The organism is Methanobacterium subterraneum (genome assembly GCF_002813695.1).
GTDB classification, from domain to species: Archaea; Methanobacteriota; Methanobacteria; order Methanobacteriales; family Methanobacteriaceae; genus Methanobacterium; species Methanobacterium subterraneum.
On record NZ_CP017768.1, the window covers coordinates 1,502,843 to 1,612,500 of the forward strand.

Consider the following 109,658-nt stretch of genomic DNA (forward strand, 5'->3'; position numbering starts at 1 on the left):
ATCCAACTTTCCAGCCCCGTATGCCACGTTTTTGTTAGTTATCAATGGATAAAAATCAGTGAATTCATCAACCATATTCACCAGTAAAGCAGCTCCAGTGGGAGTGGTGAGTTCATGGTTCACCGGACCTCCCATTGCCGGCACATTTTTAAGGATTTCCAGGGTTGCCGGTGCAGGAACGCTGAGATTTCCGTGATCAGTCTTTATTCTACCTCCCCCCAGGGAAGGGGGAAGTCCATAAACTTTCTCTTCACCTAAGCCTAAATCGTGGAAGGCGAATGATGCACCCATTATATCTGCCACAGCATCAGCTGCCCCCACCTCATGGAAATGGATCTTATCAAGATCCACACCATGAACCTGAGATTCTGCAATTCCCAGTGTTTGGAAAACTTTTTTGGCAAAATCTAAAATTGTAGGTGTGATTTTTTCATGCTCAATTTCATTTAATGTTTCCATTAAATGGGTGTAAGCTATGGCCTGGTGATCTGAACATTTTACATCAGCAAAGGTAGCAGAAATTCCTGATTTATTAACCAATTCTATATTAACCATTACTTTACCAAAATAAGAACCATAATAATCCATGATTTCTGTCACTGCCTCTATATCTGCACCCAAACTTATCAGGGCCCCTATAATCATGTTACCAGATATTCCTGCCTGTTGTGGATCTATAATTACCACCATGAATTTACCTCCTTTACCTTTGAACAGTGAACTAACGTTGAATACTATGTTTTATCCTAGAAAGTACTGTTTTAAAGTGAATCTATGCCCTAATTTCATCCATCCTATAATCTTTTATATCCCTTGGTTATCATTATTTTTGTGTTTTCTGGGAAATTTTATATAATTGGTTAACATCTATAATAAATTGACTCAAAAACGAGTTTGACTCACAACTATGAGGTGAAATAAATGAAAAGGAAAAGGACTATTTTAGATAAAAAGGGATTTGTTGAGAAGATGATGGAAGATACCGCCAAGGCCATTGACGGTATCAGCAAAGACATCGGCAAATCTGTTATTGACTACACTTTCGTCCCAGGGAAAGATATCCTTGAAACAGACGATAGTGTAATTGTTCATGTGGATCTACCAGGTATAAAGAAGGAAGACATTGATCTGGATGTTACTGAAACCAGGGTCCGTATTAAGGCAGATTTTGACATAACCCAGGAAATTAACCGTGGACGCCACCTGACTCTTCATGATCGAAAATCGGGAGTTATTAGAAGAACTGTTAGACTTCCTAAAAAGGTTATCCCCCAGGATGCTGAGGCAGAATTCGAAAATGGCGTTCTAAAGGTTGAAATCCCGAAACAGGAAAAAACTGAGAGTTTCAAGGTTGAAATTAAATAATAGGCCATTGCCTATTTTCCTTTTTTTAAATCCTTATTTTCCTTTTTTTAAATAAATACTATCTTAAAATGCCCATTACTGCATGAAATGGTACTGAATTGAATTTGAAATCAAAAAAAGTAATTTTTATCCCATTATTCATTTGCGGGGTAGATCTACTATGTGGAATGTGTAGTAACGGCTGAATCCACATTCACGGCAACGTATTTTTATGTCAAATTCATCCACTTCAATATCAGGGATGGTAGCATCTCCACAGTTATAACAATTAGCCCCCTTTTCCAGCTTCCATTTTTTAACTGGCATCAGTTTCCCTCCTTTTCCACACCTTTTATGAGGTAATAACGGGCTGCACCACAATTGGTACACCATATCTTAGCCTTGTTCATGTCAATTCTTATTCTTTGAACTGAGTTTTCACCACAATAGAAACATGGGACTTCTTTCTCAAGTAACCATGTTTCAGCCCTTTCTTTTTCCAGATTTTTATTATTGACTATGATTCTGCGAATAGGAACTTCTAAAATAGTATATTTTTCACCTTCCAGTGTTTGCATTACTGATTCTACTATTTTATCTGTTTTATCCTCTTCCACCACACTACAGACCAGCACCGCGTCAGTGGCATAGTCCTGGATAAGACCAATGGCTGACTTAGGGTCTTCTTTAATGGAGAACCCTTTCCAATCCTGTGGAGACATCCCTTTATATTCCAGGATATAAAATCCCGTGATTCCAGCTTCAACCAGGGCATTCATAGCTTTACCCAGGTTTTCTATCTCTACAAAAACTCTTAGATGGACTTTCAACATAACACCCCCAAATATATTGATAACAATGTTTAAACGATCATTAATCGATTGTATCCTATTAAGGCCCTAATATATTCCACATTCCCATTTCATTAATTCTTTCTCCACTGTTATTTATGTCATCATATTCTAAATAATATTCGTTTTTTTTTTGATATTTCAAAAAGATATTTTATTTACCAGAATGATTAGACCTTATGACAATCCACAAGAATGTAAGTTGAAGTTACAAATATTAGAAGAATTGCTAGTGGACTACCCAGTATAATAATAAATTATTATATAGAGTAGAATATTAAGGACAATAATTATTTTATTATTGATTAAAGGTGTTTTAATGAGAGATAATAACGTATCTGGCTCGATTTATGACTTTATGAGGGCAGCAGGGGTGGAAGTACCACAACTGGTGGAAGCGGGATTGGAACTTCTGGCCGGCGTAGAAAAGACTAGAGAACTTGAAATAAAACTGGAAAGTCAGATCCGAAAATCATTGAAAGATATTAATGTTATAGTACTGATTGTGGCTGGTATTCGTGTTGAAGAAGATCTGCTTCATCACCGGATTGAGGGTGTGGACGTGGATGATGATCCGGCCTACCTCTACTCAGATGAAGTTCTAGGGATGGCTATTGCTAATCAGATTGCGGGTACCAAGGCTATCTTCAACTTTAAAAGGTATGATGAAGCAAAACCAGGAATCATTGGGACACTAGGGCCTATGCTGGATGATGTTTTCGCAGGTCTGGTTGCTGGTTGCATGTCCAAAATCTTCGAGGAATGAAAAATGTCCCGAAAAAGTTACCCGGAAAAGGTTCCACTTTCTGATGTGGGAAAAGAACCTGATAAACCCCCCAGTGGTGGGTATGGTTTTCTGGGACTGGTATCCTTCTCCACCATACTACCCCTAAATATTCACAGCACCATCCCAGAAATGGCAAAGTTCACTTTTATCTGGCCAATAATTGGAGCTTTCATTGGAATTATTACAGGAGGCTTTGGCTGGTTACTAACCCATCAACTACATCTATCTCCACTCTTATCTGCAGCACTGATTTACAGTTTGGCCATTAGTTTCACTGGCTTCCATCACCTGGATGGTCTGGTTGACTTTGGTGATGGCCTCATGGCCCACGGAGACCCAAAAAGAAAGATAGAAATCATGCGAGATAAAAGGATCGGTACCGGTGGTCTGGCCATGCTTTTAATGGTTTCCCTGGTAACAGTTACATCCATTGCCTCCTTAAATGCAGTTTATATACTGCCTGCTTTTTTCGTGTCGGAAGTAGCTGCTAAACTCAGCCTGATAAGTTGTGCAACCTTTTCCGAACCACTGGCGGACGGTACTGGCCAGTACTTCATCCACAATATGGACTGGAAGCTTCTCACTGGATCAGTAGCCTTAACCATTATTCTGGGATTTTTAGCCTTCAACTACACCGGCATCATTGGGATAGTAGGGGGTCTTACTTCAGGGTTATTAATGGTCCTCATCACGAGAAGGAATTTTAAACAGACAAATGGAGATATTTTAGGTGCATCAAATGAGATAGGTAGGATGTTATCCCTCCTATTCATGATTATATTCATTTCATGGAGTGTTTAAATGGAAGTTAAAGTTTTACGATTAGATCATCGCTGGCAACGTGATGCACGGATCACCACACATGTGTGCCTCACTGCCCGGGCACTGGGAGCTTCGGGAGTGTTTTTAAGTGGAGATCATGATAAAAAGTTAATTGAAAATGTTCGGGACGTAGTTAAGCGCTGGGGTGGAGATTTCAAGGTAGAATACCGTAAGGGTTGGGAAAATCTCTTGGATGAATGGAAAAATAATGGGGGAGAAATTATTCATCTAACCATGTATGGTGAACCGGTGCAGGATGTTACTCCTAAAATAAGAAGATCCCCCAAGGATAAACTGGTAGTGGTGGGCGGTTCAAGAGTTCCCAGTAAAGTATACCAGGAAGCAGACTGGAATGTTTCGGTGACCACCCAGCCCCATTCTGAGGTTTCATCACTGGCCATATTCCTTCATATGTTACATAAAGGAAAGGAACTGGATTTGGAATTTGAAGAGGGAGATATGAAGATTATACCCTCAGTTAAGGGCAAAAATGTTCTTATAAAAGATAGGGATGAATAATAAAGGATAAGAGGTTCATGTCCCCGCTTTTCGATTACTGAACAGGATTTTTCCTAAACAATTTTGATTCTGATTATTCTGTCATCCCCACTCTGAGGTACTCCCCGACCATCCCGATTGGAAGTGGCGATGTAAAGGTATCCATTGTGTTCAACCACCTCCCTTATTCTTCCCAGCTGGGTGAAAGTAGCCTTCTCCCCAGTTATACTTTTCCCATCACCAGATAGGGCGATTTTTCTTAATTGAGAGCCTCTGAGACCAGCCACGTAAAGGGCACCCTGATAATAGGCAATCCCTGAAGGAGCGAGAGTCAGTTCCGTGTAAGCCCTCAAGGGCATTATATAACCTGTTGCCGTGTTATTACCTTCATAGGTGGGCCATCCATAGTTCCCTCCCCTGGTTATGATGTTGATCTCATCATTTTTACTCTGCCCGTGTTCAGAGGCGTACATTATCCCCGTGGGACTCCAGGTTATTCCCTGAGGATTCCGGTGGCCGTAACTGTAAACATAGTTACCAAATGGATTATCAGCAGGTATTGAACCGTCGGTGTTGAGGCGTAATATCTTACCGGCCAGTGAACTGGTATCCTGAGCCAAGCCAGGATTGGCAGAGTCACCAGTAGTTGCATAAAGCTTCCCATCCGGTCCGAACTTCAATCTTCCCCCGTCATGAATAGCTGCCCCTGGGATATTATCCAGAATAACAGTTTCATTGATAATTTGCTCTCCTTCTAAGTTATAACGAGATATGCGGTTGTAGTCACCAAGTGAATAGTAGACATAGATGTGATGGTTTAAATTAAAGTTAGGGTCCACTGCGATTCCCAGAAAACCAGATTCACTATTATGAGTTACATTTACCTGCCCCAAAGTTTTAACTGTCTTTCCATCCAATATACTTAATTTTCCGCCCCTTTGGGTGAAAATCATACGATCATCAGGTAGAAAGTCTAGAGCCCAGGGTACTTCCAGGTTTTCAGCCATTAGCTGTGAACTGTAACCAGTTTCATTAATGTCTTTAGGAATAAATAAAACAAAAATAGCAACAATTCCCACAATAATCAATGGAATTATGGCTATGGCCAGTATTTTGATCCTCATATCTTACACCCCCGATTTATTTTTATGTCCATAAAGTAAGATGAATTTATTGAAAATCTTTCAGTTGTAGACATAGAATTTAGATCTGGAAACTAATCCCGATAATCGATCACTTATTGCAATCTTTAAAAAATGGAACTGGTTTGGTGTAAAATATGATAGAATTAGTCGATCACTTACTGTTACAGGAAAAACTCACCCTGATCAGAAGGGAAGGAATAGATGGCATCCATTTCCGAGGTGGAATAATCGAAATAGGACGCTGGTTAGCCTATGAACTAAGCAACACTCTGGAAAAAGAGGATGTAACTGTGCAAACTCCTTTAGGAATTGCAAAAGGAATGCGGATAAAGGATAAAAATGATATTGTAGTGGTGAGTGTCTTAAGGGCAGCAATCCCCCTGGTTGAGGGGATTATGAGGGTTTTCAGGAATGCCCAGTATGGTGTGGTGGGTGCCTCCCGGAATGATGAACCTCCATTCCCAGTGGAGGTGGGATACTTCAAGCTTCCTCCTGTGGATGATAAAATATTGGTGATAGCTGATCCAATGCTGGCCACTGGAAACACCATGAACGCCATTTTAGACCGGATCCATGAGAAGGGAACTCCCCGTAGAGTGGTGCTACTCAATATAATTGCATCCAGAACAGGTATAGAAAGAGTAGAGAGAGAACACCCGGATGTGGAGATATACACCTGTGCAGTGGACGAAGAACTCAACCAGGATGGTTACATCGTTCCAGGATTGGGTGATGCAGGGGACAAGGCTTTTGGAAAGCCAGGACCCTGAAAAAGCAAATTAATATTGCAAAAAAAGTATTTTTTTTGTTTCTTTTTTTAAAGACTAACCTTTTAAAACCTGAGCCTAAAAAAACCACATTATAAAGGAAAACAGTAATGGAAAGGAAATAACCTTTTCCATAAGGTTGTCTATTTAGTACCCATGTTTAATTTCTAATAAATGGATTTTCCATGGGCTACCGCCACTATTCCTGGAAAATCCCTCACTGTTAGACAGTGCAGGGCTTCCATACCCTCTTCAGGGAATGCAACCACCTTCGAGGAAGTCATTTTACTGGTGAGGAGGGCGGCTGCTGGGGGTGTTACCACAAAAACAGATTTATTTTTTTCCAATGCCTTTACTGTTTCTGGAGATAGTTCTCCCTTTCCAATGTGCATTTTCACTCCTGCGTCAGATAGTGGTGCAATACTAGTTTCTATTTCTGTTTTGTTGCTGCTGGTTGGTGCTATTCCTGCCGGGCTTACTGCAGTGTGGAAGATCACCGCACCTTTAACATCCACCGGGCTCGTGCCACATTTTAAGAGTTTCACCATGCGAGGTAAAGCTGCATCTCGACCTGTGAGAATGTTACCCTTGAGAGTGATACGATCCCCCACTTGTAACTCCATAATGTCCAAATCAGTAATAGGAGTGTTTATTTCTTTAATATTTCCCATTTTAGTTAATCCCCTTGATTGTTCGAAGATCTTCTAAAAAGGAATCAATATGTTCTTCTTTCAGGTGAGGCATTACAATGACCCTTATGGCCTGAGGGTAAGATGCCAGTGATACTGCCCAACCTTTAGCCTCCAGTCTTCGGGCAATTTCTTTTACTGGAATGTCAGGTGAATAAAAAGGAACAATGTTCAGTTCAGGTTCTGTTACCAGTTCAAATCCTGCTTCTTTAACACCTTCAGCCAATTTATAAGTGATCTCCATACATGAGGTGGCAACTTCCCGATACCCTTCCTTTCCCAGATGTTTTAAGAGGGCCCAGGTAGCTGCTGTGGCTGCCCCAGTGCGGGTGCCTACTATGGTTGACTGGAGATCCTCGGTAAGGTATGGCGTTTCAATGGCCATTGCCTCCAGGTATTTTCGCTCTCTGAAAAGAATACCACCGGTAGGGATAGGAGCTAGACCCATTTTATGAGGATCTATAGTTATAGAAGAGACCCCTGGGAGAGTGAAATCAAATTCAGGTAAGTCATATCCGGCTTCTTTGAGGAAAGGTATGCTGTAACCTCCAAAGGCAGCGTCCACATGCAGGTAGATATCTTTTTCCATGCAAATCTTGGAAATATCTTCGATTGGATCAATTTTTCCAAGTTCCGTGGTTCCAGCCACCCCCACAATGGCTACTGTATTATCAGATATCAGTTTTTCCACTGAGGATAAATCCATCCGATAATTCTCATCCAATTCTGCCATCTTCAAATCAAGACATAACATGTCTGCTGCTTTTTTGAAGGAGAAATGTGCAGATCTGGGAACTATTATCTCCGGATCTTTAATTCTTCTCATGTTTCGGGCGGCTCTCATAGCCATGAGGTTAGCTTCGGTTCCCCCGGTGATGATATGACCATGGACATTATTTTTTCCCAGTAATCCACCAAGCATGGTGATGACTTCATCTTCCATGGCTTTGGTTCCTGGGAAAAGTCCTGGATCTCCCAGGTTTGATTCTAAGAACATGGAATAGGCCCTGATTCCAACTGGGTGGGGGCAGGTGCACATTGATCCCAGTATTCTGCCTGAACGATGGGTGAGATCTTTTTCTTTGTATTTCCTGAGCATTTGGTATATTTGCTCTTTGGGTATTCCCTTGTCTTCCATTTCCATCCCTTAAAAAAATAATATAATTTTAAAATGAGTAATGGTTTTAAAATAAAAAAAATGAAGATTTTTTTATTCCTGCATCATCTTCCTGGCAGCTTTGAGGAGGAGTTTCTGCTCTACTCTAGCCACAGTTTCACGTACTGCTGCCACAGCATCGGTGTTGGCTGATACAGAGGTTATACCTAATTCCACCAGTTTTTCCACTATTTTCGGAATGCTTCCAGCCTGTCCGCAGATACTAGTTTTTACTCCTGCCTTGTTACACTCTATTATAACTCGTTCTATGAGTTTTAAGACTGCAGGATGGCTTTCTGAGTAGAGATCAGCCACGTTTTCATTGTTTCGGTCAATGGCCAGGGTGTACTGGGTTAGATCGTTGGTCCCGAAACTTACAAAATCAATACCCTCAGCTATGAAGTCTTCAATGGTTAGAGCTGCTGCTGGTGTTTCCACCATAACCCCAAATTCAATGTTTTTCTGGGGTTTTAGTCCAGCCTGCCTGGCGATCTTTTTAGCCTGTTTTAACTCATCAGGGTGCTGCACCAGGGGTAACATGATCCCAATGTTGGTGTATCCCTGTTCATGGAGTTTTTTAATTGCCTTAAATTCTGCTAAGAGGATCTCTGGTTCGTCCAGTTCCCGGCGTATTCCCCTCCATCCCAGCATGGGGTTGTGTTCGTAGGGTTCGTTTTCTCCACCATCCAATGATTGGAATTCATCGGTAGGAGCGTCCAGGGTTCGGTACCACACTGGTTTGGGGTAGAAACTGTCTGCTACTTTGAGGATGTTTTCCACCAGTACTCGGATCAGTTCTGCTTCGTTACCTTCCTGGATGTACTTTTTAGGATGCACTCCAGTGGTGAGCATCATGTGTTCAGTTCTAAGGAGTCCTACTCCATCTGCACCGGTTGCAGCGGCTTTTTTAGCTGCTTCAGCCATGCTTACGTTAACTTTGACCTCGGTGACAGTGAGTGGTGCTTGCAATACCACAGTGGGTTCTTCGCTGATTTCTGATTTCTTCTCAGTTTCCATCAGTTTTCCTTCCCAGACCATTCCCTTGTTTCCATCCAGGGTTACCTGGCTGTTTTCAGGGAGGATGGATGTGGCATCTCCGGTTCCCACTACACAGGGTATTCCCAGTTCACGGGATACTATGGCGGCGTGACAGGTTACACCACCTTCGTCAGTGATGATTCCGTTGGCCCGTTTCATGGCAGGTACCATGTCGGGTGTGGTCATAACTGTAACCAGGATGTCTCCTTCCCGGACTTTGTCCAGTTCATCAGTGTCTTTGATAATTTTAACTGTTCCAGCTGCCATTCCAGGGCTGGCACCTAATCCTTTGGTGATAACAGTCCGTTCACCCTGACTTATACCTTCTGCAGAGGTGGTGGACATGTCCAGGGTGGTTACTGGTCTGGATTGTAGCATGTAAATTTTTTCATTTTCAATGGCCCATTCTGTATCCTGGGGGAACTGGTAGTGTTCCTGGATTTTCTTTCCTAGTTCAACCAGTTGGGCTAACTCGGCATCATCCAGAACCTGTTTGTTTTTCAGATCATCTGGTACTGGTATTTGTACTGTCTGACCGTCTTCAGACTTCTTCTGGAACATGGTTTTCTTCTCACTGACCTGTTTCTGGAGAAGTTGTCCGGTGGCTTTGTCCAGCCAGTAGGTGTCAGGGGTTACAGTTCCGGATACCACTCCTTCTCCCAGACCCCATGCTCCTTCAATGAGAATTTTTTCCTCTCCAGTGGAGGGGTGTACAGTGAACATTACCCCTGCTTTTTCAGCATCAACCATTTCCTGAACCACTACTGCTATGTATACTTTGGAGTGGTCGAAGTTGTTTTCTTCCCGGTAGAATATTGCTCTAGCTCCGAATAGGGATGCCCAGCATTTTCGGACGTATTTTATCAGATCTTCAGGACCCTTAACATTGAGGTAGGTGTCCTGCTGACCTGCGAAGGATGCTTCGGGCAGGTCCTCAGCAGTTGCCGATGATCTTATAGCAACGAAAGCGTTTTCTTTTCCTATGCGGTGGCATAGTGCATTGTATGCCTCGATAATGAGACTGCTGATTTCATCAGGTATGGGAGTCTCGGTAATGATTTTGATTATTTCTCGGGCGGATTTCTGAAGTTCTTTGTTGTTGTTGACATCCAGGGCATCAAGAATGTCCATTATTTCCTGGGTGATTCCAGTTTCATCCATGAACCTCTGGTAGGTTGCTGAGGTTATCACAAACCCCGGGGGTACTGGTATCCCTGCTTGGGTTAGTTCTCCCAGGTTAGCTCCCTTTCCACCAGCTATGTCCACATCTTCCTTTTTTAGTTCCTCGAAAAATTCGACATACTCCATGCTCATACCCCACTTAGGACTTTATTGACATTTATTGGTTTAATAGTATTTATTTGACTAATTCTGCCCCTTCATCAATGATTATCCTACAGGACACTGGGAATTTCATAGCTGCTCTTCTGAGAGCATCTTTAGCATCAATGAAATTCTTTTTATTGGTTCGTATGGTTAAAACCTTTTGATTTGCTTTCACCAGAGCTACTGAGCTTACTGGTTTTCCGAAAGCTTTTCTCATACCGTCCTGTACACGGTCTGCACCGGCACCAGTAGCCATTGGGTTTTCCCTGACAATGTGGTGTGGGTAAACCCTTATCTTCAAGTGGTAACCCATCCTACCTGATTTTCGCTGCATGTATCGGTTGGTAGCTATCCTGGCAGCTTCCAGAGCATTGTGAGATAATTGGGCTTTTTCTTTAAGAGCCAAGCTCACTGTTATAGGGAATTCCCCAGAGAGGTTTCCCATGTCATATTGAACAATTCTGGAGCCGGGAATTTTACGTATATAATCTTTTCTAGTATATGCTCTTACCATCTATTATTCCTCCTTGTATAAATGTTATTTAAAGCTTGAATGTGAATATTAAAGCTATAAATGTTATTTTTCGGCCTGGAAAGGTGAATATGATATCAATCAACCAGGTAGAAATCAATAGTACAATTAGTTTGGAGAATTATAATATATAAAATGATCAATGGAATTGACCCATATTATAATAATAGGAGTATAATCTCGAAATTGTTGTTTTTCATAATTTGAAATTCAGAATATTAAAAATATTCATGGAAATAATTCATAAAGGTATTAATAAATTTTTATCCTAAGAACCCAATATGAATATTTATAACCGCCTTAAATGAAATTTTGGGAATTATCTTCTTATTTCCATTAAATATCAGTGAATTTATTTTCCCCAATGAATTTATAATATCAGACTAACATAAATAGCTTAACATAGATTTTTTATCTTCATAGTTGTAGTTCATTTTAAGAATGGAATTGGTGAAATTTATGAAAATCGCAGTTACTGGAAAGGGAGGGGTGGGAAAAACCACACTGGCGGGTGCTTTGGCGGTTATTTTGTCCAAAAAATACCGAGTATATGCCATTGATGCTGATCCAGATATGAACCTGGCAGGGAGTCTGGGAATACATAATTCAATAACCCCCATATCCAAGATGAAAGACCTTATAAAGGAAAGAACTGGTGCCGAACCCGGTTCATCATTTGGAGAAGTGTTCAAAATGAATCCAACCATATCCGACCTTCCAGAGTCTCTTTCAACCGATTACGATCCAGAAGGACGTCTTAAAATCCTGGTCATGGGTACTGTTGATAAAGGTGGAGATGGATGTGTGTGCCCGGCTTCCGTGATGTTGAAGGCGATTTTACGAAATTTGATAATTAAAAAAGATGAAATGGTAATTCTGGATATGGAAGCAGGGATAGAACACTTGGGAAGACGTACTGCAGAGGCAGTGGATATTATGATCATAGTTGCCGAACCAGGGCTTAAATCTCTGGAGACAGCCAGCCGGATTAAAAAATTAGCCACAGATATTGGTATCCAGAACGTAATTGCCGTGATTAATAAGGTTTCCAGTGAAGCTGAAGAAAAGTTTGTGGAAGATAAGCTGAAGGAGATGGATGTGAGTGTGTTAGGCAGCATCCCCCGGGATGATCTGGTTGTTCAGGCAGATATGGAGGGGCATCCACTGGTAGATTACTCGGATTCTGTTGCGCTTCAGTCCATTGAGAAAATTGCCGAAAAAATTTTTAATTATGTTCCCTCTAATTAACATGATTAGTTGTTTGGATAGTATAGAAATTCTATTAGTTGTTGGACTGGAGGAGGAATGTCAGTTATCCAAAGGTTAAATCATGAAGATCAAAGCCACCATAACTTTCAATTATCATAACCATGAACAGGCAGAGGTTGCTTACCAATCTTTACTGCCTGATAACATTGGTTTTTTAGAATCATATCAGGATCATGAGTCTCTGGTCTGTAATTTAAAAGGAAGCTCGCTTAAGACTATTCTCTCCACTGCAGATGACCTTATATTTTCGGAGATGTTGGTTGAAAAAATATTGGAAATTTAATTAAAAAAGAATTAAAAAAAAATAAAAAAGCCATTCTAACCATAAGGATGTTATAAAAATGAAATTCACATTAAAAGGAGAAGTTTTATTCAGTAAAGATGCCGATGAAGCTTTGGAAGATATTACCAGCTTCGTAGAGCATGCTAATAATGATCTGTTTCAGAAGGGAGTTGCATCTGGTCAAAAGAAGGATGCAGCCCAGATTGTGGAGTGGAAACTAGAGGGTAACACCCTTCATCTGAAAGTAATATCTGGTAGAAGAGGAAGAGCTCATGATGCACTGCTCCGGATGAAAAACCCACTCACCCAACTTTTAGGTCCAAAATATCATATAGGTGTTCGGAAAATCACGGTTGAAGAATATCAGATTGACATCCCCTCCCAGGAAATGGTTGATGTTGTCCAGATGCCCTATGTGGAGGGAGCCACATTCCATGATGGGAAAATGATCATCCAATTCCAGAAATTGGAAGAAGGAGACCTCCGGAAACACGTGGTGGACCGGGTGGTTAAGCATGTTCTCTCTGAAACTGAAAGAATGAATTCTGCAACTGAAATAGATGAAGATGCCGATGACATTTTAACCCGCCAGGTCACCAAAATTGAACCCGGAACTATTGTGGGGCGCAGCCCTAAATTCCCGGTATTTTTTGAAGGAGATCCCACTGAAGAGGCAGCCAAACAGGGGTGGGTTAAGAAGTTCCCGGGTAAGGGACAGTGGTTCTACGGACCCAAATTCATTGCCTTGCAACGTGCCATTGAAGACATGTTCATGGAGGTTCTGGTGGAGAAACTGGAGTTCTTTGAGTGCATGTGGCCGAAACTGATACCAATTCCAGTGATGAACAAGATGCGTTATCTGGAAGGGCTCCCTGAGGGAATGTATTACTGTAGTGCACCTCGACGTGACCCTGAAGTATTTAAAAAGTTCAAAAATGAGCTTTTAATAAAAAAAGAAGTTCCTATTGAGCGTTTGAAGGATGGTTTGAAGGATCCCTCCTATGTTCTAGCACCAGCCCAGTGCGAACCTTTTTATGAGTTTTTCAGTCATGAAGTTTTGGATGAGAAGGAACTTCCCATAAGACTATTTGATAAGAGTGGCTGGACCTACCGCTGGGAAGCGGGTGGAGCCAAAGGCCTAGACCGTGTGCATGAGTTCCAAAGGATTGAACTGGTCTGGTTAGGAACACCGGAACAGGTAGAAGAGATCCGTGATGCTACCCTGGAGATTTCTCAGGAACTGGCCAATAAAATGGAACTGGAATGGTATACTGAAATAGGTGATGATCCATTCTACCTGGAAGGTAGAAAGGTGGAAGAACGGGGAATAGAATTCCCTGACGTGCCAAAATACGAAATGCGCGTAGTAGTACCTGGTGCTGATAAGGGAGTGGCCGCAGTTTCCGCCAATGTCCACGGAACCCACTTCACTGAAGGATTCTCCATTAAAGAAACCCATAACCATACATTATGGACTGGTTGTACTGGTATTGGAATAACCAGATGGCTCTTCGGGTTCCTGGCCCAAAAAGGTTTTGATAAGGAGAACTGGCCAGAAATGGTTCGAAATAAGGTGGGAACTGTTCGAACACCTAAAGTTTTGACTTGGCCATAAAAACTCATGTGAGAGTTCTACTGGAGAATATATTGATATGAAATATCAAATAATTCAGTAGAATTAATTCATCAGTAGAATATTTTTCTTTTATCTTTCCCTATTTTTTTATTTAAAATTAGATTGGAATTATTCAAATCACTAATTTATAAAATCTAAGTTCATTATATATTAATAATTAAAATAAGATCATAAAATAGCTTAAAATGATAAAATATTGCTTAATATTATTTTTGGAGTGGGAAAAAAATAAATAAAGTAAAGAAGATTAGAAAGAAGTTCTATTCTTCTTTGGTTTCTTCTTCAGTTAGTTTTTCAGGAACTTCTTCAGTAGAAACTTCTTCTTCAGTAGACTCTTCTACTTCTTCTTTACGGGTGAATGAGTCCACAAATTCTACCGTAGCAATATCCATGTTTTCCTGGATGTCCCGTGCTATACGGAAACGGGCCATGGTTATATCCATGTAAGGGCGCTGGTCAAATTTGGCCATTTCATCCATGGCAATGACCACTTTATCATCTTCAATTGTTACTTGGTGTTTTTCAGCATCCAGGTTGGGTTGAGGATAATGGAGGTCGATCATGCTTTTGACCTTTTCGGTGTCATCTTCAATGATTTCCACTACTTTAACCTGGTATTCCAGATTTTTACCAGCTAGTTCATGGTTGAAGTCCAGCCTTACACGGCCTCCACTAACACTCCTTATAATACCGGTGTTTCCTTCTGAGGTTATGGCCATTCCCACCTGGGGTTTTATGCCCTGTTTTTTGAACTCAGACATGGGAACTAACTGGATTAGGTTAGGGTCACGTTCACCGAAGGCTTCTTCAGGAGGTAATTCGATGGTTTTTTCTCCACTTTCTTCCATTTCCACCAGGGCATCTTCCATGCCCTTGAGTACATGACCTCCACCCACAATTATAGATATGGGTCCGTAGGTTTTCTTATCTGAATGTATTTCATTTTCCTCTGCTACTTCTTCAATGGTGGTGTCAAAGATTTCACCGGTTTCAATAATCTTTCCGGTGTATTCAAGCTTTATAAAGTCTCCATTATTCACTGGCATATCTCTAGCCTCCTATGTGATATTCTCTTTTTAAATTCTCTTAGCACTTCTTTATTTTTATAGTTTAATATGCGTATGGTTGATGGGTAATTCTCAATATATCGGTGCATGGTGTCCCGGTCAATCCGCGCCTCCAATGATGATAAAACCCTTTGAGTGTGGTGTCTGCTGAATCCACGCGCAATACACCTTCTAATTTCTTCCACCGAATTGAATGGTCTTTTATTGATAATATTTTCAATAGTGCGATCATCAAGCAGACTAAGGGATTTGAGATCAGGGACTGTGGCTTGGTTGGCAGTGTAAAGTATGGTTTCTTCATCCCTGAACTGATGGAGTGGTGCTCTTCCATTCTCCATTTCTCTCTTTAAGATAGTAATGGTTTCAGGAGGCAACATTTGCTTTGCCGAATCTAAAACTCCAGATAAAACTGCCTCACGGATTATGGTACCACTTATACCTTCCAAACGGGGTACGAATATAAATTTATCCTTAAATTTGAAACCGATTTTGGTGAGGGATTTTGATAGGGATACAATGACATAGTTATCCTCATTTAGCCGTCCTTTCAATAGGACTTCTCCGCTTTCCATGTCCACCATACGGTAGGGTTTAGGAGCAATACCTCTTCCCTTACCTATTTTTTCCAGTAGTCTTTCAAATTCAGGATCTCTCTTATATCCTCGGGGTATGTTGTCAGCATCCAGGGCCTGGAATGTTTTCGCCAGACAGATCGAGTACTGTCCAGAGCCCATTATACCCATAGGCGGCCCTTCAATTACTATATCAGCACCAACAGCTATTGCTGCCTCCGCACGAGCTTGACGAGTCATGATGTAGGGTACTCCCCGACCACTGCGTTCGAATAGTCCTGGAACCACTGCAACGAATATTCCAGTGGGAACCATCTTTTTAGCCTCAAGAAGACAGTGCAAATGACCTTTATGCAGTGGATTGTATTCTGTGAAATCAGCCAATATCTTAGTATCAGATAGGCCTGATTTAGATTGCTTATACTGCGATTGAGGTCGTAGCCTCGCATCTTGCAGAAATCTTTTGCGATCCAGGGCAATAATTTCTTTAACTATATCTTCACTGGAGGACATGGTACCCATTAATTTATTGTTATCATTACGGTTATATGATTATCCTTACAGATCATAAGTGTGGAAATTTTATGAATTTAATTATCTGAAAGTTTAGGATAATTATAACACAATAGGTTATAGAAACGGGACATCTTCACCATTACTAAATAATAGGGGCTTATTATGATGGATTTATGTATCACAAACTGTAGACTGGATATAAATTCTAAAGAGGTTTGTTTGGGGATTGAAGATGGTAAAATAGTTTCCATTAAAAAATTACCATCTAATGCTAGTTCAATTATTGATGTTAAGGGTAAACTGGTTCTTCCTGGACTAATTGATGCCCATGTTCATTTCCGAGATCCAGGGCTAACTATTAAAGAAGATTTTTACACAGGGAGTGCTGCTGCCGCTGCGGGTGGTTTTACCACGATCATGGACATGCCCAATACAATCCCCCCTACCAACACCCCCCATGCTTTCCAGAAAAAAATGGAGATCGCCAGGAAGAAGAGTTTGGTGGACTTTGGACTACATGTGGGTGTTGGTGATCTATCCAATATTGGAGAACTTGCTAAATTACGGCCTGCATCTTTTAAGATCTTCATGGATCTAGTGGATGATGACTTTTTAATGGATGCTTTCAGCAAGATAAATGTGGTTTCCGGAGATCATCTGATCTCATTACATGCTGAAGATCCACAAGTGGTTAATCAGTGCACACACGAGATGAAAATGAAGGGATCCAGTCCGGAACTATATGCTGAAGCTCGTCCTCCCCAGGCAGAAATTGAAGCAGTTGTCTCAGCTATTTCATTGGGAAATAAGTTCGACCAAAAAATACATTTTTGCCATGTGAGCACCAGAAAATCTCTAAAACTCATCACTGAAGCCAAAAAGGCTGGATCAAAAATAACATCTGAAATTACTCCCCATCATTTATTTTTGGATTCGAGTTACCTGAAAACATATGGTAATCAGGCCAAAACCAATCCTCCCCTGCGTGATAATGAAAACCGGTTGCAGGTTAATGATTTAAATTATATTGACATTATTGGTACTGATCATGCTCCTCACACCCTCGATGAAAAGAAAAAGGATGTTTGGAATGCTCCTCCCGGTGTTCCAGGGTTAGAAACCATTCTTCCCCTGCTGTTAACCCAGTTAAACCAGGGAAAAATAGCCATTGGAGATATTAAACGATTGTTGTGTGAAACCCCTGCAAAAATATTCAATATCCCCCATAAAGGTTTCATAAGAGAGGGAATGGATGCTGATCTGGTTGTGGTGGATTTAAAGAAAGAAAGTGTTATTGATCCTGCTATTTTCCAGTCTAAAGCCAAATATTCACCATTTGAAGGTTTTCATGTTCAGGGAGTGCCGGTTATGACCATGGTACGTGGACAGAAAGTTATGGAAAAAGGTTATATTCTTGATAACCAGGGAAAATGTGTTTATGCTTAAGAAAATTTATTTATTTTTACATAGAAGCATTTTACTGAGTTGAATTGATATTTAAAAAGAAATAAATTAAAAAATGGGAAAAAAATCCCATTATTTTTTTCTCAAAGTAACTGCAGATAGACTTGTCACGAGAATTATTAGTGCCATTATCAGTGCAGATATAGGCATACCCGTATTTTGCATCCCTATGGTATTGTTTTCCGGTTGTGGTTGTTCTCTGACGTAAATAGCTGCAGTTGCATTCCTTTGATCCAGTACTGGATCATAGGATGCAGTGTATACATGGGCGTGGTTTTCGATTGGTCCTAACTTTTCAACTCCCACAGTTAGTATTAGCTGAGCTATTGTGTTTGCCGGTAGGTTTCCAATGGTCCATATACCTGTTTCAGAGTTGTATGACCCGTAATTAGCTATGGATCCAATGTATATGAGTCCCGCAGGGAGTTTATCAAGAACGTAAACATCTATAGCAGTATCTGGTCCCCAGTTTTGCACTATGAGGGTGAAGTAGATTGTTTCATGGAGATATGGTTGTGGATTACTGACTGTTTTTTCAATGGTTACATGGGATGTTTGGATGTCATTATAAACTGATGCTGTTTTCCTGCCCTCAGGATCAGTTTCTGATGAGGTTCCGCCAGTGTTGTTCAAACCTTGTGTAGCGTTTGAAATTACAGTGCCGTTAATCCATATGGTTACATTCTGTCCAGGTGCCAGCCTGTCGATTATTGGAGTTATATTCAGGGGATTGCTGTATGCAGTCCATGGTATTCCTGTTGATGTGGAGTAATATGTGTTCTCCAGCAAGTCTGGTGTGTAATAATCATCAAAGTTCACATTCAGGGCATCAGATGGCCCTTCATTGGTTATTAATATAGTGTAATGGATCGGATAACCTCTTACTATGTTATTTACATCTGATCCCCCTGTTACGGATGTTTTTGTAATGTTCAGGATGGCTAGGGTGTTTATCCCTGTAGTGGTGTTGTCGGTTAGGTTACCAGTTAGATTAGTGGCATTACTGGAGACGATCACGGTGTTGTTAATGAGTCCTGTGGCATTGGAGGGTACTAATCCTCTTAGATACAGATAAACAGTCTGGGTGGCATTCACCCGACTGAACACATACTCATAAGGAGCCAACCAAACACTCCAAGACACATTATCCAAACTATACTCCTGACCAGTTAAACGTGAATCCAAAGTGTCACTAACCTTCACATTCAAAGCATCACTAGGACCAAAATTAGTCACAGTAACTGTGAAGACCAATGGCTCACTCTGACCCGCAACCACACTCTCCGGAGCAGACTTAGTCACATTCAAAGCACTCGTAGTGTTAATCTGAGTCGTAGTATTATCAGTCAAATTACCCGTAAGATTAGTCTCGTTACTGGAAACAACCACAGTATTATTAATCAATCCCAAAGCACTAGAAGGCACCCAATCACGCAAGTATAAATACACTGTCTGCGTGGTATTCAAACGACTAAACACATATTCAAACGGACTATTCCAAGCCAACCAGTACACATTATCCAAACTATACTCCTGACCAGTTAAACGTGAATCCAAAGTGTCACTAACCTTCACATTCAAAGCATCACTAGGACCAAAATTAGTCACAGTAACTGTGAAGACCAATGGCTCACTCTGACCCGCAACCACACTCTCCGGAGCAGACTTAGTCACATTCAACACACTGGTAGTGTTAATTTTGGTCGTAGTGTTATCGGTGAGGTTACCAGTTAAATTAGTGGCATTACTGGAAACAACCACAGTATTATTAATCAATCCCAAAGCACTGGAAGGCACCCAACCACGTAAATACAGATACAAAGTCTGAGTAGCATTCAAACGACTGAACACATACTCATAAGGAGCCAACCAAACACTCCAGTTAACACCCTCCAAACTATACTCCTGATTAGTCAAGCGTGGATCCAGAGTATCACTAACCTTCACATTCAATGCATCACTAGGCCCATAATTCGTCACAACAATTGTAAACACAACTGGCCCACTCTGACCCGCAACCACACTCTCCGGAGCAGACTTAGTCACATTCAACACACTGGTGGTGTTGATTTTTGTCGTGGTGTTATCCGTCAGGTTACCAGTTAAATTAGTGGCATTACTGGAAACAACCACAGTATTATTAATAAGACCCAGGGCACTGGATGGTACCCATCCACGCAGGTAAAGGTGTACTGTTTGTGATGCGTTAATTCTGTTGAATATGTATTCAAATAGATTATTCCATGAGAACCAGTTCACATTGTCCAGGCTGTATTCCGGGCTGGTTAACCTTGGATCAAGTGTATCACTGACTTTTACATTAAGAGCATCACTAGGACCGTTATTGGTAAGAGTGATAGTGTAGATGATTGGGCTGCTTTCTCCAGCAATGACTGTTTCTGGTGCTGTTTTGGTTACATTTAATGTTGCCAGGGTTTCCACAGTGTTGTTTACTGTGTTGGAAGTTACATTGTGGGAACTGGTTGAACTATTGGCAGTTGCATTGTTGAGGAGGGTTGTTCCGTTGGGTGTGGATGCATTCACAGTACCGTTTATCATTACCCAGAAAACCTGACTCACATTCATTGGCCCGCCAATAATATTTGTGACATCTAAAACCAGTGGCCCAGTGAATAGAGCCAATCCACTCCAGCTAATTCCATTGAGACTGTACTGGTAGTAAGTGTTGGTTAACCATGAAGACAACGAATCATCCCTTAAAATCACATTCCTGGCCACACTTGGGCCAGTGTTGGTTAAAGTTAATGTATAAATCAGATTATTTCCAGCTATTACTGTGCCAGTTGGATTATTTGATTTGATTAATGTTAATTCTGAACTCTGGGTTACGTTGGTTGTGGCTGTGCTGTTGTTATTATTTGGGTTTGGATCTGTGGTGTTTGAAGTTACATTGGCAGTGTTGTTCAAGATCCCTACAGGTGCTGAAGCGTTTACTGTTGCCCTTATCAAGATAGTGGTGATGTTTCCAGGAGTTAAATTTCCTAAAAATATGGTGAATGGGTTAGATAAAATATTTACCCAAGATCCTGAATTCACAGAATATTGTGGGTGAATAAGCATGTTGAACCATTGTGCCAGTATAGTATCGGTTAAAACTGCGTTTACTGCTGTATCCGGACCTTTGTTAGTAACGGTTATGGTGTAAGTAACCTGTTCTCCTGCATTTACCTGGGCATCTCCATTTTTCCGCACTTCCAGATCAGCACCTATAACATGTATCTGGGTGCTGTTATTGGTGGTGTAATTTCTTCCATCAATAGGTAGTGAGGTGTAGTTCAAATTGGCGGTGTTGGTGATGTTTCCACCCGCCAACAGATAGTTGTTGTCCACTGTGCAGTTGAAGAGTAAAGTGGCACTGTGACTTATCAGGGTTAAACTAGATGAAGTAAAGATTAAAGTATTTCCTGAAACATTTAAAAGCCATCCAGAGGGTAAAACAGCTGAACCTGCAACATAATGAAGTCCGGATGGAATCACATCGGTTATTGTAATGTTATATGCATCTGATGTGCTGGAAGAGGTGTGTGTGACATTAATTGTATAGGTGAACTCTTCTCCAACGTTCAGGTTGGTTTTGCTTGGTGTCTTGATTATCTGCAGGTTGGGTTCAACAACGTGTACTGTGGCTATGTCTGATCCTCCGTTGACTCCCTGTCCGGTTTTATTATTGTAGTACAATGTGGCATTGTTAACCAGGTTCTGTCCATTGTAGTTTCCATTGACATTTTGAACCAGTACTGTGTAGTTTATGGTTATGTTCCCTTCCTGTGTTATGGTTACATTTCCAAAGCTTATCTGGTAAGTGTTTCCACCGAGATAAGTTACCAGGAACTGGTTAACATTTACACCAGCTGTTGTGGCATATGTAAATCCGTTTATTCCTCCATTTATTCCCAGACCATTAGGTATAACATCAACTATTTTAAGTTCAGTTGTACTTCCAACTGGTAAGTTTATGTTTATTGATTCTGTGGCTGTTTCTCCTATGGTCAAATTCACAGTTTCGGTTCCATTAACTGTTTTAGACACACGTGGTGCTCTGGTGGTCACAGGAGCTGTTGCTGTGGTATTTATATTGTTAACTGGGCCTGCGGGTTGTGTGGGGTCTCCAGTTCGCTCACCAGTACTGGTACCTGGATCACCCGGGGTGGCATTGTTAGTACCATGTGGACCGGGCAGGCTGGTTCCAGTGGCATTAACCGTGTTGTTCAGTGTGGTGTTGAATACAACGTCCGATTTGACTGTGGCATTGTAGGTTATGTTCAGGTACTGGCCAGGGTTCAGTTTGCTTACTGTTATATTGATTAAATTTGCAGTGGAGTAGTTGGTGAAAATTATGGATGGGTCGCTGGGGGTGATGATCATGTGGAGGTAATCCATGGTGAAACCATTCATTGGATCAATGATGATCAAATCATAAACCGGAGCACCGTTGGTGATGTTGTTATTTCGGATTTGTATATTGAATGTTGCTGTGTCTGAATTAGTTAATATGGTCTGGTTTGCTGTTTTGGTGGATGATATTTGGGGAACAATCACATTCAATGTGGTTGGGCATACCCCTGTCACATTGCGATTTCCTCCCGTGGCATTGGTAAAACTCAGTGTGGCATTGTTGGGTATTTTTGTCCCTGCCTGGTTCCCAGCTATGTTCAGGACTGTGGTATTAAATATTAAAGTTATAGTTCCATTCTTAAGGCCCTGACCTCCCAGGTAAGTTACATTACCAAGGTAGAAAGTCAGGGGTGAAAGTGAAGTGTAATTGATGGTTAAAAATTCATCAAATGAACTTCCAAAGTCAAATCCAGAAGCTATGATGTTGGTATCGCTTCTTTTAATAAATGCAGTTCCGGCATTATATCCTAAATTAGATAATAAATTATCAATTAAGGATACGTTGAATGTTTCACCTTCTGGGACTGTTAACACAAACTGATATGTTACCACTTCTCCCACCATCACATTTGGTGTGGCAGAATCCGGTTCAGAAGTGTTAATTACAGTTTTATTAATTCCAGGTGTAACGGTGTTGATATTCACCACGTTGGATTTGTTGGTGTAATTTCGGGCATTATCATATCCTACGGACATGGATGAGAATGAAATATTAGCCTGATTCTGGAAAATGGACCCTGTTGGAACGTTGTCATTTACCAGAACCGTGAAGATAAAGTTTAAAGCATTTCCAGCAGTGATGTTGGTGTCAAGAAGGGATTTGATTATTACAGTGTTTCCAGATACTGTGAAACTGAAGCCAGAAGGTATAGATACTTGCGTGATCGTGGATGAGTTGAAGAGTACTGGATCTAAAACATCACGTAATTCTATTTGATAAGCTGGTGAAGTACCGTTATTGGTGACTGTTAAGTTAACAGTTATCAGGTCCCCTCCGTCCACTGTAGTAGGTGTTACATTTTTAGTAACTGCCAAGTTAGGTTCTACAATGGTAGTATTCACCGATGCTGTGAATGGAGGTTTGGTGTTTTCTGTCCAGTTAAGGGATGCATTGTTAGTTTTTATGGTTCCATTGGTGTTGTTGGTACTGTTGAGTACTGTGGCATTCAGGAGTATGTAGAATGTGTTGTTGGTTTTTGTGCTGTTGGTGAGTTCGCTGAAAGTGAATGTTACATTCTGACCATTCACGGAAACTAATAATGTTCCTAAAGTACCACTAAAGCCTGTGGTATTCAGGATGTACTCTCCGAGGTTGTAGCTAAAACCTGCTGGTAATGTATCGATAATGGTGAGGTTGGTTTTAAGACCTTGCGGTAATGTGACCGTTATTTTATAGGTTACTGTTTCTCCTATAGTGAGGTTTCCACTGTTTCCGTGTATGGTAGAATTTTCCACAATTTTGGTGATTTTTGGATCACCAGTTCTAACTACGGCCCAAGCAGAAGATGTGTAATTTCTACTATCAGGATCAGGTACTCCACTAACCCATGGAAGGGACCAATAAAATGCATTGACTGTGTTGTTGTAGGTGGGTCCAATGTAAGGTGTTTGGAGGGCAGTTATGTTGAATGTAAAATACAATGTTTGACCCCGGGGTATATTTCCCCCGGTGAAACTGACAACTTGTGAAGTTGAGTTGTAATTGAACACAAAACCATTTTGGGGGCTGCTTGCAACCACACTACTACTGCTTAAGTCAAATATGTTACTTGAATATGATAGTGGATCAGTTATAATTACATTATAAGCCGTTGATCTTCCATTGTTGGTTACGGCTATAGTAACCGTTGTTGTCTCTCCACCCTGGATGGTGCTGGGGTTGAATGATTTGGTAACATTTAATACTGGCTGTACTATGTAAACTGTTGCCTGTTTAGTGATTGGTGTATGTCCTGGGTTGTTCCAGTCCATGGTGGCACTGTTTCGTGCAGTTACATTGGTTGATCCAGGATAAGCTGTGTTGTTATTAGCCCTTACAATGATGTTAATGTAAAATGTGCTGTTGCTGGTGGTGTTGGTAAGCCCTGTGAACAGGAACTTTAGATTGTTGTTTATCTGAGTAAAGGTTAATGGTGCCAGTATTCCGTTGAAGTTACTTTGATCCAAAACATAAGAAACAAAGGTGAGACCTGAGGGTAAAACATCATTTATTACCAGATCATTTATTTGTCCTGCAGGAAGGGTGACAGCCAGTTGGAATAATCCTGTTTCTCCTATTGTCAAATTAGGTCCGGAACTATCAAGTGATTTTACATAGGTTTTCTTGAAATCAACATCACGAACCTGAACTGATGCATTGTCTGAAAAGTGGGATTGATCAACTCCTGGATTTCCAACATAGTTGGGACTTTCAGGCGGGGTTAACGATGTAAATTTGGTGATGTTGACTGTGTTGTTGATTATCTGTCTGGGGTATACTGTGCTGTTTAAGGTGGCATTGTAGGTTATTATTATGGTGCTGTTGGTTCCATTAACTCCATAGATAGGATATAATGAACCGAAATTCAAACCAGTACTTGTGAAAAGGTCCATAAGGTTTAAACCAGTGATTGTTGCCCCATTAAGGTAATTAGCAGTAATACCACTGATTGATGATATGTATCCTGGATTGGATGAGAGAAGATCGTCAGTGACCATTACGTTGTAAGCAGGAGCATTACCAGTGTTATTAATGGTTAGGGTGTAGGTGACCATGTCACCTGCCTGTAGTTCAGTGGTGGGTGTGGCGGTCTTGTTTATGGTGAGTTGTGGCTCTCCAGTTTTCAATGAGACTATACGATTATCGCAGAATATTTCCCCTGGACTGTTTTCATAGTTGATGTTCAGTAGGTTGGTTAGCCAGAGACCATCGGCCATTGGATCTCCAGTGGCGGTGAGGGTGAATAATATGTGAACAGTTGCATTGGGCTGGGTGGCATTGTAGACATTACCATATTGGAAGGTGATGGTGTTCTGGGTGACATCCACAATCAGTGTAGGTATCACACCAGTTAAACTACTTAAGGTATCATCTTCACCTAGCCTCCATTGCCCAGCAGCAGGTATTACCTGGCTAGTGTTCTGTGCCTGGCCTGTGGTAAATTGGGAGGCCCTCAGCAAAGGTATGGGCAGGTAATCAATTAGATTAAAGTCGTGCAGATTGCTGGTGGGAACATCTATCAGTAAGGAGAAAGTCACAGAGTCTCCAGGTTTTACCAAATAAGGAGCAACCGGATCATTTCCATTAATTTTAATTATGTCTTTTGATGGTATGGGCGCCACAATTACAACCTGACTTCCACTGCTATCCTCTATTTGACTGCCATTCTGAGTTAACACCCCATCAGCAACCACTGCATTATTTATGGGGTCATTGGAAACTATTGGATGTGGAGTTGGTGGTGTCACTCCTTCATAGTATTCATTGATGCGGGCCCAGAAAGTTAAGTTTCCAGTGGTTGCCCCGTAATTTGTTCCAGTATAATTTCCACCTTCAACAATACCACTGTACCCATTATCAATAAGTATTCTGGTGACGTTGAATACTAAATAGGTGATTCCTGTGGTGGAGTTATGGTAATAATAGAACTGGTTAGGGTTGGTTAAATTGACAAAAAGATTACTGATATCAATACCGGGAAGGTGTAAATTGAGTCGGGGGTTGTATATTAAAGAATTCAGGAAACTCTGACCATCACCCAGTACATCATAGAGTACCAGGTTGTTTATTGAAAAATAATCTGAAACCTGGAAGCTGAGTGTGTATCGCAGTATATCTGTGGGTCGGGGTTGTATTGGGTCCGTGCTCTCATCATTGGCACTTTTCTGTATGGCCAGTGGTTTCAGGATAAGGGTGTAATTATCAGTAGATGAAACATTAATATTGGTGTAATTTCCAGTAACACTGGCAGTGTTAGTGGCATTAACCCAGGCTCCTGTATTTGGATCCAACACATACTGGGAGTTGTTATCGAATTTTGGAGCATAAACTCGATAGATGATAGTTTTATCAGAACCGAGTACTCCTGTGATATTGCTAAAGTGTATCCACAGTAAACCACCAGGGGTGCTGGTGGATGGTTGCTGCACTATACTGCCACCATCAGCATCAACCACTTGCACGAACTGCAGGTTTCCAGGAAGTAAGTCTTTCACGTTAACATCAGTGACTGTCTGGCCATTGGCCACATCAACAGTGAGGGTATAATCCCAGGGATAATTTGAACCTGTGGCAGTTTCATCTTCATGGGGTGCAACTGTATTTTTAATAATTTTGATCACAGTAGGAGTTACCTGTGCAGTGGTTTGATTCCCTCGAATAGGTGTTCCTCCTGTTTCATTAGCACCAAACCTGAATACTGGATATGCCGTGATATTTAGAGGTAATCCCAGAGTGGAGTTTCCTCTTAAAAATGCATTGATTTGCAGGACTGCACTGGGCTGGCCACTAGTGAAACTGCCCAGTGGATACTCAATTATGTAAAGACTGTATCCAGGAGTTCCAGTCACGGTTAGTCCAGATAGTGGATCGATTAATGTTCCACTCAGGGTGAATGTTCCTACAGATGTAACACTCACCGGTGCCCCCAGGAAGTTGGCGCTGTTGAACTCTATCTCCGGAGGTAAGATCAACTGTACTATGGGACCAAAACCAGTTTCATTCCCATTGTTATTGAAAGTGAGTGTGAAGTTAAAACTTTCGTTTAAGAATTGTTCTCCAGGGGCATCAATGGATAAAGTGGGTTCAGGACCCAGTTGGAAGTTCATCCATCCATATAAATTCAGATCAGATGGGTTGGAGCTGAGTTCAGTTGTCACCAGTTTTTGGATGCTCATGTGTCCGGGGTAACTGGCGGTGACATAAAATTTTCCTTCAATACTCGTGAAGTTGAGTTCATAATGTCCAGTGGTGTCGGTGGTGGTCTGGGTAATAGTGGAACCATCAGTAGAAGTTATAGTAATAGTAACTCCAGGGAAGGGACTCCCATTGGTACAAGTAATCACATTACCACTGATTATATTAGAATTAAGAGAAATGGAAGAATTTGAAACTTGATCAGGGACACTTGAGTTACTGGTGTAATTTGATATTGTCTCTAAAGTTAAATTAGTTGAATTTGTTAAATTATTAAGGGTTGTTGAATTGTTATTTGAAACCTCGTCAACGTTTTCTGCGGCTGAAACTATACCACATGTTAAAAAAATTGCCAAAATAATTATAAAAGATAGTCCAACTTTATTTTTTTTATTCCCCATAATAATTATTCCACCACCAATAATTGAAAAATATTCATTTATACTATTGCCACAAATATTGTTTGTAATTACAATATTGATTTGTTACTACTATAATTGGATTTACTAATATAAATCTATATCTACGAACTGTTCGTATTTTTTAGTAGTACTATGAGAAAAAAAAGTTATGTGTTGAAAAAAACTCAAAATAAAGACAAATGAGGAAAAAAACTTTTTAACACGACCTTTCAATAAATAATACAAAGAATATAATAAAAATTTTGAAAATGAATGTAAAAAATATAAAATTTAGCATTACAAAATGTTCAATTAATACACCATTTAATAAAATTATGTTAGTGATTACTTAAATAAATGAATATATTATATTTGAGATTACAATTAAATTTTCATAATAACTTCGATAATCAACAAAATTCCATCAGGAAAAATATATACACAAATTGGATGTATAACAAAGATCGAAAGAAACATAGCTGAAATTATATGTGTATCAAATTAAAAAGGAGGGAAAACATGTGCGAATCAACTGTTTACGATACCAAAGGGATCAAACTCATGGATGATGTGATTCACATGAAAATTTATGGTGATAGAATAGAAATGGTGGATATTCTGAATCAGGGGATGACTGTAGAGGGTCAGATCGTAGAACTGGATCTGGAAAAACATAGTATTTTCGTGGAAGTTGATGAAAAGGGGTTAGTTAAATAGATTAGTTAACAAGAATCAACATAAATTAATGTGAAATTATTTTTTAAATAATTATTTTATATTTTCTAAAATTCAAGTACTGGTTTTCTTATTTTCAGGAGATATCCAGATATAAATTAATAACTAAAAAAATAATAAAAAGGGGGTGGATATTTGTTTCCACCAAAAAATTTTCCGTTTTTTTAGTTTTGAACCTATTTAAGGGACAATGCTTCGTGTGGACAGGCAGGTATGCACTGGTCACAGAGTATGCAGAATCCTTTGAGTGGTACTTTGTCTTCGGTGAGTTTCAGCATGTCGTATGGACATACTTCCACACAGTCACCACACTCAGCACACTTATCAGGACTGTATTGTACACGGTTCCGTTTAACAACTTCACCATCCACAACTTTGTCCATTTCTACCAGTGTTAATGCATCGTTAGGGCAGGCAATGGTGCATGCTCCACAACGGGTACACATGGCAAATGCGGCTTCGCCACCAACTTCAGTGTCACCTGGAACTTCGAATCCGGTTTTGGTAACCACCCGAATAGCATCGTTAGGACATTCACGGGCACAGGCTCCAACGTATTCACATTTGGATTCATCCCATACTAATCCTTCTTCAGATGCTGGTTTGGCAGGTCCTAGTTCAACATCCAGGTCAATGGCGTCAACTGGGCAAAGGTTCTCACATAGTCCACAGTAGGTACAGATTTCCGGTAGTTCCACAGTTAGTTTAGATGCTTTGGCTTTTATGAAGTCACCAGGGCAGGCTTCCACACAAACATTACAACCAATACAAGTTTCTTCATCTAATTCGAACTTATTGAGTTCTTTAGTTCGTTTTTCTGGTTTTTTACCGGAAATAAACACTGCATTCCATGGGCAAGTCTGGGAACAGACTCCACATTTGATACAGGTGTCCTCATCGATGGTGATGCTTTCTCCCACTTCAGGGAGAGTTATGGCATCCACTGGACATTCATCCACACACATTCCACAGCCCACACAATCTACAATATAGATAGGGCCGGTAATATTCAGTTCAGTCGTTTTAGGTTCTTTGACTCCTTCAACTCCAATGACTTCTACGGGACAGATGTCTGCACACTGCTGGCACATGACACAGTAACCCTGTAGAGGTATGGTCTGAACTTTTCCTTGCTCCAGTTTGAGGATTTGGGGTGGACAGACAGCAACACAGTCCCCGCACTCATTACAGAGTTTAGGGTTGAAGGTGACTCTGGTCTGGGTAGTGCCAGATTCATCCACAGTCAGCTCATCAGTTTTAAGAGCACCTGTGGGGCAGATGTCCACACATTTAGGTTCTCCTCCACAAACATCACAGTATATGATGTCATCTGGAGATACAGTTATAGCTGCAGTCGGACAGGTCCCCTGACAGGCCCCACATCGAATACAGTCTTCCTTGTTAACCACTATCATCTTTTTCACCCTCTCAAAAGTATTTAAATCCTTTTAACGAGGTGTCCCTCGCTATCGTACACTTCAAGAGTGGCCAGTCTCATTTGACTGTCGATGGTGTGGGTTGCACAGGATAGACATGGGTCGTATGCCCGGATAACCATCTCCATTAAATTGAAGATCTTGTCGTCTACTTCTACTCCTGGTTTTATATAGTCTTGAGCTACTTTCTGGATACCCATTTCCATAGCAGGGTTGTTCTGGATGGTTGCCACAACAATGTTGGCTTTGGTAACCAGTCCGTTCTCGTCACAGGCGTAGTGGTGTGTTAGTGTTCCACGGGATGCTTCCACGATACCTACACCTTCACCAGCAGTTCTTTCCAGAGCATCTGGGAATTTCTGTCCAGATAAGTCTCCTTCCAGAGCGTCAGCTGCACATTCTGCTGCGGCTAATAATTCAATTAACCGTGCCCAGTGGAAGAGTAATGGTTCATGGGCGTATCCGAAGAGGCCTCTGAATTCATTTAATGCTTCCTGTGCTAATGGTGCGGCGTCAGGCATTTTGTCGGCCACGTTAAGTCTTGAAAGAGGAGCAACACGGTATACCCCGTCTGGGTATCCCAGGTCTTTGATGTATGGGAATTTCAACCAGGAATAAGGTTTAACTTTTTCAGCAATGTAGTCCAAGTAATCGGAAGGTGCAAATTCAACGTATTTGTTTCCTTCTTTATCATTCATACGGACGTTTCCGTCGTACATATCCCATACGCCGTTTTTAACCAGTCCAGTGTGGTAAGTTTCCACGTAACCTAAGGTTTTTACCAGATCTAGGTTTTCTTCAAATATTGGTTTAGCCAGGTCAAGGGTGGCTACAGATAATTCAACATTCCTCTGAGCCTTCTTCAGAAGGTCTTTCTGGGTTTCGTCATCCAGACTGGTGGAAATACCACCTGGAGTGGAGGATGTTGGGTGTATAGGTCGTCCACCTGTGGCTTTTATAATATCTAAAGCGTTTTTTCGGAGTTCGATTGCCTGTAAAGCTGCTTCAGGAGCGTCTTTAACTATTTGGAAAACGTTCCTGGTTTTTCTGTCTTTACCAGCTATGAAGTCCGGTGCTGCCAGGAAATAGAAGTGCAGAGCGTGGGAGTGCATTACAGAACCCCAGCTCATGAGTTCCCTCATTTGGTAGGCAGTTGGGAGAATATCATCAGGTTGGAATCCGAAGCAGGCATCAACAGCTTTTGCTGCGGCCAGGTGGTGCTGTACATCACAGATACCACAGATTCGAGGTACGATTCGAGGTACCTCTTCGATGTTTCTTCCCTGCAGGAATTTTTCAAATCCACGGAATTCCATAACGTGGAGTTTGGTGTCCTGGACGTTTCCTGCATCATCCAGGTCCACTGTGATTTTGGCGTGACCTTCAATCCTGGTCACGGGTTCCATTTTCAGTGTAACCATTTATTTACCCTCCTTTTTCACCTTTGCGGGTACTAAAGCCGCTGGGAGTGTGTAGGTATAGAAAGTTCCGACAATATCATCCAGTTCATTGGCTACTTCTTCAGGGTCCACAGTTTTATCCTGTTCCACACCAAAGTCAGAGCCTATGGCACTGATCATTTTAGCACCCTGATCCACTACATTGAAGGTAGGTCCGTAGCATCCACGGCACTGAATTCCAATTGAGGGACATTCTGCTCCACAGATGGAAATTGTAGCCGGTCCCATGCACACCAATCCCTGGGGTACTAGGCACATTTCTGGTTCTGGTTCTCCCAGTTCGAACTGGCGGATAATTCTATCCATTGCCATTCCTTCTGGTGGTTTTTCCCTGGGACAAACTTCACAAAGGTTGGTTTGTGGTAGTTCAGGTAATTCTTCTCCTTTCAAGAGAGCCATTATAATCTGGGCAACCAGATCAGATCGTGGTGGGCAGCCAGGTAGGAGTAAATCCACATCAATAACATCAGTTAGTGGTCTTACTCTGCTTTCCAGATGAGGTACTCCTTCACTGGGTATTATTTCCTCATCGTTGTAGGTACTCTCTGAATTGATGTAAGCCTCTTGAGTTAAATCATCAACTGTGTGTAGGTTTCCCAGTCCAAAGATTCCTCCGTAAGCAGCACATGTACCATATCCAATGACTACCTTTGCTTTTTCCCTTACTTTAAGTGCCAGTTCCCGGTTTTCATCGTTTCTGATACCTCCGGTAACTATGGCCACGTCTACGTCGGTCCATTCATCGTATTTAGTGTCCATGAGAACAGGCATGAATTCGAAATCTGCTAATCCCAGAACATCCACTATGGCTTCGTGTATATCTGCAATGGATAATTCACATCCAGAACATACGCTGAGCCAAACGTTTCCTAGTTTAACTTTTTCTGCCATTTTAGGCCTCCATCTCTGATTCTTCTGGAGCTTCTAATTGTGCCTTTAGAGGGGATGGGCCCAGAGCAGTTATACGTTCAACCATCATTTTGACGGTTTCTGCGAATTTTTCCCCTTCTGATGCAGATATCCAGTCATGGTGAATCCTTTCTCTTCCGATTCCCATTCCATCTGCTAAATTGTAGATTAATCTCATTCTACGGTCTAATTTGTAGTTTCCTGCGTCGTAGTGGCAGTCTCCATGGTGACAGCCGGCCACAATGACCCCGTCGGCGCCTTCTCGGAAGGCTTTTAACACGAACTGGGGTTCAATTCTTCCAGAGCACATTACTCTGATGACCCGCACATTTGGAGGATACTGCATCCTTGCGGTTCCTGCGGTGTCTGCTCCACCGTAGGAGCACCAGTTACAACAAAACATTACGATCTTAACATCATCCTCAGCCATTGGCTTTCCTCCTAGCTTTGTCGGTGTACCATATTATTGTACATTATATGCATTTAGGAATAGTTATTATAAAGGTTACTTCAAAAACAAATTCGAAAAACTTATATATGGGAACAACAAAATTAGATTTTTTAATATTGGTTACAATGCTTTGATCGGTACCATGGCAAATTAAATCCGGTTATATTATACAATAACATATAATCAAGCTTTTTATTTTTACAGATATTCCGGAAAAACTGATCTAAATTTGAATGGATGATTTGTTTACTTACTAATAATTTAAATCTTTAAAAGACTTTAATACTATATTTGAATAGTGAATAGAGCTTTTATGTTGAATGGTATCCCTTAATTGATATCATTTGATTCAAGTGAATTTTCTCATACTATTATAAGGAAATAAGTCCATATAAAATATAAGGTGTGTTATATCACATCTACTATATTCTATCGTTAATACAATAAAAAAACTAAAAAATGGTGGTGGTTAAACTGCTACTGGAAATAACTGATCTGGCAGTGGAAGTAAGCGGAAAAGAAATTCTCACCGATGTAGACCTGTATATAGGCAAAGGAGAAACACACGTACTCTTAGGACCCAATGGAGCTGGTAAAAGTACTCTTTTTATGGCCCTTTTGGGTTTTCCCAAGTACAAAGTAACCCGTGGAGAGATTATCTTCAAAGGGGAAGATATAACCAACCTTTCAACCACTGAAAGGGTAAGGAAAGGATTTGGGGTTAGTTTCCAAAATCCCCCCTCCATCCGGGGAGTGAGACTGGGTGATCTTTTAAAACTCGAACACGGAGAAAGGGATGCTGAAAAAGACCTCAGCCCTGAGATGATGGATCTGGTTCATAAACTCAAGTTCGATGAAAGATTTTTGGCTAGGGATGTTAACCTTGGTTTTTCCGGGGGAGAAGTCAAGCGATCAGAGATATTACAACTTTTAGCCCAGGAACCGGACTTCATAATGTTTGACGAACCAGATTCTGGTGTGGATATTGAAAATGTGGAGCTCCTGGCAGAAGAAATAAATGTTCTACTGGATAAGAACAAAAAACCAGGTTTAAGGGAAAAATCCGGGCTTTTAATAACCCATTTAGGTTACATCCTTAATTTTGTGGCTGCAGACACAGCCCATGTGCTTATGGACGGTAAAATTGCCTGTTCAGGAAACCCCGCTGAGATAATTGAAGATATAAGAAAAGAAGGATTTAAGGGGTGTGTGGAATGTTGCAAAATACACTAAAGCGCGCCGAGAAAGCTAAAGAAAAGAAAGCACTCTACGGTGAAGATATTGACCTGGAAAAATTCATCATAGAAGAAGCAGGTGAACATGAGCAGGTTTCCAGAGCAAATGAGGTTCCCAAAAAAGTGCAGGAAACACTCCTGAAAGTGGGAGTAGACCCCAATGAAGAAGAAAGATCAGGTACCTTCGTTCAGGTAGATCAAAGTGGAGTGTGTAGTACCTGTACTTCCGAATCTGTGGAAATAATGGGTATGAATGTTGCTCTGGATAAATACGGCTGGTTAAAGGATTATATGTGGAAGGCTGTGGCGCCGGATACTGATAAATACACAGCGCAGACTGCACTCAGAGAATCAGAAGCAGGGGGTTTTGGAGGTTATTTCATACGATCCCTCCCTGGTTCTAAAGAAGTTTTCCCCCTTCAGGCCTGCATGTTCATTGGGGATGAAAAGGTTATGCAAACTGCACATAATGTAATCATTGCTGAAGAAAATTCTGAACTACATATTATAACCGGATGTGCAACAGGAGAAGATGTTACCTCGGCTTTACACGTGGGGGTTTCTGAATTTTACCTTAAAAGAGGAGCCAAGATCACCTTTACCATGGTGCATAACTGGGCAGAACAGGTTGATGTACGACCCCGTACCGGAGTAATTGTGGGAGATGATTCTACCTACATCAGTAATTACATCCTCACCAGCCCTGTTAGAAGTATTCAGTCTTATCCTACCGCATATTGTACTGGTAATAATTCCAAGGTTGTTTTCCAGTCCATACTTGGCGGTCAAAAGGAATCAGTCCTGGATATGGGTTCACGGGTTATCTTAGAAGGTGAGGGTTGTAGCACTGAAATGATCTCCCGGTCTGTTTCCAAAGACCAGTCCCAGATTTATGCCAGAGGCCACTTGGCAGGAAGGGCCAAGAATGTTAAAGGGCACCTGGAATGCCACGGGCTGGTTTTATCAGATGATTCAATGATATACGCTGTACCTGAACTGGAAGGTTCCTCCACGGAACTGGAATTATCCCACGAGGCTGCAGTAGGCAAAATTGACGAGGCAGAAGTGCTTTACCTCATGTCCCGAGGTTTAAGTGAAGAAGAAGCAGCATCCATGATTGTCAGAGGATTCCTGAGCATTGATATAGCTGGCCTTCCACCTGAACTGGCAGCCGAAACCAAAAGAATGATGGACCAGAGTTTAAAAGGAATGTAATAAAGAGATTGTAAAATGAATGCTTTAAATTAAGGGATTCCTCCCTTATTTTTTATTGACGAATTTATTTTCCTTCTTTATTTTATTCTTATAAATCCATTTTTTCTGTTTTAACTTCAACTTTATTAAAAAATATTAAAAATATTAGGTAACTCATAATGACCATATTATTAATATTCTGTAGTGATAAGAGGGATATAGGGAAAACTTACTAATATTTAATTATTTTACATGAAATGAAGTTATAAGATTTAAGATTTGTTAATATTTTAATCAAAATGGGCGCCTCAAATGAGAATTATATAATATGTACTGAAATGATAATTCAAAATAATTGGATTTAAAACTTAAATTGATAAAATATAAGGGGTATAAAAGGGGATTTATTCAGAAATGATAATGAATTCACCCACTTTTTCCACTTTACCGAATGGTACCAGTAAAGTGTCTCCTTTCTGTTTAGAACCTTTAACTGTAACGTTCCTTCCTTTATCTACTTTAATGACCACATCAGTTATTTTACCAGTTCTGTCATTGATAATAAGTTCTTCGAGCTCTCCCAGGATACGGGCATTATTAGTAGCCACCTGATAGCCCTTTATTTCACTCCAAACTTTTTCTTCCCCTTTTATGAGTTTCCTTTCTTCTTTCTCAACCATGACCTCACCTTCTAGAGTTTCCCCTTAGTTTCTCTAGGCATATTATGTCCTCGGGGCTATTAATATTTAATGCCAGTTCAATTTTATCGAGGACTAGAACTTCCTCATCTTGTTCTGTATCCTTCCCCCTTAATATATTTAATCCAGAGGGAACCAGATTCTCCAGCACCAAACTGGCCTGGAGATCATGTTCACGGAATATTTCCACCGGCACCATCACCGACATGGCTGGTGGGGATGATTTTTGGTACTCTTCCAGAACCAGGTCTATGATCTCACAGGTGATGAGTGGTAAATCAGCAGTTATGGTAAGTATTATTTCATCCTGAAAATCATCATGGGAGAGTATAAATGAAAGATCTTCCACATACCCTTTCCCTGGAGTTTCTAAAATTCTGAAACCAAGATTTTTAATATGAAGTGTGGTTTCAGGAGAATGATGACTGGTGGCTACTATTATTTCATCAACTAGGGATGAACCCTGCAATGCACTGAGTACATGTCCAATGAGGGTTTTTCCATTAACCATTGTCATGGGCTTTTCCAGGGTCGAATTCATCCGGGTACCCTTCCCACCAGCCATTAAAAGAGCTATTACCATCTTACCATTATCCCGAGTTTATTATTTAAAAAATTTCCGTTCCTTTATTTTCCTTTATGATCTTTTAGTAATCAACTATTCATTGAAAAAAATGTATTTTTAAATGAAAAAAGGTTATTAGACGCTGGAAAGATTGGAGTTAAAAAGAATGATGGGTTGGGTAATTTCTAGAATGACTATTACTTCCAGACCTATCCCCTGACTTATTCCCTGGTAACTCCAATTAGTACAGATAGGGCAAAGAATTCTATTGTGTTTAAAAAGAATATGGGACTGCCCATTCCAGGACCTTTAAAACCTTCGTGAAGTAATAAAAAACCTGTGAATAGTGCATTTTGCAGGAGGAGTAACATTGCAAATGCAACTAGTCCAAAGGTGAATTGAGATTTGAATTTTCGGTAACTGCCTATGTACATGTACAGTAGAATCAATAAAAGGCAGATGTTGGCAATTCCCAGTACAACATCAATGGTAATTAATTGGGAGTTGTCGACGTTGATCGGCCCTACTCCAGTTCCATTTCCCCCACCCATTCCGGTTCCATTTCCTCCATGATACCCAGACCCTCCAGGCTCTCCAAGTCCTCCTGCTTGCATTACATCACCTCTATACTGATTTAAAGTATAATATTAAATATTTTATTGAATATTTTATTTTTCCAATAATGATTTTATTTATTTACCCACTGTGATTCATTTTACTTAGAATATCCAGGAAGATGGGGTAATTTTCTTCCATACGATTTGATAAAAAATACATTGCCCCATATTTCTTCTCCCCAGTGGAGTTAAAAATGATATCATGATCTTCTAAGACTTTTATATGATGTTTAATGGTTTTATAATCAAGATCAAGTTCTTTAGAAAGTTGATTGACATTGTATGGCCTATCATGAAGGGTTTTGATTATTCTGGCCCTGTTAACTCCCCCCTTACTACCAGCAATCAAATACCATAAAATTCTTTTCATGACAATCACAAATCTTAAAGATAACCTTGGATGAATCAAATATGATCTTAGTTCTTAAAATAGTTTAGTTCCTTAATTAATCCATGTTTAATTGTCAAAATAGAATCTTAACAAAATTTTAAGGCTGTATGCGGTTCTAGTTTATAAAAATAAAAATAGGGATAGGAATCTTGAAACTCCTAATATTTGAATTATGTATCTTGAGTTAGGAACTACTATTAGTTCCAATAAATATTGGTTCAGTAATCATCCCCTAACCCTAAATAAATCAAGATTTTTAACCTATGTATTTAAAATCATTTAGTTGTCGATAACTACATTTCATATCCTGTTCTATTTTTTCTGTAATTTTCTCCTCTGTCCCAGTATGCAGGGTCCTCCCTGCCTACCGCCCAGTGGTATGTGTGGTGTTCCCATGGAATTCATACATCTGGCCATCACTGCTGATCCCAATGCAAGGGCATCTGAGACAAATATAACATTTTCGAAATAGTCCTTTGCAAATTCTAAGATCAATTCTGGTTTGCGGCCAGTGATACCGGCCCTACCAGTGACTCCCAGGAGTGATCCTTCCATGATAACTCCTTCATCAGCTGCCTCCACTATCAGTCTTTTAACCACGTTGGCACTGACATGATCTAGTGTGGCAAAGAGGGTGTGAATGTCAGTTGATTCTATTATTTCATGGCCCAGTTTGGTGAGTTCTGGGATTGCATCACCATCTTTACCCACATCACAGCCAATAAGGGTGGTTCCAGCATCATATGCCGCTTGAGGATCCACCGGGACAGTTCCAAATCTTTCCCTTCCTTCTGGAACTTTCCGTATGTCCACATGTTCGTGGGCACGCATAGCAAACTCTTCAGCTGCTTTCCAATCTGCTTTTTTCAGTATGTCCTTCTTGTAAAGGTCTAAAGCTGCACCACCCCGCCTATCCACTTTTTCGGTTCCCCTAATGATGGCATCGGATATGGCCCCAGCCAGCCCACAGAAGTTTCCCACAGTCCTAGCGTAGGGTTCATCATTGTTAACTATCCTACCAGCCAGTGTGGTTCCAAAATCCATGGAAATACAGGGATTACGATAATCTAGATCAGTCCATTTGGCACCTGCTTTTATACCTGCAGTTACCAGTTCTCCTTCCATTTCATTTGCTACCACTGCTCTACCTGTTGGTGGAACTACACTTACCACCGCACCGTCGAACATGACTTTATCTAGGAGGGTGAAATCCTGTAAATTTTTTGGCAAACTGTCCTTGGAAATTGACGGAGACATCTTCCTGGGTGGTATCCCTGCCTCCAGGCAACCATTGGCCAGGGCAATGATGAGTTCTCCCACTTCTTTGGGCGAGGCAAAACCAGCAGTGACCCCAGTTGAACGGACCACGAAATCCAAATCATCTTCTATGTTTATCTGGGAACGCTCCACAGATTCGAGAATAGTATCTTTGACCAGATCAGAGACTGATTCATTGGTAAGCTCCACATGCCATACTGTCTCTCCAAAAACTTTTTCACCCTTTTTAGGTGGTCTGATGTCCCGGGTCATTTTCACTGTCTTATCCAGTAAATATGTTCGGCTGGTATTGAGGTTAGTTGCAGTAAGGATGCACTTGGTGGTGGTATTTCCCAACTCCACTGATCCCACAATGTAATATTCATCAGGACGCATAATAGCACCATAACCTCGGCCAACAGATTTCTTGGTAAAAGGCGCCATTTTAGCTTCTTCAATGGTAATGTATCTGCTTTTTGCAATAACGGGTTTTGGGCCTAATCCTAATAGTTTTTTGATAAATGACAACTTGATCCCCCAATTCATAATCTTAATACAAAATAAGTTTATCGAAAATGAATATAAACATTGTGAATTGATTATGAAAATAAACTTTATATGTAACTAGATTATTCACTCCTGAAGGTGAAGTTTAATGATTTCATAAAAAAAGGATGATTTAATGAAAAAAAACTGTAAATTTGGAAGAAAAAAGTTCAGGAAAAATAACCTGATAATTATACTTTACTTCCTTTTTAACTGGTTCGAACCAGGAGAATGGTACATGGAGCTGAATGTACTACTTTTTCGGAAACACTTCCCAGTAAACGTTTATCCACGATGTTTTTACCGGTTCCCAGTACTATCAAGTCAACATTTTCCTCTTCAGCCACCTTTACAATCTCATCTGCAGGATTACCCTCACACATTACTCCTTTAAAGTTTACCATGTAATGCTGGGGTGACTGGAACTCTTGTCTCAAACTATCCAGGATTTCCGTGCCTCTGCTTCTAAGTTCAGTAGCCATCATCTGTTTAACTTTTTTAGGTGTTAAAAAAGGTACTGATGTCTCCACTACATAAATACCTATGACCTCTGTCTCTCTTTCCTGAATAATATCCAAGGTATGTTCTATGATTTCGTCCATGTATTCGCCCATGGTGGCAACCATTATTTTTTCGTACATTTTTAATCCCTCATATCAACTTTATCTAGTACAAATGGGCATTCACATAATAAAGAACAGTCGGGTGAACATATATATTACATACGCCAGAACCAGAATTACTCCTTCAACCCGACTAAGCTTCATTCCCCGTTTTATTAGAAGTAAGAGGAGTAGTGTTATTAGAACCATCACCGGAGCATCAAAATAGGTAGTAATTGGTTCAACTGGAATGTTAACAAATAATGCAGGTATTCCCAGTCCTATAAGGATGTTGAAAATGTTACTTCCAAACACCGTTCCTATGGCCAGACTGTTCAAGCCCTTCTTGGCCGAGGACAAAACTGTGAAAAATTCAGGGGTTGTGGTTCCAAATGCTAGTAATATCCCGGCTAATCCTTCAGAAATGTTGGCCATTGTTGAAAGTTCAACTGTACAGTAAACTATTGCTCGGCAACCGATGGCTAAACCTACCAATCCAAGAACAGCAAATATAATAGTTTTAGTATTTAGAGATTTTTTACTGTCTTGAGATTTGCCTTCTTGAGACGTTTCTTCGCTTATGTCACAACATTCAATTTCTTTATTTTTATTGTTTTTCTGGGCTCTGATTAAAATCCATAAATACACTACATACATGAAAATTAGGATAATCCCTAAAACAAAGGAAATATTTCCAATTAAGAATAAAGAAACAACTAATACAAGCGCGGTTAAAAAAGCCATCACTCCATCTCTGCGCAGCTCTTCACCTTGAGTGGTGATTAACCCTGCAAAAATTGCGGATATTCCCAATATTCCACCTATATTCCAGATATTAGCCCCAATAGCAACACCCACACCCATGTCCGGTGTTCCGGTGAGAATGGCAATCATAGCAGATCCGAATTCCGGCAGAGAAGTCCCTATTGCCGAAGCGGTGACCCCTAATATGATTTCTGATATACCCAATGCCAATCCTATTTCCACGATGTTATCAACGAAGACATCAGCTGATTTAATTACAATGATCAGGGATACAATTAATGCTACGATTAGTATGACTACTTCCAACACATTATCACCGGAATAGGGTTTCCGTTTTCCAACATATATAACTTTGTATTTCCATCACTTTCAATAATTATTCATCCAGATTACATCTAGTAATATTAATCAATGAAATACAATATAATTGATAGCCCATTGCATATAAACTTTTTATTTGTTGCTTTTTAATAATCTGATGATTGAAAATTTAGTTCCAGAGATAAAAAGGAAGAATATGCCCCAGTTTGGTTCTTAACAAAGATAAATAAATTTTTAGTAATTGATCAAAGATTGATAAATCATACAAATAATAAAAAAAAATATTTGATATAGGCGTATTACGCCTATAACAGTTTGAAGAATGGGTGTTCTTCCACAGGTTCGGTTCCGATATCTTTAGCTGCTTCAGCCATGAAGATATCAGCCATACCACAAGCTGGGAATGCCATTGTAGCGTTTTCGATAGGACCGAATAGTACGAAGTCCCCTCCAACAGCTTGCTGGATGAGGTTGGATCCTACGTCACAAACAGGCCAAGCTTCAGCATGCCCTTGTCCACCTTTTTCCACTGGTTTTTTGTATCCTCGTAGCCAGTCCCATGCAGATGGCACGTTGTGGATACCACTTCCCACAGGTAATCCCCATTTACTTTTGACAGCATATGAAGTTCTGAGGGCAGGTCCTGCACCTTGTCCTAATGGAGTTATAGCAACGTCCATGAATGGTTTGGTGATTCCACATCCTTCAGCCATTTCCATAAGTCCGGTATCTAGAACACTTCCACCGTTTTCCCAGATGTTGATTTTACCTTCTACACCTGGTTCCATGGGGTTAAATCCTAGAACGATAGATGAAGAGATGTCAGTGTCTGCAACAGCTTGCAGTTCATCAGCTTCGGAAGCCATGTTGATGGAGTTGTATATAGCTCTTTCAGCTAGTCCTGCTTCATCAGCGTATTTTGCACCGGCAACTTTAGCTTCTGCGGAAGTTGAATCAATCATGAATGGCGCTTCACATACTTCACCCACGAATTCCAGATATTTAACTATTGCTTCGGGTGTTTGACCGAAGGTCTGGACGATACATGGATTTCCAGTCACGTCTTGCATTTCTACCATGGTGTTTATCAGGGCTTCTGCTTTGTCTTTGTCAAAAACTCCTGCTTTATCATCTTCTATTATATTATGTCCACCATAAAATATGGTTCCAGCTAAAACGGTGGGGTATTCGCCTGGCTGTCCACCTACTTTGACACCAGCTACATCTATAACCACTTGTTCTTTGTCAAACCTTATCATAAGTAAACCTCCTTGAATTAGACTCCTCCAAAGGTGGATAGGATTGCTCCTACTTTCACTACTTTGAATGCCACGAACAGGATTATTAGTCCTATTATTATTCCGTATAAAATACCAATATCCCTGCCAACTTGTTGACCGATTCTCTGGTTCATTTCACCCCAGGTGAATTCAACCTTTTCATCCATCTCGTCTAATCTTTCATTAGCATTGTTGTATTCTTCTGCAGGGACGATAACGCGAGGTATAACGGTTTTTTCTTCGTCAGCCATTTTATTAGGCCCCCTGACTGGTCATTAATACCCATACAACTGGAAGACCTACCAGAAGAGCTGCCAGGATGAATCCCAGTGCCATACCATAAATCCTGGTGGCCATGATTCCTGAAAACAGTCTCTGATCCCTTCCAATAAGTTGGGTTCGGTATTTTACATCTGCTGCTACTTTTCTTATGCCTCGAATATTAGGTTTGTTTGATATTAACATCTAAAACCCCCATTATTTCAAGAGCAGTATGGTTCCAATGGTCAGGATGAAGACTAGGCCTATCATTATTCCCTGAACTTTTCCGGAGTACATACCTGCGTTCATCCTCTGCAGACCACCTATGGATTTAACCTGGGTCTGGATGTTACGCATTCGTGCTTCGATTAAAGCGGTTTCAGGAGCAACTGGTGGTATTTCTTCACCTTCTTCTTCTTCTCCATCTTCTTCCACTTCAATAACCATTGCTTCTTCTTCGAAAGCTCCTGGATCTTTGTCAATGCACTCTTTGACTTTGGACTGTATGGTAGCAGCGTCCTCTACGTCAATTATGCTTACAATTTCCATTTGCTGTTGGAATCGTTCGATTCCTTCATCGGGTATATTTTCTATAAAGGGAATGGCCCCGGTTGCACCGACTATCTTCCTCTTTTCAGGGTCAACACCATTTTCGTGGAGAGCTTCAATACTCTGACCAGTGATGTGTCCCTGCACTTCTGATCCAGTTAGGATCAAAAAGCGTATATTAGGGTTTGAGATGAGGTTTGCAAGCATCTTCTCGATCCCTAAGTTTTCAGTTTTGCAGGGTCCGGATATTGCTGCTCCGGCATCTACTGCAATCTGTTCAATATGGGAAGCTAGTGTTGTGGCTGCAACAGGACTTTCTGGGTCGCCTACTACGTAGTCCCCGTTTATTACAGGCCATCCTTCTGCTGGTGATTTCTTTTCAGCCAACTTTAACACCTCCTATAACAATAGGGCCAGCAGTAGCACAAGTCCTAATATAAATCCATAAACCATGTTGGTTAATGTACCGGCCATCATGTATGTTCCTTCCCTTCCAGGATAGGAACCTTCAGACACGGTAGTTGGATCTAGGGCTGTGTATAAGTCTTCTACTGCAACCTCTAATTCATTTAATTGTTCGTTTACTCCATCCATGGATACGATGACGACATCTCTGCCTAAAGCCGCACCGATCATACCTGTGGTGGGGTCAAGGGTTAGGTTCATTTCAGGAACTACTTTGACTAATGGTAACATTTCCATTTTTATTCCTCCTAGTGTTCCTCCTCTTTAGGCCACATACCAGACCATGCCACAGATGCTGCATCATCTTTGGATGCTTGTAAGAACATCCTTAGGGATATGAACCAGGCTAAAGCACCTATGATGGCAATAACCCACCATGCTTTGGAAGATCCCATTCCCAATAGACCTACTATGGCCATGGATATGAAACCTGTGGATGCTGCCAGTTTAAGGGTTCGTGTTCTGTCTTCTTGAGGTCCTAAACAGGCGTTGAATGGGTGTTGAATAGCCATGGTGTTCATGATGAAGAGCAATCCAATGAAACCGGTGGCAACCACTGATTTTAATATTGGTGCCATTGCGTAACTTCCGGCAATTGCTGCTGAGAATCCAAGAATGGATAGTGCAGCTGCTGCAGTTAGTTCCATGGTACCGGTTACCAGTACTGGTATTTTCATTCCTATTATCTTCTTAGCTATTAAGGCTATTACTCCACCGAGAATAACTGATAGAACTACTCCCAGTAATGGAGCTATCATGGTGTAGGCTGAGCCCATCATGATACCGCCGGCAAGACCGGCAAGGGTACCAATAACACCTACTGCCAGTGACATGTATCCAATGGAAGGTACACCAGTACCTAATCCGTAGCTGGCTACTCTGGCTATGGCGTCAGCACCCCAAACTATGGCACACACAGCACCTAATGCTGCTAGAAGTGGGCCAAGTACAGGGTTAATTGGAGTAGCATATATACCTATAAGTCCGCCTATAATTCCAATACCAGCGGTCATTTTGGGGTCGATTGCGGATTCACCGCCTCCTCCTCCTGCTACTGACATTAGAAGACACCTCCTTTAAGTAGTAATACTCCTATTAGTCCAGTGACTATGGATGCGATTAGACAAGCCACAACTCCCTTGGGAAGTCTTTTGAACTTAGGGTCGTGGAATCCTTCTATGGTTCCTCCGATGTTGTAAGAAGCAATAACTGAGTTGACAAAGAACAATCCTAAAGCAAATACTCCAGCAACCATTGCTGCGGCTATGGATGTTTGTCCAGAGACCAATGGAGCGTAAGCTGGTAAAGTCACCAGGGATTCGTAAACTGCCCAGTAAGCTAGTCCACCACCAATTCCTCCTAAAAGTCCTCCGATTATTCCACTTACAAAACATACGGTTGGTATACCGTGTCCTTCTGTACCTGGAGTTACATATTTTTCTTGATTAAATTTAGTTATGGGATCTGTTGTCACTTTTGCTGATGCGGGTACGGTTCCTACACCCCATACGTATACCCAGTTACCCACCATCATGGTGACACCGATCATCAGCATGGAACCAACGGCTCCTCCTGCCAGGATCAGCCATAATGGAGATCCGGTCATGGCGGCTGCGGTAATAAGTCCAGTCATAGCTGATCCAGCTGCTAACATGGCTGTACCTGTTCCCACACCTGTAGCTGTTGCTATAGCTGCTGGAGCACCACCTACTGGTAAGAAGTGTACACCTCCACCAATAAGAGCTCCGGCAACGGTTACAGCCCCTATCATTATTAATGGGTCCATCATTAAACCTCCTTATTCCCTATATGGTCCGTATTTGTTTCTGGCAAATACTTCGATTCGGTTGTTGATGTATATTAAGAGTAAGACTATCACTAAACCTGCAACTACTCCTCCAGCAGCTCCAAAGACTATTGTGGTCCAGAAGCTTAGGAATACTATGAGTCCAAAGGCAAATCCTGTTACAGGTCCACCAAACTTGGCACAGAAGTAAACTACATCTATAGAGTTTCGAGCACCTAGTTCTGCATTTCTGGTTATGTCACCGTGAATTGCTACTGGGATACCTCCACCGAATGGGTACTGTTGGTATTCTCTTTCAGCACCATAGTGAACGTCTCCTGTTGATGAACCAATGGCACCGATGGTTATTCCCCACAGTACTGCCAGGAAGGGCAGTGCAAAGGGGTGGGCAAAGCCTGGTAAGCTTAAAGTCATCAGGTATGATAATCCTACTATACAGAAAGATACGATAAATCCATGACCAGCTATTGGTCCCAGGTGACTGGTTACAACATCCAGGAATAATGGTTGATTAAATTGTGATTGACTTACTATCCTTCCTAAATGAGATGTTGTGGCATAAACGGTGTGAACCAAAGCTGCTATAGCTGCTCCTCCAGCTATTGACATTATAACTGGTAGTTGTAGTGATCCCATAAGAACAAAGGCTACAGAACCGGCAATACCTGCCCATGTACCAAAGGCTACAGGTTCACCTGAAACAGCCTTGTTTATCATTCTGTGAAGGTTGCCCATCTGGGGTGCCAGTTGTACCTGAGAGTTGGGGTTACTCTGTGAACCTACATCGGACTCTAAGTCCTCTGCGGCACCAGCTATGGTTGCGGCAGCACCCATTAGAGCAACAACACCTAATCCTGCGATCATACTCGTAGGGTCCATATTTTATCCTCCTTTTTTTTAAATAAATAAAAAATAGGTGTTTAAACACCTATTTATTTGGCTGGGGAAATTAGAGCTCTTTCTCCGGCTGGTTCGAATTCTCTTAGTGCACCTTTAGCAAATTCAGCCCTTACTTCACTAAAGTCGAAGGTCAGGTTGGGGTCTGCAAAGGCAATCTTGACCAGTGGGTTAAGCACAAAGGCATCTCCACGGGCAGCGTGAGCTGACTGGGAAATACCTGCGTATTCACCCTGGTGACCCACGTTCATAGCGTAGTTAGGGTAGTTAGCTCCACGTAGTTCCAGTGGTAATCCTTCGTCTCCACGGATGGAGAATACGTTGGATGCACCACACTGGTCCTGCAGGTCGTAACCATAGAAACCAAGTCGACTGTGCTGTTCTTTGTGCAAGTACATAGATAAGTACCATGCGCTTAAACCAGTTTGACCGTTTCCAGTTGCGAATCCTGTGGAACAACCAGATGCTGCAGCAACTACAGCAGCTCGCTGTGAACCACCGAACTGATCTTCTAAGAGTGCTGGGAATTCTTCGTACTGTTCAAGACCGTAGAAGGTAACTTCTGATGCTACGTCCAGCACTGTTTCCATAGTGTTTGGTGCTTCGCATACTCCACCGTATTTGTCCTCAACGTATTCTTTACCATAGTAGGTGAAGTCGTCAAGGATGTTGTCAGTGTATGCTGCGGTTGCGTATTGGGTGAATCCAACACCACCAGACATGTATGAACCTAGCCAGATCTGGTCGTATAACATGGCCCCTGAAGCCACAACGTCCAGAGTTACCCGGACAGGGTCTTCCCAGTACTTTCGAGAGGACTGACAGATATCAGCCAGGAAACCGAAGGCTATTCCTCCAGGTTCGTTTTCCCCTCTAGCTCTTCTTACAGGTAAGTAAGTACCCATGTGGATAACTTCTGCGTGTTTAGCTGCGTATGCGAAGTCACCGGTAGCGGCTTCACCAGCAGCCTGTTTGTAGGCAGAAATCATTGACATACCCACTTGCATTGCAGACCATCGTGAGGTGGTACCACCGTCACAGGTTCGGGATACAATGGTTGGTATGCGTACCACAGTCCACATTCCATCCCCTACTTCTGCTTTCAAGACGTTAGCTTGTTCTTCTGGGAACTCTTCGTTGATGTTAAGGACGTATCTCTGGTCAATTTCATCAGCGATTTCATCATTTCCAGTGAACACTTTTACGTAACTGTCGGCAGTTAGTAGAGGGTGGGTTTCCACCATGTGCTCCTGAACAACTGCAGCACCAGGCATAGCGTGGTTTACAGTTTCCAGGTAGTGGGTAATGGTTTCTGGGGTAACTTCTTTACCTAATCTTTTTTCTATAACATTGTGTGCTGTGTTTAAGCCCACAATAACAGTTCTTCGGATATCATCCCAGAACTGTTGCATGGCAGCGTTGTTGACGAAGTGAAGGTCGTCACCTTCTACAAAGGTGTCGGTTGTGGAAATCTGGTAGGGCATTAAAACCCTCTGTCCTAAAGGAGTACCCACATCGGGGTCGTATTGAGGAATTCCACGTTTAGCTGCTACTTCTTTACCAGCTTCCACGAATTCTCTCTTCCTTTCAGATTGTTTCCATCCTCCATACTTGTAAAAGGTGGTTGTTTTTTCGTCAGGGGCTTCTTCGAACTTTTCTTTTAATGCTCTTATAAACATTTTGTCAGCCATTTTTCCACCTCCTTATTCAGGACAGAACCCACCTTGGGATCTTAGTACGTGTATCCTGTGCAGTACTTCTACTGCGTCAGCGTCGTCTCGGTAAGCTTCACCATCTTTACGGTAGATGGTGGTTTTTGCTTTGAGAGTTGCTTCGTCTAGTGGTTCTCCTAATATCACTGGTTCGTCCAGTTCATCACCAATCTGGTTCTTAACTGATTCAACTTTTCCAGTGGATTTATTGAAGACTTGTCTTCGCAGCATATCAAACATCATACCGTCTTCGTCAAGTCTCAGAGAGTGTCCGTGCACAGTTTTTCCTCTGATACCTGTACGGGCGGGGTCGAAGAAATCCGTTTCGAGTAATTCTTTGGAGTATTTTTCCAAATCTCTTTCACGGGTTTCGATAATTTGTCGTCCGGACAGGGTACCTGCATCGGCTCCTCTAAATCTACATAGGTAAGCCCTAGACCTTAAGAAGGGGTGGGCTGGAGCAAAGTACATGGAGTCTGCGAACTGTATGTATCTTACTCGGTCACCGGCTTTGGCACCATCCAATGGTTCAACCATTTCACGGATGGCATCATCTGGTTCATCCATCTCTTCTAGAGGTGGGTGTACGCTGGGGTACTCTTCACCAGGGGCTCTGTGACCTAAAATCTTTACTACATCTTCGTCGGAGATCTCCCTTAATTTTTCTAATTCTACATTTGGGTCGCAGAATCTTCTTCGGTTTTCTGCTACCTTACTGGTTCCTGGGTAGTATTGTGCCATATTCATGCACCTCCTAATGCTAATCTCACCTTTCTAATAATCTCATCCAATTTCTCTTGGGGACAGGTTTCTCCTCTTATAACTCCGCTGATTATGTCCACAATTTCACCTTTGGTTTTAGGTTCTTCGGGCATAACTGCTTTGGTTTTAACACCGATTTTTGCAAAATCCTCAAAGTCCACGGGGTATTCGCATATAATAATACAGGGCCGATTTACATGTCGTAAAATAAGGCGAGCCTTGTATACAATGTGATGTCGAACCCCTCCCAGATGCACTACCACAAGTTTAAACCTTCCTATTTGTTCTTTCTCCTTAGGAGTCAGTCCAAACAGGCTGCCTGAACCGGCAGTGGGTGCGTCCTGAGGTACTCCTGCACCTGCGTTTAAGACCAGTGTACTGGTCAAAATGTTTGCTTCCCGCAGTGCAAAGGTTATTTCGCATACTGGTTTTGTGATATGCCTCCTTCCCGGAGACATTGCAATGGCCAGTACTTCATTTCCACACTCTGCAAATGTCCCTCGCTGAGCGATTCCGCCTCCTTCGCCCATTCCCATTGTTTCTCTACAATCGACTACGTGGGTACATTTGCCTATCATTTTTAATCCTTCTTTTTAATGATGGTAGCTCTTTCACTGAGTTGCGCATTTTGATCGGTCAACCCCACCATTTCATCCGGTAGGTCTTTAACGTATTCTCCATACTTTATGTCGTCTGTGACGGTCTTCTGCTTTCTTATGAAGGTTCCAACATGTATATTGTAACCAAAGGGCAAAATATCTTCACATATGTCTTTCACGTCATCAATGGTTTCTTCTCCCTCAATTTCCATTAAAACACGGCCTGTTTTCACCTGCAAGTCAACTTTTTCACCCATAATGGTGATGATTCGCTGGTCAGGATTGTCTTCATCTTGAGGAAGTCTTTGTCCTTGAATTACCATTCTTTTTACGCCATCTAACTCTTCCAAGTCGTTTAACAACTTTTCAGTAGTATCAGCGCTTAACAATCGGTGCGGAAAAATTTCGATGTCCATTTAGTTATTTACCCCCAAATTTGGATTTGTTCTTAGACTTGGTTTTTAATCTCCGCTGCTGCTTCGTTCACGTATTTCAGTGGTTCTCGGAACTCGTCCACTTTACTGAACACTTCTTTGATTAGTCCGGAGGTAGATTCAGGTGAGAACATCTGTGTACCGGCGTCTAAAGCCATGGCTGCTGCCACACAAGGTATGGCGAAACCTTTACTGTGTCGAGTTACGATGTGGTTACCGTTAAAGATACCAGGACCTCCACCACCATATATAGAGTGGCTGAAGAACGAGAATCCAACGGCTACACCTTCAGCTCGACCGAAGTCCACGCTAGGTAGTCCAGTTTCGAATTCTAGAATGTCGTTGTAGTATAGAATGGTTGATGATACACCCTGAGCAGCACGTGCAGCACCTTGGTTTACCATGGTGGCTGCGATTAATCCTGCAGCGGCGTATGCGTTCCATTTTGCTAGGTCGTCAGTTCCGTAGACACTGAATCCATTCAGGTCTTTTTCAATACCGATGACTTTGTCGGCTTGGGCCCTTTCAACCGTAGATGAAATAACGGATCCAACAGTACCATCAGCACCGTTGTCTTTAACTAGGTCAAAGACCATGTTGTCAGCGTTCATTCCCTGATATGCTAACCCTAATAAGTGCATTCTTTCAAATGCCCCTACTGCGTCACCCATTTCAAACATAGCTGATTGTTCCAGAATAGCGGATAGAGCAGATGTTTGCATGGTGTTTTTCAGAGTTGCTGCTACCACGTGGTTAACCATGATGTTACGCAGGGCGTAACCTGGGCCTTCCAGTTTCTGTGGTATGTCTAACATGGTTGCTAAGTTTCCACCCATATACTCAACTGACTGTGGGTATCTTCCCAGTATGGCTGCTTTAACCATGTTGGCGTCATACATGTTGACGTCGCACACATCAATTATAGCCTGGATGAATGCATTGGCAGTTACCAGAGGTGTAGCTGAATATTCAGCTGCTGCTTCAAACCGAGCGGTTGGAAGTTGGACTAATGCCCTTTTCCCGCCACCTAATAATTCTACTTTGGTGTTGTCGCCTTCCTCAACCTGGATCATTTCTTTTGCTTTAGCTGCAATAGCTTCAGCGTTCCCCACTATGTCTAGATCCAGTTCTCGGCCCAGTATCTTACATGCTGGTCCACCGACTTTTGCGGTTTTCAAAGCATTTTCTGTACCTTCGAGGTTCACTGCTACAGTCCTTTTGATACCTTGTACAATCGCTTTGATTGCAGGGTTCCTCAATGGACTCAAGGCTTCTATAGGGACTTCTGCTTCGACAAGATTACCCCTGTCGTCGTATAAGTCGACCTTATCTTCAAACTTTGCCATTTTTTCCCTCCTACAGATTCTTGCATACCAATTATTTGCACCAATTCAAGTTTTAACAGAAAATAATTCTGTTCAGTTGGAGTTCAAAGTCTCCATGGTACAATTTGATATACGAGTCTCCGTTTACTGTTTGGTATGTATTAAACTTTCTTCTTGAATCAAATAGAAAGACTTATAAGTGACCATTTCGTAAATTTATCTCGGTGTATAATACTAGTTCTCTAACACAGAGAAAATTCAATAATATCTTATTTTATTACATAATGACGTATAAAGCGTTGATAACATGCAAATAATCGCAGATGTGGGTGGAATACCCGGTAAAGATTGTAGGGGATTCTGTAAATACTGTTATTTTAGAAAAGTCAAAGACGGAGATCCTTTAGGTTGTAAACATTGCCTTCCAGGACACATTGGTTGTGATCATTGCACTGACGGTGTTCGTGAGACTAAAAACGATTTTATTCAGCCATTTATAGTTATAAGTTCCGTTCAAACTTCTTTAATGATGGGAAATAATCGAGATCAGGACTTAAAAGTCAATATCAGCGGTGGGGGAGATGTAAGCTGTTATCCTCACCTTTTAGAAATAACATCCGCATTTTCACAGTGGGATATTCCCATTCATTTGGGTTATACCAGTGGAAAAGGTATTGATAACCCTAAAACTGCCAATGACCTCCTTTCCCATGGAGTAGACGAGGTAACTTACACAGTTTTCTCCACCGATTCACAGATGAGGGAAAAGTGGATGGGAGATCCCAGCCCTCAGGCATCCCTGGACGCCCTTAAAATATTCTGCGAAAGCTGTGATGTGCACGCAGCCTCAGTAATAGTTCCCGGTGTCAACGACGGGGATAAACTGTTTGAAACCTGTGCAAAACTGGAAGAATGGGGAGCCAAAGCCCTCATTCTCATGAGATTTGCAAACTTCCGCAATCAGGGCCTTATCCTTGGAAACGAACCTATAATTAAGGGTGTTGAACCCCATAGCCTTAAAGAATTTGAGGAAATGGTGCATAGCATTAACAAGGAATTCGGCCTCCGGATTACCGGCACTCCACTTTGTGACCCTGAAACTGATGCCCCCTTTGCTATCTCACTTGATAAAAATAGAGAGTACTTGGACATATTATCCAAGGTAACTTCAGAAGCAACCATAGTAAGCAGTAAAGTGGCGGCACCATTTATTGAAAGGATTTTTGACCATGTTGAAGCTTCTTCACTGGTGAATGTGGTGGCTGCAGATCAGGATATTGGATGTCTAATCACCCAACAGGACCTGGAAGAACTGGACCTTACCGACGTTAAAGAGACTGTAATCATTCCCGGTAGGGCTTTTGTTTATGATAAGAAAGCCGAAGAGATTTTCAGCAGAGATGGGGTGGAACGGTTAGTAGCCCGTGGCCCAGACAAACTTTCGGTGGATGGAGAAATGAGCGGCACCCTCAGCCGCGAAGATGTGCTTAAAACAGAGTTAATAGCCTTCCAAGACCTTATAGAAGCCATAAACTTCTTCGGTGTGCGGAAAAACTAAAAATTCCCTTAAGAACCAATGCATTTTTATTCCCCATAATTTTTTAGTCCCCATAATTTTAATAATTTTTATACCTAACCTTAGTAGGGTTTAGTTTATAATCAGTTGATATAATGTGATATAATGAGTAAAAATCTAAAAATAACTGTTTTAACTCCTGAATTCTACAGTTACGGTGCTCTGTTAATAGCAGGGATACTTCAAGAACAGGGTTACCCTGTAAAACTGCAAAAAGGATTTGGGGAGGTTATTGATGCAGATATTGTTTTTATCAGCCTACAATCCACCATCCATCTATTAAAATATCAAAAAGAAATATCATCAATGGATACCTTTAAAATAGTGGGAGGTCCAGTAACACTTTCCCCCCAATTGATTTTAGATTGTTTAGCTGTGGATCTGGTGGTGGTAGGGGAGGGTGAAAATACCCTATATGATATATTAAAAGTTTTTGAAAATAATCCAATACCCAATGTATCTGACTTTAAGGACGTATCTGGAGTGGCATTTAAAAAGGATGAGCAGACTATTATCACAGGTAAAGGCACTGCCCACTCCCTTGAAAGACCATTGCCACTAGTACCTTCCGATATCTCTTCTGAAAACATCAGAGGAGCTAATGTTTACTTGGAAACTCATCGTGGCTGTCCTGGTAACTGTGGTTTCTGTGGTGTTCCCTGCTTATTCGGCAGGGAAGTGAGAAGCCGCTCCCTGGAAGACATACTAAATGAGGTTAAATATCTTTTAAGTAAAGGAGTCCGTAAAATCGCCATAAGTGGTGGTACTGGTTCTCTTTATGGCAGTAATAAGTTCAAAAATGTTGATGAAGAAGCCTTCATTGAGCTTTTACGTGAAATATCAAACCTCACTGGGCCTAAAAATCTAACCATACCAGATATAAGGGTGGATTTAATTAGCGACCAGATCTTAGAAGCTATCCATCAATACAGTAATGGATGGGTTTTTTTTGGAATTGAATCCGGTAGTGACCGGGTTCTCCGTCATATGAAAAAGGGAGTCACTGTGGATCAGGTCCGTGAAGCAGTGGCTATGGCCCGTGAGCATGGAGTGAAAACTGCGGGTTCTTTTATAGTTGCCTACCCTGGAGAAGAAGAGGAAGAGTTCCAGGATACCATGGATCTTGCCGATGAACTGATGCTGGATGATTACTTCGTTAGTATTGCCGAACCAATCCCTGGAACCGATCTGGGAGATGAAGTGTCCCAATTATCCCTGGAAGATAACATTCTATTCCAGGATAGTTTAAAGTATAAAAGACATGGCCTTAGCATTGCTGAAGAACGTGCCCTGGACTTGATGGTTGAATCCTACATATTTAGAAGTTTTCCAGTTCCCATGTCCCAAAATCTCCTGAAAAACCTTTTGGATGAAGTGAAATCCCAGGGAGATCATATAAAAAGTGTTACCCATCTAATTAAAAAATATCCCACATCCTAAGAATGTCAAAATTAAGGTTAAATTAAAGGATTAATTTCAATTAAAGGATTAATTAAGGAATAGATTAATAAATAGAATTACAGCTAAAAATTACACCTCAATACTAAAAAAATTCTCAAAAATAATTTCAATTAATGCTAATTTTAAAAATACTAATTTTAAATATAAAGATTATTATTTCAAAAGTTCAATTCCAACCAGATGGAATAATCCCCGAAGCAGCATCTTAACTCAAATTTTTATCCTAAAACATTATAGAACCATATTTCGAGTATTTTCCATTATTTCTTTTACAGTGTCACCGTCTGGACTTGCAAAGTGGACAACATTTTCAGAAAGGACATATCTGGGACCTTCACCCAATTCATCCCCTAAAATCACATCTATCTTTTCATTTACCAGGAATTCAGCAGTTTTTATACCTCTCTTTTTTTCCAGGTCCTGGGCAGGGTTATCTTTGATCTGGTAATTTTCTATTTCTCCCTGGTGAACATCCCAGATGAGAAAATAGGGAACCTTACCAAAATGATTTGAGGGAATTGATTGCAAACCATCACTGGTTTCAACTGGTAGTGCAAACCGGATCACATCTTTTTTAACTGGTTCCACTTGAACCAAAAGTGTTTCAAGCTTTCCAACTTCCCCTCTGATTTGTTTTTCAACTTCATCAGATATTCCATGTGCTTTTTCTACCGATAAATTTTTTTTGGTTTCCAGATGAAGTTCAGCAAACATATAAGGTCCTGAACTTCTCACCCGAACTTCATGAATCCCTTCAACTCCATCCACACCCAAAGCTATATCTTTTATTCTTTGCACTGTTTCAGCATCAATGGATGCATCCAGGAGTACCAGCACTGCATTTTTACCAATCTTCAAACCCATCCATATTATCAGCAAAGCCACCAACAATCCCACTACACCTTGAAGGCTTAAATAACCCATATATGATGATATTATTCCGAAAAAAACCAGTACTGATGAAAAAACATCAATAAGACTATGTTTAGCATCACCAATGAGTGCAGGAGATTCTATTTCATTACCAACCCTTTGTTTGTAACGGGCCAGGAGGAGGGAAACAGCGACTGAAAGAACAGCGACTAAAATGGCAATGATGGGTAATTTCAATGGTTGGGGATTAATTATTCCCTGGACAGACTCTGATGCTATTTCCAAACCACTGAAAAGAATGATTACGGCTATTATGAGAGAAGACATTGTTTCTGCCTTATAATAACCATAGGGAAATTTTTCATCAGGTTTTCTCTGGGATAGTTTCAGCCCAATATAAACCGCTAAAGAAGCAAATATATCGGAAAAAGAATGGATTGAATCAGCTATGAGGGCTACACTCCCTGATAAAACTCCAAAAACTCCTTTAATGATACTGAGAGCCAGGTTAGTAAGGGTGGAGTATTTTGCTGCTCGTTCTCCCCTTTTCAATCTATCCTTTTTTAACCGGTTTGTGATCGTTTTATCCATTACACTACCTTTATACAAATTAAATACCTTAAATCCATTATAACTGGTTTATATTTATCTCTGAAAGGTAATTTTCCATTATTTGGCTGAAAATATCCCTGAAATTTGGTTCATAAACAGCCGCTGGTTTTAGATTAATCAAAGCCTTAACGAACCTGATATCATAGGGTATCATTCCCAATAGTGGTATCTGGTTTTTCTGGAAATAGTCCTGTAGATGGTAGGTGAAGTCTTTGTTAATTCCCCATTTATTGATGACTGCACCACAGGGAATATTGAAATGATCAACTAACTCAATAGCACGTTTAAGATCTGAAAATGCCACTGGAGTGGGTTCAGTAACCAGCACGACATAATCACTCCCCCTTACAGAGGCAATAACAGGACAGCCTATTCCTGCTGCTGCATCCAAAATCATGTGATCTGCATTGATTTTATCAGCGATTTCTGAGGCCCTGTTTCTTAAAGCATTGACCACCTTCCCAGAACCAGATTCACCTACTTTTAACTGTCCTGAAACTATAGGGAACCCATATTGAGTTTTTCCTACACCAATTCTTGCATTGTCAACCTTTTTTAGTTCAATTGCTTGGGTAGGGCAGGCTAACAGACAAGCACCACAACCAGTGCAAAGGAGCTCATTGATCTCGGGTAATCCTTCATCCTGATTCCAGGTAATTGCCGAGTAATTACAGCTATCCAGACAGTGCTTTGTGGCATGACATTTAGGGCAGAATTTGCGAGATTGACATTTTTCTGAGGATATATAAGCCTTTTCACCAGTTTTCAATGATTCCCAACTGTCAAATTCTTCCTCTTCCAGGCCTAGTACCAGAGCCAAATTCGGTGCATCAGCATCACAGTCCACAGCCACAATTTCATTTTTTTCGGCAAGCATTACTGCTAGTGAAGCTGTTAGGGTGCTTTTACCAGCACCACCCTTTCCAGACAATATAGTAACTGTTTTCATTGGCACATCCTCCCCTCTTCAATTATGGTTTTATGAAGGTCAGATATTGAATCTGCTAATTCTTTGAAACTTTCATGTGTTACCGGCTGACTTCTGGAGTGTTTTTTCATTATATCCTTTTCATAAGGGATCTCCTGGATTAGAGGAATATTGAAGTTCTCCGAAACATTACGGATAAGGTTCAGATCACCAATATCCGATTTATTAACAATGATCTGGGCGGGGGTTTCCATTATTTCCAGTAAACTGAGGATTAATTCCAGGTCATGTTTTCCTAGGGGTGTGGGTTCAGTCACGGCCAGAGCTAGATCCACATTGATCATGGCGTTGATAACATTACAATGAGTTCCAGCGGCAGTATCTATCAATACATAATCAAATTCTGAATCCATTGGTAAAGTATTTTCTGAAGATTTAATTGAATCATCCTTTGAATCTGAATCAGGGAGTGTTTTACTGGATAGATTCAGAGCATAATCTCGGGTGGCTTTGACCACTAGGGATGTGTTTTCACAGCCCACTTCGATTTTACCCCACACCAGAAGGAGGTTATCTGATGCATTAGCTCGTTGACATTTACCCTGATATATGGTTCCAACAACCTGTTTTCCCTCCTGGAGAGCTCCAGATGGACAGGCATATAAACAAGCCCCACAACCATTGCATTGTCCAGAGACTATGAAAGGGTATCTGTCTTTGACAAATACAACTGCATTCTCTTTGCACACTTCCGAGCAACTGCCGCACTGGGTACATTTTTCCTGATCAAAGGTTGGAAGTAATGCCTCTACATCTTCAACCTTTTCCTGGGTGGTTGATAGAATTATGTGATCATCCGGACATTCAACATCAGCATCCACCAGCATAACCCTATTAGAGTTAGAAAGTTCAAAGGCGAGGGAAGTGGATATGGTTGATTTCCCAGTTCCTCCTTTTCCACCAGTTATGGCTATTTTCATAGTTTTTCTATTTTCATTCATAATATCAAAGTTGAAAGGTTTTTTAGATCCGTTGGGCAGTATGCCCTTCATTAGTAACCTTAATTATCCCTTCAGAATAAAAAAGGGGTCAAAGGTAGTTATCTTCTACCCCTTTGACCTCCTCCTCTTCCCATCCCACGTCCTCTGGCAGCTAAAGTTAACCCTTCCAGTTTACCCTGGGTTAATAGGTTTAGGTTTTCTTCCACTGTTCCTGGGACCATCTTGTAGGCCTTTATTCCTAACTGATTTAGAACCTCAAAGGCGTTGGGACCTACTGATCCGGATATAACTGCTTCTGCCTTTTCATCCCCCACAATTCTTGCAGTTTGTATCCCTGCACCACCTGATGCATTTACGGAAGGGTTGGGTATGGCTTTAACGTTTTTGAAATCTCCGTCAACCACATCCACCACTACCAAATGGGAACATCTTCCAAAAACCGGGCTGGCCTGTGAATCCAATCCCTCTCCAGTTGATGCTATTGCTACTTTCATCTAATCACCTCTCCAATTATTTTTTTCCATTAAATACCTTATCTTCAATTTTTGAAACTATTTTCATGAATTTTTTGGATATTTCCGAATCAGGGTCCTCCCGAATGAATGGTTTTCCCTGGTCTGAGTTTTCCCCCACCCCAGTTTCCACGGGTAAGCTTCCCAGGTAGGGTACTTCCAGTTCTTCTGCCAGTTGTTTTCCTTCACCTTTACCAAAAATATTGATTTCCTCATGGCAATGGGGGCAGGTGAAACCAGACATGTTCTCTATGATACCTAGGATGGGGATGTTCAATCCTTTAACCATGTTAACACATTTACGTACATCTTCCCCTGCAACTGCCTGGGGAGTGGTGACCATGACCACCCCATCCAGGGGACTGATGGATTGCAGGATAGTTAAAGGTTCATCTCCAGTTCCTGGCGGGTTGTCAACTACCAGTACATCTAGATTTCCCCATGAAACATCGGATAGGAACTGTTTTATGGCTCCCGTCTTTTTGGGCCCTCTCCATATGATAGGGGCGCCCTTGGTGGGTAACATGAATTCAATGGATAATACTTCCAGGTTTTCTCTGGCTTTAACTGGTATGATACCATGCGGTGATGATTGTAGGATTGCATTTTCTATCCCCAACATGTGTGGAACATCAGGGCCGTGCAGATCCACATCCATTATTCCAGTCTGGTAATTTTTAAGGGCAAATGCTACCGCTAGGTTAACGGATATGGTTGATTTACCCACACCCCCTTTACCACTCATAACTGCTATTTTATGACCAATATCACTCATACGCTTTACTATGGTGATTTCTTGTTGCATTAAGAGTTTTTTCTGTTCTTCTTCTGAATTAATCTTCATTTCAGTATCTGTTTTCAAATAACCATCCCTCTCTAATTGATAATAAATGATTAATACCCCTATATGTGGAGTTTTATTTTTTGCGATTTCAAAGGCATGTTTAATGTCTAATCATGACCATCAGAACATGCATTATCCGCATTAGCCAGTTTTAATTTACCTTCTGCCCAGCTTTGCAGTGCTTCGATCACAGTTCCCGATGCACCAACGTAAACCTCAATTCCAGCCCTTTGAAGCATTTGAACCGCTTTGGGGCCGAGATTTCCACATAAAAGTGTGTTAGCTCCGGAACCAGCAATGAATTCACCAGGAGTCATGTTGCCCCCCACATGCTTTGCTTTGCTGTCCATAATCTCATAATTCTTGATTTGATCATCTTCCCACTTAATCAAAACAAAGTAGGGAGTTTTTCCAAAGTGTTGGGATATATCTCCCTTTAAACCACCCTGATCAAGACAGGGAACGCATACTACTACCATTTTCTTGTATCCTCCATTGAAATTTAGTCTGAACCACAGAGTGGAATGCCACATTTAGGACATTTAGCGTCACGACAGGGTACTCCTGGGGTTTTTGGAGCTTCATACCCACATTGAGGGCATTTACAAACCCTTGGAGGTCCTCCCCCCATCCCTCTGGCACCTTGTCCTCCCCTTCTTCTTCCTAATCCTGGTTGTGCTGTGGATTTAGGGAAATCTTCTTCAACGGTAACTAATCCTATGTTTTCGGAATCACAGTCTGGACATTTTTCATATTCTTTCGCTGGACTGTGCCATTCAAAACCACAATTTTTACATTGGTATCTTTTATTATCCATAACGTAATCTCCTCCTTTTATCTGAATTATTCTGCCTTCAACTAAGGCCCTGGAAATTTTCCTCCGGGCTGAGTTAATGGTCCTGTGAAAGGTGGGCTGGGAAATATCCATAATCTCTGCTGCATTTTTCTGCTGTATTTCCTGATAATCCCTGAGTCTCAGTGCTTCAAACTCTTCCAGTGTAATTCGGAGAGCTTCAAAGCTTTCCCCACCTTCCCTGTCCGGAATAAAACATTGCACTAATGGTTCTCGGAGTATTCTGCAAGATCTTCTGGGCCTAGGCATGTTATGAATATATATTCAAAACAGTATATAAATCTTTCCAGTTTTCATACTAAACCTTAATACCAACCCCCCATCAAATCATGAAAAAATTATCCCTGCCGATCAAACACCGAACAAATATTCTATTAAGCCCTTAAAATCTAAATATTAATTACACTAACCATTATAAACCGATTATGTACTATTAAATTAATTTAGGAACTTTAATACAATAATTAGATACATACCAACTATAAACTAACAAATAAAACTAAATCCGTTGATTTTGCCATATAGATTAAACTTATTAATGTTGAAACTAAAGTTAGGTTAGTCTAACATTGAGGTGGATTATGATCACATTAGTAGAACTTGAAAACGGACAAACAGCAATAATCAAAGAAATTGGAGGGGGTTCAGGGTTAAAAAATCGTTTAGAAGTGATGAACATTAGGGAAGGAAAAAAGGTTAAAAAAACATGCACCGCCCCTCTACGAGGTCCAGTGGTCATAGAGATAGATGGCTGTAAAATGGCAATTGGCCGAGGAATGGCCAAAAAAGTTTGGGTGGAAGAGATTTGAAGAAAATATTACTGATGGGTAATCCCAATGTGGGCAAAAGTGTTGTTTTCTCCAGATTAACCGGAGTAAACGTTATTCAGTCCAATTATCCCGGGACCACCGTAGGTTACACCCAGGGACACTTGAAAATAGACCAGCAGGAGATGGATCTAATTGATGTACCTGGAACCTATTCATTATCCCCAGCCTGTAAAGCAGAAGAAGTGGCCAGGGACATGTTTCTGGATGAAAACCCGGAGTTAATAATCAATGTGGTGGATGCCACCAACCTGGAGAGAAACCTGTATCTAAGCCTTCAGATCCTGGAGCAGGGCCTTCCCACAGTGATGGTTCTCAACATGTGGGATGCCGCTAAACGAAAAGGAGTTCACCTGAACCTGGAAAAACTCCAGGAAAAACTGGGAATAAAAGTGGTGCCCGCAGTGGCGGTTACTGGTGAAGGAATAAAAGATCTGGCTAATGTTATAAATGAAATAACTCTAAAACCAGCTGAACACATTTCCAAAATCCCTGAAATGGATGATAATGAAAAATGGGCGTTTATTGGCCAATTACTATCTGAAGTTCAGAAAATAGAACACCGCCACCCATCTATTCTGGAACGATTGGAAGATGCATCAGTAAGACCTGTTTCAGGAGTTATTATAGCATTAATAGTAGTGTTCATCACCATGCAAGTGGTAATTGGACTGGGAGAATTGTTAATCAATTATATTCTAGATCCAATATATTATCAGTATTATGGACCATTCATCACCAAACTGGTGGAGAACTTTATCCCCACTGGTTTTTTCCATGACATCTTGATCGGGAGTGGATACGAATATGAAACCTCCTTTGGCTTGTTAACCACCGGAATTTATGTGATATTTGCCGTGGTTTTACCCTATATCCTATCATTCTATCTTGTTCTAGGCTTTTTAGAGGATTTTGGTTACCTCCCCCGCCTGGCAGTACTGCTGGACAGTATAATGCATAAATTAGGACTCCATGGTTATGCAACCATACCCATTGTCCTTGGTTTTGGCTGTAACGTTCCGGCCATGCTTTCCACCCGAATTTTGGAGGGTAAACGAGAAAAATTCATAGCCGCCACATTAGTAGCTGTATCCGTCCCCTGTATGGCACAAACAGCAGTTATAATAGGATTATTGGGGCCGTACGGTATTCAATATATCTTAATGGTTTACGGAACCCTTTTTATATTGTTCATCACCCTGGGATCCATCCTGAATCTTATTATGAAGGGAGAAAGTCCGGAGATCTTCTTTGAAATCCCACCCTACAGAATACCCCATATGGGAACCTTGCTTAAAAAGACCTGGATGAGGGTTAGGGGTTTCCTGATGGAAGCATTGCCCTTTGTGTTTCTAGGAATACTTGCCGTTAACATCCTGTACCTGGTGGGAGTAATGAGTGCTCTTTCCAGCTTACTGGCCCCCATAATGTCCCAGATGCTGGGACTCCCTAGTCAGGCCATTGACGCCCTGATCATGGGATTTTTAAGGAAAGACCTAGCAACAGCCATGCTCGCCCCGTTGAATCTCAGCCCAGGCCAACTAGTAGTGGCCTGTACAGTTCTGGCAGCCAGTTTCCCTTGCATCGCCACCTTCATTGTTCTGATTAAAGAGATCGGAATCAAGGACATGCTTAAGACTGTTGCTTTAATGTTATCCATTGCATTGATCACTGGAACAATACTGAACATTATACTATAGTTAATGAATTCAATAACAATAGAAAATGGAGTGATGTTTATGAAAGTAAGGGATTTAATTAAACCTATCCTTCCAATATTCGAACATGATTGCAAAAACTGCCCCGGATGTTCAGAAAAGTCCATCCAAATCAAAATAGTGCATAAAAACAAGGAAACTGATGAGTTTAAATGATTCATTAGTTTTAATTAGAGTTTAGACATAACTCAATAAATGATGTCAATATAATTTTATATTTTCTTTTTTAATCCTTAATTTTTAATTAATCATTTATAATGGTTTCAACTGGATTACAGTTAATTCACACTTGGAACCCAACCTCATAGGAGGTCCCCAAGTACCAGTACCCTGAGATACGTAGAGCTGAGTTCCATTATACTCATAGAATCCGCTGATGTAGGGGAACATCAGTTTAACCAGGAAGTTGAAGGGTATCATCTGACCATTATGGGTATGACCAGAAAGTTGCAGGTCAATCCCTGCAGCACTAACCTCCTCCCGACCCACTGGAAGATGGTAAAGTAGGATTGATGGTTTTTCATCCTGAATTTTAATACTAGATAGGGTGTTTTTCAGATGATCACCCCTGTGGGAGTATCCCACACCAACCACCTGCACTCCTCGAAATTCAGCCACTTCCTCTTGGAGAATTTTAAGTTTGGTACCTCCCAGGACCCTGAAAACTTCTTCCAAACCTTCATAGGTCTCGTGATTACCGGTTACAAAAAATGCAGGTGCATTGAAACTATCAATGGCTTTGAATGTGTGTTTGTGCAGCCGTGCGCTACCGTCCACCATGTCTCCAGTTATAAAAACCACATCCGGATCCATTTTATTGGTTTCATCCACTATTCTCTCCATGTAACCGGAATTTCTAATGGAACCAATGTGAATGTCACTGAGGTGAACTGCCTTAATATCCTGCTTTAAACCCTTCAATGGTATTTCGATCTCTGTTATTTTCAATAAATAACTGTTGTATATAGAATAGGCACTGATGATGGTGGTTAACACTACTATTATAATACCCGCACTTTCACGGGGGAGCGGGAAGAAGAAAGATAACAACAGATAAATTATCAGCATAAAAAGCAGATAAAAGGATATTCCCATCCATGCCGAAGCCAGAGTGTAAAATATACGGGTGAAATCGTTGGATACTACCCTTTCTATTAATGTGGCCAGGGGATATGAGATGGATGCAACTACCAGGGCAGCGTAAAATGTGTTATTCACTGGTAAACCCAGTAAAAATGACATTCCGTATAAAACATAGTAATTGAGGACCAGGAAACCCATGAAAAATAGTGATATGAACATTGCATACTGAATAATTCTTCTCATTTAACCGCCCTTTAAATTCATAATTTATATGCCCCTAAATGATTTATATATGGCTCACATTTAATTCCATTAAACTTTGAACCATTATAGGCGATTTATGCCCATATTCTTCTGGAAATGATTTAAAAACACAACTGGACAAAAAAAGTATTGGTGAAGGTTTACTTTTGGCGGGGATTTCTTAATAGATTATTTAAGGTTATTTTTATGGGATGCATCTATCAAGTTTCGGGTAAATGTGTTGATTTCAAACATCTGTGTTGATTTTTAGATTATGGAGGTTTCTGGTAAAAGTTTCACCAGAATGTAGTCATACATCTTGGATTTTTTGATTTCAGAAACATCACCCAGGCGATACTCATTCACCATAACCTCAGCAATCTGGTCTTTGTAAGTATCATAGTCCAGTTTGACTCGCACCCCATCCAGTTGACTGACAATTGGTGCGGGTGAATAGATCTCCTTCACGGCCCCTACCTGGTTTTCAATTTCTGTTTTCACCAGTATGGAGGGTACAATGGGCGGATCATCCATCATCTCTTTCCGGCGGGTGTCAAGAATATCCTCAACAACTTCCACCAGTTTTTTGAGTGCCCGGATATCTTCCCCCCTCTTTAAACGGCGTGGTATTCTACCTAAACCATTCACATAAGCCATTGCTCCAGGTAAATCCTCTAAATCCATCTCCGGTGCACCGGTAACTACCACTGGTATTTCAATATCCTGGAAAAGATGTGTTTTGTTCATGAGACACTCTCTGAAGCTTCCCAGGGCGAAAACTGCCAGATCATGTTCTTCGATGAGTCTTTTCTCATCCTCTGAGATACGTGCAATTCCCTTTCCCGCTCCTCTGGAAAGGCCGATCATATTATCCTTGGCACCGAATCTTCGCAGGTACTCTGAAATATCACAGGCAGAGTGAGGTAGATGCTGACGGGCCAATGTGGGAGATACAATGGCAATCTCCGTCCCGGCCATTGGGGCAATTTTGATTTCTCCCAAAAGTTCCCGGGCTTTTTCATCCACTTTCTCCACGTCTTCCATTGGAACTGCCAGGGTTAACACCAGATCCATCTGACTGATGTTCTGCTGCAGCACGAACCCTCCCAGGTCTTCGATAAGCTCAGTCATCTCTTCATGCTTGTGAACTCCTCCAATATAGGTTAAGGTTTCGTACATAGTTCACTCTCCAGAATTTTGTATCTCATTTGTGCTCTTTCCAGGGGATTTAAAGGTGCTTTTTTGTGAGATGGGATTTCCACAACCCTACTCCCCATAAATTTTATTTCATCCATCAAATCATCATTTTGGCCATCTTTCATGTAGTCTGGAAAAACAATAAAGTCCGGTTTTTCCTTGACAACTGAAAATCCCATGTCATCCACTATTTCTCTAATGAAATTAGAGTACACCTTAACTTTTATTTTTTTCCTTTCATCCATAACCACCCTTTCTCGGGAAACGTGAAGGGAATAATCATCCCCCCATTCCCCCATGTCAAGTTTTTCCGTCTTTAAAGTGTTAGAAATAAGATCAATACTTTCATAAATCTGTTTAAAAGTATTTAACTTTATTTTAATATTTGGGTAGTTAGTCTCAGTCTCCGAAAGAACAATAGCTAGATCAGCACCAGTAAAATCATGGTCCTGTTTTACAGTGTACTTTGAAACACCGGCCAGCCTAACTACTTCCTGGCACATAGGAGTGGTATAAATTTTCATGGGCACCTCAAAATTATATCCGCAATTACAATATATTGATGCCCTCATTTACTAATTAACTATTCACTGCAAATATAGATTGGAACCTACTCAAATCCATTAAAGCACATATTATAGTTACTAAAAACAGGTCACCAAAGATTTAAATAATAAATAGAACAAAAAAAGAACATAACAAGACCTTTCTATACGGTCTCGGGATGTGAATACATTGTTTGGAGCAGATAAAACCCCTAAAACGGCCCCTATAGAAGAAGGGGAGGAATATGAGGTTAAAATTGAAGATGTGGGTAAAGAAGGCGATGGAATCACCCGAATTGAAGGTTTCGTGGTCTTTGTACCTGAAACTAAGGTAGGTGAAGAAATAAAGGTTCGGATAACATCGGTGCGGAGAAGATTCGCCTTTGCCGAAAAGATTTCGGAATAAAAAAAAGGATAAGAAAGAACTTTATTTTTTCCCCTTTACTATCTATTTTTGGTGTTTATTATGCAAGTTTCCCTGAGTTTTGAGAGATCACTTTCTAAAGACGTGGCCATCATGGTTGATGTTCTAAGGGCCAGCACCACCATCACCGTGGCCCTGGAAAAAATCCCCAATATCATCCCCACACTGGAAATAGAAGAAGCACTGGCACTGGCCCCCAAACACCAGGCCTTCCTGGCAGGTGAAAGAAGGGGAGCAACCATTGAAGGATTCGATGTTGGAAATTCCCCCGTGGATATCCAGAAATTAAGTGGCGAAACCCTGATTATCACCACCAGTAACGGAACCCGAATCCTAGAGGGTATCACCGGCCGAGCCCTGATAGGATCCTTTATAAATGCCCAGGCCGTGGCAGAAAAAGCCAGAGAAATATCAACCGAACATATAGAAGTGGTTATGGCCGGAGTAAGGGGAAACTTTGCCATTGAAGATTTCCTGGGTGCCGGTGCAATAATTTCCCACTTGCAGGATCAGGAACTGGATGAAATGGCCCAGGCCGCATGTCTGGCAATCCAAAACCCTGAAATGGTGGATCTGGCAGTTCGAAATTCACGATCAGCAAAGAACCTCAGAAAACTGGGATTTGGAAAAGATGTTGACTTCTGTCTCCAGCGAGATAAATCACAACTTGTACCTGAATTCAAAGACGGATTGATCAGAGTTTTAGAATAACAATTAAAAGGTAGATTAAGCTTAAATAAAAATATAATTTAAATTTTGGGGAGCATAGCTAAATCTGAAATATGAATATAATTATAGTAAATTAGATTTTTAAGAATTATTTTATAATATGCATTTAATACAAAGGAAAGTTTTTTATAACCCCATATCATATTATTAGGCTCATTATTATAATTGAAAGAACTAGAATTAACTTATTAAATAAACTTTTCAGAAATGGATGAAAAAGTTTCAAATTTGAATTTAGAGTGATCTAATGGCACCGGACAATTTAACAATCATTGGTACAGCTCATGTATCGGAGAAAAGTGTGGAAGAAGTGAGAAATACTATCCTAGAGTGTGAACCAGACATCGTAGCAGTGGAACTTGATGCCGCCCGTTACCAAAACCTCCTCAATGAAAAAAACGGAGCTAAAGAGGAGAAAGAGATAAAAATAAGGGAAATCCTGAAGGGGAACAATTTCACCATGTTCCTGGTGAGCGGATTTCTCAGCTACTTCCAGAAAAAGATTGGAGATGAAGTGGGAGTCAAACCCGGTTCAGAGATGTTAGCCGCGGCTGAGGCTGCTGAAGAGGCTGGGGCCAGGGTGGCCCTTATTGACCGGGATATCCAGATCACCCTAAAACGGGCTTTGAATCATATGAGCTTCTGGGAGAAAGCTAAATTCATTTACAGCATTATTGCATCGTTTTTCAGTAAAGATGAGGCCATTGATGATATTGAAAGCATAAAACAGGGCGATGCACTGGAAGAAGTTATGGGATACTTCCAGGAAATGTCCCCCCGTGCCTATGAGGTCCTGGTGGCAGAGAGGGATGCTTTCATGGCTCAAAGACTCCTGGATATGGAGGGAAATGTGGTAGCTGTGGTAGGGGCAGGTCACAAGAAGGGAATCCAGAAGAATATGGAAAACCCCCAGGACATACCTCCACTCTACCAGCTGATGGAGTTAAAAGAATCAAAATTTAGCATCACCAAACTGATTTTATTTGCCATACCCACAGTGTTCATAATAATATTTGCACTGGCATTCCTGAAGGGGATTAACATCCAATCAGGGATCCTGCAGTTCGTCTTACTCACCGGAGGATTAGCATTCGCCGGATCTCTTTTAGCCGGATCTAAAATCCCATCCGCCATTACCGCTTTTATAGTAGCCCCATTCACTGCCATTCATCCTCTTTTGGCAGCGGGCTGGTTTGCAGGGATAGTTGAAGCCAAATTACGGGGAGTGTCCATGGATGACCTGGCCAGCCTATCCAAGAGTGAAAGCTTACGGGACATGTGGAATAACAACCTCTTCCGAATACTGCTGGTAGTGGTGGGAGCCAACATCGGTACCACCATAGGAGTCTTCCTATCCATACCCAACGTCCTCCTCCCCCTGATCAACAGATTAATGGGCATGTAATAAAGAATTATGCTTGTGGATAGTCATACCCCAGTGAATCAAATACATGATAAAGGACTTCGAATAAAAAAACCCCATACTAAATAATAAAGAGTTAAAGGACTTTAGAATTTATAAATTCATTTAAAAACCCTGTAAATGAGTTGGTTAAAATGTACTTGATATTCAGATGTAACTGTGGACGGGCAGTTTATGCCAAAGAAAGCGTGAAAGTAAAGAAATGTGTCTGTGGGAAAAATTTGAAGGTTGCAGAAAGGCGGATCATAGCCAGAACTGAAGACCCCCAGACTGCCTCGGAAAAAGTCCAGGAACTTCAGGAAGAAAAGTATGGTGGGGCCTATTTTACCACTGCAGATAAGATATGAAATTGGAATTGGAAAAAATATTATTCTAATGGTGATTATTCTAATTTAGGCATTATTTTATGCATTTCGCATTTTACTACTCCCAATTATATTATTCAATTATATTCCAATTTAACTATCCTCTGAGTAGGTTAATCATCTATATGTACACTCACTGAACTATTTGAGATAAAATTGAATATTTAATCCATCAAAACTTGTTTTAAAGGGCAATACGATGATCATACCCACCCTGTTGATTATTAATGGCTAAATTGATTAATAAATAAATGTATAATCAAGTGGAATTCAATATTTAAAAAATGATTAAATATCCACCACAATAACACTCTTTTTTATCCTAGTCATGATAATAATATTAAAGAATAGAAAAAACTCAATAATAAAACATCAGGTTTGATTATGAGTACCGATAATTTCTCCAATCTCACCCGGCAAGGTGAGAGGAAAAACATAGAATTCAAGGAAAATCTTAATTCAGATACTCATCTTTTAACTGCCCGCAGACAGCAACTGGCATCACAGATGAAGTACCGTCTGGAAAGGGGGCACGGTGAAGCTATTTATTTTGTTGGAGTTAATGATGACGGCTTGCTTTTGGGACTGGAAAAATCACAGATGGACGAATCACTCCATGTCCTGGGTGAACTGGCCCGGGAAATAAATGCCAAAATCGTGGATGTGGAGAAACAATCTGCCGAAAGAGGAGAAGTTGCCAAGGTACTCATCAGTCGCGAACAGAACAGCAAACCAGACCACTTACTCATTGGAGTGGCCGGGCATGTGGACCATGGGAAAAGCACCCTTGTGGGAACACTAACCACCGGAAAACTGGATACTGGTTCAGGGAGCACCCGTATATTTCTGGATGTTCAAAAACACGAAATAGAAAGGGGATTATCAGCTGATCTCTCCTTTGCCGTCTATGGTTTTAAAAATGGGGAACCAGTGCGAATAAAAAATCCGCTTAACAAGAGAGATAAGGCCCTGATGGTGGAAAAATGTGATAAACTTATTTCTTTCGTGGACACTGTAGGGCATGAACCATGGCTGCGCACCACCATCCGGGGGATTGTGGGTCAAAAACTAAGTCACGGACTTCTGGTGGTAGCAGCTGACCAGGGACCCACCCACATCACCAGGGAACACCTGGGGATCATCCTGGCCATGGAACTACCAGTTATAGTGGTAATGACCAAAATCGACATGGTAAGTCCAGAGAGGATTAAAGCGGTCAGGCAGGATATTTTTGATCTTCTGAAGTTAGTGGGAAGAATCCCCTACATGGTGAAAACCATGAATGACGCGGATTTCCTTACAAAAAACATGAACCAACACTTGGTTCCAGTTATTAAAGCATCCCCAGTTACTGGTGAGGGACTTGAACTTCTAGACCGGCTTTTTTCAGGTCTTGAAATTCCATCCCATGAGGAAGATGCTTATAAACCATTCATGATGTACATTGATAAAATATACTCAGTTATGGGTGTGGGCACCGTGGTCAGCGGCACCATAAGACAGGGTAAGGTTAAAAAGGGTGAAAAGCTTATTCTGGGACCTTCCAGTTCTGGTGATTTCCTTCCGGTGAATGTGAAGACCATTGAAATGCATCACTACCGCAAAGAAAGTGCTGGTGTGGGAGAAGTGGTGGGAATTTCCATCACCGGAGTGGAAATGGATGAAATAAGGAGGGGAATGATCATCTGTCATCCGGATTACAATCCTCAGGCGGTTAGGGAGTTTGATGCTGATGTGGCCATACTGGTACACCCCACTACCATTAAGGATGGTTACGAGTGCATAACTCATATTGAGACCATTGCTGAGACCACCTGTTTTAGACCACTTGAACAGGAATATCTGTCTGCTGGGGACACTGGCCAGATACGGATGAGATTCAAATACCGTCCCTATGCCATCTGTGAAGGGCAGAAACTAATATTCCGGGAAGGTAAAAGTAAGGGTGTGGGAACTGTAACCCGTGTTGCCATTAACTGAACTAAACCCTGATCACTTCACTTACCCGTTATCCCCAAATCCGGCTTATGATGGGTATAAATCATTGCCTAATTCCATTTTCTACCCTTCCAAATTCCATTTCTTTTAACTACACATTTTATCATAACTTCTGCTTTATTAATTCCTGCATCTCACAGGCTTTACATGTGGAGGCTGATGATGGTTCGCCACATATCTGGCACTGGGCTAGTTTTACCTTTTTTTTATCTAATTGCAGGTTTTTTTGGAAAAATTTTAGCAAGTTCATTTTGGTGCCAGGGTGGTTCTCTTCCAGATGGTTGAGGTAATTTTTCAATCGTGAACGTAGGGATTGATGGGCGTAGGGACATTCTGCCAGGTGTACATCCACTTCATTCATAATTGCCCATATTCCCACTTCTTTTTCTGGCACCAGCCACAGTGGTTTGATGCGTGGCACCATTTTAGGGTGTATTCTGTCCTGTTTGGGGCCAAACTTGGCGAAACGTCTTACATCAGCTCTGGCGAAACTCATCAGGAAGGATTGAACTTCATCATCCAGGTTGTGGCCAGTGGCCAGCTTATCTGACCCTAACTGGCAGGCGGTGCGGTTCAGGAGGTGACGTCTGAAAACTCCACAGGGGACACATGCTGTCTGGAAAAATTGGGATGCCTCATCCAGGGAAAATCCAAGCTCAGTTTCAATGGATACTTCATGATACTCTACTCCCAGTTGATAGGCATTGTTACGAGCAGATTCTATTCCTTCTTCACGATAACCACCGATCCCCTCATCAATAGCAATGGCCAGAAGTTTAAAATCAAAAACACCTTCCTTTAAAAGTTTATCCAGAATCTGAAGGGTTAGAACACTGTCTTTTCCCCCCGAAAGAGCAACTGCTACCTTATCACCATCATCTATCAGGTTATATTCGGTTATTACCTTTTTAACCTTTGTTTCAAGTTTCTGGTTGAAGTTCTGGCTGTCCAGGTGTTTCATAAAAAATATATGGGTGGCGGGACATAAAAATTATTATGATATCTGCAGAACTGACTATAATCCCAATAGGCACCCCTGGGACCAGTCTAAGCGAATATGTGGCCGTTGCTGTATCTGCATTGGATTCGACTGGAATTAAATATGAATTAAGTGGTATGGGCACCCTTATAGAAGCCAATACCCCTGATGAACTATTTGAAGCCATTGAGATTGCACATGAAGCCGTTTTTAAGGCGGGTTCAGAGCGTGTGGTCACCAGTGTTAAAATAGATGATCGCAGGGATCGTGAACGGACCATGGCGGATAAAGTACATTCGGTAGAGAAAAAACTGCCATGAGAAAAGTGAATTTGGACAATTTTCACCCAACTTATTGTTAGATTTAGTTCTGAAAATATTCCTCTATAATTATTATTATGAGGGAATTAACCTACCTAAGCAAGAAATGGGCTGTTTTTCAATGAATTAACTATTTTCAAGGAATGAAATTGAAAATTCAAGCCCTAGGTAGATGCAATAATTTAAAGATAAAAAAAATTTATTTGATTTGAATGTTGATTTTCCAATTAGAAAAACTTGTCTGAAGCTCCTTCCAGAGTGATAACTATTTTTTCCAGTTCTTCAACTGAGAGAGAAGGATGCACCGGGAGAGATAAAACTTCAGAGGCTGCTTTTTCGGTTAAAGGACAGGTAGTATTGTATCCCATTTTCTGGTAGATCTCCTGTCGGTAAATAGGGATGGGGTAATGGATTCCAGTCCCAATATCTTCCTGATTCAGGTAGTTCATTAGATCATTTCTTTTCCCGTCTTCAACTCTCACCGTGTACTGGTGGAATACGTGTTTAACCTCTGGAGAAACAAATGGAGGCTCAATTCCGCAAATTCCCTTTAAATGTTCAGTGAAATATTCTGCATTTTCTATTCTCTTCTGATTAAACCCATCCAGTTTTTTAAGTTGCACCAGGCCAATGGCCGCTGCAATATCTGTCATCCGGAAATTGTATCCCAGAACAGAATGCTGATATCTTCCCCTTTCCCCATGAGCCCGCAGTACCCGGGCATTATCAGCGAGTTCAGCATTGTTGGTGGTTATCATGCCCCCTTCACTGGTAGTCATGTTTTTGGTGGGGTAAAAACTGAAACAGGCCATATCACCCAGGGATCCAACCATTTTATCCTGGAACATGGCTCCGTGTGCCTGGGCAGCATCTTCAACTATCAGAAGATCATTCTCTTCTGCTATTTTTCTAATACTGTCCATTTTTGCAGATTGTCCGTAGAGGTGGACCGGTACGATGGCCTTGGTTTTTTTGGTGATTGCCTGTTCAATCTGGTTGGGATCCAGGTTAAAGGTGGCACGGTCTATGTCCACAAAAATTGGTCTGGCACCCACGTAGAGTGCACAGTTGCCGGTGGCTGCAAAGCTGAAGGGAGTGGTTATAACCTCATCACCCTTCCCTATGCCCATGGCCAATAATGAAATGTGTAGGGCTGTGGTTCCTGAGCTGGTGGCTATTGCGTGTTCTGTTCCAATGTAACTGGCAAATGCTTCTTCAAACTCTGCCACTCGTGGGCCCTGAGCTATGAACCCTGATCTTAAAACTTTTTCCACTTCTTCAATCTCTTCTTCACCGATAAGGGGCTTGGCAACTGGTATCATAAAATTCACCTGCATTAAAAATCTGGGATAAAATAGATAAGTCTTTATAATCATTTTTCAGCCCATGAATCCACTAAAATGGTTTAATCCATTGCTGGTTGGGAATAATGATTTGAAGATAATATTTCAAATTACTTTTGCCTTTCATCCACGATTTTAACATTGATTTTCATACTTAAAAATATACCTACATTCTGAAATAAAGAGATAATTATGGGTTAAAAATAATAATATGAGATTATTTAACGGAATATCCTTATGATATCTTCTTTACGTCCCCAAAACAGGATTGCGATCATTATAACCGCTGCCAGGATCAGGAAGGGTAGGCCACTGAATGGCTCCGATGCCTGGGTCGTGACCATGGAAGGGAGTCCGGGAAGCCCGGAATCTGTGGAATTGAAAAATAATGCCACATAAAGGTTGTTGGCTATGTGCACGCCCATGGCAGTTTCTATACCATTATCCCCCAGGGTTATGATTCCCAGCATTATCCCAATGACAAAGGTAGAGGCCACAATGGACAGATCCATATAGAGGTTAGTTCCATTAAAAACATGGACACTCCCGAATATTAGAGAGGTTAGTACTAGCGGGACCCATGGTTTTCTGGAAACCAAACTGAACCCTTGCATGAGGTATCCTCGGAATAGGATCTCCTCAAATGAGGCCTGTATAGGGAAGGCTAAAAGACATATAATTAGAAGGATCAGGAAGCTCTCTGAGTTATAGGTAATCTGATAACTTCCTGGATTTAAGATTAGATCTGGTAAGGAAAGTATAAACAGGATCAAAGCCCATAAGACCAGTCCTTTAAATAAAAGTTTCCATCTAAGGCCAGATACTGTGTTGATTACCCTTGAAAACTTTTTATGGTGCACAAATCTTAGACAGATATAAAAAAGGAAAACAGAGATGGTGTAACTGATACCAACTAACACCACCAGGAAAAGAGGACTGGAAACAGCAGATTGAATGAAGGAGTATATGTTGGATATTTCTCCAGAGAAGAAAACTGATAACACTAACAATAAAACTCCCACTATAATTCCAGCTATCAGGCTGCCTCCAACCAGAGATACAATAACCGTTAAAAGGTATCTCCACCAGTTGTTTTTACCTTCCGAAGCATTTTCTAAAAATGATATTGATGAATCGAGCGATGACATTGTTTTTAACTCCACATCCCAAATATTCTCTTTCTAATAATTATAAAATATAATATTATTAATAGGTTGATTTTTAGGAGATAAAATGATTATAGAGGGATATAATAAATTGAGTTATGAATTGTATTGGGATAGGAATTGTAGAAATTCTGATTTAAGGTTAAAATAGTTTAATAATTATAGATCTCCAAATGAATATAATGAAATTGAGAGATTATTAGGAATATTTGAGGCAAATTAGATGGTTGAATTAAAAGAAATAGATTTCTTATACGTGGAAGAAGGTCAAGTTAGGGTTAAGATTCCCCAATTCGAGAAAGTAACATCGAGAGCTCCGGTTTTTTTCAATCCAGTTATGGAACTTAACCGCGACTTATCAGTGGTTGCCCTGACCATGTACCAGCACTTGAAGGATGATGATATGGTTATCTGTGATGCCTTTGGAGGTAGTGGGATCAGAGGAATACGCTATGCTAAGGAGATTGAAGGTGTTTCTCTGGCTGTGGTAAATGATTTGAATCCCCTGGCAGTTGAACTGGCCAATGAAAACATCCTGGAAAATGGTTTGACCAATGTGAAGGCCTGTCGGGAGGATGCTAATCTAATTCTTCGCAAATGTAAAGGTAAATTTGATGTGGTGGACATAGACCCCTTCGGAACACCTGCACCATATGTTGAATCAGCGGCTGCCAGCCTTAAAGCAGGAGGGCTTGTCTGTGTCACTGCCACCGACACTTCTGCCCTGTGCGGCACCTACAGAAAACCATGTATAAGAAAGTACGGTGCTAAGCCTCTTCGAAATGAATATTGTCATGAAACTGGCCTCAGGATACTGGCTGGATTTCTTTCCCGTACCTTTTCCAAGTATAAGAAATGCCTGGATTTCCAGTTCTCACACAGCACTGAACATTACATGCGCCTCTATGCACTGGTTGGTAAAGGAGCTAAAAAAACAGATGAATCCCTTGAAAACATTGGTTACATAGCATACTGCCCCAAATGTCTTAATAGACAAGTTTTTAAGGGTATGGCTCCCAGGATATCCATGGATTGCCCTGAATGTGGTGAGGTTTGGAATGTTAGCGGACCCCTTTGGTGTGGGAAAATTCAGAATGCTGAGTTTTTAAATGGTATGCTTGATATGGTACCGGAAATGGAGATTAACCAGAAGAATGAGGTTATTAAACTCCTGGAAAAATGTCTGGCCGAGTCAGGTGCACCTCCCACATTTTATGATATCCATGCAATTTGTAGAAAATTGAAGATAAGCGCCCCTCCCATGGAGGGAGTCATGAATCTAATTAAAGATAGGGGTTACATGGTTACCAGAACTCATTTTAACCCAAATGGTTTGAAAACAGATGCCCCCTTATCTTTCATTGAAGATGTCATTGGTAGTTTTAAATAAGTTTTTAGCAGATAATACCCATTTAAATAAATAATAGAGTAATAAAACAAGCCCTAGATAAAGAAAATATTTTCCTTGGAGTAATTCCTAGAATAAATAAATATTGATGTTTGAATAATAGAAGAAGTGATAATTAAAACCCCCCAGAGATGGTTGAAAAAAGAGGGGATGCTTTAAAAGGCCCGCTACTAATAAAAAAATGATTGGATAAACTTTAAGCTTTAAATAGATGATTGTTTTTTTTTACTGATAGTCCAGCATGTGGTGGGTGTAGTAGTACTGTAGTTCAGATGCGTGCTGGAGTTCATAGTTTCGGAAGGGTAAATTCAGATACGGTGTTAAAATTCCCTTTATGGTGTAATAGTAAGCAGCCACCGGACCGTACTCCTGCCAAGTTATGTAAAAGTAGAGTGGAAATCCGCAGCCCTGAACAATTATAGGATTACCGGATCTTGCAGTTCCGTGCCATACCATGGGGATGGGCCCTTGTTGCCCATTCTTGGCAGCCAGTTTCTTGATATGTTTACGGGCATCATTCCAATTGTTAAAGGTCTGCCCATCAGCCTTGAATTTGTATCGGCCATCTGGAACTCCGAAAAAGGCCAGTTTAAGTGAATCCATATAATCAGTAGGACCTTCAGCACCGGTTCCACTGGTGTCAATAAAGGCCATTTCTATTATGTACACATCACCTTCCATGTAACTGCGATAATTGGAATCACCGGCAAAATGCACCACAAGAGCACATTTAGAGCCTCTTTCCGTAGCATATTCTGCTAAAAGCTGAGAATGTGGATGACCGGGGTACATATCAGGGTTGGCCAGTTTCACAAGTCCTAATCTCCCCACTGGCTCAACAAGACCAGTCGCAGTGGAAATAACAAGATAACCTCCGAATAACGCCAGAACAATTAAGAGAATAACTTGCCATTTCATTGCTTCACCATATTTATCGTTTGTAGGGATTCAGAGAGATGAAATCTTATCATTTGTATGTGATTTCCAATTTATCTATATTTTCAAAGATATAAGGCTTCTTGGATTTTTTTATTAATCAGGTATGAAGTGTAAACTAGGAGACTGAAGATAGGCTTGGTGATTGAAGGTTAAGACTTGGGGATCTGAGGTAACTTAGGACTTCCCCATTTTCTAATCATTGACCCAGCTTACCTTTAAGATTTGTGTTTCCTCATCCATGTTAAGATTACCCCTCCCTGTAAAGTTTATATCACTCGGTAAAGGAATTAAATTGTAGAGAGAAATTTTGAAGGAAACTTTGTGAAGAAAAACTTGATTATCGATACATCTTATGTTCCCGAATGGATGAAGGAGGAAATATATATGGATATCGGATATTTAACTTCGGATGCTATGAAATATCCATCGAAGGATTTTAAAAAGATTATAATATTGGGATTATTGATAATGATCAGTTTCTTAATTTTTCCTGCTTTTATGGTAATGGGATATGTTTTCAGAGTTATTAAATGGTCGATTGCTGGGGTAGAGGAGCTTCCGGACTTTGATGAATGGGGAGAACTGTTCATTGATGGCCTTAAAATTTTTGTGGTGGAACTGGTCTACTTCCTTGTTCCCTCCCTGATCATGTTCCTGGGTATCTGGGCCTCCATTGGTTCATTTATCTCCCTGAGTAATTCTGAGAGTACTCTGGCTCCGGCTGCAGTTTACAGTGCCTTCAGTGTAATGAGTGGATTGATAATTCTGGGAATGGTGGTGGCCATTATATTCGGTGTGTTCTTCATCATCGGTGTGGCCAATATGGCTTATTACAATGGTGAACTAGGGGCTGCCTTCCGTTTCCGGGAAATAATAGATATCATTAAAGCCATTGGCTGGGTGGACTTTATCATCTGGTACGTGATGATGATTCTGGTGGCCATGGCTGCTGGATTCATAGCCACTTTTATTGGACTGATGCCCATTTTGGGGTGGCTTGTAATCATATTAGTCATTTACCCCTATTTGTATCTATTATACGCTCGTGCTGTTGGGCTTCTGTTTGTTTCAGGGTTAGAAGCCCTGTAATTTATTTTTTTCCTAAAAATTTATTTTTACCACCACAATTATTCACTATTTGAGATTTTTATTACCCACATGGTGAATAGAGCGCATTATCTTTTTATAAGAAAAGAAACATAATAATAGATACCCAAAAATGGAGGTATAAACATGGATATTGGAGAAATTATTTCTAATTCCCTTAGTTACCCGTCTCAGGACTGGAAAAAAGTATTAATATATGGAATTCTGTTCCTTATAAGCTTTTTAATAATTCCAGTCTTCCTAGTAATGGGATACTTTTTCAGAATTTTAAAAGGTTCCATTGCCGGTTTTGACGAACTCCCTGACTTTGATGAATGGGGAGATATGTTAATAGACGGTTTGAAAATATTTGTAGTACAGTTTGTATACTTTTTGATCCCAGCGATAGTAATCTTTATTGGAATGTGGGCTTCACTCGCCAGCTTATCTGTGACTGACGCAGGTAATATGGCCAACCCTGCCTTATTCATGGGGCTCATGGGCGGAACCGCAATTATTGGAATTATCCTAGCCATAATCCTAGGATTAATCGCATCCATTGCCATTGCCAACATGGCCCTGAATAACGGTGAATTTGGAGCAGCATTCCGATTCAGTGAAATCCTTGAGCAAATATCCATGATCGGATGGGGCAAATACATTGTATGGTATATTGTGATGATAATCGTCGCCATGATCGGTGGAATAATTGCAGGTCTCCTGAACATAATCCCAATCATAGGAACTGTAATCGCCATTCTAGTGATCTACCCATACTTGTACATGTTCTCCGCAAGATCCCTGGCTTTGCTCTTCGGATCAAGTGTAGAAATGGAATCTGTTGAATAAACAAACCCCATTTCCCTTTTTTTATTTTTTAAAGATTAGTTTATGATGATTTTTTTAATATTAATTTAACTCTGGAACTACTAATTCTGAATTTTTCAATCCCTAATCCAATAAACTAAAATACATCCCTATTTCCACCATTACTATCCAAATTAATGATATACCTCTAATTTCATTACTGAAATAGGTTAAAATTACATTTAAGTATATTTAAAGTTTTAATGATTTATTTTAAGATAAAAAAAGCATTTGAAAAAAATAAAATAATAATTCCCTCTAAAATACTTGTTTCCTGAGGGAATTCGTTTATTGGTCCTTGTTATAATCCAGTCAGCCTAAGACCAGTTATCTTGGCAGTGTCACTGTTGAGGGCTCGCAGGTCATCTGGTGAGAACTTGCGGATATCATTGTGACCAGCAAGCTGGGCCAGCATTTTGGTTTCTTCAGTCATGGACTTAATGTAGTTGGCCACGCGCATGGCAGCTAGATCCACATCCAAACGTTCGCAGAGTATCGGATCCTGGGTGGCGACTCCAACCGGACACTTACCAGTGTAACACATACGGCAGGCCCGGCATCCCATGGCGATCATAGCCCCAGTTCCAATGTACACTGCATCTGCACCTAGGGCCATTGATTTGGCCACATCTGCTCCACTTCTGATTCCGCCAGTGATGATGAGGTCCACGGTGTCTTTCATACCGATTTCTTCCAGTCCGCGAACTGCTTCCATCAGTGCGGCGAGGGTGGGGATTCCAGTGTGTTCAATAACCACTTCCGGTGCGGCGCCGGTTCCTCCTTCCATCCCATCCACAGATATCACATCAGCACCTGCTTCGGCAACCAGTTGTACATCATCTTTCACCCGTCCAGGACCTAATTTAACCACAATAGGCACCTGCCAGTCAGTGACTTCACGGATGAGTTCGATGTGTTTACCCAAATCTCCCGGCCTGGTGGCATCCAGGAATCGGGCCGGGCTGAGTGCATCAGTTCCCAGAGGGATTCCCCTAATCTCAGCAACCTTAGGACTTACCTTCTCGGCTAATAAGTGTCCCCCCATACCTGGTTTGGCCCCCTGACCAATTTTAACTTCTATGGCATCTCCCACATTGAGGTAGTCTGCTGAAACTCCGAAGCGACCAGAGGAGTATTGGACCATGAGTTTATCTGCGCATTCTCTTTCTCGGGGGAGCATTCCTCCTTCACCGGTGTTGGCACAGGAGCCAACCAGTGCGGATCCCTTGGCCATAGCTACTTTACATTCCTCAGAGAGTGCTCCGAAAGACATTCCTGCAATGAGTACTGGTGTTTCCAGTTCCAGAGGGTTCTCAGCGTACCTGGATCCCAGGACAACCTTGGTGTTACAGGCCTCCCTGTATTTGTCCACTGGAGACACAGAAGCTTGTCCAGGGAGTATTATGATATCATCCAGGCTAGGAAGTCTTCTTTCTGTACCGAAACCTCTAAGAACATACTTACCTGCTTTAGAAGTGTAACGTATGTCAGCAATTGTTCGGGGATCCCATATACTCCCGGCCCCAGTTGGTATAAGCACCGGACACGCGGCTGTACATGACCCGCACATTATACACTTGCTTTTATCAATTTCTGCATGGCTGTCCACAATTTTAATGGCATTAGTAGGGCAGACAATTTCACAGGTCCCACAGAAAACACAAAGGCCTTCGGTTGACATGGCCAGTTCTCCAGATGGAGATAATGGACGGATTGATGATGATCCTAGGGAGTTATCCATTTCAAAGTTCTGCTGCAGACCGGTGGCGAAATCTTTAATATCCACCACACCCAGGCAATTCTGTTCACAGGCCTTAACACAGGCAGGCTGTTCTTCTCCAGATGCCATGCACTGCTGCTCACATTTGAGCATCTTATCTTCAGTGTGTGTGATGCTTCCTATGGGGCACATTAACATGCAGAGGCGGCAGCCTACACAGAGATCCTGGTCAATCTTCACTACACCATCTTCACGGTAGATTGCATCTCTAAAGCAGCCCTTGAGACATGAAGGGTTTATGCACTGCTGGCAGACAATGGTCTGGTAACCTTCAGTCATTTTATGTAGGAAAATACCACTTTCCCCGTTTACCTTGGCACAGGCTTCGATACATTCTTTACATCCGTCACATTTGTCAGGATCAGTTAGAAGGATTTGTTTCATTTGGATGCCTCCTCTTTACCATAAAATGGCCTTAACTCCTGAGGCCCAATCTTAATGAAATCTTTTACCGGGGCATCAATGTTGTATTTTTGGAGTAGTGATGATAGTTTATCCTGGTCCTGGTTATCCAGTTCTCTCACTGCAGCATTGGTACCAGTCTCGTAGTTTCCAGCAACGTATATGTTTCCTCCGATCATCCAGTCACCAGTATCCTCTCCTGCATCTCCTGTGACTATTATATCTCCACTGAGCATGTAGAGTCCAGCGAGCTTGCCCATATTACCATCTATTATCAGGATTCCTCCTTTGTTTAGCTGACCCACTGCATCCCCAGCATCTCCGTAAACAACTATGGTGCCGTTGTAGGTTCCGAATCCAACTCCTTCCTCAGCGGAACCCTTTATAATGATCTCCCCGGAGGTCATGTTGTCACCCACGTAGCGACCAACATTTCCCTGTATTTCTATGGAGGCCCCGTTATTCAGTGCCGCCACGAAATCTCCCACATCGCCATTTAGGGTGATTTCTGCTCCAGGACCCAGTCCTACTGCAATTGAATCCAGTTTACCCGGATTTTCCAGGGTTAAATTATTTTTTTCTTCAGATAGTGCTTTTTTAATTTCAATGTTCAACTGTCGGGTTGTGTAGTTTTCTGCTTTTATGGTTTCCAATGTACTCGTTCAAATTCCCCCATGTATTGCTCATTGAGGGTACTAAATCAAGATTATATTATATAGTTTACCTTTCGTGTAACCTTCAAGGTATACTGTTATATAATAAATTGAGACAATAGTTATAATGATGAAATTGATTTTGTCACTAAAAAAAATAGGTGAACTTGTATGAAAACCCTGATTACCAACTTAAGAGGACAATGCCTCTTTAATGCCTCTATGAAAACCCAACCAGAAGGGCTAATTATCTTACATTATGGGAAACATCGAAAAACAGAATTGGACTCTTTCCTAAAGGGAGGCGAAATTAGAATTGATACCGAAGATCCCCATGATGCATTGAATCGGATTTTAGAGATTATAAGAGGGGCTAAAGTACATGGGGATGTTTATGTAGCCTTTGGTTCAGGAGATATTGGCCCTATTTTAAACTTTGCAGCTAACAAAGAAGAAGTATCCGGAATTTTCACCTGTTTTTCGGAGAAGGTAGTTAGACTCCCACCATTTCAATTGAAAATATCCAAGACCCGTCTTAAAATAATGGAAACACTTATCCAGAATGATTTTACAGCTGTTGAGATTGGTAAAAAAGTTGGGATATCCAGAGCAATGGTTTACAAACATTTGAACGGACTGATAGACCTGGGACTGGTTAAAAGATCTCCTTCAATGGAAAAGTACAGCATAACTGATGCCGGGAAAATGGCCATGACCTAAAACCATATTTCCAAACAAAAACTCCCTAAACCACCCATTTATTAAAATAGGAATCTAAACAATTATGTCTTAATTTTTATTATATTCGGATTATGCCTGAAATTCTTGTATTTACATTGATTATAATAATATATGATATGCAGAACAATCTACCTTAAATAAAATTTCAATCACTGATCAATACACCATGTTGAACAATGATTTAGTTAAAGTGGAAAAAAGATAAAAATAAAATAATATGATGAAGATATAATTTTCAGTCAGATAAATAACCTATGATGATTATGGAGTTATCATGTCCTTAACCGAAGAAAAACTAAATGATGTTATTATTCCATTGGATATTCAATTCTTAACTTGTAACTTGCCTTATCACTTAAAAGAACAGTTCCTGGGACAAAATAGTCCTCAAATTTTTGAACCTTCTTCATCATACACGGCTCAAAATCCATCTTTTGAGTATAGGATCGACATTCCTCATCATCAATTATTCCCTTCTTCACCAGTGCAATATACCGCATTTTTATTGTTTCTTCATTCAACAAAGGCATTTGATCACCTAATAATAACTTGTCCAAACTTGTATTTAAATTATTTGCACCAATATTTGAAAAATGTACAATAAATAATAGCATATACCCATAGAATATAAACAATGTTTATCTAAGCGGTGAATGTGATGAAAGAAAATGAAAAACATAATGAAATCGTGGGAATAGACGATGTAGACCGAGAAATTATTAATTTGTTCAACCAAGACGGTAGAATGTCTTATAGGAAAATAGCAAAGCGTCTCGATGTTTCCATTGGTACAGTGCATAATCGTATGGAAAAACTCACGAAAAACGGTGTAATCCAGAAATTCACACCAGTCATTGACCACAGCAAACTGGGTTACAACCTCACCACCATTATTGGAGTAAGAGTAAAGGGAGGGGTGCTGGAAAACTGGGAAGATCGCACTGCCTACCATAAAAACGTCCTCTGCATGTACGATGTTACTGGAGAATTCGATGCCATATTGGTTGCCCGATTCAAAGACACCAGCGAACTGGACCAGTTCATAAAAGGATTGCTCAAAGAACCTGATGTCCAGAGAACATACACCCAAACCGTACTTAACATTGTAAAAGAAGACCTAAGTTCAAGTAAAATGCTGTGATGAATTTGATCTGGTCAAAAAAGCAGGAAAATGATTCCAATTAACCATCACATTATTGATGTCTTTGGTTAGCATATAAATAATCTATAAAACTGTTATCTATGAAAGTACTGTTATCTATGAAAGTAACTGTTATCTATGAAAGTGGTTGTAAATAAAGACGATTAATCAATTAATCCATCTAATGGAGGCCTTAGCGTGATTTCCCTGGTTAACTCCCCAGAATACGCAAACCATCAAACTGGATCCCATCCTGAAAATCAACAAAGGCTGGAAGTGATGATTAACTACCTTAGAGAAAAAGGTGAAATGGAAGAACTAGATATCCACCAACCAAAGCCTGCCTGTGATGAGGATATCCTCAAAGTGCACAGTAACACCTATTTGAAAAGTTTAAAGGATTTTATTGGAAGTGGTGGGGGCTACATTGATTTTGACACTTATGCTTCCCCTAAAAGCTATGAAATTGCTAAACTAGCAGCAGGTGGTGCAATTACTGCTTCTAAGTTAGTTTTCGATGGTTATGATTTTGCCTATTCCCTGGCACGACCACCGGGCCATCATGCCACTGCAAGTAAGGCCATGGGTTTCTGTTTAATTAACAATCTGGCAGTGGCCCTTGAGTACATGCGAGATGAGTATGGTCTTAGAAAATTCATGATAGTGGATTTTGACGCCCACTATGGTAATGGGACTGCAGAAATATATTACCAGGACCCTAACGTTCTTTACATATCCATACATCAGGACCCACGCACTATTTTCCCTGGAAAAGGATTTGTTGAAGAAACTGGGAGTGGAATGGGAGAGGGTTTCAATCTCAACATACCCATGACCCCCGGTTCAACTACTTCCAATTATATTTACATACTGGAAAAAATCATAGAACCAGTTTTAAGAAAATTCAAAGCAGACTTCTATTTCCTGGATGTAGGCTTTGATGGTCATCAGGAAGATCCCCTTTCCAGTCTCCAATTGGATGATGATTTCTATCCATGGATAGCCAATCACATGAAGAATCTAACCAGCCAGATGGTTCTGATACTGGAGGGTGGTTACAGCACCGATGCCATGGCCCGCTCAAACCTGAAAATGATAAAAGTATTAAAGGACAAGGAGACCCATGAAGAATGGCAACCACCAGGGAAGATGGTGGTGAAAAATGAAACCAGAAAAATATTTAGAAGAATCCAAAACACATTTTCACCATTTTTCACATTTTAATTATCAAAAACCAAAATATAGATTTAAAAAAGAATTGAAGAATGAAAAATAGATTTATACCGGCACTTAAAAATAGGTTTATACGGCACTTTATGAGTTTTGAGGAGATAATAAAAATGGATAAAATTAGGTTCAAACAGGCCCAATCACTTCTTTTAGAATCAGGGAAATCAAAAAAAGGTACTGAGAAATTAAAAAATCCCCGCGAAGGCACTCTTGATCCAGTTGCCTATGCAGAAATTATAAACCAGGTTATAGGAACTGAAGAATTTGTTTACTCCAGCAGACCCACCCATAAACTCCTCCAGGAAGATGCTAAAGAATTTTGCAGCAATTTAATAGATATCCGGAACAAAATTGATGATATCCTGGCTGAATTTGGTGTTTTAGAAAAGAAAAATATTGAAGAAGAAGTTAAAAGGCTTTCAGAAAAATTCATCATACTCACCAGTAAGGGAAACTTCAAGAAGATTATAACCCGCTGGGGAGTAGAAGCCCAGAGAATAGTTGTGGCCGGAGTTCCCCTAGAAACTGAAGACATGCGTGTTCTTAACCCTAAACTTCCGGAAACAGCCCTTGAACCTGTAAAAAAGAAAATATCACATGTTAAAAATGATATTATTCGTAAAATGGATCAGTTTGACACCCAAGAGATGTTAGTAGTGGTTGAAAATGACAAATCCGGAGAAATCATGGCAAAACGGGCTGAAAATCTTTACGGAGCCCGGGTGATGATCAGGGATAGTTTAAAAAATACATCCATCCTTGAATTCCGAAAAGCTCTGGAAAAAGAATATAATCCATAATTTTCATTTATCCTTTCCTTTATCCATTAACCAGTGGTTGGTGATCATAGGTAATCATCTAATGAAAAAATCAAACCATAACTCTTTTTATGTTCCATAATTAATAACAAAATTAAGACCGTGTAAAATTATGTAAAATTCCCCAAAAAAGTAGGGAATATCAGAACGAAACCATCACCTACATGATAAAAAAAATCATTTCAAAAACTTCAATTAAAAATCCTTGGAAAAAGATAAAAAAAATTAAGACTTGTTTTTTATGTTTTTTCATTACACAAAAATACATTTATAGAACTCAGGGTGAAAAAAAATGGAACCACCGTGTTTACCAGATACCCAGGAAAAGTTACCTACCATCCCCGTGCACCTCACCAGAGTAGGGGTCAAAGGGGTCAAAAAACTCTTAAAGATAGAAAGGGAAAGTAAAAGACCCATAGTTCTTTTACCCACCTTCGACGCCTATGTGGATTTGCCCAGCACTCAAAGGGGCATCCACATGTCACGCAACCCAGAAGCAATTAGCGAAGTCTTGGAAGAAGCTGTCGAAGGCAGTGCAATGGAAGTAGAGTCACTGTGCGCTGAGATAGTGAATTTGCTCCTTGAAAAACATACCTATGCCAAGAGGGCTGAAGTCAGTATGAAGAGTGACTTCATGATCATGAAGAAGTCCCCGGTGACCAAACACAAAACCCAGGAAATGGTAAACATAATGGCCGATGCCATAGGCTACCGCACTGATGAAGGAGTGGTTATCCGGAAGATGATCGGAGCAGAAGTAGTGGGGATGACTGTATGCCCCTGTGCCCAGGAAACAGTGAAAGAAAGCTCCAAACAGAAACTCCTGGAATTTTTAGATGAAGAAACCACTGCAAAAGTCCTGGAAGCGGTGTCATTTGCATCCCACAACCAGCGGGGAAGGGGCAGTATCATGATCGAGGTACCCGCCCAGCAGATAATCAGGGGAGAAGACATTATCAAGATAATTGAAGACTCCATGAGCTCTTATGTCTGTGAACTCTTAAAAAGACCCGATGAACATGCGGTGGTGATTAATGCCCATGAACGTCCCATGTTCGTGGAAGACTGCGTGCGGAATATGGTGCAGAAGATTGTGAAAGAATTCTCCCACCTACCTGATGACACCCTAATAACAGTCCAACAGGTTAACGAGGAAAGTATACATCGCCATAATGCATTCGCTGAAAAAGTAGCTACTATGGGTGAACTTAAAGCCGAAATAACAAATGGTGGAGGAAATTAATGCAAATAAAAAAAATTGCCGGACAGATCATGGGCCAGTTGGAGGCCTTTGAAGGATCAAAAGCAGCCATGGACACCACCAATTTATTGATTGTTCGTGGAAGATCACGCCAGAGGATCCAGCCTGAAGAATTAAAATCCACCATCTCACAGATTCTGAAAGATTTAGGAACCAGAGAACTGGATATGTTTTCTGATGAAACTGCAGACATCTTCACTTTAATAGATGAACAGATCCGATCCCAGGTAGATATACATGGCGAAAGTGATGTATACGGAATATATCGCCTTAAAGAATCCTTTGAAAACATGAACTGCCATGCCGAGTATGGTATGGGCCTTTTAAATGATATTGCAGTATTCATTATTTTATGGAAAGATAAAAGTGGTGTGGGGCCCCTATTTGTGGAACTGGTGGTTTCCTATCTGGAAGAATAATGAAAAAGAATCCATGGGAGATTTAAATTTCCCTTAGAAATGATTATCCTGTAAAAAAAGGAATGATTATCTTAGAGATAAAAATAATCTGGTAACAGTAAAAGATAAAAATGTTATCCAAAGAAGAGTTAATTTCCCTGATGAGAGTGCAGGGTGCTGATGTTCTGCAACTGATGATGCAAGCCAATTCACTCCGCCAGACAGACAAAATAACCTATTCTAAAAACGTTTTTTTACCCCTGACTAATATCTGCCGGAACGACTGTGGTTATTGCACCTTCCGCCGTGAAGCGGGAGATCCTGATGCCATTCTAGTCATGCCCCCATCCGAAGTTCTAAAGACTGTCCAGGAGGCAGATGGTTATGAATGCCGGGAAGCACTTTTCACCTTTGGAGAACAGGCTGATGAAACACCACAAGTCAGTGCTGCCCTGAATGATCTGGGATTTAAGGATATGCTGGAATACCTTTACTATCTATGTGAAAAAACCCTGCAAAAGACTAGCCTCCTGCCCCATAGTAACCCTGGTGTACTTAAAAAAAGTGAGCTTAAAATGTTACGGGAGGTTAACGCCTCCATGGGACTTATGCTGGAAAATGTTAGCGCTAGACTCATGGAAAGCCCCGCCCACCATAAGAGTCCGGGTAAAGATCCTCAGTTAAGGATTAAAACCATTGAAAACGCCGGGAAACTGAAAATACCATTCACAACCGGACTTTTAATTGGTATTGGGGAGACTGTGGAAGAGAGAGTGGATTCTCTCCTGGAGATCAGGAGAATTCAGGATAAATATGGTCATATTCAGGAGATCATTATCCAGAATTTCAAATCTAAACCAGGTATTGAAATGGAATCCCACAGTGAACCTTCACTTCTGGAAATGATTCGGATGGTGTCAGTTACCAAGTTATTATTCCCGGATTGTAGTGTCCAGGTTCCCCCTAACCTTAACCGGAACACTGCCCAGATGTTTCTCCTGGCCGGGGCTGATGACTGGGGTGGTGTTTCACCACTCACCAGGGATTACGTGAACCCTGAAGCACCCTGGCCCGAGTTGGATGAACTCAGGAATTTAACCAGTCAACTGGGCTTCCAGTTGGAGGAGAGATTGCCCGTGTATCCCCAGTATGTTACCAAAGAATTTTTAAGCCCCTTTGTTCAGGAAAAAATATAAAAAAACAACTTCAAGGATTCTAAAATATTTTTAAGGGAAAATACTCAATTTGGGGAACACTAAAAACAGGTAAAAACTAGGAATCCTAATTTATTTTAATTCATTCCTTGAAAAAAAGACTGAAACATGTTTTATCAGCGGTTTTTATCTCCAGAGAACCTCTTAACTGCATGGTTAGGGTTTGAACAATCAGAAGTCCCAGGGTACCGGTGCTTTCAAGATCAAAACCTTCAGGAAGACCCACCCCATCATCGGCCACTTCCAGCAAATATCCTCCTGACATTTTGGAAAGGTTAATCTCTACTTCACCATTTCTATCCAGGGGAAAAGAATGCTTGAAACAGTTCGAGACCAGTTCATTAACAATTAGCCCCATTGATATGGCTGTGTCTATTTCCAGGAAAACATCTTCGCAGTTTAAATGAACCTTCACATCATCCTTTTTTTCCTTATGGAAAGTTGAAAGCATTTCCACCAGGCTTTTCAAATATTCTCCAAAGTCTATATGGGCCATATCCCCAGATTGGTACAGTTTTTCATGGATAAGAGCCATAGATCGGATACGATTCTTGCTTTCCTGGAACATCTTCAATGTTTCAGGTTCCCGAGTATATTCAGATTGTAGGCTCATTAAACTGGAGATTATCTGCAGATTATTTTTAACCCGATGATGAATCTCCCTTAATAATACTTCTTTTTCCTCCAGAGAAGCCTTAATCTGCTTTTCAGCCATGATCATATCACTAATATCTGCAAATGTGGCCATAACCCCCTGAATGTTATTATCAACATTTAAAAGCGGTGCGGTGGCCATCATAGTATAAATCTGTTCCCCATCGTTTCTTGCACATTCTAATTCAAGATCTGATTTAAATTCACCAGAAAGAACGTTATGCATGATATTTTCATACATAGTTCCTTTATTATCATTTAAAAAGGGTAATGGTTTCCCCAGAACTTCCATTCTCTTCCAGCCGAAAATGTTTTCTGCTGCTGGGTTCCAGAGGGATTTCACCCGACCATCCAGATGTAAATCAACGATTGCAAAAGGTGAAGCATTTATTATAGCCTCCAAATAGGTATTCACATCGTGTAAACGTTTTTTACTCTCAATTAAAGCGTTTTCAGCAGTTTTACGTTTAGTGATGTTTCTTCCAATTATTTGAATGGCGAATATCTTCCCTTCCTTTACAATAGGTGCGTGATGGACTTCAATATATTCAAAACCCCCATGTCCCTCTATTTTTATTTCCATTGGCTCAGTATGATTGCGTAAATAGTCCGTGATTTCCCCATTGTTAAATTGGTCACCCACAAAATCCCGGGCAATTTCATTGGCATCTTTACCAACAAAATCCTCCCTGGAAATACCACTGTCTTCTTCCAGCCGGTGATTTATATCCAGTACGTGGCCATCTGGATCCAAAACCATCATATAATCCGGGGATAATTCAAAAAGTGCCCTGTATTTTTTTTCACTTCGTGCCAACCTTTCTTCAGCCCTTTTCTTGTTTAAATGTTCTTCCGATTCCTTAAGAGCCCTTTTAACAGAATGACCTAACTTGGAAAGGTTGTGTTTTAGAACGTAATCTGTGGCCCCTTTTTTGAGCATCTCCACTGCGAATTCTTCACCCATCTGCCCACTGACAAAAATAAATGGAGTTTCTGGTGTGATCTCCTGAGCAATGTACATGGCAGATATACCGTCAAAGTGGGGAAGGGAGTGGTCCGCCAGTATGATATCTGGTTGAAACTCTGTTATGGATTTCCGGTATTCTTCTTCCTCCTCTACACAATGTGATTGAAAATTAATACCATCCCGTCTAAGTTCAGCCTCCATTAGCTCCAAATCCAATGGAACATCTTCCAAAATTAGAATACGAATATTACTCCCCACTTTATCACCCTGATTTCTCCCACACTTACTCCCCTCCCCAATTTTAACACCCTATGGGGGCTTGTTTATTAACATCCAGTATAATCCCATGGTAGAGACGGCTTCCAGGAAATCATCGAATTCCACTGGTTTACTTACATAACTATTCACCCCTAACTTGTAGCTTTCCACCACATCCTGATCCTCCTGTGAAGAGGTCAGAACCACTACTGGAATTTTTCGAGTCATTTCATTGGCCTTAATTTCCTTTAGAACCTCCAGGCCATCCACTTTAGGCATACGTAAATCCAGGAGTATCAATCGAGGTAAGTCTTCTGAATTCCTATCTGCAAACTTTCCCCGAGCATAGATAAAATCAAGTGCTTCTTCACCATCCTTAACCCAAACTAACCTGTTTGCCAAGTTTTTCCTTTTCAAAGCTCTCATGGTTAGCTCAGCATCAGTGGGATTATCTTCCACCAGGAGAATTTCCAATTCTTCCAAATTCATAAAATAATAACCCTCCACTACTCATGATGATCCAAGGTAGACTATGAAAACATTGAAATTTATATAAATATAGAGTTTGCAAACACACGGAAACCATAAATCATTATATCCCCTACGGTTACAAGTTCAACCCGTGTGGTTGTAAATCGTCGTCAATTAATATTTTAGAAAACATGATATTGGAATTTAAACGTTCCCCAGGACAATATTGGCCCATATAGCTTTTTATCTTCTTCTTTTTCATTGGTAATTATTTTCAGTGATTTCCCTGGAAATTCCCATAACTGCGTATATTTTGCCTTCATTATTCATTAAGGGTTTTAATCTGGTGTCCAGCCACACTTTACAGTCGGGAAAAATGAAAGGGCTTTTAACGCGCATTGAATTTCCAGTGTTAAAAACATTCTGGAGTGATCTTATTTGTCCATCAAAAGCCTGATTTGTGAAAATATCCTGCACTGGTTTACCTATAATTTCTTCTTTGTTGAGTTTCAGATATTTCAGTGAAGATTGATTGGCATAATCCACCATTAAATCTTTGTTTATGATGAAGATCATATCTTGAGCATTCTCTGCAAGAATTCTATAGTGTTCTTCGCTTTTTTTCAGCTTTAAATTGGATTCGTAACCAAAAAAAGCCATTTCAATTGCGAATTTAAGCTCGTTTTCATCGAAGGGTTTGATAAGGTAGGCCTGGGGTTGGGTGATCTTGGCTCCTTGAAAAGTTTCAGAATTACTGTAAGCAGTCAGATATATAATGGGAATTTCTTTATTTTTCCGGATAATCTTCGCAGCATCTATCCCATTCATACAACCTTTCAGCAGGATATCCATTAAGATCAGGTCCGGTTCAAGCTCCATTGCTTTTTTAACAGCATCTTCCCCAGAGGAAACTATATCTACCACATCGTAACCCCATTGAATTAGTTTTTTCTGGAGTTCCATTCCAGTGAGGGCTTCATCCTCCACTACTAAAATCTTGGGCCGCTGTGACATTAAATGACTCCGGGACAGTTATTAAATTAATCAAGACAACTATTTTTTTATGTTATTAACCACTATTATGTTTAACCAATATTATGTTTTTGGAATTTTAATGATGAAGTTGGCCCCATCATCCTCTTCCAATTTAATAGAACCTTCAGATTGCTCTACAAAGGTTTTAACCAGTTGTAAACCAAATGAATCAACAGTTTCAATGGATATGTGGGATGGGATTCCAACACCATTATCCGAAACCTTAATTACCATATCTTCATCCTCATTCATCACTTCCACCACAATTTCTCCCTGTTTTTCATTGGGGAATCCGTGTTTTATGGAGTTTATTACCAATTCACTTATCATTAACCCGGATAATACTGCCATATCCATATTCAAATGAACATCATCGGTTTTGGTGATTATGTTTACATTTTTGGCTCCGTGTGAGCGTGAAATATCATTCAGGATGCTTTCCAGGTATTCCCCTATATCAACGTTTTCGAGATCCGTGGATTGGTATAACTTTTCATGGACCATTCCAAAGGATCGAAGGTAACTGCGGCCATCTTTTAGTTTGTCCACCATCTCTTCAATAACATACTCAGAATGCAGCCGGTTAAGACTGGATATCATTTGCATATTATTTTTAACCCCGTTATAGACGTTTTTAATGGTTTTTTCCCGTGCATCGAGGGATTGTCTGGTGAGTTGTTCTGCTTTTTTGAGTTCTGATAACTGGGACTGGAAATCATTTTCAAGTTGGGTGATGGTTTTTCTTTTTTCTTCAAGGTCATCCCTGATTTCTTGAATGGTTTTTTCAGCCTTGATTCGCTCGGTTATTTCAAGATTCAGATCATGGGTGATTTTTTCAAGCTGTTTCTCCTTAACTTCCAATTCATTTTCCAGCTGTTTCCGTGATTTTTCCAATGAATTTTTCAGGATTATAAAGTCTTCAATCTCTTTCTCCAGTTCACTGATGAGAGATAGGGCTTTCTCTGTTTTATTAACCTGCATTTCCAGGTCAAGAGATTTTTTCTCTAGATTTTCTTCAGTTTTTTTTCGGATACTTCTTTCTGCAGCCAGAGCTCTGGATGATTCCTTATAATCTGCTTTTATTCTCTGTATTTCATCTTCCAGAAGTTTCATGTCTCTTTCCAGTGCAAACTCCCGGTTCTGGGAATTATTAAGTTCATCTTTTTGACTTTGGATGGTTTCTTTGAGTTTCTGGAATGTTTCTTTGAATTCCTTATCCATATCCTCATTTAATTTTTCAAGAGCGCCTATGGTTTGATCTTTATCCTCTAATCTAGACTGGAATGATTTTTTAATTTCATTTAATTCCTTGTTTTTTTCATTGATTGAAAGGCGTAGATTATTCAGATTGTTCTGAAGCCCTTCAATCTCCTGATGATGGGAAGTTACATCACGTCCCACTGACTGATATTCTTCGATGTTACCATCATTATCATACTTGGCCTGGGTAACCCATTGCCACCATCTTAATTCCCCACTGCCAATTTTTAAGGGCCCTTCCATGATTTTGATGGGGTTTTCCTCATTTAAGGATTTCAGTTGAATTTTCAGTTTATCCTTATCTTCAGAGGATAATGAAAACACGGGATTGACTTCATCTTTTAAACCGAAATAATTATAGTATGATTCATTGGCGAAAGTGAGTTGGAGATCATGGTTGAATCTGCATACAATTTCACTTTGATCATCAACCACCGAACGATACAGTTCCTGGTTTCTTTTTAAATCCTCTTCTCTTTTTTTAATATCAGTAACATCATTCAAAATTAGAATTATGCCATTAAATAATTTGTATGATCTTATTTCAACAAATGAGTAGATTTCATTCTTTTGGAAGCTTTTAATGACATTATGGTGGTTTCTTGTTTCCAGTGTTTTCAGGCACATTAACTCCAGTTCTTCATCCCACAGTGATTTAACAGAATCTGGAAGGGATTTGCCAAGCACATCTTCCTCAAAACCTAAAAGTTCCCCAATACGGTTATTGGAGTATATACATTTTAGGTCAGCGTTATACACCATTAAGGCCCCATCTACTGTTTCTAAAATTTTTAGATATCTTTCACTGGTGTCTTTAAGATATTCTTCCATTTTTCGGTGCTCAGTGATGTCCTGGAATTGAATAAGATATCCATCAGGAATTTCATCCAGTTTAAGTGGACTTATATGGATATTAAGATATAAAAATTCTGATTTGATTGTTTTATTAAATCCAAGTTCATTTAACTTTTTCCAATCGAATTTGGAGTCAAAAATAACCTTTTTACCTTTTTTTAGTCTATCTATTTCTTCAGATTTAAGTTTGAAATCTGTAAATAGGTTGAACCTTTCAAGATGATCAAAGGATGAGGCACCAAAAAGACTGAAGCAGGCTGGGTTGGCATCTAATAAGTTTCCATTCGCATCAAATATTTCCATTGCTAGGGCCTGGGAATAAATTTTTCTGAATTTTTGTTCCCGTTCCAGGAGTGATTTTTCATCCTTCACCTGCTGACTTATATTCTGGAATATGATGCTGGCCCCTATAGATCCCTGATTTTCTCCACCAATAGAAGTAATAGTGTACTCTATATGAATTTTATTCCCAGATTTATGTTTTAAAATTGATTTAGATGTTTTAGGACTCCCATCCCCAATAAATTCATCTAAATATTTCTGGATATCCTCCTGGTCTTTAATTTCTTCCAGGGAGAAGACCTCGGCCAGTTCTTTAAATACAATCTCTTCTTGACCAAAACCAGTTAAATTAGAAGCAAACGAGTTTATATATTTTATAACACCATTCGAATCTATAACTATAACTCCGGAGTCTTTTAATTTGTTATCCAGACGTTGCCCAATCTCATAAAACTTTTTTTCAATTTTATGATCATATAATGCATTTTCAATTTTATCCTGTAATTCATTTTCTTCAAATGGTTTGATTATGTAAGCAGTGGGGTTGGTGAATTCAGCCCTTTTCCGGGTTTTTACATCCCCGTAGGCAGTTAAATAAATGATTGGAATATCTCGAATGTTTTTAATCTCATTGGCAGCATCTATCCCATCACCCTGACCCTTAAGCATTATATCCATCAAAATTAGATCCGGTTTTATTTCTTTAGCCTTTTTAACCGCATCCTTACGTGAAAAAGCAAATGATGGAACTTCATACCCCCATGTTTTTAGTTTTCTCTGGAGCTCCATTGCAGTGAGCCCATCATCCTCCACCACTAAAATCTTTGCTGCTGACATAACCCCCACCCTCCTTAAAAAATAAAAATACAATATTGATGACAATATTGTTTGACATTATCAATACATTATGTTCATTCATCTTATTTATAATTTAAGATATGAATATTGAATCCCAGATAATCTCCAGTATTAAACATAAAGTATGCTAGATTCCTTGGTTTCCCAAGAAAATATTTAGTAATTAAATCGGAGAGAAACCCACATTAATATCGTTCAAAATGTAATAAATCCTCCAAATCACGCCTTGGAGGAGGATAAGGTTTTTCGTCAGGATAACCCATGGGAATAAGTGCCACCGGCCTTATATGATCTGGTATCTCCAATAACTCAATGACTTGTTGTTCATTAAAAGCCCCAACCCAACATGCACCCAAACCCATTGCATGGGCCATGAGCAGCATGTTCTCTACTGCACATGAAACATCCTGTAAGGAGTAAAGCTCTGCCCCCCGCTTACCGTAAACCCCACCAGAAACACGCAAGTTAACACATGGAATCATGACCATCGGTGCTTTAGCTATGAATTCACGCAGGTAGGCTGCTTCAGAGAGTTTTTCCCGGGTTTGGGCATTTTTAACCAGAATCAACTCCCAGCTCTGCAGGTTACCTGCAGAAGGTGCCCAAACCCCGGATTTGATGATCTTCTCAATTAAGGATTCATCCACATCTTCTGTTTTAAACCGCCTAATGCTTCTTCTCTGACTTATGGCCTCAAAAACTTCCATATCACCATCCCCTGCAACCCATGTCCTACAAATCTCAATTTTTAAATATCTGGGCATCCACCACCATGTGGTAAACCCCAGGAGAATACTTCTTTATAACCCTCTGGTTTAATATATCCACGTTAAAATCCTTGGCTGCTTCCCTAATTCTATCTGACGGCCTTATATACTTCAATTTATCCGGAACAGATTCATGGTAATGGATGATCCCTTCATCCTTGATTATATCCATGGCCACATCAAGGTACTCATCAGTATTCCCAATATATCCCATTAAAACCCGGTCAGCCATATTACGTGGTGCCACATCCCGACAGTTGCCCAGAATAGGCTCAACCACATCCAAAACCTGGTTGAGTTTTATGTTTTCCAAAAGGTAACCATGGGCCACCGGGTTTATCTCCACAGCATATATTTTTTCAGGATTTCCATGCACAGCCATTGGCATGGTGAAATAACCAATACCTGCAAACATATCCACTACAGTCTCCCCAGGCCTTACCAGTTGCCCCATTCTCTTCCTTTCCGTGGTGTTTCCCTTGGACCACATTATCCGGGCCACATCCAGTTTATATTGGCAATGATTTTCCCGGTGAACGGTTTCAGTACCCTCACCTAAAATTATCTCCACTTCCGGTTCTCTCTTAGGTCCATTTATTCTGCCCAGACGCACTGCCCGTTTAACTCCAGGAATATTCAGGAGTTCCTGGGGCCTATCCACATGATTCTTTAAAACCAGAATGTCACCAATGACCTTACCTTTCATGGTTATATATTGGAACTCCAAGGAGGTATAAAATTAATGGGAAACTACCCCACCAAGTAGTATAGTAATAAAATAAATTGGATGATGATGAGGGTCCCAAAAGTGGTGGTAAGATTAATTTGGTTAATTTATGAAAGTGTCCCAGAGCATTGCAGTAACATAGAATTTGTTGAAATGTACCGATCTTCGATCCACGTTTCAGTACCCAAGGTTCGCCCTTATAAACCATTCAGGAGGAATACTTCCCCTGATTGATGATAAAAAGAGAATTTTCCAGTGACAGCTTATAAACTATAAAAAATAAGGGAAAACACTTATATAGGCCGGGCATATAAAAGAAGGACAGAAAACTGGTAATTAGATTGAATTTAACCAGCAAGATTAAGCAATATTTATATACCATGAATCTTAAAGTAGCAACTAGAAAGCTATTTTTAATCTTATGTTTTTTTGAGGTGTATTCTATGAATGATGAAAATCGACTTAAAGGCACTACAACTGTTGGTTTAACCTGTAAAGACGGAGTTGTTTTTGCTACCGAAACAAGAGCTACCATGGGCAACCTCATAGCCCACAAAGTAGCCGACAAGATCTTCAAAATAGATGATCACATTGGAACCACCATTGCCGGTGCAGTTTCCGATGCCCAGAGCCTGATGAAATACATCAGAGCAGAAGTGGCACTCTTCAGACTCCGAAATGGTAAAAGAATCAACGTAGAAGCCGCAGCCACCCTCACCTCCAACATCTTACACTCATCAAGGGGTTATCCCTTCTATGTACAGACACTCCTGGGAGGAGTGGATGATAAAGGCCCTGCCCTTTACTCCCTGGATCCCACTGGAGGAGTAATTAAGGATCTTATGATTTCCACTGGCTCTGGTTCACCAGTAGCCTATGGTGTCCTGGAAGATCGTTACAGTGAAGACCTGTACGTGGAAGAAGGTGTAGATGTGGCCATTCGAGCCATTAAATCTGCCATGGAAAGGGATGCTTACTCTGGCAATTCAATCCTGGTAGCCACCATTACTGAGGAAGAAGGATTTAAAAAATTATCCGAGGAAGAGGTAAACCGAAAAATAAAAGAACTTTAACTAATTTTTTATTAACAAATTAAATTTAACCAGAGCCCCCATGGGCTCGAACTATTTTCTATTTTTCTAGAAGTGATGTTATGGGTTCAGAGATTCAAGAAATTAAAAACACAATAGTACAAAGATTACCCAGCCGAGTTCAAGTGGCAAAAGTGGAATTTGAAGGTCCGGAAGTGGTGATTTACACCAAAAATCCGGAAATAATCACCGAAAATGGTGATCTCATCCGTGACCTAGCCAAGGACATTCGAAAACGTATTATTATCCGTTCTCACAAATCAGTGCTCACCGAGCCCGAGGAGTCCATTAACCGTATCCACAGCATAGTCCCTGACGAGGCCAAGATCACCAACATCTCCTTTGACGATGTGACCTGTGAAGTCATAATCGAAGCAAGGAAACCGGGACTTGTAATCGGAAAATACGGAGCTACATCCCGTGAAATTGTTAAACAAATCGGATGGGCTCCTAAAATATTACGTACACCACCTATTTCTTCTGAGATTATCCAAAGGATCAGACGGACACTTAGGAAGAACAGTAAAGAGCGTAAAAAGATCCTGCAAGAGTTGGGGAATCATATCCACCGACCAGTATCCATGGAAAATGAATGGGTACGAATCACCGCCTTGGGTGGTTTCCGTGAAGTAGGACGCTCATGCTTATTCATGCAGACATCAAACAGCAAGATATTGCTGGATTGTGGGGTTAACGTGGCAGGTAAAGATGATAAAAGTTCATACCCTTATCTTAACGTCCCTGAATTCGTCTTAGACGATCTTGACGCAGTTATAATATCCCACGCACACTTGGATCACTCCGGATTCTTACCATACCTTTACCATTATGGTTATGAAGGACCAGTGTACTGTACAACTCCCACCCGAGATCTCATGACCCTTTTACAGATGGATCATATTGATATCGCCCACAGGGAAGACAACCCCTTACCTTTCAACGTGAAACACGTTAAAAAGAGCATCAAACACACCATAACCTTAGACTACGGGGAAGTTACTGATATCGCACCGGACATCCGACTCACACTACACAACGCCGGACACATCTTGGGTTCAGCCATTACCCATATGCACATTGGTGACGGTCAACATAACTTTGTTTATACCGGAGATTTCAAGTACGAACGTAGCAGACTCCTGGAACCTGCTGTAGCTAAATTCCCCCGTATAGAGTCAATGGTAATGGAGAGCACCTACGGTGGGCACGAGGATGTGCAGCCCACCCGGAACGATGCCGAGAAAGATATTGTCAAAACTATCTACAAAACCTTGGAACGTAAAGGTAAAGTTTTAATCCCTGTTTTTGCCGTGGGAAGAGCTCAAGAGATGATGATTGTTTTGGATGAATACATCCGCCACGGAATCATTGATGAGGTTCCGGTTTACATTGATGGTATGATCTGGGAGGCCACCGCCATCCACACTGCCCGACCAGAATACCTCAGCAAAGACCTCCGGGACCAGATATTCCATATGGGACGTAACCCATTCATTTCTGATGTTTTCCATAAGGTTAACGGTATTGATGAACGGAAAGATATTGTGGAAGGCGATCCATCCATCATACTCTCTACCTCAGGTATGTTAACCGGTGGAAATTCAGTGGAATACTTCAAATGGTTATGTGGAGATGAAAGGAATTCACTGGTCTTTGTAGGATACCAGGCTGAAGGATCACTGGGACGCAGACTGCAGAAAGGCTGGAAAGAAATACCCATCAAAGAAGAGGGTAAAACCAACGTTTACAATGTTAAGATGGGTATTAAAACCATTGAAGGATTCAGTGGACACTCTGACCGCAGGCAGCTCATGGACTACGTGCGTCGCATAAGTCCCAAACCCGAGAAGATCCTGATCTGTCACGGAGATAACTATAAAACCCTGGATCTGGCCAGCAGTATCTACCGGAGTTACAAGATCGAAACCAAAACTCCCATGAACCTGGAAACCGTTCGAATCCAGTGAAAAATAAATTTCCAATATCTTTTATTGGAAGGGATAGTGGGTTAATTGACCCACATTTTCATATTTTTTTTTAACCATATTGTCTATAAACTTTTATTAGGTCCACGACCAAACCATATATTAAATTGACTTTTATTGTTAGTCTTATCTAGGTGATTTTTCATGGTAACCTATTCAGAATCAGGGGTAGACATCGACCTGGAAGAGGTCACTGTCAGCGCCCTAACTAAAAAACTAAAGAAAACCCTCCAATTTCAGGATGTTATAACCGAAAGCGGTCACTTCGCAGCTCTAGTTCGCCTGGGAAACCAGGCCCTGGCCATGAGCACCGACGGTGTGGGAAGCAAGATCCTGGTGGCGGAGATGATGGACCAGTACGATACTGTGGGTATTGATTGTGTGGCCATGGTGGTCAACGACCTTATCTGCGTGGGAGCCCGTCCCCTGGCCATGGTAGACTACTTGGCTGTGGAAAAACCAGACCCGGAAGCAGCCAGCCAGATAGGAGAAGGACTGGCCGAAGGATGTCGCCAGGCCAATGTGGCTATGATCGGAGGAGAAACCGCATCTCTACCTGGAATTGTGAAGAATTTTGACTTGGCAGCCACTGGTATTGGGCTGGTGGACCTGGATGGAATAGTCGCTGGGGATAAAATAGCCGAAGATGATGTTATTCTAGGTATCCAGAGCAGTGGAATTCATAGCAACGGTTTAAGTCTGGCCCGTAGGGTTTGCTTTGAAGAAGCAGGTCTTAAGGTGGATGATTTCCTCCCCACCAATGAAAAGGTTACAGTGGGGGAAGCATTACTGGAACCCACCCGTATCTATGTGCAGGCCATCAACCAGTTACTGGAAAAAGTGGAAGTTCACGGCCTGGCCCATATAACCGGAGGCGGTTTCACAAACCTTAAACGGCTTAAAAAAGGAATCAGTTACCTTATTGATGACTTGCCAACACCCCATCCATTATTCCAGTTCATTGCATCCCAGGGAGTGGAAGTTGAGGAGATGTACCGAGTTTTCAATATGGGCATTGGATTTGCAGTCATTTTACCACGGAAAAATGCCACTGAGGCCATGGAGATCATAGGGAACCATTTCCCAGTTCAGATCATTGGAAAAGTTTCCGAAGACCCTGAAGAGAAGGTTGAAGTTAAAACCTTCCAGGGAGGATGGATAGAACTGTAAATAAACTCAAATTTATTCCATTTAATTAATAATACAATTTTTTTATATAATTTAATTAGTATTAATGGATATTTTGTAGAATTAAGGGATATTTGATTAAACTTATAGGAAGGTGAATACATGAACATTACTCCAGAACAGGAATTATCTTTGATCATTGAGATTTTAACCCAGCTAGACGTACCAGCAGAAGAAGCATCTATAGTCGCCGAAGTGACCCTGGACGCGGATCTTAAGGGTTTCTCATCACACGGAATTGGCAGATTCCCCCAGTACATTAAAGGACTGGAATTTGGCACCATCAAACCCCAAACCAAGATAACCGTTGAAAAGGAAAGTGCGGCCACTGCAATGGTAAATGGTAATCATGGATTTGGACATGTGGTAACCTACCGGTGTATGGAACTGGCCATCCAGAAGGCTAAAGAAACCGGGATTGGAATGGTGGGTATTCACAACTCCAACCACTTTGGGGTGGCTGGTTACTACTCGGACATGGCCCTGATGGAGGACCTCATCGGGATCATTACTGCCAACACCGAACCCGCAGTGGCCCCTGTTGGTGGGAAAGAACCCATACTGGGAACCAACCCCCTGGCTATCGGAATACCCTCTGGCAGCCATTACGTCTCCGTGGACATGGCCACATCAGCCTCAGCCCGGGGAAAACTATTGGAAGCCAAACGCAGGGGAGAATCCATACCCGAGAACGTGGCCCTGGATGCAGATGGAAACCCAACCACCGACCCTGCTGAAGCACTTAAAGGGTCAATACTACCTTTCGGAGCTCATAAAGGATACGCCCTTTCATTCATGATCGAGATAATGGCCGGACCACTGGTTAATGCCTCTTTTGGTAAAGCAGTCACTGGAACCGCCAACCCGGAAGTTCCCTGTACCAAGGGAGATCTCATCACCGCCATTGACCCCTCTAAATTTGTGGATGTGGAGGACTTTAAAGGTGATGTTGATGATTTGATAGCTGAAATAAAAGCCACACCCAACGTTATGATACCCGGTGACTTTGAAGTTATGAATGTGAAACGCCACCAGGCCGAAGGCATACCACTGGATGAAACCCTCCTCCAGCAACTCCGGGAAATAGCTAGCAAGGTAGATGTAAATGTGGTGAGCATACTGGGAGAATGATTTCCCAGTGGATTAAACTGGAAAGATTAAAGGAAGCACCCTATAAACCATGATTGGTAAAAAAGGAGATAAAATCCATGGACAGCAGCCAGGCAGTGTTTGAAGGACTGAAAAAAGCAGGAATCAATTTCGTGGTGAGTGTGCCTTGTGTCAACCTGGGGAAAGTCATGGAAATGGTGGACTGCGACCCGGATATCACCCATGTTCCTGTAACCCGGGAAGAAGAAGGATTCGGGATTGCAGCCGGAGCCTATATGGGTGGTAAGAAACCAGCCATCCTAATGCAGAACTCTGGATTGGGAAACTCAGTGAATGTCTTGGCTTCTCTTTTTAAACTTTACCAGTTCCCCATACTAATGATCATCAGCCACCGAGGTACTGAGGGAGAATTCATGGGAGCCCAGATCCCCATGGGAGAAGCCACCACTGGAATACTGGACACCCTGGAAATCGCCTACATCAATCCTAAAAAACCGGAAGAAGCACTTAAACTCATACCCGAATCATGGTTACTGGCAGAATTAGGTGGATCGCCACTGGGCATACTCCTGGAGATTAGCTTCTGGTAGAAACGGTTTCCATTGAATATAATTGAATATAATGTGCTCTAAAAAAGAGATATGATTTAATAAAGGGAGAATTAGGAAGATGGAAAGAATAAAGGCTCTGGAACAGATCACCAAACAGCTGAAAGACGAACTGGTTATCTGCAATATCGGATTCCCTTCAAGAGAGCTTTATCATGTTAAAGACTCTTCTAAGCATTTTTATATGATGGGATCAATGGGTATGGCTTCATCCATTGGCCTGGGACTGGCCATAGCTCAGGATAGGAAGGTGATTGTTTTCGATGGAGACGGATCACTTTTAATGAACCTGGGCAGCCTGGTGACCATCTACAACCAATCCCCTGAGAACCTGGTGCTGGTGGTTCTGGACAATGAATGTTACGGTAGCACCGGTAATCAATGCACCTACTCCTCCACCACCAACCTTAAAAAGGTGGCAGAAGGAGTGGGTTTTAAGAACACCGTTTTTTACCAAGAGTCCCCGGAAGTTGAAATTGATTTTGCTCCCGTTCTAGAAATGGAAGGACCTGTTTTCGTTCATGTGAAAGTGAAAGCAGGCAACGCAAGTGTACCAGTGATCCCCTTGGAACCCCCGGAAATCAAAGAACGGTTCATGAGGGAAGTGCAGGGAAACTAAAAAATCGTTTTAAATCCCCTATTTACTGCCCCCCTATTTACTGCCTTTATTCACAATTACCCTATAATTTAAACTGTCTTCCCGCAGAAAATGCCTTTCCTACCAGTTCACCCACACCATAATAGGACTGATTATCAGGACTGTAAATTAATGGTTTTATTTTTTTAATTAAAGACTCATCATCGGATATCAATGATTCATCCACTTTTATATCTTTTATTTCCCCTATGAACTGGGTGTGCAGTCCTATCTTCACTGATTGTTGTAATTCACATTCCAGGATGAAGGGAAACTCACCTACGTAGGGTGCATTCACCACTTTACTTTTAACTGGGGTGAGTCCTGTGGCCTGGAATTTATCCACATCTTTTCCAGAGGCTATTCCAAAGTAATCTGCTTCCTTCACCTGATCCTCAGATGGGATGCTTATGGTGAAGGCCTTACTATCCATGATACTGTGATAAGTATAGGTGGCCTTCCTTAATGAGATGGCTATGCAAGGTGGAACAGAACAGCAGATTCCACCCCATGCTGCAGTCATAGCGTTAGGTTTTCCTTTCGAATCATAAGTCCCCACCACAAAAACCGGGGTGGGATAGGTTATGGTTTTGGCTCCCAATGATTTTTTCATATTAAAAACTCCAACATTTTTTAATGATTCTTATTTCCGTGTAATCCAATAAATGGCCCATTAATGATTCCATCATTGTTGATTCATCACCATTGCTGGTAACGCACCAGTTCATCCAGGTCCTTCCGGGTTTTAGTCCCTGTTTCATCGGCAGGATATCCCAGTGGAGTGAATAAGAGAGGTTCCACTTCATCCGGTATTTTAAGAACTTCTCTAGCTGCTTCAGCATCGAAAGCTGCTATCCAGCAGGTTCCTAGTCCCAGGTTAGTGGCTGCCAGTATTAGATGGTCCATGGCAATGGCGGTGTCCACATCCACGTAGTTACGGCCATCTCGACGGGTCCATGACTCTGATTTAACAGCACAGGCACAGATAACCAGAGGTGCCAGGCTAAACCAGTCCGCATGGTAAACACGTTTCAACTCATCCTTTCGACCTTCAGTTTTAACCACTATCAACCGGAAAGGCTGTTTATTGGCCGCAGTTGGTGCCAGTCGTGCAGCATCCAGTACTTTTTCCAGTTTTTCATCTTCCACTGGCCTGGACTGGTAACTGCGTACACTGTGTCGTTCCTTAATCAAATCCTCGAATTCCATCTATACAACCCCTAAATCTTTGTACACTTCTTACTGAAAATATTTTTAATTCCCAGTTCTCCATAAAATTTTTCTATTTATTATTATCTATTTTCTTCCACTTCAATTTACCTTTAAAAAATTGAGTGCAGAATAATTACTAAGTGTTTTTTGAAATAATTTATTCATCGATTTTTTTATTCCCACCGTATTTTCGGCTGGTTTCTTTCCGGTATTCTCTGGTGCTGATATTTAGGATACCCCACCATGAATGGGTATATCACTGTATTTCTTTCTGGAACTCCCAGTACATCCTTAAGTGGAGGGTGCTGATTACAGGCAATATTCAATATACCAGCCCAGCAGCCACCCATTCCAAAGGAGGGTAAGGCCAGGTCAAGGTGAGTTAGGGCGATTATGCCATCGGTGAAGGCCATGTTATTTTCAGAATGGGCATGGGCCACCACCAGGCATGGTGCTTTTCTGAGGATGGGATCCATCCCATTTTCCCAGCTTTCAATCATGGAATCCAATGGCATTATATCTTTAATGGGAGAATCTCCCTTTGAAACCTCGTTCATCCATTCCATGGTTCGGGAGCTTATCTGGTTCACTTTATCTGGATCGTTGATCACCGTCCATTCCACTGGCTGGCCATTGGCAGCAGATGGTGCGTATCTAACAATTTCAAAGATCTCCTCCATTGTTTCCCTGGTTACAGGTTGGTCACTGTAATGGCGGATTGATCTTCGCAATTTCATGTGGGATCCCATTTCTTCAGGAGTTATGGTGAATTTCTCGTTCCCCTCTATTTTAGATTCACGGAATCCGCCTATTGCTCCCTCTGGACATATTGCCCGGCAGTGCCCACACTGGCAACAGAAGGCTTCTGCTGTTTCAGGGATTTCTGGCAAATCATTCATTTGTATCAGGTTCATTGGGCATTCCCGGACACAAGAACCACATTTTATACATATATCGGTGTTTAAATCTTTCATGGTCACATTTTTCCCCTATTTGATCTTTTTTGCTTGGGATTTTTCAATTAACACCAAACTATAGTTGTATGTACAAGCAATAATATATAAAGATTACCTAAAAAATCTTAATAGAAAGGAAAGAACATATTTGAACTTGAGGTGCCTTCCTTCATGAATGAAAAAAAACAGTGCCCCACCATGTGCAGTTGCCTGTACTTCACCAGTAATAAACTTAACCGAATCCTTAACAAAATGGCGGAGGAGGAATTTCTGAAAACCGGTCTTTCACCCTCACACGCCCTGACCCTGATGAACATTAACTACCAGGCTGGCCTTTCCCAGAAAGAACTCTCCCAGATCATGAATATAAAACCATCCACCACCACCCGCTTCATAGACAAACTGGAGGGTAGGGGGCTGGTTGAAAGAAAGATAAAGGGAAAATTATCCTACCTCTATCCCACTAAAAAAGGGATTGATCTCCAAAAGGAGATTGATAAATGCTGGGGAAGTTTACACCAACGTTACTCTGAGGTTTTAGGGCGTGAAGAAGGGGTTAAACTCACTGAACTAATTGATAAAACAGCCAGTGAATTGGAAAAACACATTTCTTAGTTTCTTTAAAAAAAATAAAAATATTTCTATTAATTCCCCTTAATTATTTTATATATACTACATTTGCCCCATATTTAATTTCCCATCTTACATACCACCTTTTTCAGTTCCTCCCGGATGGCAAGGTGCTGGGAACATAATTCTTCACACAATCCGCACTCCAGACAATTACCGGCCCTTTCAGTGTCCTTTAGCATGAAGTAGTACTGATTTTTAACTTCAGAATAATCTTCAAACATCCCTGCCTGGTTCAGATAACTAAGACATTGGGGGATGTTTATCCCACTGGGGCAGGGCATGCAGTATCCACATTTACTGCATTCCACACTGATTTTACCCTGATAAACCTCTTTAACCTCTTCCATCAAATTCCTTTCCAGAGATGTGAGTGAGTGAGGCAGACCATTTTCAGCAGTTTGCAGGTTTTCCTGCAGCTGTTCCAGAGTATTCATACCACTTAGAACCACACTGATCTTTGAGATGTCCCAAAGATAACGGAAGGCCCATTCAGCAGGTGTTCTCTTCAAAGGAGAATCATCCCATATTTTCTGAACTTCCGGTGGGACATAATCTGCCAGAACACCGCCTTTGAGTGGTTCCATGATCACCACCCCTAAACCTTTCTCTGCTGCGTAGTCTAGGCCCTCTTTACCGGCTTGAATATTCTCATCCAAGTAGTTGTACTGTATCTGGCACATATCCCACTGGTAAGAATCCAGCACTTCCTTAATGAAATCTGTTTCATCATGAGATGAGAATCCCGCATATTTAATCCTCCCATCAGCTACTGCATCATCTAAAAAGTCCAGAACACCCAGATCCTCCAGGTGGAACCATTGCTTCTCTTTTAAAGAGTGGAGAAGATAAAAATCAATATAATCCGTTTGCAAGCGTTTGAGCTGTTGTGTGAGGAAGTTTTCCATGTCTTCCTCATTTTCCAGTCGCCACGTAGGTAGTTTGGTGGCAAGATAGACCTCATCACGCCGGCTGCTTTCAGTAAGGTATTCTCCAAGAAAGATTTCACTGTTTCCTCCATGGGAAGTGCTGATACCATGGTAAGGGTAAGCAGTGTCCATATAGTTTATTCCCTGATCTAAAGCATAATCCAGAAGATTGGAAGCTTTTTCAACATCTATCTGAACATAGCTACCCCTAATTGGCAGCCGCATACATCCAAACCCCAATATGGAAACTTTTTCCCCGGTTTTGCCCATTTCACGGTATAACATAACATGTCCTCTACTTAAACTAATGGTTCAATCAACTGATAACTAATAATAAGTTAACTTAATTTGGTTAAATTATTACTACACTTTAAATTTAATTAACCTTATTTAATTAATTCTCGCCCTATATTCCAAGCTTTACCCACCTTCTCTTTAACCGTCCAGTAATAATTATCAGGCATGGTTAGAAGTAAGGGGTTTAATTTGCCCAAGTCTGGTATCCCCTCGGTGAGGATTTTTTCATCAGCATAAGTGGCGATTATTTCCCCTATAAACAGGTTATGGGTTGGCATTTGGTAAACATCAACCAGTTTGCATTCCAAAGAGAGGGGACACTCCTTTATTAGTGGTGCGTCTTCCAGTTCGCCGTATTCCACTGTGAAAAGAATGGATTTGTCTTCTTTTCATCCGGATACCAACCCACAATAATCAACTTCCCGCATCATATCTTCAGTGGGATAGTTAATGCTGAATGCATTATTTTCCATTAGAACTGATTTGTGAGATGGGCTTTGTTTACCCCGGCAATTAGAAGAGGTGGATTTCCATTAGCCCTACTTAACCATCCTAATGCCATAAAATTAGCTGTTTCCCCATGTGTAGTGCCCAAGAGAGTCACTGGCATGGGATAAACAAAACTGTTATTACCTAGATTCGTTTTCTCCATTTGTATCACCCAAGTTATAATTTGTATGTACAACCAATATATAATTTTATTGTTTTATTTGGGTATTCTCATCACAAGAATTCAAACCCAATTTAAAAAAAACTTATTTGTTGCATCACCAGGTGAAGCATAGAAAAAAAGAAAAATATGGTATGATCCGTCATTAACCCCTTCTTTTCTCGAATTCCCGGAACAATTCGTCCAGGTCTACTCCCTTATACACCAGGAGGAGAAGAGTGTGGAAAATGAGGTCTGCAGATTCATAAACCAGGTCTTCATCATTTTTAGAGGCTATGATGACCTCGGCAGCTTCTTCCCCGATCTTCTCCAGGATCTTATCCTCTGCCTTTTTATCATCATCCTGCATGATCCGAGAAGTGTAAGAGTCAATTGGGTGGTCCCTTCTATCTTCCAGGACCTGATAAACTTCTCTGATGATTCCATCATTCATTTTTTGATCTCCTTGATATCCTTACGCAACGGACCAGTTATGGCTATAAGAGGGTGCTGGGCATCATCAATAATCTCAATATCCTCAAAGGAGTAAATACCCTCCTTATCTGCGGTTTTTTCCATTCCCATCTTTATATCCTGATCCAGAGCTATAACGTAGGAGTCTATTTCCTTGTATCCCAGTTTACGGGAGGCTACTGTCCGGTGATGTCCATCCACCAGTATGTAACGGTTACCTGTTTTTACCACTATAGTAGGTTCTGCCAGTCCCCTTTCAAGTTCGTAGGTACGCCCTTGAAGTTCATCAGCGTAGACCCGGTTCTGAGTGGGCCTTAAACGATCAATGGGGACTTTCTCATGAACCAGCCGGGTTCTAATGTTGTAGAGTTGTTCCAGTGTCTTTTTAAAGTGGTTCACTTTCATGGGAGTGGAACGCTCTATATGAGAGCGTACAATGTCGGTGTTGGTTATTATACCCACTAACATACCAGTTTCACTTATAACTGGCATTCGGGAGATTCCCATGCGGAACATGACCCTGGCCGCATCATTGAGGGACATGGACTGGTCCGCTACCACCACATCGGTGGACATGATGTCCTTCACCTCGTGGACCCAGGGTTTCAGTAACAGGTCAAAGGCGGTGACCATGCCAATGACTTCCCCATCGGTTTTAACTGGGAAACCATCGTGCCCGGTCTGTTTCATGAGCTGGATCACTTCAGCATTGGGTGTGTCCGGGGTGACAGTTATTACCTCCCGGGTCATGTAATCTTTAACCAGAGTTGACGTGGTCATCTGAACCTCCTATTTTAGGATTTTTATCCCATATAAGTTTGTTATCACATTCTATTCTTATTATGCGATGATAAGGAACCATAGCTCCGTCAACCATAATCATAAATCCTCCTTCTAAAGTTTGAATATCAGTGGCAGGGATGGTTTTAAGGTCGCCTGCACTTCCCCGGTGCAAATAGGTGACCTGGCAATTTTCCATGTTCATTTCCGGATGCCATTTTAGCATGTCCAGGATTCTCTTGGCCATTACTACTAACCTCAAATTTCTGGGGATGGCACTTTGAGATCTTTGGTTATCCTCAAAAGTGTTCTCACTCGAAAGTTTCTTTTAAATCTAAAAACCTGAACTTGAAAATTCTAAACAATTTCATACCTGAATGTAATATTCATTCCCGGGTCTTAAGTTCCTCTACAACCATCTGGTTGGTCTTTGCCGGATCTGCTTTACCACGGGTTAGACGCATTACCTGCCCCACCAGGAAGTTCAGGGCCTTGGATTTGCCCTGAAAGTAGTCAGAAACAGCTTCTGGATTCTCGTCTATGGCTTGTTTCACTGCAGTCAGGACAGTGTCATCTTCCACTACCCCCACCAGTCCCATTTCCTCGGCAATTAGGCCTGGCATTTTAGGGTTTTGGGGTAATTGTTCAATGATCCTCTGACCAGCTTTGGTGGTGATCTTCTTATCTTGTAACAGGGTGAGTAACTCCACCAGCTGGGCTGTGGTTATTTCACTTTCCTTGTAGTTGAGTTTGTTGTAGTAGAGAATCCGTTTGAGTTCATCCCTCATCCACAGTGCCGCGAACTGAGGATCTACTTCTTTGGCTACTTCTTCAAAGGCATCAGCCAGTTCCAGTTCCGAGGTGATGACCTGGGCATGGTCTTTTTTAATACCATATTCAGTTACAAATCGTTCTGTTTTTATGTGGGCTGGTTCTGGCATTTCCTCTCTTATGATTTCCACCCGTTCTTCCTCGGCAATCATTGGTGGTAAGTCCGGGTCTGGTATGTAACGGTAGTCCTCTGCCTCTTCCTTGAGACGCATTGGCACGGTGATCATCTGTGATTCCAGGAAGGCACGTGTTTCCTGTTTTATTTCAATACCTCGTTTTATTAGGTTCTTTTGTCGTACCATTTCAAACTGGAGGGCCTTGTAGGCTCCTTTAATGGAGTTCACATTTTTGATCTCCGCCCTTTTACCCCCCTCCATGGAGATGTTCACATCCGCCCGCATGGTACCTTCTCCACGGGCACTTCCACTGTACTCCAGAACCCG

The 109,658-nt window shown here is 41.0% G+C and carries 107 protein-coding genes (2 of these 107 running past the window's edge); 39 read left to right on the forward strand and 68 right to left on the reverse strand.

The window, feature by feature from the left end; all coding sequences use genetic code 11:
* On the reverse strand, positions 1-690 hold the 5' portion of the coding sequence (larC, locus tag BK009_RS07250) for a nickel pincer cofactor biosynthesis protein LarC (protein ID WP_100905631.1). Its footprint begins 501 nt before the window's first position; 690 of the gene's 1,191 nt are visible here — the first part of the coding sequence; its start codon is at positions 688-690; its stop codon lies beyond the left edge, outside the window.
* Positions 691-921: 231 nt separating this feature from the next.
* Here larC and BK009_RS07255 point away from each other — a divergent pair, with 231 nt between their 5' ends.
* Complete coding sequence (locus BK009_RS07255; RefSeq protein WP_100905630.1) at positions 922-1,365, forward strand: Hsp20/alpha crystallin family protein; 444 nt, start codon at positions 922-924, stop codon at positions 1,363-1,365.
* Between the two features lie 138 nt (positions 1,366-1,503).
* Here BK009_RS07255 and BK009_RS12495 read toward each other — a convergent pair whose 3' ends face one another.
* Entirely contained in the window at positions 1,504-1,671 is a 168-nt protein-coding gene (locus BK009_RS12495) for a hypothetical protein (RefSeq protein WP_169923161.1), read from the reverse strand.
* Positions 1,671-2,177, reverse strand: a complete 507-nt coding sequence (locus tag BK009_RS07260) for an MJ1244 family protein (protein WP_232728063.1) — start codon at positions 2,175-2,177, stop codon at positions 1,671-1,673. Before BK009_RS07260 ends, BK009_RS12495 begins: the two co-directional genes overlap by 1 nt.
* Before the next feature lie 337 nt (positions 2,178-2,514).
* On the opposite strand from BK009_RS07260, the gene BK009_RS07265 reads away from it, so the two are divergent.
* The 3 genes from BK009_RS07265 to BK009_RS07275 are packed head-to-tail and all read left to right on the forward strand — an operon-like array spanning position 2,515 to position 4,323.
* Positions 2,515-2,961 (forward strand): phosphatidylglycerophosphatase A, encoded by a 447-nt coding sequence (locus BK009_RS07265; RefSeq protein ID WP_100909316.1) that lies wholly within the window; start codon positions 2,515-2,517, stop codon positions 2,959-2,961.
* 3 nt (positions 2,962-2,964) lie between these two features.
* A complete protein-coding gene (gene cobS, locus BK009_RS07270; RefSeq protein WP_100907023.1) occupies positions 2,965-3,783 on the forward strand; it encodes an adenosylcobinamide-GDP ribazoletransferase in 819 nt (272 codons plus the stop codon).
* Positions 3,784-4,323: a tRNA (cytidine(56)-2'-O)-methyltransferase gene (locus BK009_RS07275; protein ID WP_100905627.1), complete on the forward strand. Its 540-nt coding sequence runs from the start codon at positions 3,784-3,786 to the stop codon at positions 4,321-4,323. It abuts the gene before it with no gap.
* A gap of 53 nt (positions 4,324-4,376) precedes the next feature.
* Here the strand turns inward: BK009_RS07275 and BK009_RS07280 are convergent, their stop codons facing one another.
* Positions 4,377-5,426 carry a PQQ-dependent sugar dehydrogenase gene (locus tag BK009_RS07280; RefSeq protein WP_100909317.1) on the reverse strand — a complete coding sequence of 350 codons (1,050 nt, stop codon included), beginning with the start codon at positions 5,424-5,426 and terminating at the stop codon, positions 4,377-4,379.
* Between the two features lie 155 nt (positions 5,427-5,581).
* On the opposite strand from BK009_RS07280, the gene upp reads away from it, so the two are divergent.
* Positions 5,582-6,217 carry a uracil phosphoribosyltransferase gene (gene upp, locus BK009_RS07285; RefSeq protein ID WP_100909318.1) on the forward strand — a complete coding sequence of 212 codons (636 nt, stop codon included), beginning with the start codon at positions 5,582-5,584 and terminating at the stop codon, positions 6,215-6,217.
* Between the two features lie 164 nt (positions 6,218-6,381).
* Here upp and BK009_RS07290 read toward each other — a convergent pair whose 3' ends face one another.
* The 4 genes from BK009_RS07290 to rplJ form a co-directional block, all read right to left on the reverse strand.
* Positions 6,382-6,876 (reverse strand): fumarate hydratase C-terminal domain-containing protein, encoded by a 495-nt coding sequence (locus BK009_RS07290; RefSeq protein ID WP_100906721.1) that lies wholly within the window; start codon positions 6,874-6,876, stop codon positions 6,382-6,384.
* Between the two features lie 10 nt (positions 6,877-6,886).
* Positions 6,887-8,041, reverse strand: coding sequence for a tyrosine decarboxylase MfnA (gene mfnA, locus BK009_RS07295; protein ID WP_100909319.1), 1,155 nt, complete (start codon positions 8,039-8,041; stop codon positions 6,887-6,889).
* Positions 8,042-8,113: 72 nt separating this feature from the next.
* The gene (ppsA, locus tag BK009_RS07300) at positions 8,114-10,405 is read right to left on the reverse strand and encodes a phosphoenolpyruvate synthase (RefSeq protein ID WP_100909320.1); all 2,292 of its coding nucleotides are present in this window, start codon (positions 10,403-10,405) and stop codon (positions 8,114-8,116) included.
* A gap of 49 nt (positions 10,406-10,454) precedes the next feature.
* The gene (gene rplJ / locus BK009_RS07305) at positions 10,455-10,937 is read right to left on the reverse strand and encodes a 50S ribosomal protein L16 (protein WP_100905622.1); all 483 of its coding nucleotides are present in this window, start codon (positions 10,935-10,937) and stop codon (positions 10,455-10,457) included.
* 477 nt (positions 10,938-11,414) lie between these two features.
* Here rplJ and BK009_RS07310 point away from each other — a divergent pair, with 477 nt between their 5' ends.
* The 3 genes from BK009_RS07310 (at position 11,415) to serS (ending at position 14,122) form a co-directional block, all read left to right on the forward strand.
* Positions 11,415-12,203 carry an ATP-binding protein gene (locus tag BK009_RS07310; protein ID WP_100909321.1) on the forward strand — a complete coding sequence of 263 codons (789 nt, stop codon included), beginning with the start codon at positions 11,415-11,417 and terminating at the stop codon, positions 12,201-12,203.
* Positions 12,204-12,285: 82 nt separating this feature from the next.
* Positions 12,286-12,507, forward strand: coding sequence for a KEOPS complex subunit Pcc1 (locus tag BK009_RS07315; RefSeq protein ID WP_100909322.1), 222 nt, complete (start codon positions 12,286-12,288; stop codon positions 12,505-12,507).
* 58 nt (positions 12,508-12,565) lie between these two features.
* A complete protein-coding gene (gene serS / locus BK009_RS07320; RefSeq protein ID WP_100909323.1) occupies positions 12,566-14,122 on the forward strand; it encodes a serine--tRNA ligase in 1,557 nt (518 codons plus the stop codon).
* A 281-nt stretch (positions 14,123-14,403) separates the two neighbouring features.
* On the opposite strand, the gene BK009_RS07325 is transcribed toward serS, so the two are convergent.
* The gene (locus tag BK009_RS07325; protein WP_100909324.1) at positions 14,404-15,189 is read right to left on the reverse strand and encodes a peptidylprolyl isomerase; all 786 of its coding nucleotides are present in this window, start codon (positions 15,187-15,189) and stop codon (positions 14,404-14,406) included.
* Entirely contained in the window at positions 15,180-16,295 is a 1,116-nt protein-coding gene (locus BK009_RS07330) for a nucleotidyltransferase family protein (protein WP_100909325.1), read from the reverse strand. Before BK009_RS07330 ends, BK009_RS07325 begins: the two co-directional genes overlap by 10 nt.
* 165 nt (positions 16,296-16,460) lie before the next feature.
* Between BK009_RS07330 and BK009_RS07335 the strand changes: the two genes are divergently transcribed.
* On the forward strand, positions 16,461-17,744 hold the full coding sequence (locus BK009_RS07335) for a dihydroorotase (RefSeq protein ID WP_100905617.1): 1,284 nt from the start codon (positions 16,461-16,463) through the stop codon (positions 17,742-17,744).
* A gap of 90 nt (positions 17,745-17,834) precedes the next feature.
* Here BK009_RS07335 and BK009_RS07340 read toward each other — a convergent pair whose 3' ends face one another.
* On the reverse strand, positions 17,835-27,473 hold the full coding sequence (locus BK009_RS07340) for an isopeptide-forming domain-containing fimbrial protein (protein ID WP_100905616.1): 9,639 nt from the start codon (positions 27,471-27,473) through the stop codon (positions 17,835-17,837).
* Positions 27,474-27,992: 519 nt separating this feature from the next.
* On the opposite strand from BK009_RS07340, the gene BK009_RS07345 reads away from it, so the two are divergent.
* Positions 27,993-28,190, forward strand: a complete 198-nt coding sequence (locus tag BK009_RS07345; protein ID WP_100905615.1) for a CooT family nickel-binding protein — start codon at positions 27,993-27,995, stop codon at positions 28,188-28,190.
* 194 nt (positions 28,191-28,384) lie between these two features.
* Here the strand turns inward: BK009_RS07345 and BK009_RS07350 are convergent, their stop codons facing one another.
* From BK009_RS07350 to BK009_RS07365, 4 genes are read right to left on the reverse strand one after another with little or no spacing between them, the layout of a single operon-like run.
* The gene (locus tag BK009_RS07350; RefSeq protein ID WP_100909326.1) at positions 28,385-29,623 is read right to left on the reverse strand and encodes a 4Fe-4S binding protein; all 1,239 of its coding nucleotides are present in this window, start codon (positions 29,621-29,623) and stop codon (positions 28,385-28,387) included.
* Between the two features lie 23 nt (positions 29,624-29,646).
* The gene (gene mvhA / locus BK009_RS07355) at positions 29,647-31,065 is read right to left on the reverse strand and encodes a F420-non-reducing hydrogenase subunit MvhA (RefSeq protein WP_100909327.1); all 1,419 of its coding nucleotides are present in this window, start codon (positions 31,063-31,065) and stop codon (positions 29,647-29,649) included.
* Positions 31,066-31,995 (reverse strand): NADH-quinone oxidoreductase subunit B family protein, encoded by a 930-nt coding sequence (locus BK009_RS07360; RefSeq protein WP_100909328.1) that lies wholly within the window; start codon positions 31,993-31,995, stop codon positions 31,066-31,068.
* Between the two features lies 1 nt (position 31,996).
* Positions 31,997-32,443 (reverse strand): hydrogenase iron-sulfur subunit, encoded by a 447-nt coding sequence (locus BK009_RS07365; RefSeq protein ID WP_100905611.1) that lies wholly within the window; start codon positions 32,441-32,443, stop codon positions 31,997-31,999.
* 495 nt (positions 32,444-32,938) lie between these two features.
* Here BK009_RS07365 and sufC point away from each other — a divergent pair, with 495 nt between their 5' ends.
* Together sufC and BK009_RS07375 are read left to right on the forward strand one after the other, a co-directional pair.
* On the forward strand, positions 32,939-33,697 hold the full coding sequence (gene sufC / locus BK009_RS07370; RefSeq protein ID WP_100906719.1) for a Fe-S cluster assembly ATPase SufC: 759 nt from the start codon (positions 32,939-32,941) through the stop codon (positions 33,695-33,697).
* A complete protein-coding gene (locus BK009_RS07375) occupies positions 33,679-34,914 on the forward strand; it encodes a SufB/SufD family protein (RefSeq protein WP_100905610.1) in 1,236 nt (411 codons plus the stop codon). The genes sufC and BK009_RS07375 overlap by 19 nt, the downstream gene beginning before the upstream one ends.
* A gap of 383 nt (positions 34,915-35,297) precedes the next feature.
* On the opposite strand, the gene BK009_RS07380 is transcribed toward BK009_RS07375, so the two are convergent.
* The 20 genes from BK009_RS07380 to mcrB form a co-directional block, all read right to left on the reverse strand.
* Positions 35,298-35,573, reverse strand: coding sequence for a PRC-barrel domain-containing protein (locus BK009_RS07380; RefSeq protein WP_004031302.1), 276 nt, complete (start codon positions 35,571-35,573; stop codon positions 35,298-35,300).
* Positions 35,574-35,577: 4 nt separating this feature from the next.
* Entirely contained in the window at positions 35,578-36,174 is a 597-nt protein-coding gene (locus BK009_RS07385; RefSeq protein WP_100909329.1) for an NTP transferase domain-containing protein, read from the reverse strand.
* Positions 36,175-36,377: 203 nt separating this feature from the next.
* Positions 36,378-36,770, reverse strand: a complete 393-nt coding sequence (locus BK009_RS07390) for a hypothetical protein (protein WP_100905608.1) — start codon at positions 36,768-36,770, stop codon at positions 36,378-36,380.
* Positions 36,771-36,852: 82 nt separating this feature from the next.
* Complete coding sequence (locus tag BK009_RS07395; protein ID WP_100905607.1) at positions 36,853-37,143, reverse strand: ArsR/SmtB family transcription factor; 291 nt, start codon at positions 37,141-37,143, stop codon at positions 36,853-36,855.
* A 333-nt stretch (positions 37,144-37,476) separates the two neighbouring features.
* Complete coding sequence (locus BK009_RS07400; RefSeq protein ID WP_100909330.1) at positions 37,477-38,949, reverse strand: methanogenesis marker 14 protein; 1,473 nt, start codon at positions 38,947-38,949, stop codon at positions 37,477-37,479.
* Positions 38,950-39,176: 227 nt separating this feature from the next.
* Positions 39,177-39,608, reverse strand: a complete 432-nt coding sequence (locus tag BK009_RS07405) for a universal stress protein (RefSeq protein ID WP_100905605.1) — start codon at positions 39,606-39,608, stop codon at positions 39,177-39,179.
* A gap of 42 nt (positions 39,609-39,650) precedes the next feature.
* The gene (locus BK009_RS07410; RefSeq protein ID WP_100905604.1) at positions 39,651-40,643 is read right to left on the reverse strand and encodes a calcium/sodium antiporter; all 993 of its coding nucleotides are present in this window, start codon (positions 40,641-40,643) and stop codon (positions 39,651-39,653) included.
* A 317-nt stretch (positions 40,644-40,960) separates the two neighbouring features.
* Positions 40,961-41,914 carry a tetrahydromethanopterin S-methyltransferase subunit H gene (gene mtrH / locus BK009_RS07415; RefSeq protein ID WP_100905603.1) on the reverse strand — a complete coding sequence of 318 codons (954 nt, stop codon included), beginning with the start codon at positions 41,912-41,914 and terminating at the stop codon, positions 40,961-40,963.
* Between the two features lie 17 nt (positions 41,915-41,931).
* Entirely contained in the window at positions 41,932-42,186 is a 255-nt protein-coding gene (mtrG, locus tag BK009_RS07420; RefSeq protein WP_100905602.1) for a tetrahydromethanopterin S-methyltransferase subunit MtrG, read from the reverse strand.
* A 4-nt stretch (positions 42,187-42,190) separates the two neighbouring features.
* Entirely contained in the window at positions 42,191-42,400 is a 210-nt protein-coding gene (gene mtrF, locus BK009_RS07425; protein ID WP_100905601.1) for a tetrahydromethanopterin S-methyltransferase subunit F, read from the reverse strand.
* A gap of 12 nt (positions 42,401-42,412) precedes the next feature.
* On the reverse strand, positions 42,413-43,132 hold the full coding sequence (gene mtrA / locus BK009_RS07430; RefSeq protein WP_100905600.1) for a tetrahydromethanopterin S-methyltransferase subunit A: 720 nt from the start codon (positions 43,130-43,132) through the stop codon (positions 42,413-42,415).
* Between the two features lie 12 nt (positions 43,133-43,144).
* Entirely contained in the window at positions 43,145-43,447 is a 303-nt protein-coding gene (locus BK009_RS07435) for a tetrahydromethanopterin S-methyltransferase subunit B (RefSeq protein ID WP_100905599.1), read from the reverse strand.
* 11 nt (positions 43,448-43,458) lie between these two features.
* Complete coding sequence (mtrC, locus tag BK009_RS07440) at positions 43,459-44,271, reverse strand: tetrahydromethanopterin S-methyltransferase subunit MtrC (protein ID WP_100905598.1); 813 nt, start codon at positions 44,269-44,271, stop codon at positions 43,459-43,461.
* Positions 44,271-44,996: a tetrahydromethanopterin S-methyltransferase subunit D gene (gene mtrD, locus BK009_RS07445; protein ID WP_100906718.1), complete on the reverse strand. Its 726-nt coding sequence runs from the start codon at positions 44,994-44,996 to the stop codon at positions 44,271-44,273. Before mtrD ends, mtrC begins: the two co-directional genes overlap by 1 nt.
* A gap of 12 nt (positions 44,997-45,008) precedes the next feature.
* Positions 45,009-45,896, reverse strand: a complete 888-nt coding sequence (gene mtrE / locus BK009_RS07450; RefSeq protein WP_100905597.1) for a tetrahydromethanopterin S-methyltransferase subunit E — start codon at positions 45,894-45,896, stop codon at positions 45,009-45,011.
* A 53-nt stretch (positions 45,897-45,949) separates the two neighbouring features.
* Positions 45,950-47,605 (reverse strand): coenzyme-B sulfoethylthiotransferase subunit alpha, encoded by a 1,656-nt coding sequence (gene mcrA / locus BK009_RS07455; protein WP_100905596.1) that lies wholly within the window; start codon positions 47,603-47,605, stop codon positions 45,950-45,952.
* Between the two features lie 12 nt (positions 47,606-47,617).
* The gene (gene mcrG, locus BK009_RS07460; RefSeq protein WP_100906717.1) at positions 47,618-48,367 is read right to left on the reverse strand and encodes a coenzyme-B sulfoethylthiotransferase subunit gamma; all 750 of its coding nucleotides are present in this window, start codon (positions 48,365-48,367) and stop codon (positions 47,618-47,620) included.
* A 2-nt stretch (positions 48,368-48,369) separates the two neighbouring features.
* The gene (gene mcrC, locus BK009_RS07465) at positions 48,370-48,966 is read right to left on the reverse strand and encodes a methyl-coenzyme M reductase I operon protein C (protein WP_100905595.1); all 597 of its coding nucleotides are present in this window, start codon (positions 48,964-48,966) and stop codon (positions 48,370-48,372) included.
* A gap of 2 nt (positions 48,967-48,968) precedes the next feature.
* A complete protein-coding gene (mcrD, locus tag BK009_RS07470) occupies positions 48,969-49,403 on the reverse strand; it encodes a methyl-coenzyme M reductase operon protein D (protein WP_100905594.1) in 435 nt (144 codons plus the stop codon).
* Between the two features lie 32 nt (positions 49,404-49,435).
* The gene (gene mcrB / locus BK009_RS07475) at positions 49,436-50,767 is read right to left on the reverse strand and encodes a coenzyme-B sulfoethylthiotransferase subunit beta (protein ID WP_100905593.1); all 1,332 of its coding nucleotides are present in this window, start codon (positions 50,765-50,767) and stop codon (positions 49,436-49,438) included.
* Positions 50,768-51,053: 286 nt separating this feature from the next.
* On the opposite strand from mcrB, the gene mmp10 reads away from it, so the two are divergent.
* Both mmp10 and BK009_RS07485 read left to right on the forward strand, forming a co-directional pair.
* On the forward strand, positions 51,054-52,304 hold the full coding sequence (gene mmp10 / locus BK009_RS07480; protein WP_100905592.1) for a methyl coenzyme M reductase-arginine methyltransferase Mmp10: 1,251 nt from the start codon (positions 51,054-51,056) through the stop codon (positions 52,302-52,304).
* A 123-nt stretch (positions 52,305-52,427) separates the two neighbouring features.
* Complete coding sequence (locus tag BK009_RS07485) at positions 52,428-53,762, forward strand: methyl-coenzyme M reductase glutamine C-methyltransferase (protein WP_100905591.1); 1,335 nt, start codon at positions 52,428-52,430, stop codon at positions 53,760-53,762.
* A gap of 252 nt (positions 53,763-54,014) precedes the next feature.
* Here BK009_RS07485 and BK009_RS07490 read toward each other — a convergent pair whose 3' ends face one another.
* The 7 genes from BK009_RS07490 to BK009_RS07520 all read right to left on the reverse strand — a co-directional run bounded on the left by BK009_RS07490 (position 54,015) and on the right by BK009_RS07520 (position 59,610).
* Positions 54,015-55,247 (reverse strand): cation diffusion facilitator family transporter, encoded by a 1,233-nt coding sequence (locus tag BK009_RS07490; protein WP_100905590.1) that lies wholly within the window; start codon positions 55,245-55,247, stop codon positions 54,015-54,017.
* 37 nt (positions 55,248-55,284) lie between these two features.
* The gene (locus tag BK009_RS07495; protein WP_100905589.1) at positions 55,285-56,217 is read right to left on the reverse strand and encodes an ATP-binding protein; all 933 of its coding nucleotides are present in this window, start codon (positions 56,215-56,217) and stop codon (positions 55,285-55,287) included.
* Positions 56,214-57,248, reverse strand: a complete 1,035-nt coding sequence (locus BK009_RS07500) for a nucleotide-binding protein (RefSeq protein WP_232728064.1) — start codon at positions 57,246-57,248, stop codon at positions 56,214-56,216. The genes BK009_RS07495 and BK009_RS07500 overlap by 4 nt, the downstream gene beginning before the upstream one ends.
* Before the next feature lie 47 nt (positions 57,249-57,295).
* Positions 57,296-57,691, reverse strand: a complete 396-nt coding sequence (locus BK009_RS07505) for a NifB/NifX family molybdenum-iron cluster-binding protein (protein WP_100905588.1) — start codon at positions 57,689-57,691, stop codon at positions 57,296-57,298.
* Positions 57,692-57,707: 16 nt separating this feature from the next.
* On the reverse strand, positions 57,708-58,553 hold the full coding sequence (locus BK009_RS07510; RefSeq protein WP_100906715.1) for an Mrp/NBP35 family ATP-binding protein: 846 nt from the start codon (positions 58,551-58,553) through the stop codon (positions 57,708-57,710).
* 107 nt (positions 58,554-58,660) lie between these two features.
* A complete protein-coding gene (locus BK009_RS07515) occupies positions 58,661-59,032 on the reverse strand; it encodes a NifB/NifX family molybdenum-iron cluster-binding protein (RefSeq protein ID WP_100905587.1) in 372 nt (123 codons plus the stop codon).
* Between the two features lie 23 nt (positions 59,033-59,055).
* Positions 59,056-59,610: a DUF134 domain-containing protein gene (locus BK009_RS07520; RefSeq protein WP_335645292.1), complete on the reverse strand. Its 555-nt coding sequence runs from the start codon at positions 59,608-59,610 to the stop codon at positions 59,056-59,058.
* 377 nt (positions 59,611-59,987) lie between these two features.
* Between BK009_RS07520 and BK009_RS07525 the strand changes: the two genes are divergently transcribed.
* Both BK009_RS07525 and BK009_RS07530 read left to right on the forward strand, forming a co-directional pair.
* Positions 59,988-60,215 (forward strand): FeoA family protein, encoded by a 228-nt coding sequence (locus BK009_RS07525; protein ID WP_100905585.1) that lies wholly within the window; start codon positions 59,988-59,990, stop codon positions 60,213-60,215.
* Complete coding sequence (locus BK009_RS07530; protein ID WP_100905584.1) at positions 60,212-61,933, forward strand: ferrous iron transporter B; 1,722 nt, start codon at positions 60,212-60,214, stop codon at positions 61,931-61,933. Before BK009_RS07525 ends, BK009_RS07530 begins: the two co-directional genes overlap by 4 nt.
* A gap of 270 nt (positions 61,934-62,203) precedes the next feature.
* On the opposite strand, the gene BK009_RS07535 is transcribed toward BK009_RS07530, so the two are convergent.
* The 3 genes from BK009_RS07535 to BK009_RS07545 form a co-directional block, all read right to left on the reverse strand.
* On the reverse strand, positions 62,204-63,277 hold the full coding sequence (locus tag BK009_RS07535) for a metallophosphoesterase (protein WP_100905583.1): 1,074 nt from the start codon (positions 63,275-63,277) through the stop codon (positions 62,204-62,206).
* A gap of 267 nt (positions 63,278-63,544) precedes the next feature.
* Positions 63,545-64,456, reverse strand: coding sequence for a methanogenesis marker 7 protein (locus BK009_RS07540; RefSeq protein WP_100905582.1), 912 nt, complete (start codon positions 64,454-64,456; stop codon positions 63,545-63,547).
* A complete protein-coding gene (locus tag BK009_RS07545; protein WP_100905581.1) occupies positions 64,441-64,998 on the reverse strand; it encodes a hypothetical protein in 558 nt (185 codons plus the stop codon). The genes BK009_RS07540 and BK009_RS07545 overlap by 16 nt, the downstream gene beginning before the upstream one ends.
* Before the next feature lie 211 nt (positions 64,999-65,209).
* Here BK009_RS07545 and BK009_RS07550 point away from each other — a divergent pair, with 211 nt between their 5' ends.
* From BK009_RS07550 to BK009_RS07570, 5 genes are all read left to right on the forward strand, one after another.
* On the forward strand, positions 65,210-65,425 hold the full coding sequence (locus BK009_RS07550; RefSeq protein ID WP_100905580.1) for a TRAM domain-containing protein: 216 nt from the start codon (positions 65,210-65,212) through the stop codon (positions 65,423-65,425).
* A gap of 60 nt (positions 65,426-65,485) precedes the next feature.
* Entirely contained in the window at positions 65,486-66,154 is a 669-nt protein-coding gene (comB, locus tag BK009_RS07555; RefSeq protein ID WP_100905579.1) for a 2-phosphosulfolactate phosphatase, read from the forward strand.
* Between the two features lie 265 nt (positions 66,155-66,419).
* Positions 66,420-67,577, forward strand: coding sequence for a TraB/GumN family protein (locus tag BK009_RS07560; RefSeq protein ID WP_100905578.1), 1,158 nt, complete (start codon positions 66,420-66,422; stop codon positions 67,575-67,577).
* A 152-nt stretch (positions 67,578-67,729) separates the two neighbouring features.
* Positions 67,730-67,942: a DUF1922 domain-containing protein gene (locus tag BK009_RS07565; protein ID WP_100905577.1), complete on the forward strand. Its 213-nt coding sequence runs from the start codon at positions 67,730-67,732 to the stop codon at positions 67,940-67,942.
* Positions 67,943-68,344: 402 nt separating this feature from the next.
* The gene (locus BK009_RS07570; RefSeq protein WP_100905576.1) at positions 68,345-69,940 is read left to right on the forward strand and encodes a GTPBP1 family GTP-binding protein; all 1,596 of its coding nucleotides are present in this window, start codon (positions 68,345-68,347) and stop codon (positions 69,938-69,940) included.
* Positions 69,941-70,061: 121 nt separating this feature from the next.
* On the opposite strand, the gene BK009_RS07575 is transcribed toward BK009_RS07570, so the two are convergent.
* The gene (locus BK009_RS07575) at positions 70,062-70,919 is read right to left on the reverse strand and encodes a TIGR00269 family protein (protein ID WP_100905575.1); all 858 of its coding nucleotides are present in this window, start codon (positions 70,917-70,919) and stop codon (positions 70,062-70,064) included.
* Between the two features lie 35 nt (positions 70,920-70,954).
* On the opposite strand from BK009_RS07575, the gene BK009_RS07580 reads away from it, so the two are divergent.
* The gene (locus BK009_RS07580; RefSeq protein ID WP_100905574.1) at positions 70,955-71,257 is read left to right on the forward strand and encodes an MTH1187 family thiamine-binding protein; all 303 of its coding nucleotides are present in this window, start codon (positions 70,955-70,957) and stop codon (positions 71,255-71,257) included.
* 227 nt (positions 71,258-71,484) lie between these two features.
* Here BK009_RS07580 and BK009_RS07585 read toward each other — a convergent pair whose 3' ends face one another.
* Both BK009_RS07585 and BK009_RS07590 read right to left on the reverse strand, forming a co-directional pair.
* The gene (locus BK009_RS07585) at positions 71,485-72,579 is read right to left on the reverse strand and encodes a DegT/DnrJ/EryC1/StrS family aminotransferase (RefSeq protein ID WP_100905573.1); all 1,095 of its coding nucleotides are present in this window, start codon (positions 72,577-72,579) and stop codon (positions 71,485-71,487) included.
* Positions 72,580-72,821: 242 nt separating this feature from the next.
* Positions 72,822-73,748, reverse strand: a complete 927-nt coding sequence (locus tag BK009_RS07590; RefSeq protein ID WP_100905572.1) for a CPBP family intramembrane glutamic endopeptidase — start codon at positions 73,746-73,748, stop codon at positions 72,822-72,824.
* Between the two features lie 241 nt (positions 73,749-73,989).
* On the opposite strand from BK009_RS07590, the gene BK009_RS07595 reads away from it, so the two are divergent.
* A complete protein-coding gene (locus BK009_RS07595) occupies positions 73,990-75,156 on the forward strand; it encodes a tRNA (guanine(10)-N(2))-dimethyltransferase (RefSeq protein ID WP_169032831.1) in 1,167 nt (388 codons plus the stop codon).
* 243 nt (positions 75,157-75,399) lie between these two features.
* On the opposite strand, the gene BK009_RS07600 is transcribed toward BK009_RS07595, so the two are convergent.
* Complete coding sequence (locus BK009_RS07600; RefSeq protein WP_100905571.1) at positions 75,400-76,092, reverse strand: hypothetical protein; 693 nt, start codon at positions 76,090-76,092, stop codon at positions 75,400-75,402.
* Positions 76,093-76,497: 405 nt separating this feature from the next.
* Between BK009_RS07600 and BK009_RS07605 the strand changes: the two genes are divergently transcribed.
* Positions 76,498-77,202: a DUF4013 domain-containing protein gene (locus BK009_RS07605; protein WP_100905570.1), complete on the forward strand. Its 705-nt coding sequence runs from the start codon at positions 76,498-76,500 to the stop codon at positions 77,200-77,202.
* Positions 77,203-77,346: 144 nt separating this feature from the next.
* The gene (locus BK009_RS07610) at positions 77,347-78,048 is read left to right on the forward strand and encodes a DUF4013 domain-containing protein (RefSeq protein ID WP_100905569.1); all 702 of its coding nucleotides are present in this window, start codon (positions 77,347-77,349) and stop codon (positions 78,046-78,048) included.
* 319 nt (positions 78,049-78,367) lie between these two features.
* On the opposite strand, the gene BK009_RS07615 is transcribed toward BK009_RS07610, so the two are convergent.
* Together BK009_RS07615 and BK009_RS07620 are read right to left on the reverse strand one after the other, a co-directional pair.
* The gene (locus tag BK009_RS07615; RefSeq protein ID WP_100909331.1) at positions 78,368-80,230 is read right to left on the reverse strand and encodes a glutamate synthase-related protein; all 1,863 of its coding nucleotides are present in this window, start codon (positions 80,228-80,230) and stop codon (positions 78,368-78,370) included.
* Positions 80,227-80,901 (reverse strand): GltB/FmdC/FwdC-like GXGXG domain-containing protein, encoded by a 675-nt coding sequence (locus BK009_RS07620; protein ID WP_236950967.1) that lies wholly within the window; start codon positions 80,899-80,901, stop codon positions 80,227-80,229. The genes BK009_RS07615 and BK009_RS07620 overlap by 4 nt, the downstream gene beginning before the upstream one ends.
* Positions 80,902-81,072: 171 nt before the next feature.
* On the opposite strand from BK009_RS07620, the gene BK009_RS07625 reads away from it, so the two are divergent.
* Positions 81,073-81,621 (forward strand): ArsR family transcriptional regulator, encoded by a 549-nt coding sequence (locus BK009_RS07625; RefSeq protein ID WP_100905566.1) that lies wholly within the window; start codon positions 81,073-81,075, stop codon positions 81,619-81,621.
* Positions 81,622-81,950: 329 nt separating this feature from the next.
* Here the strand turns inward: BK009_RS07625 and BK009_RS07630 are convergent, their stop codons facing one another.
* A complete protein-coding gene (locus BK009_RS07630; RefSeq protein WP_100905565.1) occupies positions 81,951-82,172 on the reverse strand; it encodes a hypothetical protein in 222 nt (73 codons plus the stop codon).
* 128 nt (positions 82,173-82,300) lie between these two features.
* On the opposite strand from BK009_RS07630, the gene BK009_RS07635 reads away from it, so the two are divergent.
* The 6 genes from BK009_RS07635 to cofG all read left to right on the forward strand — a co-directional run bounded on the left by BK009_RS07635 (position 82,301) and on the right by cofG (position 87,686).
* The gene (locus BK009_RS07635) at positions 82,301-82,783 is read left to right on the forward strand and encodes an Lrp/AsnC family transcriptional regulator (protein ID WP_100905564.1); all 483 of its coding nucleotides are present in this window, start codon (positions 82,301-82,303) and stop codon (positions 82,781-82,783) included.
* 198 nt (positions 82,784-82,981) lie between these two features.
* Positions 82,982-84,007 (forward strand): histone deacetylase family protein, encoded by a 1,026-nt coding sequence (locus BK009_RS07640; protein WP_100909332.1) that lies wholly within the window; start codon positions 82,982-82,984, stop codon positions 84,005-84,007.
* 116 nt (positions 84,008-84,123) lie between these two features.
* Positions 84,124-84,813 (forward strand): DUF2100 domain-containing protein, encoded by a 690-nt coding sequence (locus BK009_RS07645; RefSeq protein WP_100909333.1) that lies wholly within the window; start codon positions 84,124-84,126, stop codon positions 84,811-84,813.
* A gap of 310 nt (positions 84,814-85,123) precedes the next feature.
* Positions 85,124-86,074 (forward strand): GTP cyclohydrolase MptA, encoded by a 951-nt coding sequence (gene mptA, locus BK009_RS07650; RefSeq protein ID WP_100905561.1) that lies wholly within the window; start codon positions 85,124-85,126, stop codon positions 86,072-86,074.
* Entirely contained in the window at positions 86,074-86,511 is a 438-nt protein-coding gene (locus BK009_RS07655) for a DUF2120 domain-containing protein (RefSeq protein WP_100905560.1), read from the forward strand. Before mptA ends, BK009_RS07655 begins: the two co-directional genes overlap by 1 nt.
* A gap of 110 nt (positions 86,512-86,621) precedes the next feature.
* Complete coding sequence (gene cofG, locus BK009_RS07660) at positions 86,622-87,686, forward strand: 7,8-didemethyl-8-hydroxy-5-deazariboflavin synthase subunit CofG (protein ID WP_100909334.1); 1,065 nt, start codon at positions 86,622-86,624, stop codon at positions 87,684-87,686.
* Positions 87,687-87,786: 100 nt separating this feature from the next.
* On the opposite strand, the gene BK009_RS07665 is transcribed toward cofG, so the two are convergent.
* The 6 genes from BK009_RS07665 to BK009_RS07690 form a co-directional block, all read right to left on the reverse strand.
* Positions 87,787-89,583: a PAS domain S-box protein gene (locus tag BK009_RS07665; protein WP_100909335.1), complete on the reverse strand. Its 1,797-nt coding sequence runs from the start codon at positions 89,581-89,583 to the stop codon at positions 87,787-87,789.
* Positions 89,584-89,634: 51 nt separating this feature from the next.
* Positions 89,635-90,072, reverse strand: coding sequence for a response regulator (locus tag BK009_RS07670; protein ID WP_100909336.1), 438 nt, complete (start codon positions 90,070-90,072; stop codon positions 89,635-89,637).
* Positions 90,073-90,312: 240 nt separating this feature from the next.
* Positions 90,313-91,068 carry a response regulator gene (locus BK009_RS07675; protein ID WP_100909337.1) on the reverse strand — a complete coding sequence of 252 codons (756 nt, stop codon included), beginning with the start codon at positions 91,066-91,068 and terminating at the stop codon, positions 90,313-90,315.
* A gap of 81 nt (positions 91,069-91,149) precedes the next feature.
* Positions 91,150-94,323 carry a PAS domain S-box protein gene (locus tag BK009_RS07680; RefSeq protein WP_100909338.1) on the reverse strand — a complete coding sequence of 1,058 codons (3,174 nt, stop codon included), beginning with the start codon at positions 94,321-94,323 and terminating at the stop codon, positions 91,150-91,152.
* 206 nt (positions 94,324-94,529) lie between these two features.
* The gene (locus tag BK009_RS07685; RefSeq protein WP_100909737.1) at positions 94,530-95,051 is read right to left on the reverse strand and encodes a nitroreductase family protein; all 522 of its coding nucleotides are present in this window, start codon (positions 95,049-95,051) and stop codon (positions 94,530-94,532) included.
* Between the two features lie 34 nt (positions 95,052-95,085).
* A complete protein-coding gene (locus BK009_RS07690; RefSeq protein WP_100905554.1) occupies positions 95,086-95,817 on the reverse strand; it encodes a class I SAM-dependent methyltransferase in 732 nt (243 codons plus the stop codon).
* A gap of 464 nt (positions 95,818-96,281) precedes the next feature.
* On the opposite strand from BK009_RS07690, the gene psmB reads away from it, so the two are divergent.
* The 6 genes from psmB to comE all read left to right on the forward strand — a co-directional run bounded on the left by psmB (position 96,282) and on the right by comE (position 102,439).
* Entirely contained in the window at positions 96,282-96,911 is a 630-nt protein-coding gene (gene psmB, locus BK009_RS07695) for an archaeal proteasome endopeptidase complex subunit beta (RefSeq protein WP_100905553.1), read from the forward strand.
* An 80-nt stretch (positions 96,912-96,991) separates the two neighbouring features.
* The gene (locus BK009_RS07700) at positions 96,992-98,896 is read left to right on the forward strand and encodes a beta-CASP ribonuclease aCPSF1 (protein WP_100905552.1); all 1,905 of its coding nucleotides are present in this window, start codon (positions 96,992-96,994) and stop codon (positions 98,894-98,896) included.
* A 162-nt stretch (positions 98,897-99,058) separates the two neighbouring features.
* The gene (gene purM / locus BK009_RS07705) at positions 99,059-100,084 is read left to right on the forward strand and encodes a phosphoribosylformylglycinamidine cyclo-ligase (protein WP_100909339.1); all 1,026 of its coding nucleotides are present in this window, start codon (positions 99,059-99,061) and stop codon (positions 100,082-100,084) included.
* A 120-nt stretch (positions 100,085-100,204) separates the two neighbouring features.
* The gene (gene comC, locus BK009_RS07710) at positions 100,205-101,233 is read left to right on the forward strand and encodes an L-sulfolactate dehydrogenase (protein ID WP_100909340.1); all 1,029 of its coding nucleotides are present in this window, start codon (positions 100,205-100,207) and stop codon (positions 101,231-101,233) included.
* Between the two features lie 77 nt (positions 101,234-101,310).
* A complete protein-coding gene (gene comD / locus BK009_RS07715) occupies positions 101,311-101,802 on the forward strand; it encodes a sulfopyruvate decarboxylase subunit alpha (protein WP_100905549.1) in 492 nt (163 codons plus the stop codon).
* A 79-nt stretch (positions 101,803-101,881) separates the two neighbouring features.
* The gene (gene comE, locus BK009_RS07720) at positions 101,882-102,439 is read left to right on the forward strand and encodes a sulfopyruvate decarboxylase subunit beta (RefSeq protein WP_100907028.1); all 558 of its coding nucleotides are present in this window, start codon (positions 101,882-101,884) and stop codon (positions 102,437-102,439) included.
* Positions 102,440-102,500: 61 nt separating this feature from the next.
* On the opposite strand, the gene BK009_RS07725 is transcribed toward comE, so the two are convergent.
* The 3 genes from BK009_RS07725 to BK009_RS07735 all read right to left on the reverse strand — a co-directional run bounded on the left by BK009_RS07725 (position 102,501) and on the right by BK009_RS07735 (position 104,643).
* The gene (locus BK009_RS07725; RefSeq protein ID WP_100909341.1) at positions 102,501-103,070 is read right to left on the reverse strand and encodes a flavin reductase family protein; all 570 of its coding nucleotides are present in this window, start codon (positions 103,068-103,070) and stop codon (positions 102,501-102,503) included.
* Between the two features lie 86 nt (positions 103,071-103,156).
* Positions 103,157-103,666 (reverse strand): nitroreductase family protein, encoded by a 510-nt coding sequence (locus BK009_RS07730; RefSeq protein ID WP_100907030.1) that lies wholly within the window; start codon positions 103,664-103,666, stop codon positions 103,157-103,159.
* 176 nt (positions 103,667-103,842) lie between these two features.
* Positions 103,843-104,643: a nitroreductase family protein gene (locus tag BK009_RS07735; RefSeq protein ID WP_100909738.1), complete on the reverse strand. Its 801-nt coding sequence runs from the start codon at positions 104,641-104,643 to the stop codon at positions 103,843-103,845.
* A 153-nt stretch (positions 104,644-104,796) separates the two neighbouring features.
* Here BK009_RS07735 and BK009_RS07740 point away from each other — a divergent pair, with 153 nt between their 5' ends.
* Positions 104,797-105,240 carry a MarR family winged helix-turn-helix transcriptional regulator gene (locus tag BK009_RS07740; RefSeq protein ID WP_100907031.1) on the forward strand — a complete coding sequence of 148 codons (444 nt, stop codon included), beginning with the start codon at positions 104,797-104,799 and terminating at the stop codon, positions 105,238-105,240.
* Between the two features lie 74 nt (positions 105,241-105,314).
* Here BK009_RS07740 and BK009_RS07745 read toward each other — a convergent pair whose 3' ends face one another.
* The 7 genes from BK009_RS07745 to gatB all read right to left on the reverse strand — a co-directional run.
* The gene (locus BK009_RS07745; protein WP_100909342.1) at positions 105,315-106,469 is read right to left on the reverse strand and encodes an aldo/keto reductase; all 1,155 of its coding nucleotides are present in this window, start codon (positions 106,467-106,469) and stop codon (positions 105,315-105,317) included.
* 101 nt (positions 106,470-106,570) lie between these two features.
* The gene (locus tag BK009_RS12665; RefSeq protein ID WP_236950968.1) at positions 106,571-106,843 is read right to left on the reverse strand and encodes a flavin reductase family protein; all 273 of its coding nucleotides are present in this window, start codon (positions 106,841-106,843) and stop codon (positions 106,571-106,573) included.
* A 110-nt stretch (positions 106,844-106,953) separates the two neighbouring features.
* Complete coding sequence (locus BK009_RS12670) at positions 106,954-107,133, reverse strand: hypothetical protein (protein ID WP_236950969.1); 180 nt, start codon at positions 107,131-107,133, stop codon at positions 106,954-106,956.
* Between the two features lie 163 nt (positions 107,134-107,296).
* Positions 107,297-107,584: a phosphoribosyl-ATP diphosphatase gene (hisE, locus tag BK009_RS07755; protein WP_100907034.1), complete on the reverse strand. Its 288-nt coding sequence runs from the start codon at positions 107,582-107,584 to the stop codon at positions 107,297-107,299.
* Positions 107,581-108,384, reverse strand: a complete 804-nt coding sequence (locus BK009_RS07760; protein ID WP_100905541.1) for a CBS domain-containing ParB/RepB/Spo0J family partition protein — start codon at positions 108,382-108,384, stop codon at positions 107,581-107,583. Before BK009_RS07760 ends, hisE begins: the two co-directional genes overlap by 4 nt.
* Positions 108,362-108,631, reverse strand: a complete 270-nt coding sequence (locus BK009_RS07765; protein WP_100907035.1) for a DUF504 domain-containing protein — start codon at positions 108,629-108,631, stop codon at positions 108,362-108,364. Before BK009_RS07765 ends, BK009_RS07760 begins: the two co-directional genes overlap by 23 nt.
* A gap of 139 nt (positions 108,632-108,770) precedes the next feature.
* Positions 108,771-109,658: the 3' portion of an Asp-tRNA(Asn)/Glu-tRNA(Gln) amidotransferase subunit GatB gene (gene gatB, locus BK009_RS07770; RefSeq protein WP_100905539.1), read on the reverse strand. The gene runs 474 nt beyond the window's last position; the window shows 888 of its 1,362 coding nt (coding positions 475-1,362); its start codon lies beyond the right edge, outside the window — the gene reads right to left on this strand; its stop codon occupies positions 108,771-108,773.

Bases quoted from the DNA above. Each gene is read 5' to 3' on its own strand.
- BK009_RS07605 (WP_100905570.1), top strand. From the start codon at position 76,498: ATGGATATCGGATATTTAACTTCGGATGCTATGAAATATCCATCGAAG.
- BK009_RS07590 (WP_100905572.1), bottom strand. From the start codon at position 73,748: ATGTCATCGCTCGATTCATCAATATCATTTTTAGAAAATGCTTCGGAA.
- comE (WP_100907028.1), top strand. From the start codon at position 101,882: ATGGAAAGAATAAAGGCTCTGGAACAGATCACCAAACAGCTGAAAGAC.
- mcrD (WP_100905594.1), bottom strand. From the start codon at position 49,403: ATGGACATCGAAATTTTTCCGCACCGATTGTTAAGCGCTGATACTACT.
- BK009_RS07740 (WP_100907031.1), top strand. From the start codon at position 104,797: ATGAATGAAAAAAAACAGTGCCCCACCATGTGCAGTTGCCTGTACTTC.
- BK009_RS07535 (WP_100905583.1), bottom strand. From the start codon at position 63,277: ATGAGAAGAATTATTCAGTATGCAATGTTCATATCACTATTTTTCATG.
- BK009_RS07505 (WP_100905588.1), bottom strand. From the start codon at position 57,691: ATGAAAGTAGCAATAGCATCAACTGGAGAGGGATTGGATTCACAGGCC.
- BK009_RS07275 (WP_100905627.1), top strand. From the start codon at position 3,784: ATGGAAGTTAAAGTTTTACGATTAGATCATCGCTGGCAACGTGATGCA.
- mptA (WP_100905561.1), top strand. From the start codon at position 85,124: ATGGAACCACCGTGTTTACCAGATACCCAGGAAAAGTTACCTACCATC.
- ppsA (WP_100909320.1), bottom strand. From the start codon at position 10,405: ATGGAGTATGTCGAATTTTTCGAGGAACTAAAAAAGGAAGATGTGGAC.
- mtrF (WP_100905601.1), bottom strand. From the start codon at position 42,400: ATGTTAATATCAAACAAACCTAATATTCGAGGCATAAGAAAAGTAGCA.
- BK009_RS07745 (WP_100909342.1), bottom strand. From the start codon at position 106,469: ATGTTATACCGTGAAATGGGCAAAACCGGGGAAAAAGTTTCCATATTG.
- BK009_RS07760 (WP_100905541.1), bottom strand. From the start codon at position 108,384: ATGACCACGTCAACTCTGGTTAAAGATTACATGACCCGGGAGGTAATA.
- BK009_RS07765 (WP_100907035.1), bottom strand. From the start codon at position 108,631: ATGGCCAAGAGAATCCTGGACATGCTAAAATGGCATCCGGAAATGAAC.
- BK009_RS07405 (WP_100905605.1), bottom strand. From the start codon at position 39,608: ATGTACGAAAAAATAATGGTTGCCACCATGGGCGAATACATGGACGAA.
- BK009_RS07565 (WP_100905577.1), top strand. From the start codon at position 67,730: ATGTACTTGATATTCAGATGTAACTGTGGACGGGCAGTTTATGCCAAA.
- psmB (WP_100905553.1), top strand. From the start codon at position 96,282: ATGAATGATGAAAATCGACTTAAAGGCACTACAACTGTTGGTTTAACC.
- BK009_RS12670 (WP_236950969.1), bottom strand. From the start codon at position 107,133: ATGGAGAAAACGAATCTAGGTAATAACAGTTTTGTTTATCCCATGCCA.
- BK009_RS07685 (WP_100909737.1), bottom strand. From the start codon at position 95,051: ATGGAAGTTTTTGAGGCCATAAGTCAGAGAAGAAGCATTAGGCGGTTT.
- mtrH (WP_100905603.1), bottom strand. From the start codon at position 41,914: ATGATAAGGTTTGACAAAGAACAAGTGGTTATAGATGTAGCTGGTGTC.
- cofG (WP_100909334.1), top strand. From the start codon at position 86,622: ATGTTATCCAAAGAAGAGTTAATTTCCCTGATGAGAGTGCAGGGTGCT.
- serS (WP_100909323.1), top strand. From the start codon at position 12,566: ATGAAATTCACATTAAAAGGAGAAGTTTTATTCAGTAAAGATGCCGAT.
- BK009_RS07345 (WP_100905615.1), top strand. From the start codon at position 27,993: ATGTGCGAATCAACTGTTTACGATACCAAAGGGATCAAACTCATGGAT.
- BK009_RS07630 (WP_100905565.1), bottom strand. From the start codon at position 82,172: ATGCCTTTGTTGAATGAAGAAACAATAAAAATGCGGTATATTGCACTG.
- BK009_RS07670 (WP_100909336.1), bottom strand. From the start codon at position 90,072: ATGAATTTGGAAGAATTGGAAATTCTCCTGGTGGAAGATAATCCCACT.
- BK009_RS07725 (WP_100909341.1), bottom strand. From the start codon at position 103,070: ATGAAAAAATCATTGGGAGCCAAAACCATAACCTATCCCACCCCGGTT.
- BK009_RS07255 (WP_100905630.1), top strand. From the start codon at position 922: ATGAAAAGGAAAAGGACTATTTTAGATAAAAAGGGATTTGTTGAGAAG.
- BK009_RS07690 (WP_100905554.1), bottom strand. From the start codon at position 95,817: ATGAAAGGTAAGGTCATTGGTGACATTCTGGTTTTAAAGAATCATGTG.
- BK009_RS07585 (WP_100905573.1), bottom strand. From the start codon at position 72,579: ATGATACCAGTTGCCAAGCCCCTTATCGGTGAAGAAGAGATTGAAGAA.
- comD (WP_100905549.1), top strand. From the start codon at position 101,311: ATGGACAGCAGCCAGGCAGTGTTTGAAGGACTGAAAAAAGCAGGAATC.
- BK009_RS07675 (WP_100909337.1), bottom strand. From the start codon at position 91,068: ATGTCACAGCGGCCCAAGATTTTAGTAGTGGAGGATGAAGCCCTCACT.
- BK009_RS07615 (WP_100909331.1), bottom strand. From the start codon at position 80,230: ATGAAACAAATCCTTCTAACTGATCCTGACAAATGTGACGGATGTAAA.
- BK009_RS07645 (WP_100909333.1), top strand. From the start codon at position 84,124: ATGGATAAAATTAGGTTCAAACAGGCCCAATCACTTCTTTTAGAATCA.
- mvhA (WP_100909327.1), bottom strand. From the start codon at position 31,065: ATGGTTACACTGAAAATGGAACCCGTGACCAGGATTGAAGGTCACGCC.
- mcrB (WP_100905593.1), bottom strand. From the start codon at position 50,767: ATGGCAAAGTTTGAAGATAAGGTCGACTTATACGACGACAGGGGTAAT.
- upp (WP_100909318.1), top strand. From the start codon at position 5,582: ATGATAGAATTAGTCGATCACTTACTGTTACAGGAAAAACTCACCCTG.
- BK009_RS07545 (WP_100905581.1), bottom strand. From the start codon at position 64,998: ATGAAAATTTATACCACTCCTATGTGCCAGGAAGTAGTTAGGCTGGCC.
- BK009_RS07560 (WP_100905578.1), top strand. From the start codon at position 66,420: ATGGCACCGGACAATTTAACAATCATTGGTACAGCTCATGTATCGGAG.
- mtrE (WP_100905597.1), bottom strand. From the start codon at position 45,896: ATGGACCCTACGAGTATGATCGCAGGATTAGGTGTTGTTGCTCTAATG.
- BK009_RS07335 (WP_100905617.1), top strand. From the start codon at position 16,461: ATGATGGATTTATGTATCACAAACTGTAGACTGGATATAAATTCTAAA.
- BK009_RS07570 (WP_100905576.1), top strand. From the start codon at position 68,345: ATGAGTACCGATAATTTCTCCAATCTCACCCGGCAAGGTGAGAGGAAA.
- mtrD (WP_100906718.1), bottom strand. From the start codon at position 44,996: ATGGACCCATTAATAATGATAGGGGCTGTAACCGTTGCCGGAGCTCTT.
- BK009_RS07360 (WP_100909328.1), bottom strand. From the start codon at position 31,995: ATGGCAGAAAAAGTTAAACTAGGAAACGTTTGGCTCAGCGTATGTTCT.
- BK009_RS07600 (WP_100905571.1), bottom strand. From the start codon at position 76,092: ATGAAATGGCAAGTTATTCTCTTAATTGTTCTGGCGTTATTCGGAGGT.
- BK009_RS12495 (WP_169923161.1), bottom strand. From the start codon at position 1,671: ATGCCAGTTAAAAAATGGAAGCTGGAAAAGGGGGCTAATTGTTATAAC.
- BK009_RS07315 (WP_100909322.1), top strand. From the start codon at position 12,286: ATGAAGATCAAAGCCACCATAACTTTCAATTATCATAACCATGAACAG.
- BK009_RS07280 (WP_100909317.1), bottom strand. From the start codon at position 5,426: ATGAGGATCAAAATACTGGCCATAGCCATAATTCCATTGATTATTGTG.
- BK009_RS07390 (WP_100905608.1), bottom strand. From the start codon at position 36,770: ATGCAAGCAGGAGGACTTGGAGAGCCTGGAGGGTCTGGGTATCATGGA.
- mcrA (WP_100905596.1), bottom strand. From the start codon at position 47,605: ATGGCTGACAAAATGTTTATAAGAGCATTAAAAGAAAAGTTCGAAGAA.
- BK009_RS07485 (WP_100905591.1), top strand. From the start codon at position 52,428: ATGAGTAAAAATCTAAAAATAACTGTTTTAACTCCTGAATTCTACAGT.
- BK009_RS07265 (WP_100909316.1), top strand. From the start codon at position 2,515: ATGAGAGATAATAACGTATCTGGCTCGATTTATGACTTTATGAGGGCA.
- BK009_RS07540 (WP_100905582.1), bottom strand. From the start codon at position 64,456: ATGTACGAAACCTTAACCTATATTGGAGGAGTTCACAAGCATGAAGAG.
- cobS (WP_100907023.1), top strand. From the start codon at position 2,965: ATGTCCCGAAAAAGTTACCCGGAAAAGGTTCCACTTTCTGATGTGGGA.
- BK009_RS07325 (WP_100909324.1), bottom strand. From the start codon at position 15,189: ATGCCAGTGAATAATGGAGACTTTATAAAGCTTGAATACACCGGAAAG.
- BK009_RS07375 (WP_100905610.1), top strand. From the start codon at position 33,679: ATGTTGCAAAATACACTAAAGCGCGCCGAGAAAGCTAAAGAAAAGAAA.
- BK009_RS07610 (WP_100905569.1), top strand. From the start codon at position 77,347: ATGGATATTGGAGAAATTATTTCTAATTCCCTTAGTTACCCGTCTCAG.
- BK009_RS07730 (WP_100907030.1), bottom strand. From the start codon at position 103,666: ATGGAATTCGAGGATTTGATTAAGGAACGACACAGTGTACGCAGTTAC.
- BK009_RS07350 (WP_100909326.1), bottom strand. From the start codon at position 29,623: ATGATAGTGGTTAACAAGGAAGACTGTATTCGATGTGGGGCCTGTCAG.
- BK009_RS07700 (WP_100905552.1), top strand. From the start codon at position 96,992: ATGGGTTCAGAGATTCAAGAAATTAAAAACACAATAGTACAAAGATTA.
- BK009_RS07735 (WP_100909738.1), bottom strand. From the start codon at position 104,643: ATGAAAGATTTAAACACCGATATATGTATAAAATGTGGTTCTTGTGTC.
- mtrC (WP_100905598.1), bottom strand. From the start codon at position 44,271: ATGTCAGTAGCAGGAGGAGGAGGCGGTGAATCCGCAATCGACCCCAAA.
- BK009_RS07395 (WP_100905607.1), bottom strand. From the start codon at position 37,143: ATGAAAAGAATTTTATGGTATTTGATTGCTGGTAGTAAGGGGGGAGTT.
- BK009_RS07310 (WP_100909321.1), top strand. From the start codon at position 11,415: ATGAAAATCGCAGTTACTGGAAAGGGAGGGGTGGGAAAAACCACACTG.
- BK009_RS07340 (WP_100905616.1), bottom strand. From the start codon at position 27,473: ATGGGGAATAAAAAAAATAAAGTTGGACTATCTTTTATAATTATTTTG.
- BK009_RS07385 (WP_100909329.1), bottom strand. From the start codon at position 36,174: ATGGTAATAGCTCTTTTAATGGCTGGTGGGAAGGGTACCCGGATGAAT.
- BK009_RS07495 (WP_100905589.1), bottom strand. From the start codon at position 56,217: ATGAAAACAGTTACTATATTGTCTGGAAAGGGTGGTGCTGGTAAAAGC.
- BK009_RS07260 (WP_232728063.1), bottom strand. From the start codon at position 2,177: ATGTTGAAAGTCCATCTAAGAGTTTTTGTAGAGATAGAAAACCTGGGT.
- BK009_RS07680 (WP_100909338.1), bottom strand. From the start codon at position 94,323: ATGTCAGCAGCAAAGATTTTAGTGGTGGAGGATGATGGGCTCACTGCA.
- BK009_RS07365 (WP_100905611.1), bottom strand. From the start codon at position 32,443: ATGGCTGAGGATGATGTTAAGATCGTAATGTTTTGTTGTAACTGGTGC.
- mfnA (WP_100909319.1), bottom strand. From the start codon at position 8,041: ATGGAAGACAAGGGAATACCCAAAGAGCAAATATACCAAATGCTCAGG.
- BK009_RS07380 (WP_004031302.1), bottom strand. From the start codon at position 35,573: ATGGTTGAGAAAGAAGAAAGGAAACTCATAAAAGGGGAAGAAAAAGTT.
- mcrG (WP_100906717.1), bottom strand. From the start codon at position 48,367: ATGGCACAATACTACCCAGGAACCAGTAAGGTAGCAGAAAACCGAAGA.
- BK009_RS07330 (WP_100909325.1), bottom strand. From the start codon at position 16,295: ATGTCCTCCAGTGAAGATATAGTTAAAGAAATTATTGCCCTGGATCGC.
- comC (WP_100909340.1), top strand. From the start codon at position 100,205: ATGAACATTACTCCAGAACAGGAATTATCTTTGATCATTGAGATTTTA.
- mtrG (WP_100905602.1), bottom strand. From the start codon at position 42,186: ATGGCTGACGAAGAAAAAACCGTTATACCTCGCGTTATCGTCCCTGCA.
- comB (WP_100905579.1), top strand. From the start codon at position 65,486: ATGCAAGTTTCCCTGAGTTTTGAGAGATCACTTTCTAAAGACGTGGCC.
- BK009_RS07435 (WP_100905599.1), bottom strand. From the start codon at position 43,447: ATGGAAATGTTACCATTAGTCAAAGTAGTTCCTGAAATGAACCTAACC.
- BK009_RS07580 (WP_100905574.1), top strand. From the start codon at position 70,955: ATGATATCTGCAGAACTGACTATAATCCCAATAGGCACCCCTGGGACC.
- BK009_RS07595 (WP_169032831.1), top strand. From the start codon at position 73,990: ATGGTTGAATTAAAAGAAATAGATTTCTTATACGTGGAAGAAGGTCAA.
- mmp10 (WP_100905592.1), top strand. From the start codon at position 51,054: ATGCAAATAATCGCAGATGTGGGTGGAATACCCGGTAAAGATTGTAGG.
- rplJ (WP_100905622.1), bottom strand. From the start codon at position 10,937: ATGGTAAGAGCATATACTAGAAAAGATTATATACGTAAAATTCCCGGC.
- BK009_RS07525 (WP_100905585.1), top strand. From the start codon at position 59,988: ATGATCACATTAGTAGAACTTGAAAACGGACAAACAGCAATAATCAAA.
- hisE (WP_100907034.1), bottom strand. From the start codon at position 107,584: ATGAATGATGGAATCATCAGAGAAGTTTATCAGGTCCTGGAAGATAGA.
- purM (WP_100909339.1), top strand. From the start codon at position 99,059: ATGGTAACCTATTCAGAATCAGGGGTAGACATCGACCTGGAAGAGGTC.
- BK009_RS07510 (WP_100906715.1), bottom strand. From the start codon at position 58,553: ATGAAGATTAATTCAGAAGAAGAACAGAAAAAACTCTTAATGCAACAA.
- mcrC (WP_100905595.1), bottom strand. From the start codon at position 48,966: ATGATAGGCAAATGTACCCACGTAGTCGATTGTAGAGAAACAATGGGA.
- BK009_RS07575 (WP_100905575.1), bottom strand. From the start codon at position 70,919: ATGAAACACCTGGACAGCCAGAACTTCAACCAGAAACTTGAAACAAAG.
- BK009_RS07655 (WP_100905560.1), top strand. From the start codon at position 86,074: ATGCAAATAAAAAAAATTGCCGGACAGATCATGGGCCAGTTGGAGGCC.
- BK009_RS07625 (WP_100905566.1), top strand. From the start codon at position 81,073: ATGAAAACCCTGATTACCAACTTAAGAGGACAATGCCTCTTTAATGCC.
- BK009_RS07515 (WP_100905587.1), bottom strand. From the start codon at position 59,032: ATGGTAGTAGTATGCGTTCCCTGTCTTGATCAGGGTGGTTTAAAGGGA.
- BK009_RS07500 (WP_232728064.1), bottom strand. From the start codon at position 57,248: ATGAAGGGCATACTGCCCAACGGATCTAAAAAACCTTTCAACTTTGAT.
- BK009_RS07635 (WP_100905564.1), top strand. From the start codon at position 82,301: ATGAAAGAAAATGAAAAACATAATGAAATCGTGGGAATAGACGATGTA.
- BK009_RS07490 (WP_100905590.1), bottom strand. From the start codon at position 55,247: ATGGATAAAACGATCACAAACCGGTTAAAAAAGGATAGATTGAAAAGG.